This is a genomic window from Kitasatospora sp. MAA19, assembly GCF_029894125.1.
GTDB lineage: Bacteria > Actinomycetota > Actinomycetes > Streptomycetales > Streptomycetaceae > Kitasatospora.
The window spans coordinates 1-114,851 of the sequence record NZ_JARXYZ010000003.1 but is presented as its reverse complement, the minus strand read 5'-3'; the positions used below and the strand labels follow the sequence as shown (position 1 = coordinate 114,851).

Here is a 114,851-nt window from a genome sequence, read left to right as displayed (position 1 = left end):
CACTGGTAGGCGGGCGTGGCGAGTTCGATCACGGTGCGGTACGGCGTGCTGCCGCTGCCCTTGCACTCGCCCCAGAGCGCGGTGCCGTCGGTGCCCGCCCCGGACCAGGGCGCGGGCGAGGAGAGCTTGCCGGCCGCCTTCTGCGACGCGGCGTCAGGTGCCAGGGACAGGACGTGTTCGGTGCTCCAGCGTTCCTCCATGCGACCGACCGTAGGCGGCGGCACTGACATCGGCTGACCACCCGTCCGGAGCCGTCGCGGGAACGGGGCAAGGGGCCGGCGCGGACTGTCAGTGCCGAGGTGCAGGGTGGTTCCCACAGGCCGGGACGCCGACCTGGCTCCCCCCGATCACCCTGCCGCCGGGGCACCCGTGCGCCCGGCGGCCGACCCGAAGGAGCCCCCATGACCGACGTTCTGCGGCAGCATGCCGAGGACGCCTTCGCCGGTGAACTGGCCGCGCTGGCCGCGCAGGACGACCGTCCGCGCCCGGCGCGCTGGAAGCTCTCGCCGTGGGCCGTGGCGACGTACCTGCTCGGCGGCGAACTGGCCGACGGCACCCCGATCACCCCCAAGTACATCGGCCCGCGCCGGGTGGTGGAGGTCGCCGTCACGACCCTGGCGACGGACCGCGCGCTGCTGCTGCTCGGCGTGCCCGGCACCGCGAAGACCTGGGTGTCCGAGCACCTGGCCGCGGCGATCAGCGGCGACTCCACCCTGCTGGTGCAGGGCACCGCCGGCACCCCGGAGGAGGCGGTCCGGTACGGGTGGAACTACGCCCAGCTGCTCACCCACGGCCCGAGCCGGGACGCCCTGGTGCCCTCGCCGCTGATGCGGGCGATGGCGGACGGCAAACTCGCCCGGATCGAGGAGCTGACCCGGATCCCGGCCGACGTGCAGGACAGTCTGATCACCATCCTGTCCGAGAAGACGCTGCCGGTGCCGGAGCTGGGCAGCGAGACGCAGGCGGTGCGCGGCTTCAACGTGATCGCCACCGCGAACGACCGCGACCGCGGCGTCAACGAGCTGTCCAGCGCGCTGCGCCGACGGTTCAACACCGTGGTGCTGCCGCTGCCGGGCTCGCTGGAGGAGGAGGTCGACATCGTCACCCGCCGGGTGAACCAGCTCGGCCGATCCCTCGAGCTGCCCGAACTGCCGGGCGGCGCCGAGGAGATCCGGCGGGTGGTCACCGTCTTCCGCGAGCTGCGGGCCGGGATCACGGCGGATGGCCGGACGAAGGTCAAGAGCCCCGGCGGCACCCTCTCCACGGCGGAGGCGATCTCGGTGGTGACCAACGGCCTGGCCCTGGCCACCCACTTCGGGGACGGCGTGCTGCGTGCCGGGGACGTGACGGCCGGCATCCTCGGCGCCGTCGTCCGCGACCCGGTGGCGGACCACGCGGTGTGGCGCGAGTACGTCGAAGGGGTGGTGCGCGAGCGCGACGGCTGGAAGGACTTCTACCGGGCCGCCCGCGAGGAGGTGCGATGAACGAGCGAAGCGAGCGAGCCATCGGTGCCGGGCGTAGCGGGGTGGGCGCGTGAACGAGCGTAGCGAGCGAGCCATTGCGGGGTGCGCGTCGTGCGCAGCGGCTGCCGGGCGTAGCGGGGTGGGCGCATGACCTCGGACGTCGCGCTGCTCGGCATCCGTCACCACGGCCCGGGCTCGGCCCGGGCGGTGGCCGCCGCGCTGGAGGCGTGGCAGCCGGACGCGGTGCTGATCGAGGGCCCGCCGGAGGCCGACGGCATCGTCCGGCTGGCCGCCGAGAAGGACCTGGTGCCGCCGGTCGCGCTGCTGGCCCACGCGGTGGACGACCCGGCGAAGGCCGCGTTCTGGCCGTACGCCGAGTTCTCCCCGGAGTGGGTGGCGATCCGGTACGGCGTCGAGCGCGAGCTGCCGGTCCGCTTCATCGACCTGCCCGCCGGGTACGGCTTCGGCCCCGCCGATGCCGAGGATTCCGTCGACTCCGAGGAGCCCGCCGAAGCGGTTGAACCCGTCGAGCCGGTCGCCGAGCCGGTCGCCGACCCGCTGGCGCTGCTCGCCGAGGCGGCCGGGCACGACGATCCGGAGCGCTGGTGGGAGGACGTGGTCGAGCACCGCGCGCCCGGCGCGGACGCGCTGGCACCGTTCGCCGCCGTCGCGGAGGCGATGGCGGCGCTGCGCGCGGAGGGCCTCGGCGAGTCCCGGCGGGACCGGCTGCGCGAGGCGTACATGCGCCAGCAGATCCGCGCCGCCCGCCGGGCCGGGCACGGCCGGATCGCCGTGGTGTGCGGGGCCTTCCACGTGCCCGCGCTGGCCGCGATGCCGACGGTCGCGCACGACCGGGCGCTGCTCGCCGAACTGCCGCGGAAGGTGCGGACGGACATCACCTGGGTGCCGTGGACGCACCGCCGGCTCTCCCAGGCCACCGGCTACGGCGCGGGCGTGCAGTCGCCGGGCTGGTACCACCACCTGTTCACCACCGAGGGCGACCCGGTGCCGCGCTGGCTCACCCGGGCCGCCGAACTGCTGCGTGCCGAGGACCACCCGGTCTCCTCCGCCCACGTCATCGAGGCGGTGCGGCTGGCCCGCACGCTGGCGGTGCTGCGCGGCCGTCCGCTGGCCGGGCTGACCGAGACCCTGGACGCCGTCCGCGCGGTGCTCTGCGAGGGATCGGACGTCGCCCTGGAGCTCGTCCGGGACCGCCTGGTGGTCGGCGACGCGCTCGGCGAAGTCCCGGACGCGGCACCGGCGGTGCCGCTCCAGCGGGACCTCGTCCGGCTGCAGCGCGCACTGCGGCTCAAGCCCGAGGCGGCGCCGAAGGACCTCGACCTCGACCTGCGCAAGGACACCGACGCGGCCCGCTCGCGGCTGCTGCACCGGCTGCGGCTGCTCGGCGTCGACTGGGGGGTGCCGGCCCGTTCCTCCGTCAACTCGACCGGGACGTTCCGGGAGAGCTGGCGGCTGTGCTGGCAGCCGGAGTTCGCGGTCCGGATCGCCGAGGCCGCCCAGTGGGGCACCACGATCGAGGACGCGGCGACCGGCAAGGCCGTCGGCACCGCCCGCGCCGCCGTCGAACTCGCCGAGCTGACCGGTCTGGTGGAGACCTGCCTGCTGGCCGGGCTGGCCGGCGCGCTGCCCGCCGTGATGCGGGTGCTCGCCGACTGCGCCGCCCTGGACACCGACGTCGCGCACCTGGCCGGGGCGTTGCCCGCGCTGGTGCGGGCACTGCGCTACGGCGATGTGCGCGGCACCGACCACGGCGCGCTCGGCGAGGTCGCGGCCGGCCTGGCCGACCGGATCTGCGTCGGACTGCCGCCCGCCTGCGTCGGGTTGGACGCGGAGGGGGCGGCGGCGATGCGCGGCCGGCTCGACGAGGTGCACGGCGCGATCGGCCTGCTCGGCTCGGCGACCCGACCGGGGCCGGGCGACCCGACTGCCCCGGGCGAGTCGGCCGCCGCCGAGGGCCTGGCCGACCGCTGGGCCGCCGCCCTGCGCTCGCTGGCCCGCCGCGAGCCGACCGGCGGCCCAGCCACCGGCGCCCCCGGCCTGCTGCGCGGGCGCGCCGTCCGGCTGCTGCTGGACGACGGCCGGCTCGACTCCGAGGAGGCCGGCCATCGACTGCGACTGGTCCTGTCCGTCGCCAACGCCCCGGTGGACGCGGCCGGTTGGATCGAGGGCTTCCTCACCGGCGGCGGCGCCCTGCTGCTGCACGACCCGCGCCTGCTCGCCCTGCTCGACGAGTGGCTGACCGGAGTGCCCGGCGAGGTCTTCACCGACGTCCTGCCGCTGCTGCGCCGCACCTTCGCCGGGCTGGAGGCGGGCGTTCGCAGCACCGTCGGCAGCCGGGTCGCGGCCGGCCCGCTCGGCGAGGCCCCGGTGGCCCGGGCCTCGGGCGGCGCCCTCGACCGGGCCCGGGCCGACGCCGCGGTCCCGGTGGTGGCCCTGCTGCTCGGCGCCCGGCCCCGGATCCCCCGGATCCCCCGGCAGGCCGCCGGCCGCGACACCTGACGGCCGCACCGTCCGACGGTCGCACCACCTCACGGCCGCACCGCCTGACAACCGCGACACCTGACGACCGCACCACCCGACTACCCGTGAAGGAGGACCTGATGGCGACCACGACCGACGAACGGCTGCGCCGCTGGCGGCTGGTGCTCGGCGGCGAGGCCGACGGCACCGGCTGCACCCTGCGCGGCCGCGACGCCGCGATGGACGGCGCCCTCGCCGCGCTCTACCGCGGCGCGCCCGAGGAAGGCGGCCGGGCGGCCCGCGGCGGCCGGCGCAGCGCCGGGCTGGGCGGCTCGGCCCCGCAGGTGGCCCGCTGGCTGGGCGACATCCGCGAGTACTTCCCGTCCACCGTCGTCCAGCTGATGCAGCAGGACGCGATCACCCGGCTCGGCCTGGACCGCCTGCTGCTGGAGCCCGAGATGCTGGAGGCCGTCGAACCGGACGTGCACCTGGTCGGGACCCTGCTGTCGCTCAAGCACGCGCTGCCCGAGACCACCCGGGAGACCGCCCGGGCGGTGGTCGGCAAGGTGGTCGCCGATCTGGAACGCCGGCTCGCCGACCGCACCAGGGCCACCCTGGGCGGCGCCCTCGACCGCAGCGCCAAGGTCAACCGGCCCCGCCACCGCGACATCGACTGGGACCGCACCATCCGGGCCAACCTGAAGAACTACCTGCCCGAGCACGGCACCGTCGTCCCCGAGCGGCTGGTCGGCTACGCCCGTGCCCAGCGCGCGGTGAAGAAGGACGTCATCCTCTGCATCGACCAGTCCGGCTCGATGGCGCCGTCGGTGGTGCACTCGGCGGTGTTCGGCGCGGTGCTCGCCTCGATGCGGACGCTGGACACCCGGCTGGTCGTCTTCGACACCTCGGTGGCCGACCTCACCGAACAGCTCACCGACCCGGTCGACGTCCTGTTCGCCACCCAGCTCGGCGGCGGCACCGACATCAACCGCGCGCTCGCCTACTGCCAGTCGAAGATCACCCGGCCGTCCGAGACCGTCGTGGTGCTGGTCAGCGACCTCTACGAGGGCGGCATCCGGGACGGCATGCTCAAGCGCGTGGCCGCGATGAAGGCGGCCGGCGTCCAGTTCATCGCCCTGCTCGCGCTGTCGGACGAGGGGGCGCCCGCCTACGACCACGCCCACGCCGCCGCGCTGGCCGCCCTCGGCGCGCCGGCCTTCGCCTGCACCCCGGACGCCTTTCCGGAGATCATGGCCGCGGCGATCGAGAAGCGCCCGATCCCGGTGCCCGACCAGGGAGCGTGAGGATTCACCCGGACGTGCGAAACCCGCCGACCGGTGGACGGGGGCCCGCCACCCGCCCCCGCAGGGTGTCTGTGACGGTTCTCACCACGGACGGGCAGGCCCCGGGCGAAACAGTCCCGTCGTACGGGGATAACCTGCCAGACGGACGTGACGCGCGTGTTGATTGACGTGTGCGCCCGTGGCTGTGTGGGCCGCAAGGCCGTACCTCTGCGTACCCGCACCGCCCCGACGACCCGCAGCGAAGATCCTGCCGTGGCACGCTCGTAGAGACACAATCCGCGACCACGAACAAGGACGAACACACGTGGACCTGTTCGAGTACCAGGCGAGGGACCTCTTCGCCAAGCACGGTGTACCCGTGCTTGACGGTGATGTCATCGAGACCCCCGAAGCCGCTCGCGCCATCGCCGAGCGCTTCGGCGGACGCGCCGTCGTCAAGGCTCAGGTGAAGGTCGGCGGCCGCGGCAAGGCCGGTGGCGTCAAGCTCGCCGCCGACCCGGCCGACGCCGTCGCCAAGGCCGAGGCGATCCTCGGTATGGACATCAAGGGCCACACCGTTCACAAGGTGATGCTGGCCCAGACCGCGGACATCAAGGACGAGTACTACGTCTCGTTCCTGCTGGACCGCACCAACCGCACCTTCCTGGCCATGGCCAGCGTCGAGGGCGGCGTGGAGATCGAGGTCGTCGCCGAGGAGAACCCCGACGCGCTCGCCAAGATCCCGGTCGACGCCAACGAGGGCTGCACCCCGGAGAAGGCCGCCGAGATCGTCGCCGCGGCGAAGTTCCCGGCCGAGGTCGCCGACCAGGTCGCCGAGGTCCTGCAGAAGCTGTGGAAGGTCTTCATCGCCGAGGACGCGCTCCTCGTCGAGGTCAACCCGCTGATCAAGTCCGGCGAGGGCAAGATCATCGCGCTTGACGGCAAGGTCTCCCTGGACGAGAACGCCGAGTTCCGCCAGCCCGAGCACGAGGCCCTGGAGGACAAGGCCGCGGCCAACCCGCTGGAGGCCGCCGCCAAGGCCAAGGGCCTGAACTACGTCAAGCTCGACGGCCAGGTCGGCATCATCGGCAACGGCGCGGGCCTCGTCATGAGCACCCTCGACGTGGTCGCCTACGCCGGTGAGAAGCACGGCGGCGTCAAGCCCGCCAACTTCCTCGACATCGGTGGTGGCGCCTCCGCCGAGGTCATGGCCAACGGCCTGGAGATCATCCTGGGCGACGCCGACGTCAAGTCGGTCTTCGTCAACGTCTTCGGCGGCATCACCGCCTGTGACGCGGTCGCCAACGGCATCGTGCAGGCCCTCGCGCTCCTGGAGAGCAAGGGCGAGGCCGTCACCAAGCCGCTCGTCGTCCGCCTGGACGGCAACAACGCCGAGCTGGGTCGCAAGATCCTGACCGACGCCAACCACCCGCTGGTGCAGCAGGTGGACACCATGGACGGCGCCGCGGACCGCGCCGCCGAGCTGGCCAACAAGTAAGGAAGGGGACTTTCACACCATGGCTATCTTCCTTACCAAGGACAGCAAGGTCATCGTCCAGGGCATGACCGGCTCCGAGGGCATGAAGCACACCCGCCGCATGCTCGCCTCCGGCACCCAGATCGTCGGCGGTGTCAACCCGCGCAAGGCCGGTACCACGGTCGACGTCGACGGCACCGAGGTGCCCGTCTTCGGCACCGTCACCGAGGCCATGGAGAAGACCGGTGCCGACGTCACCGTCATCTTCGTGCCGCCGAAGTTCACCAAGGACGCCGTCGTCGAGGCCGTCGACGCCGAGATCGGCCTGGCCGTCGTCATCACCGAGGGCGTCCCGGTGCACGACACCGCCGCCTTCTGGGCGCACGCCGGCGCCAAGGGCAACAAGACCCGGATCATCGGCCCGAACTGCCCCGGCCTGATCAGCCCCGGACAGTCGAACGCCGGCATCATCCCGGCCGACATCACCAGCTCCGGCAAGATCGGTCTGGTCTCGAAGTCCGGCACCCTGACCTACCAGCTCATGTACGAGCTGCGCGACATCGGCTTCTCCTCGGCCGTGGGCATCGGCGGTGACCCGGTCATCGGCACCACCCACATCGACGCCCTCAAGGCGTTCCAGGAGGACCCGGAGACCGAGCTCATCGTCATGATCGGTGAGATCGGTGGCGACGCCGAGGAGCGTGCCGCGGCCTACATCGCCGAGCACGTCACCAAGCCGGTCGTCGGCTACGTCGCGGGCTTCACCGCCCCCGAGGGCAAGACCATGGGCCACGCCGGCGCCATCGTCTCCGGTTCCTCGGGCACCGCCCAGGCCAAGAAGGAGGCCCTCGAGGCCGCCGGTGTCAAGGTCGGCAAGACGCCGTCCGAGACCGCCCGCCTGGCGCGCGAGATCATCGCCGGCTGACCTCGTCCGGCTGCGCGTCGAGCGCCCCTGCCCCTCGTGGGCAGGGGCGCTCGCCCGTTTCCGGCCGTCGTCAGCGCGGCGGCGACCCGGTCGTGCAGGGCAGCGGCGACCACATCGGACAGGCCTCCGGACCCTGCGGCGGCGGCGGGGCAGCCGGCCCCAGGGTGGCCGCCGGCAGCTCCCACCGCCCGGCGGCCCGCGGCTGCGGCTCCACCACCACCGCCTCCACCCCCGGCGTCGGGCTGCACCACAGACTGCGGACACCGATCGGCGGCCCGCCACGCAGCACGGGCACACCCGGGTTGTCCGGGTTCGGCACCGGCCGGCACACCGCCGGCTCCGGCGACTCCGGCGGCTGGAACAGCGTCTCCGGCCGGATCCCCACCAGCGTCGCCAGCGCCGCCCCGCCCACCGCCACCGTCAGCAGCGCCGCCGCCCCCGTCCGGCTCGCGGTCCACAGGCGGTGCCGGGCCTGCAGGGCCGGCACCGGTGGCCGGTGCGGCTCCGGGCAGCCCCGTACCGCCGCCTGGTGCAGCAGCGCGCTCAGCCCGTCCGCGAACCCCGGCGCCGCCGGATCCGGCCCCACCAGATCGGGCACCCACTGCGCCAGCGCCGTCCGGGCCGCCCACACCCGGCCCTCGGCCGCCGTGAGCGTCGACTCCACCTCCACCGCGACGGCCGCCGCCGGCAGCCCCAGTCCGTCGTGCAGCACCAGCGCCCGCCGCTGCGGTCGGGACAGCCGCCGCAACGCCGTCAGCAGCGCCCGGTCCCGGTCGGTCAGCCGGTCGTGATCGGGCAGCACCGCCTGCGACTCGTCCGCCGGCCGCACCCTGATCCGCCGGTGCGGCAGCTTCCAGGCGTGCGCCCGCCGGGGCCCGCCCCGGTGCCACGGGGACAGCGCCAGCTCGCAGGCCCGGGCCCGCACCCACCCCTCCGGATCCCCCGTCCCGGACACCGTCCCCCACCCGCGTCGCGCCGCCCCGAACGCCAGCCGCACGCAGTGCACCGCCCGGTGCCGGCAGGCGGTCAGCAGGAACACCTGCTGCACCAGCCGGGCGTGCGCCTGCTCGTACAGCTCCTCGAAGCTGCCGGCCGCCGGGACGGTCCGGTCGTGTCGCCCGGTGCCGCTGCCGGGTCGGGCGCGCTGCGCGGTGGCGCCGCCCGTCGCGGGCGCCGCGTAGGCCGTCGAAGGTGCGGTGCCGGGGGTCGGCGGGTGGGTGGTGAGGGCGACGGCCTCGGCCTCGGTGGCGGCGCCGAGCTTGCGCATGGCCCGCTGGACGTAGCCGCGGGCCGTGGCCGGGGTGACGCCCAGGGCGGCGGCGGTCTGGGGGAGGTCGCGGCCGGCGGCGAGGTGGGCGAGCGCCTTGGCCTCATGGGGCGTCAGTTTCCGCAGGAGGTGCGCCGCGTACTGATCGACGTGGGTGGCCTGGGATGTGCGGGGGCGGCGTTCGGGGGTGGGGGAGCCGGCGCCGGCGGGGTGGTCGGCGGTGGGTGGCGTGGTCATCAGACGCTCCGGGCCGGTGCGCCGGCGGCTTGGGGATAGGGTCTGAAAATGCGCATAAGCCAATAATCTGGGACACGGCGGCGGTTTGCCGCTTCACGGGGCATGGCGAGTCGCCTTGGCACCATGAGGCGCATGACGCAGCTGATGGGCCGTCCGATCCTGGAAGTGTCGGGCGAGTTGGGCGGACGCCCTTGGCCGGCCGACCTGTTGGCGGGGGTGCGGACGGCGCTGGTCGGTCTGGCGGTGGTCGGGGTGCCGGTGCTGGCGCTCTGGGTGGCGACGCCGTACGCGGACAGCGGGGCGGCCAGTGCCACCCGGTTGGCGGGGGCGCTGTGGCTGCTCGGGCACGGTGCGCCGGTGCTGCGGGGGGACACGGACGCCCCGCTGACCGTCACTCCGCTGCTGCTGGGCGTGCTGGCGGTGGTTCAGCTGTACCGGGCGGCCGCCAGGGTGGCGGCGCGGCGCGGGCCCCGGCCGCGCTGGGGCGGCCCGGCGGCGGTGTGGGCAGGCTACTGCGCGGTGGCGGCGGCGGTGGTGCTGCACTGCGCGGGCGCCGGGCTGTTCCGGACCAGGGTGCTGCCGGACCTGGTGGTGGTGGGGCTGCTGGCCGGGCTGGCGACGGCGGCGGGCGCGCGTTCGGCCCGGGCCGCCGACCGCGCCGCCCCGCCCCTCCTCCCGGGGCGGCCGCTGCTGGACCGGCTCCCGGTGTCGCTCCGGCCCTCCGGCGCCGCGGCGGCGGTGCGCGGTTCGGCGCTGGCGGCCGGGGCGGGGCTGGTGGCGGCGGGCGGGGTGCTGGTGGCCGTGTCGGCGGTGCTGGACGCGATGGCCGGGGGCGGGCGGGGGATGGCGGTGCTCGGACGCGGGCCGGCGGCCCTGGTCGGGCTGCTGCTGCTCGCGGTGGTGCTGCTGCCGAACGCGGTGCTCTGGGGGACGGCGTACGCGCTGGGGCCGGGGTTCGCGGTGGGCACCGGGACGGTGGTGGCGCCGGGCGGCACGGCGCTGGGCCCGGTGCCGGAGTTCCCGTTGTTCGCCCTGCTGCCGGCGGAGGGCCCGGGCGGCTGGCGGGTCGCGGCGCTGCTGCTGCCGGCGCTCGCGGGGGTGGTGCCGGCAGTGCTGCTGGGCCGGGCGGCGGCGGGCCCGCGCAGACCCGCCGAGGCCGGGGTCGGGGTCGAGGCCGGGGGCGGTGATGGGGACGGGGGTGGAGACGGAGCTGCGAGCGAGCCGTGGCCGCCCGCGGCGACGGTGGTGGCGGTGCTGGCCGCGGCCCTGCTGACCGGGGCCGCAGTGGCGCTGGCGGGCTGGCTGTCGGGTGGCGCGCTGGCGGGCGGCCGGATGGCCCGGCTGGGCCCGGCGCCCTGGTGGACGGGGTCGGCGGCGGCGGGCTGGTTCGCGCTGGTGGCCGTGCCGGGCGCGCTGCTGGTGCGCCGTCGGGCACTGCGCCTCGCCGCCCCGGAGGTGGTCCTGGACGCCGTCGAGGAGGCAGCGGAGGGGGGCGGAGCGGGAGCCGCCGGGGGCGCTCCGCCCGCCGCCCACGCCCGGCTGGCCGGGCAGCTGCGCCGGAGCGCGCTGATGCTGCGCGCCCGCGCGTACGCCGCGGTGCTGCGCCTGGGCGGTCGGACCCCGGAGTCGGGCGACTGAGGAGTGTCCGACCGTTCGCGTCCTCGCACGCCCGATGCGAACGACCGGTCACGTCTCGGCGCCGGACCGGCCCTGGCCGCGGGGGAGGAGTTCGTGACGCTCGCCGCCACCACCCTGGTCCGGCCCCGGACGCTGAACCTCGCGCGTACCTCCGACCGTGTCCGGGGTGGCGCCGCGTCCGCGGTCAGCCGTCCTTCTGCGCGACGGAGTTCGATGTCATGAGCAGGAACACCACCCACGCGAGGCACGGAGGCCCGGGAGTGCGCGCGGCTCTCGCGCGGCGCCGGGTCCCGATCGCGGCCACCGCGATCGCGGTGCTGGCCGGGTCTGTCCTTGCGCTCTCCGCCCGCGCCGCCGGCCCGACGGACTCCGGCCCGTCGGACGCCGCCGCCCCGGCATCCGCCCTCAAGGTCCAACAGTGGGTGTACCCGGGCCCCGTGGGTTCCGCGGTGTGCAGCGCGCCCTCGGAGTACGCCGACGGCAGGCTCGCCAAGGGCGTGCTGAAGCCGGAGTACTACACCATCGACGCCACCGGCGGCGCCGCCCTGTTGTCGGCCTCCGACCCGGACTACGCCTGCAACGGTTACAGCGCCGAGAACGTGGCCGATGTGAAGGCCCACTCGGCGCAGCAGTACATGACGGTCTCGCTGGCGAACCTGGAATCCGAGCGCAAGCTCACCGGTGACCCCGCGAGGACCGCCGCGGCCGTGAAGACGCTCGCCGAGTTCGCCCAGCGAATCGGCTTCACCGGCGTCGACGTCGACTTCGAGAACTACTGGGCGTGGAGCGACCAGGACGCGTCGAACTACAACGCCTTCCTGCGGGCGCTGGCCGAGGGGCTGCACGCGCGCGGCCTCAAGCTCCAGGTGGAGGGCCCGCCGGACACCACCACCAGGTTCAACTACGGGCAGGTGCTGGCGCTCGGCGCCGACCAGGTGGTCATGATGGCCTACGACCAGGAGTACCAGTCCCCGGCCGGTGCCACCTGCCTGCCGTACGCGTCGTTCGACTGGATGCGCGACCTCCTGTCCGGTGCGCTGGCGCAGATCCCGGCGGACCAGCGCTCGCGGTTCGTCGCGGGCCTGCCCTCCGAGGCGTACACGGCGAGCGACCAGTGCCGCAGCATCGCGGGCAACCAGACGGTCGCCGACATGAAGAAGGCCCCGGGCTACTCCGAGGATCCCGCGGTCGTCGCGAAGCGCCGCGACGCGGCGTCGGGTGAGATCAGGTGGAGCTCGGGCGGCCGCTTCTACGACTACGTCGACCAGGTGGCGCTGGACGCCAAGCTGAAGGTCGCGACGGATCTGGGCATCTCCGACGTGTCGGTGTGGGCGCTGGGCGGCGGCAACGCCTGGTTCTCCCCGGGCGCCCTGGGCGGCGGTGGCGCGGTCCACGGCCTGGTGTCGAAGGCGAGCGGTCGGTGCGCGAACGCCCCGGCCGCGGGCAACGTGACGCGCCTGGAGGTCCGGGACTGCGACGGTTCCGCCGGTGAGGCCGTGACGGTGGAGGCGGACGGCACGCTGCGCGTGTACGGCAAGTGCGTGGACGCCTCGGGCCGCAAGACCACGGCCGGTACCCCGGTCATCCTCTACGCCTGCAACGGCGGAACCAACCAGCAGTGGTCCCACGAGCCCGACGGTTCCTTCGTCGGCGGCCAGTCGGGCCTCTGCCTGGACGTGATCGGCGGCGCCGTGCCCGCCCCCGGCGGGACCCAGCTGGAGCTGTGGCCGTGCACGGGCCGGACGAACCAGATCTGGACCCTCGTCTGACACCGAGGCCCGACCCGGGCTTCCCCTCGACGGCCCACCGCTACCGGGCGGTGGGCCGTCGGCGCGCCTGCCTCGCCTCGCTGGTCCGGCTCCGCCGTGTCGACCACCTCGGCAGGACCGCTCACGACCTCGCGGACCGGGCGCGACATCAGCCGGCCGGTCCGCGGATGCACGGGGCGCCCTACTCGGCGTTCCCGGTGAAGTCGACGTACCACTTGGGCGCGAACCGGTCGCAGTTGTCGGCGCCGACGGAGGTCAGCGAGTCCCGGACGCAGGTGACGTAGTCGTTGTAGTACAGCCCCAGGCCGATCACCGCGGCCGTGACCACGACGGTCATCGCGCCGGTGAGGATGCCGGCGAGCGCGGCCGGGGTGAGCGGGTTCGGGGCGGCGGGCTGCGGGGCGGCGCCGGCGGCCGCGGCCGAGGGCTTGGGCGTCCGCAGCGCGCTGACGCCCCACAGGATGCCGAGCGCGCCGACGAACAGGGCGACCCAGTGGAAGCCGGCGAACAGGCAGACCAGCGCGAGCGGCCCGGCCAGGGCGGCGTTGCGGGCCCGGCGCTGGGCGGGGTCGGTGGGGTCGAGCTTGGGCGGCTGCGGGGCCGGGGGGCGGGGCCGGCCGCCGTCCTCGGGCCGGGTGGGGCCCCAGGGGTGCGGCGGGGGGAGCTGCGGGCGTTCGCCGGCGCTCTGGCCGCCGGTGCCGTCCGGGTGCTCACCGGGCCAGGGGTTGCGCGGCTGCCACGGCTGGTCCGGGGCATCCGCCGGCGGCGGCGCGAAGGGGTTGCGCTCGCCGGTGTCGTCACCGCTGCTCATGGTTCAGCCATTCCTTCTCGGTCGGAGGGGCGGTCTCCCGCGCCCCCTATGATCCCGCAGGCGTTCGCCGGGCCTTAGGCGGCCTGCCCGCTGTCCGGATCCCGTGCGGGCCCGCACCCCGGCAACTCCGCCGCGGGGGGCCGGAGGAGATCCCCGTCTCAACTACGCGCGTAGCGCCGCCGGGAGCGTGCGGAGGCCGTCCGACCAGCCGTTATCGTGGTGACGGTCAGCAGCTCTCATAGGTTCCCGGGGCCCGCGTCGCGGCGGGTTTTCCCGGTGTTCCCCCTTGCTCGACCTGCCGTTCGTAGTGGCCCCACCGCCGGTGGACGTACCAGCGGGCGGCGCCCGACCTACGGAGAATCGCGCAGTGGCCGCCGCCCCCGCTCAGCTCTTCCCGCCCCGTACGCCCGGACCGGCCCGCCTGGTGGTGCTGGTCTCCGGTTCCGGCACCAACCTGCAGGCGCTGATCGACGCCGCCGCCGATCCGGCGTACGGCGCCGAGATCGTCGCCGTGGGTGCGGACCGTGACGCCATCGCGGGCCTGGAGCGGGCCGAGAAGGCGGGCCTGCCGACCTTCGTCACCCGGGTCAAGGACTTCGCCGACCGGGCCGACTGGGACCGCGCGCTGACCGCCTCCGTCGCCGCCCACGAGCCGGACTTGGTGGTCACGGCGGGCTTCATGAAGATCCTCGGCCCCGTGTTCGTCGCGGCCTTCGCCGGACGGACCGTCAACACCCACCCCGCGCTGCTCCCGTCCTTCCCCGGCGCCCACGGCGTCGCCGACGCGCTCGCGTACGGGGTGAGGGTCACCGGCTGCACCGTCCACCTGGTCGACGCCGGGGTGGACACCGGGCCGATCATCGCGCAGGGCGTCGTCGAGGTCGTCGACGCCGACCACGCCGATGGCGGCGAAGCGCTGCACGAGCGCATCAAGACTGTCGAGCGCAAGCTGCTCGTCGACGTCGTGGGCCGGCTGGCCCGCGAGGGCCACCGCATCGAGGACCGAAAGGTATGGATTCCGGCACATGAGTGAGCGGAGCGAGCGAATCATCGAGAATGGTGCCTGGCGCGCAGCGCCCACCGAGCGCAGCGAGGTGGGAGCATGAGTGCCAGCTCCACCACGCCCCCCGTTTCGGAGAACGTCCGTCCGATCCGTCGCGCGCTGATCAGCGTGTACGACAAGACCGGTCTGGAGGAGCTGGCCCAGGGCCTGCACGCCGCCGGGGTCGCCATCGTCTCCACCGGCTCCACCGCCGGCCGGATCGCCGCCGCGGGTGTCCCGGTGACCGAGGTCTCCGAGCTGACCGGCTTCCCGGAGTGCCTGGACGGGCGCGTGAAGACGCTGCACCCCCGCGTGCACGCCGGCGTGCTCGCCGACCTGCGGCTGGAGTCGCACCGCGCGCAGCTGGCCGAGCTGGGCGTCGAGCCCTTCGACCTGGTCGTGGTGAACCTCTACCCGTTCAAGGCCACCGTCGCCTCGGGCGCCACCCCGGACGAGTGCGTCGAGCAGATCGACATCGGCGGCCCGAGCATGGTCCGCGCCGCCGCCAAGAACCACCCGTCGGTGGCCGTGGTGGTCGACCCGGCCCGTTACGGCGACGTGCTGCAGGCCGTCCAGGGCGGCGGCTTCGACCTGGCTACCCGCAAGCGCCTGGCCGGTGCGGCGTTCGCGCACACCGCCGCGTACGACGTCGCGGTCGCCTCCTGGTTCGAGGCCGGCTACGCGCCGAGCGACGAGCGCTTCCCGGAGTTCCTGGGCGCCACCTGGGAGCGGCAGAACGTGCTGCGCTACGGCGAGAACCCGCACCAGGGCGCCGCGCTGTACAGCGACGGCACCGGCGGCCTGGCCGGCGCGAAGCAGCTGCACGGCAAGGAGATGTCGTACAACAACTACGTCGACACCGACGCCGCCCGCCGCGCCGCGTACGACCACGCCGAGCCGGCCGTCGCGATCATCAAGCACGCCAACCCGTGCGGCATCGCGACCGGCACGGACGTCGCCGAGGCGCACCGCAAGGCGCACGAGTGCGACCCGGTCTCGGCGTACGGCGGTGTGATCGCGGTCAACCGCCCGGTCACCGTCGAGCTGGCCGAGCAGATCGCGCCGATCTTCACCGAGGTCGTCGTCGCCCCGGCGTACGAGGACGGTGCCGTCGAGGTGCTGGCCCGCAAGAAGAACCTCCGGGTGCTGGTCGCCCCCGGGGCCCCGGCCAACCGCCAGGAGGTCCGCCCGGTCTCCGGCGGTGTGTTGCTGCAGGACGCCGACCGGGTGCACGCCGAGGGCGACGACCCGGCGAACTGGACGCTGGCCACCGGTGCGGCGTTGTCCGGGGCGGAGCTGGCCGAGCTGGCCTTCGCCTGGCGGGCCTGCCGGGCCGTCAAGTCCAACGCGATCCTGCTGGCCAAGGGCGGCGCCTCGGTGGGCGTCGGCATGGGCCAGGTCAACCGGGTCGACTCCTGCAAGCTCGCGGTCGAGCGGGCCGGGGAGCGGGCCAAGGGCGCGTACGCGGCCTCGGACGCGTTCTTCCCGTTCGCGGACGGCCCGGCGATCCTGATCGCGGCCGGCGTCCGGGCGATCGTGCAGCCGGGCGGTTCGATCCGGGACGAGGAGGTCGTCGCGGCGGCCGCCGAGGCCGGGGTGACCATGTACTTCACCGGTGCCCGGCACTTCTTCCACTGATCGCGGCCACCGATCGCCCGGCGCCGCGGTGACCGGGTGACGGCAGGACGGAACGGCCCGGCTCCCCTCGTGAGGGGAGCCGGGCCGTTCCGTGCGAGCGCTCGGGCCGGACCGGTCAGTAGCGCGGCCGGTCAGTAGCGCGGCCGGGCGAACCAGGCGACGCCGTCCTTGACGCTCATCCCGACGATCATGGTGATCGAGACCGCGAGCCACATCAGCGTGAAGACGATGCCGATCGGGTTGGCGTTGTTGGCGAACGAGCCGGCCAGGCCCAGCAGGCCGAGCAGCGCGCCGAACGAGCCGTACACCAGGGCGGTGATGCGGACCGCGGGCCCGCCCTTGCCGAACTTCACGCCCAGCGTGATGGAGAACGCCGCGAACAGCACGCACAGGATGCCGACCACCACCAGCACACCGGCCGCCGCGTTGCCGAACCCGTTGAACGGGTCGCTGCCGTCGATCTCCTGGGCCCGGTTGGTGACCTCCTTGGCCGCCGCGGCGGCTATCAGGTAGACGCCCGCACCGATGATCTGCACGGCGCCGATGATGAACAGCAGCACCCGGGTGGTGACCACCAGGCCCGGCATGGACTGCGGGACGGCCGGCGCGAAGCCGTAGCCCGGCGTGGCACCGTAGCCCGGGGCGGCCTGCGGGTAGCCGTACCCGGCGGCCGGCGGGGCCTGCTGGGGGTAGCCGTAGCCCGGCGCCTGCGGCGGCTGGCCGTAGGGGTTGTTCGGGTCGGGCGGGTAACTCATCGATGCCTCCGGGCAGTTACGGGGACGTGGGGACGGGACGGAGGGCCCGGTTCCGGTTGGCGAGTCGGGTCGCCGACTGGACGGGACGCTAACGGAGAGGGGTGACAGCCCGGATCGGCACCGGGCACGGTCGGCTCAGACGCGTGGTGAGCGCGAAGAGAGCGGTGCGAGCGGAGTCGTCGACGGGCACGCCATGCGCGGGACGGCGCCGCGCCGGTCGGGCTGCTCGGTCTGAAGTGGTCGGCTCACGTGCTCTTTCCCCCGGGTACGCCCCACCGGGTGTCCGTCGGCCCGTCACCGGGCCGGGTCGCGGCAGGGAATGCCCGCATATCGTCAACCGGACGGCGGGGCCGTGTCCAGCCGGTTCCACGCGCCGGACCGAGACTGTGGCGCAACCGCAACGTGGTCCGGACCTTCCGTACCCGTCCCATGGGGAAGACGGGCCCTGGTACGGCACCTCGCCGCGATCCGGGAGAATGGGGTCATGACTGCCCAGATTCTCGATGGCAAGGCCACCGCCGCCGCGATCAAGTCCGAACTCGCCGCCCGTGTGGCGGTCCTCAAGGCGAAGGGCGTCACGCCCGGCCTCGGCACCGTCCTGGTCGGCGACGACCCGGGCAGCCGCTGGTACGTCAACGGGAAGCACAAGGACTGCGCCGAGGTCGGCATCGCCTCGATCCAGCGCGAGCTGCCCGCCACCGCCAGCCAGGAGGACGTCGAGAACGTCGTCCGCGAGCTCAACGCCGACCCGTCCTGCACCGGCTACATCGTCCAGCTGCCGCTGCCCAAGGGCCTGGACCAGAACCCGGTCCTGGAGCTGATGGACCCGGACAAGGACGCGGACGGCCTGCACCCGACCTCGCTCGGCCGGCTCGCCCTGGGCATCGAGGGGCCGCTGCCCTGCACCCCGCTGGGCATCGTCGAACTGCTGCGCCGGCACGGCGTCGAGATCAACGGCGCCGAGGTGGTCGTGATCGGCCGCGGCGTGACCGTCGGCCGCTCGATCGGGCTGCTGCTGACCCGCCGCTCCGAGAACGCCACCGTGACCCTGTGCCACACCGGCACCCGGGACCTCGCCTACCACCTGCGCAAGGCCGACATCATCGTGGCCGCCGCGGGCGTGCCGCACCTGGTCAAGCCGGAGGACGTCAAGCCGGGCGCGGCGGTGCTGGACGTGGGCGTCAGCCGCAGCGAGGGCAAGATCGTCGGCGACGTCCACCCGGGCGTGGCCGAGGTGGCAGGCTGGATCTCCCCGAACCCCGGCGGCGTGGGCCCGATGACCCGCGCGATGCTGCTCAACAACATCGTCGAGGCGGCCGAGCGCCGCGCCGGCCTCTGACCCCGCGACCGACACCACCACGAGGGACGGCGAGCATGACGGAACCGCGACCGGCACGGACCCGGCGCAGGCCGGTCAAGACCACCGGAACCCTGCCGCCCGAGGGCTCGTCCGCGGCCCTCGGACGCGACCACGCCCTGCCGGTCCGGCAGTGGCCGATAACGCTGGTCCTGTCGGTGGTCGGGGCCGGCCTCGCGGTCACCTGGTTCGCCGACTTCAAGGACGGTTTCAAGTACGGGCTGCTGATCCTCGGCTGCGGCGTGCTGCTCGGCGCCGTCCTGCGGCTGGTGCTGCCCGAGGTCGGGATGCTGGCGGTGCGCAGCCGCTTCACCGACGTGATCGTGCTGATCTTCCTGGGCGCGTCGATCGTGCTGCTGACCCTGGTCGCGCAGCCGAACCCGTGGCTGGAGATCCCGCTGCTCGACAACATCGGCCAGCTGATCGGCCGGCCCAAGCACTGACGCCGGGACACCCCCGACGGCCCCCGACCTGGAAGCCCCGGGCGGGGGCCGCCGTCCGTTGTGACGCATCAGCCAGGCCCGAGCCCCCGGCGTAGGCTCCCTTTGCGATAACCTGACGCCGGTCTCTCGATGTCGAGAGATCATCCTCGGCTCCAGTGCGCCGGTGTGCCTGGGGCACCTGGCGATCTGCTGGAGAAGGTAGAAATGACCCGCACCCCCGTCAACGTCACCATCACCGGAGCGGCCGGCCAGATCGGCTACGCGCTGCTCTTCCGCATCGCCTCGGGCCACCTGCTCGGTGCAGACGTGCCGGTGAACCTGCGCCTCCTGGAGATCCCGCAGGGCCTCAAGGCCGCCGAGGGCACCGCCATGGAGCTCGTCGACTGCGCCTTCCCGCTGCTGCGCGACATCACCATCAGCGACAACCCGAACGAGGCCTTCGACGGCGCCAACGTCGCGCTGCTGGTCGGCGCCCGTCCGCGCACCGCGGGCATGGAGCGCGGCGACCTGCTGCAGGCCAACGGCGGCATCTTCGGCCCGCAGGGCAAGGCCATCAACGACCACGCCGCGGACGACATCAAGGTCCTGGTGGTCGGCAACCCGGCCAACACCAACGCCCTGATCGCCCAGCGCAACGCCCCGGACGTCCCGGCCGAGCGCTTCACCGCGATGACCCGCCTGGACCACAACCGCGCGGTCGGCCAGCTCTCCAACAAGACCGGCGCGCTCGTCTCCGACATCAAGCGCGTCACCATCTGGGGCAACCACTCCGCCACCCAGTACCCGGACGTCTTCCAGGCCGAGATCGCCGGCAAGCCGGCCTTCGAGGCCGTCGGCAGCGACCTGGCCTGGCTGGAGAACGACTTCATCCCGACCGTGGCCAAGCGCGGCGCGGCCATCATCGAGGCCCGTGGCGCCTCCTCGGCCGCCTCGGCCGCCAACGCCGCCATCGACCACGTCCACACCTGGGTCAACGGCACCGCCGAGGGCGACTGGACCTCCATGGGCGTCGTCTCGGACGGCTCCTACGGCGTTCCGGCGGGCCTGATCTCCTCGTTCCCCGTCACCACCAAGGACGGCAAGTTCGAGATCGTCCAGGGCCTGGAGATCTCCGACTTCTCGCGCGCCCGCATCGACGCCTCGGTCAAGGAGCTGACCGAGGAGCGCGACGCGGTCCAGGAGCTGGGCCTCATCTGAGCCCGGCCGCAGCGGCTTTCCGACGGCCCGCCGCCTCCCTTCCCGGAGGCGGCGGGCCGTCGCCGTGTCCGTGTCCGGGCCGGTCCGGCGGCCTACACTGGCCCGCTGTGAACGAAACCCTCGGGGACGCCGCGCTCGTCCTCGTCTTCATCCTGCTGGGCGGGCTGTTCAACGTCGCCGAGATCTCGCTGATCTCGCTGCGCGAGGGCCAGATCCGGACGCTGGAGTCGCTCGGCACCCGGCGCTCGGCCCGGGCCGCGCACCTGGCCGCCGACCCCAACCGCTTCCTGGCCGCCGTCCAGGTCGGCGTGACCTGCATGGGCTTCCTGTCCGCCGCCTTCGGTGCGGACACCCTGGCCGGCAAGGTCGCCCCGCTGTTCGTCCGGGCCGGGCTCACCGAGGGCGTCGCCGACGCGGTCGCCCTGGTCGGCCTCACCCTGGTGATCAGCTACGTCTCGCTGGTGCTCGGCGAACTCACCCCCAAGCGGATCGGCCTGCAGCGGGCCGAGTCCATCGCGGTGATCGCGGCGCCGGTGGTGGACGTGATGTCGGTGGCGCTGCGCCCGGTGATCTGGCTGCTCGGCCACTCCACCAACCTGATGGTCCGCCTGCTGGGCGGCGACCCGGCCGCCGGCCGCGGTTCGATGAGCTCCGAGGAACTGCGTGGCCTGGTCGCCGCCAACACCGAACTCGGCAGCGACGAACGGGCGTTGATCGCGGACGTGTTCTCCGCCGGGGAGCGGCAGCTGCGCGAGGTGATGGTCCCGCGCACCGAGGTGACCTTCCTGGACGCCGAGCGCCCGCTGGCCGCCGTCCGGCACCAGGCGGACACCTCGCCGCACTCGCGCTACCCGGTGGTCGAGGGCAGCGCCGACGCCGTGGTCGGCTTCGTCCACGTCCGCGACCTGTACGGCGCGCGCGGCGAGCAGGCGGTCAAGGTCCGCGACCTGGCCCGCCCGGTCAAGCTGCTGCCCGGCACCAAACGGGTGCTGGAGGCGATGGGCGAGATGCGCCGTGAGGGACATCACCTCGCCATCGTGGTGGACGAGTACGGCGGCACCGCCGGGATCGTCACCCTGGAGGACCTGGTCGAGGAGGTGATCGGCGAGATCCGGGACGAGTACGACCGGCCGGAGACCGCCACCACCCGCCGGCTGGCCGGCGGCGGCATGGAGCTGGACGGCCTGCTCAACCTCGGCGACTTCACCGAGGAGACCGGCGTCACCCTGTCCGAGGGCCCGTACGAGACGGTGGCCGGCTGCCTGGTCGCCTCGCTCGGCCGGCTGCCCCGGGACGGCGACCAGGTGCGCGTCCCGGTCGAGGGCGGGGGCGGCGTGCTGCTGACGGTGGCCAAGCTGGAGGGCCGCCGGATCGCCCGGGTGAGGGTGAGTGCGGTCACACTGGCGGAGCCTCCAGGGGCGGACGTTTCCTGAGCGACCGGTGGAACTGGAACAATGGCCCGCATGGTCAACGCAGCGGTCACTGGTCCGGTCAAGGACCGTCCCCGGGTGCTCTCCGGGATCCAGCCCACCTCCGGCTCGTTCCACCTCGGCAACTACCTGGGCGCGGTGCGCCAGTGGGTCGATCTGCAGAAGGAGAACGACGCCTTCTACATGGTCGTCGACCTGCACGCGATCACCGTCGAGCAGGACCCGGCGACGCTGCGCCAGAACACCCGGATCTCCGCCGCCCAGCTGCTCGGCGCCGGCCTGGACCCGGAGCACTGCACCCTGTTCGTCCAGTCGCACGTGCCCGAGCACGCGCAGCTCGCCTGGGTGATGAACTGCCTCACCGGCTTCGGCGAGGCCTCCCGGATGACCCAGTTCAAGGACAAGTCGGCCAAGCAGGGTGCCGCCGGCACCTCGGTCGGCCTGTTCACCTACCCGATCCTCCAGGTCGCCGACATCCTGCTCTACCAGGCGGACGCCGTCCCGGTCGGCGAGGACCAGCGCCAGCACGTGGAGCTCACCCGCGACCTCGCGGAGCGCTTCAACACCCGCTTCCAGCCGACCTTCGTGGTGCCGAAGCCGTACATCCTCAAGGAGACGGCGAAGATCATGGACCTGCAGGACCCGGGCGCCAAGATGAGCAAGTCGGCCTCCTCGACCAAGGGCCTGGTGAGCCTGCTGGACGACCCGAAGGTGAGCGCCAAGAAGTTCAAGAGCGCCATCACCGACACCGGCACCGTCGTCTCCTACGACGAGGACGGCAAGCCCGGCGTCTCCAACCTGCTGCGCATCCACTCCGCGCTCAGCGGCCAGTCCATCGACCAGCTGGTCGCGCACTTCGAGGGCCGGATGTACGGTGCCCTGAAGACCGAGCTGGCCGAGCTGTTCGCCGAGTGGGTCACCCCGTTCCAGGAGCGCACCCGGGTCTACCTGGACGACCCGGCCGAGCTGGACCGGGTGCTGGCGATCGGCGGCGAGAAGGCCCGCGAGGTCTCCGCGCAGACCCTGGAGACGGTGTACGACCGGATCGGCTTCCTTCCGGCCGCCAAGCGGTGACTCCGCTGACAGGCCTGCCCGATGGTGACGACCTCCCCGAGGTCGTCACCATCGGCGTGTCCGTGAGCGTTCCGGACCCGTACGGTGCGGAGATCCAGGACGCCCGGGCCGGGCACGGGGATCCGCTGGCGCGGTCGATACCGACGCACGTCACCCTGCTGCCGCCGACCGAGGTGCCGGCCGCGGCGCTGCCGAAGATCGAGGAGCACCTGGCGGCGGTGGCGGCCGCGCACCGGCCGTTCCGGATGCTGCTGCGCGGCGCCGGCACCTTCCGTCCGGTCTCCCCGGTGGTGTTCGTCCGGGTCGAGGAGGGCGCGCAGGAGTGCCGCCTGCTGGAGGCGGACGTCCGCTCCGGCCCGCTGGCCCGCGAGTTGGCCTTCCCGTACCACCCGCACGTGACGGTCGCGCACGGCCTGCCGGACGACGCGCTGGACCAGGCGTACGCGCAGGCGCGCGGCTTCCGGGCGGCCTTCGCGGTGCCGGGCTTCGGCCTCTCCCGCTTCGACGCGGACGAGGTCTGGCGGCCCTGGCGGAGTTACCCGTTCTCCTGAACTACCGTACTGGCCTTCCGAGTTCGAGCATCCGGTCGACCACCCGGCGGGCCGCGCCGCCGTCGTCCAGGACGCAGTGCTCGGCCCGGAAACGGCGGTGGCGCTCGGCGTACCCGGGCGGCAGGTCCGCGCCGGTGTCGGCGAGTTCGCGCAGCGCGCCGAGCAGTTCGGCCGAGGTGGGGACGAGCGGGCCGGGGGCCTGCGGCTCGAAGTCGAAGTAGAAGCCGCGCAGGGTGTCGCGGTAGTGCTCCAGGTCGTAGGTGAAGAAGAGCACCGGGCGGCCGGTGATCGCGAAGTCGAACATGATCGACGAGTAGTCGGTCACCAGGACGTCCGCGACCAGCAGCAGTTCCTGCGGGTCGGGGTAGTCCCCACAGTCGTACAGGAAGCCGTCCCCGGCGCCCGGCAGCGGCTCGCGGACGTGCGCGTGCGGGCGGACCAGCAGCACGTGGTCCTCGCCGAGCAGGCGCCGGGCGTGGTCGAGGTCCAGCCGCAGGTCGAGCCGGAAGCCGCCGCCGTCGCCGCGCTGCTGGTCCTCCCGCCAGGTCGGCGCGTACAGCACGATCCGCTTGCCGTCCGGGACGCCGAGCCGGCGGCGGACGGCCGCGGCGGTGTCCGCGTCGGGGCGGGCGAGCACGTCGTTGCGCGGGTAGCCGGCCTCCAGGATCTCGCCGTCGTAGCGGAACGCGCGGCGCAGGATCGGGGTGGCGAACGGGCTGGGGGAGAGCAGCAGGCTCCACTGCGGGGTCTCCCGGGCGAGCGCCTCCAGGTAGCCGTGGTCGGCCAGCCAGGGGTTGTCGACGTCGTGGGCGATCCGCTTCAGCAGGGAGCCGTGCCAGGTCTGCAGCACCACCTGGCCGGGGCGGCGCTCCAGGAAGTCCGGGAAGTGCGTGTTGCCGACCAGGTACCGGCAGGTGGCCAGCGCGCGGTACCACTCCGGGCTCCAGATCCGGACGGCCCGGACCCCGGGCGGCAGCTCGGCCTGGGCGTCGTCGACCACCCAGAGGTGCTCCAACGGCGCGCCGCGGCGGGCGAGTTCGGTGTGCACCGCGCGCGGCGAGTCGGCGTAGCCGCGGCCGCCGAACACGTCGTACAGCACGGCCTCGCGCAGCGGTTCGCGGCGGGCGGCGGGGTAGTGGACTGAGCGCTGGCGGCTCTGCGTCCAGGCGCTGCGCTCGGTGGGGGTGAGTACCGGCGTGGAGTCCACCAGCAGGGTGTCGTGCCAGCGGCGCTGGAGCAGGATCCGCTTGCCGCCGACCGAGGTGGCGGCGGGCAGGGCGGGCAGCGCGGCGGATGCGGCGAGCAGCGGGCGGCGCGGGCCGGGCCGCCCGGCGGGCGCCAGCACCGCCTCCCAGATGCCCTTGCGCAGCGGCAGGGCGACGCCGTCCGAGCCGGTACGGGTGGCGGGCAGGCGGGCCCGGAACCGGCCGTCCGGGCCGGCCTCGACCGGTGTGCGGACCTCGCTCGCGGTGTCGGTGTGCCGCAGCACCAGCTCCAGTCGGTCCGCGGACCGGTCCGGGCAGTGGCCGGTGAGCTCGAAGCCGTCGGCCCGGACGGCGATCCGCTCGACCAGGCCGGCCGCCGGCTGGACGCAGAGCTGGAGCCGGCCGTCGGCGAGGTGCTTGAGGTAGAGCGTGCGGTCCGGGGTGTCGGGCAGCGGGTGCTGGCCGGCCACCGGGCCGCCGCGCTCGTCCGGGCAGAGCTGTTCGGCGCTGCCGTCGGGGCGCAGTAACTCGGCGTCCCAGTGCTCCAGTTCACCGCCGCCGCGCCCGTCGGCGGTGAACGGCCGGTACGGCAGGTGGACGGCGAAGGTGTTGCCGGTGCGGGCGACCGGCCGCTCGATCACGGCGTCGCTCTGGCGGTGGCGCAGCCGCAGCACGGTGCCGGCCGGGCAGGAGTCCGCGGCGCCGCGCAGGTCGAGGCCGTCGGCGGCGGGGGTGGCGTGGGTGAGCCGGATGCCGGGGCGTTCGAGGAGCAGCCGCAGCCGTCCGTCGGCGAAGTGCGGCTGGAGGCGGACGTCGTGGTCCACCCAGCGGGCCGGCGGGTACTCGCCGGAGCCGCACCAGTGCGGGGCGAGGGTGCCGTACCGGCGGCGCAGCCGGGTGGGGCGCGGGCGGGTGAACAGGGTGGTCTCGAGCTGCCAGTCGCCGAGCTGCCAGTCGGTGCCGTGGCGCAGCCGGCCGGGTTCGATCAGGGCGGTGAAGCCGGACCAGTCGTGGTTGAACTCGGGCTGGGCGCTGTCGTCGGTGACCTCGGGCAGCCGGCGGGGCTTGGACCGCAGGTGGACGGGCGGCCGGGACCCGTCGGGGTGGCGCAGGGTCAGCCAGGTCCAGGCGGAGCCGGGGCGGCCGGTGTCGAGGTCGTGCGGGCGGGCGAAACCGGTGAGCTCCAGGCCGCCGCGGGTCCAGCGGGCGCGCAGCAGGCCGAAGTCGACGTCCTCGTCGGGGGTGGGCTGGTCGGTGCTCACACGGGGGGCGGCGTGCGGAAGGACGAACCGTGTGAGCACAGGCATGGGAAGGCCCTTCGGGACGGGGGCGGTCCATGGCGGTGGACCGGGGCCGCCGGGCCGATTCCGATGGGGACCGGGGCCGAATTGATATCCCATACCGGGACGCCATCCGGGGTCAACTGTACGGACCGGAGAATTTCCCGTGAAATTCGTCAACGAAACACAAGTTCGAGTGCAATGCGGGCGTAAAGGGCGGGGATGTTCTCAGGAAATTCCCAGGAAAGCGCCGAGGCGCCCGACGCGGTTCGCGTCGGGCGCCTCGGCTGGGGCTCGCGGGGCGCTGGGGGCCTTCCCCGGCTACTCCGTGCGGAGGAGCATCGCGTCGACCACCCGGGCGGCGGCCTTGCCGTCGTCCAGGTCGCAGTACGCCTCGCGGAACGCGGCGGCCTTGTCGGCGTACTCGGCCGCCACCTCGTCCACCCGCCCGAGCGCGTCGACCAGTTCCCCGGAGGTGGCCAGCAGCGGGCCGGGCACCTCCGCCTCGAAGTTCAGGCTGAAGCCGCGCAGGTTGTCGCGGTAGTGCTCCAGGTCGTAGGTGAAGAACAGGACCGGCTTGCCGGTCGCGGCGAAGTCGAACACGCTCGCCGAGTAGTCGGTGACCAGCACGTCCGCGATCAGCAGCAGTTCCGCCATGTCGGGGTAGCTGCCGACGTCCCAGATGTAGCCGTTGCCGGCGCCCGGGATCTGCCCGCACATCACGCTGTGCCGGCGCACCAGCAGCACCTGGTCGTCGCCGAGTGCGGCCTTGGCCGCGTCGAGGTCGAGCCGCAGGTCCATCTGGTACCCGCCGTTCGGCCGGCGCCGGTCCTCGCGCCAGGTCGGCGCGTACAGCACGACCTTCTTGCCCTCGGGCAGGCCGAGCCGTTCACGGACCTGTTCGGCGGTCTTCTCCCGGTCGGCCGCGAACAGCAGGTCGTTCCGGGGGGAACCGCTTTCCAGGATCTCGCCCTTGAAATCGAACGCACGCCGCAGCACCGGGGCCGACCAGCTGTTCCCGGCGACCAGCAGGCTCCAGTTCGGCACCTCCCGGGCGAGGCCCTTCAGGTAGTTCGAATCGGTGAACCAGACCTTCTCGAAGTCGAGGCCGATCTGCTTCAGCGGGCTGCCGAGCCAGGTCTGCACGACCACCTGGCCGGGGCGGCGGACGAAGAAGTCGGGCAGGTGGGTGCTGGTGACGATGTACTTGGCGGTGGCCAGCGCCTCGAACCACTCCGGGCTCCAGAGCCGGACCGCGCTCGCCGTCTGCGGCAGCTCGGCCTGCAGGTCGTCGCTGCCCCACAGGTGCTCCAGCGGCAGGCCGCGGCGGACCAGCTCCTCGTGGATCGCCCGCGGCGAGTCGGCGTACAGGCCGCCGAGCCCGACGTTGTAGAGCACGGTGTCGCGCACCGGGTGCCGACGGGCGTTCGGGTAGTCGGCCGACCGGAGCTGGCGCTGGCGGTGGCCGCTGCGCTCCTCGGGCAGCAGCGCCGAGTGCGACTCCAGGGAGAGGCCGTCGTGGTGGCGGCGCTCCAGCACTATCCGCTTGCCGCGGGACTCCACCTCCAGCGGCAGGGCGGCGAAGCAGTCCGGCGTGATCAGCGCGTACGAGGTCGCGACCTCGTCGACGGGCGCGCCGACCGGGCGGAAGAAGACGTCCCAGGTGCCCTGGGCGAGCGGCACCCGGCCGGCGAAGGAGGCCGTCGGCACGGTGGGCAGCGCGGTCCGGAACCGGCCGTCCGCGATCTCCACCGGGTAGACGTGCTCCTCCTCGCGCCAGTTGTGCCGGACCACCAGCTCCCAGCGGTGCGCGCCGGACAGCGGGAACGAGCCGCTGAGCAGGAAGCCGTCCGCGCCGCGCGCGGAGACCTCGTCCACCAGCGGCTGCAGCAGCTGGTCGGAGAACTGCAGGTAGCCGCCGGGGGAGGGCTTGGAGTAGAGCGCCCGGCGCTGGTCGACCGGGGCGTCCGGGTTGAGCGGCAGGTGCAGCTGCCCGGGGGCGTTGCGGTCGTCCCAGGCCACCGGCACGGTGCTGCCGTCGGCGAGCACCAGGACGGTGTCCCAGCGGTCGCGGGCGCGTTCGGCGGCCACCGGGTCCAGCTCGGCCCAGGCCTCCCGGACGGCGGTCAGCTCGGCCACCGGGAAGGAGGCGGCGAACGGCTGCAGGGTGCCGACCGGCGCGCCCAGCTCCAGCGGGAAGGCCAGCTCGCGGTCGGACTCGACGTGGGTGAGCCGCAGCCGGGCCCCGGCGAAGTTCGCGCCGGAGCGCGCCGCTCCCGAGATCTCCACCCGGCCGCCGTGCGCGGCCAGGCCGGTCACCCGGGCCTTGACCGTCTCCACCCGCAGGTAGACGAAGCCGTCCCGGACCCACGGCACGATCCGCACGTCCGGCTCGACCCAGTGCGCCGGGATGTACTGCGCGGTGTCGCTCCACCCGGCCGAGATCCGGCCCTTGTAGACGCCGCCCTTGCCCGCGCCGGCCACCAGGACGCGCCAGTTGCCGTCCTTCCACTGGCCGCGGTGCTTGAGCTTCTTCGGGTCGATGCCGACGGTGAAGCCGGCCCAGTCGCAGTTGTACAGGTCGTGGTTGCAGCTGGCGGTGGCCTCGGGGCTGTACTGGGTCTTCATCGGCACCGCGATCACCCGGCGGCCCTTGGCCTCGCGCAGCACCAGGGTGCGGACCATGTCGTGCTTGTTGGCCGCGCCCAGCTGCTCCGGGTAGGCGTGCCCGGTCAGCTGCAGCCGTCCGCCGATCCAGGCCGTCTCGTACAGCCGGCTGCGCATGACCAGCGAGTTGTCCAGCTTGAGCACGCCGGACGGCACGCTCTTGCGCCCGCCGCGCAGGAACGGGTAGTCGGCGTAGGGGCGCAGCAGGCCGCGGGCCTGGACACCGCCGTTGCTCTCGCCCTCGTACTTGATCTGCTCGACGAACTCGTCGATCCGGCCCTGCAGGGTCAGGTGGTACTTCAGCCGCAGCGGCGCCCGCAGCTTGCGGACCTGCTCGGGGCCGATCGCCCGCAGCAGCCGGCTGACGTTCTTGGCGTAGGCGTCCCGGTACTCCTTGTCGCCGTCCACGACGGACCAGAAGAACATCGGGATCTCCTCGACGAGGGTGTTCTCGTCGTAGGAGCGCAGGTACTGGGCGAAGCGCGGCTCGGTCTGCTTCTTCAGCCAGCCGCGGACCAGCTCGACCGAGGCGACGCGGTCGATCAGGCCCTTGGGGTTGGTGCGCATCTGTGTGATCGACATCTCGCCGACCTCGCGCTCGCGCCAGTGGTAGATCGGCTCGGAGAGGACGTCCACGCTCTTCGCGAGGTAGTGGTGCGGCACGCTGACCGGCGCGTCCTCGTACAGGATGCCCTCGGGGTAGAGGATGCCGGCCGCGTCGAAGAAGGAGCGGCGGTACACCTTGTTCCACGCGGTGCGGTCGGTGACCAGCGCCGGGATCTCGGTGATGTGCGTCTTGAGCCTGGTCTCCTTGAACGGCCGCGAGTGCCCGCCGGACTGGTAGTAGCCCACCGCGCGGAACCGCAGCACGTTGCCGGTGGCGAAGTCCGAGCCGGTCTCGTCCAGGGTGTTGATCATCAGCTCGTACGCACTCGGCGGCATCGAGTCGTCGCTGTCGACGAAGCACAGGAACTCGGCGTCCGGGTCGATGTGCCGGATGCCGGTGTTGCGGGCCGCGCCGAGGCCCTTGTTCACCTGGCGGACCAGCCGGAACCGGGAGTCCTTGGCCGCGTACGCCTCGGCGAGGGCCGCGCTGTCGTCCTTCGAACCGTCGTCGACCATGACGCACTCGAAGTCCGTGAAGGTCTGTGCGGCGATCGAGTCGAGGCACTCGACCAGGTAACGCTCGACGTTGTAGATCGGAACGACGATGGAGAGGCGGGGAGCCATCGGCTACGCAGGCCTTTCTCGGGAAGGAGCGTGCCAGCCCGGTGGGGCCTGACCGCACTGTGAATCGGTGCGCACGTGCGACCCGATCCTACCTCCGGACCATGGGGCCCTTCGGGGCCACTACGCTGGCCCGGTGCCCCGCTTCAGCGTGATCGTCCCCGTGTACCAGGTTCAGGACTACCTCGCCGAGTGCCTCGATTCGGTGCTCGGCCAGGGCGGCCCCGACCTCGAACTGATCGCGGTGGACGACCGCTCCCCGGACCGCTGCGGCGCGATGCTCGACGAGGCCGCCGCCGACGACCCGCGGATCCGGGTGCTGCACCTGCCGGAGAACGTCGGCCTCGGCCGGGCCCGCAACGCCGGCCTGGAGGTCGCCACCGGGGACTACGTGATCTTCCTCGACAGCGACGACACGCTCACCCCCGACCTGCTGAAGCACGTCGACGACCGGCTCACCGCCACCGGCGACCCGGACGTCCTGGTCTACGACTACGCCCGCACCTACGCCGACGGCCGGATCACCCGGGCCGCCTCCGCGCACGTGTTCGGCGCCGCCTCCCCGGACGTCTTCGACCTCGCCGCCCGCCCGGACCTGCTCGACCTGCTCCAGGTCGTCTGGAACAAGGCCTACCGCCGCGACTTCGTCACCGCGCAGCGGCTGGTCTTCCCGGCCGGCTACTACGAGGACACCCCCTGGACGTACCCGGCGCTGCTCGCCGCCGCCCGGATCACCCTGCTCGACGAGGTCGGCGTGCACTACCGCCAGCGGCAGGAGGGCGGCAACATCCTGGCCACCGCCAGCCGCAAGCACTTCGACGTCTTCGCCCAGTACGACCTGGTCTTCGCCTTCCTGGACGGCCGCCCCGACCTCGACCGGTGGCGCCCGGTGGTCTACGGCCGGATGCTGCACCACCTCAACACCGTGGTCTCCAAGCCCGGCCGGATCCCGCCCGGCGACCGCCGCGAGTACTTCCGCCGCGCCGCCGCGCACTGCGCCCGGCTGCGCCCGGCCGGCTACCGGCCGCCGGCCGGCGTGGACGGCGTGCGCACCGAACTGCTCAGCCACGGCCGCTACGGCGCCTACCAGGCCGTCCGCGCCCTCGCCCGGGCCCGCCGACTGGTCCGCCGCTGAGCCGGGGCCGCCGTCCCCGCCGCCGTACCGGCCCCGGTCCGCGTCGAGCCTGACGGCCATTCGGGGGACGGACCGGTATAACCAATCGGGTGGACTTCCTGACCCGTCTGCCGGTCGTCGGCCCGCTCGTGGCGTGGGTGCTGCGCAGCCGCCCGTACCGGGTGTACGAGTACTTCTCCGCGGCCCGGGGCAACCGCCTGGCCGGCGCGGTCACCTTCTTCGGCTTCCTCGCCCTGTTCCCGCTGCTCACGGTCGGCCTGGCGATCGCCGTCTCGACGCTCGACAGCGGACAGGTGGCGAACCTGCAGAAGCACATCTCCGACCAGCTGCCGGGCATCTCGGAGGCGCTCAACCTGCCGTCCCTGGTGGCCAACGCGGGCGCCGTCGGGCTGGTCAGCGGGGCGCTGCTGCTGGTCTCCGGCCTCGGCTGGGTGAACACCATGCGCACCTCGATCCGGGACGTCTGGCAGCTGCCCGACGACGACGCCAACCTGGTGCTGCGCAAGGCCTGGGACTGCGTGGTGCTGGCCGGCCTCGGCGTGGTGTCGCTGGTCTCGCTGGCCGCCTCCACCGCCGGCACGACGCTGGCCGGGCGGATCGCCGACTGGATCGGGCTGCGCAGCGGCTACCTGCTGACCGGGGTCGGCGTGCTCATCGCCATAGCGTGCGACACGCTGCTCTTCGCCTACCTGCTGGCGCCGTTCCCCGGGATCGGCGGCCAGCGCCGCCGGGACGTGCTGCAGGGCGCGCTGATCGGCGCGGTCGGCTTCGAGCTGCTGAAGGTCCTGCTCGCCTCCTACCTCGGCTCGGTCGCCGGCAAGAGCCTGTACGGCGCCTTCGGCGTGCCGGTGGCGCTGCTGCTGTGGATCAACTTCGTCTCCCGGCTGCTGATGTTCTGCGTGGCCTGGACGGCGCTGGCCGATCCGGTGGCCGCCCGGGAGCGCACCCGGGAGCACGGCCGGGCACTGCTGGCGGCGGCCGACGAGGCCGAGGCGGACGCGGCCGGGAACACGACGAAGGCCCGGCCTCGGGACTGAGGCCGGGCCGTTCGTCCGACGGATGTCAGCCGCCCGTCCTGCGGTGGCGGCGCAGGACCAGCGCGCCGTAGCCGGCCGCGGCCAGCACCAGCGCGACGGCCAGCCAGCCGCCGAGGCCGAGCCCGTCGTCCTCGGCGGTGGTGGTGGGTGCGGCGGCGGGCCCGGTGGTGGCGGACGGGTGCGGCGGCGGCTCGGGGGCGCCGGCGGTGCCGCCGGCCTGGCCGGTCGGCGTACCCGAGGGCGGGAGCTCGTCGACCAGCTTGCCGACCGGCCGGACCTTGCCGGCCGCCGCGAAGCCCCAGTCCAGCAGGGCGGCCGTCTCGTCGTAGACCTTCTGGTAGGTGGACGGGTGCATCACGGTCACCAGCAGGGTGCGGCCGTTGCGTTCGGCGGCGCCGACGAAGGTCGAGCCGGCGTTGGTGGTGAAGCCGTTCTTCACGCCGATCAGGCCGGGGTACTTGCCCAGCAGGCGGTCCGTGTTGGCGATCCCGAAGCTACCGCGCTGGCCGGTGTTGCGGTCCACCGCACCCGGGAACATCGCGTCCCTGGTGGCGCAGTACATCCGGAAGTCGGGATTGCGCAGGCCGGCCCGGGCGAACAGCGACAGGTCGTAGGCCGAGGAGACCTGCCCGTCCATGTCGTAGCCGTCCGGGGAGACCACCCGGGTGTCCCGGGCCTGCAGGGCGTCGGCGCGGGCCTGCATCTCGGTGACGGTCTGCGGCACGCCGCCGTTCATGTGCGCCAGGACGTGCACGGCGTCGTTGCCCGAGCTCAGGAACACCCCGCGCCACAGGTCCTCGACCCGGTACTCCAGGTTCTCCTTGATGCCGACCAGGCTGCTGCCGGCACCGATCCCGGTGATCTCCTCGTCGGTGACCTTGTGCACCGCGTTGCGGTCGAACTTGGGCAGCACGGTGTCGGCGAAGAGGATCTTCAGGGTGCTGGCCGGGGCCAGCCGCAGATGCGGGTTGCTGGCGGCCAGCACGTCACCGGTCGTGGCGTCGGAGACTATCCAGGACTGGCCGGTGAGATCCCCCGGCAGCGCCGGGGCGCCGGCCAGCGGGGAGACCTGGACCCCGGAGAGCCCGAGCCGCTCGCCGCCGATCGCGGCGGTCGTCTGCGGGGGCGGCTGCCCCGGGGCCGCGACCGCCCCCGGGGCGGCGAGCACGACCGGGAGGACCGCGGCGACCGCGGCGAACAGGTGCGCGAACTTCTGACGGCGTGTGGGCACCAGCAGACCGTACCCACTCCGGGTCCTCGTCGTCCGCCACACCGGTCCCGTCCTCCGCATGAGGGGCCCGCAGTAGGCCGATCGGCGGCCCGCGCATACTGGGGGACGCACACCGCCCTCACACCCCGCCGAGGACCCCCATGAAGCTCAGCCGCCGCACCTCCTGGTTCCTGACCGCCTTCGGCGTCTGGTCGATCGTCATCTGGACGACCTTCGTCAAGAACCTCTGGAAGGACTCCGGCGGCCAGGCCTTCACCAACGGCGACCACTCCCAGCCCACCGCCTTCTTCTGGATCCACCTCCTCCTCGCCGTCACCTCCTTCCTCCTCGGCATCGCCGTCGGCGCCATCGGCCTGCGCGGCCTCCGCGCCACCCGCCGCACCCCGGCCACCGACTGACCGGTCCGCGGAAACGGCCGAGGCCCCGTCCGATCGGGAGGATCGGACGGGGCCTCGGCCGGCTGTCGGGCGGGGGTCAGAAGCGGCGGGTGACCAGGGCCCGCTTCACTTCCTGGATCGCCTTGGTGACCTCGATGCCGCGCGGGCAGGCCTCGGAGCAGTTGAAGGTGGTGCGGCAGCGCCACACGCCCTCACGGTCGTTGAGGATCTCCAGCCGCTGCTCGGCGCCCTCGTCGCGGGAGTCGAAGATGAAGCGGTGCGCGTTCACGATCGCGGCCGGGCCGAAGTACTGGCCGTCGTTCCAGAACACCGGGCAGGACGACGTGCACGCGGCGCACAGGATGCACTTGGTGGTGTCGTCGAAGCGCTCGCGGTCCTCGGCGGACTGCAGGCGCTCGCGGGTCGGGTCGTTCCCCTGGGTGATGAGGAACGGCATGACGTCCTTGTACGCCTGGAAGAACGGGTCCATGTCCACGATCAGGTCCTTGAGGACCGTGAGGCCCTTGATGGCCTCGATCGTGATCGGCTTCTCCGGGTTGACGTCCTTGACCAGGGTCTTGCACGCCAGCCGGTTGCGGCCGTTGATCCGCATGGCGTCGGAGCCGCAGATGCCGTGCGCGCAGGAACGGCGGTAGGTGAGGGTGCCGTCCTGCTCCCACTTGATCTTGTTGAGCGCGTCCAGGACGCGCTCCTTCGGGTCCATCGTCAGCTGGTAGTCCACCCACACCGGGTCCGGGTGCTCCTCCGGGTTGAACCGGCGGATCCGGAAGGTGACGGTGATCAGCTCGACGCCGCCCGCCTCGACCGCGTCCAGAGCGGCCGAGTGCTTCTCCACGGTAGGAGTGCTCATCAGTACTTACGCTCCATCGGCTGGTAGCGGGTCGTGACGACCGGCTTGTAGTCGAGGCGGATGGAGGTGCTGCCGTCGGCGGCCACCTCCTGGTACGCCATGGTGTGCTGCATGAACTTCACGTCGTCACGGGTCGGGAAGTCCTCGCGGTAGTGGCCGCCGCGCGACTCCTCGCGGGCCAGCGCGGAGACGGCCAGCACCTCGGCCAGGTCGAGCAGGTTGCCCAGCTCGACGGCCTCCAGCAGGTCCGTGTTGTACCGGAAGCCCTTGTCCTGGATGGAGACGTGCTTGTAGCGCTCCTTCAGCGCGGCGATGTCCTCGACCGCCTGCTTCAGGGTGGCGCCGGTGCGGTACACCATCGCGTTGGCGTCCATGGTCTCCTGCAGCTCCTTGCGGATCTGCGCCACGGACTCGGTGCCGGTGGACTCGCGCAGGCCGTCGACCAGCGCCTGGACCTTCTCGGCCGGGTTCTCGGGCAGCTCGACGAACTCGTGCTCGTTGGCGTAGTCGGCGGCGGCGATGCCCGCGCGACGGCCGAACACGTTGATGTCCAGCAGCGAGTTGGTGCCCAGGCGGTTGGCACCGTGCACGGACACGCAGGCGACCTCGCCGGCCGCGTACAGGCCCGGGACGATGTCGGTGTTGTTGCGCAGCACCTCACCCTCGACGTTGGTCGGGATGCCGCCCATGGCGTAGTGCGCGGTGGGCTGGATCGGGATCGGGTCCGTGTAGGGCTCGATGCCGAGGTAGGTGCGGGCGAACTCGGTGATGTCCGGGAGCTTGGCGTCCAGCTGCTCCGGCGGCAGGTGGGTCAGGTCCAGGTAGACGTGGTCGCCCTCGGGACCGCAGCCGCGGCCCTCGCGGATCTCGGTGTAGATCGCGCGGGAGCAGACGTCACGGGACGCGAGGTCCTTCATGACGGGGGCGTAGCGCTCCATGAAGCGCTCGCCGTCCTTGTTGCGCAGGATGCCGCCCTCGCCGCGGGCGCCCTCGGTGAGCAGGATGCCCATGCGCCAGATGCCCGTCGGGTGGAACTGGAAGAACTCCATGTCCTCCAGCGGCAGGCCGCGGCGGTACACCAGGGCCTGGCCGTCACCGGTGAGGGTGTGGGCGTTGGAGGAGACCTTGAAGAACTTGCCGGTGCCGCCGGAGGCGAACACGACCGACTTGGCCTGGAAGACGTGGATCTCGCCGGTGGCCAGCTCGTAGGCGACGACGCCGGACGTCTTGCCGTCGTTGATCAGCAGGTCGAGGACGTAGAACTCGTTGAAGAACTCGACGCCGTGCTTGACGCAGTTCTGGAACAGCGTCTGGAGGATCATGTGGCCGGTGCGGTCGGCCGCGTAGCACGAGCGGCGGACCGGGGCCTCGCCGTGGTTGCGGGAGTGACCGCCGAAGCGGCGCTGGTCGATCCGGCCCTGCTCGGTGCGGGAGAAGGGCAGGCCCATCTTCTCCAGGTCGAGGACGGCGTCGATGGCCTCCTTGCACATGATCTCGGCGGCGTCCTGGTCGACCAGGTAGTCACCACCCTTGACCGTGTCGAAGGTGTGCCACTCCCAGTTGTCCTCCTCGACGTTGGCGAGGGCGGCGCACATGCCGCCCTGGGCCGCGCCGGTGTGGGACCGGGTGGGGTAGAGCTTGGTCAGGACGGCGGTGCGGGTGCGCTGCGTCGACTCGATGGCCGCGCGCATGCCGGCGCCGCCGGCGCCGACGATGACGGTGTCGTACTGGTGAATCTGCATGGGGGTTCTAACTCGCCTCTGGCCTCTGCCGATTGCCGATTAGATGCTGCGTCGTCAGATGTTGGGGTCGAAGGTGAAGATCACCAGGGTGCCCAGCAGCACGGTGAAGACCGTGGCGGTACCCATGAGCCCCTTCAGCCAGAGCCGGGTCGAGTCCTTCTCGGCGTAGTCGTTGATGACCTGCCGCATGCCGTTGGCGCCGTGGAGCATGGCGAGCCAGAGCATCGCGAGGTCCCAGACCTGCCAGAACGGCGAGGCCCAACGGCCGGCCACGAAGGCGAAGCCGATCTTGGAGACGCCGCCGTCGAGCACCAGCATGATGAGCAGGTGGCCGAGGATCAGCACCACCAGGACGATGCCGGACAGGCGCATGAAGAGCCAGGCCAGCATCTCGAAGTTGGTGCGGGTGCGGCGCGGGGTCTTCTCGGTCCGCTTGCGCGGCGGCTCGATGACGAACGCGTCGGCCGGGTTGCCGGTGCCGAGGCCCTTGCCGGTGTGCGCCTGCGCGGAGGGAACCACCAGGGCGTCGGAGATTTCCGTGGACATGTGTCAGCTCACTTCCCGAACCAGGAGATCAGCGTGTGCTGCAGGATCCCGTAGAAGGAGCCGGCCATCAGCACGACCCAGACCCCGACCACGGTCCAGAGCATCTGCTTCTGGTACTTCGGGCCCTTGGACCAGAAGTCCACGGCGACGACCCGCAGGCCGTTCAGGGCGTGGAACAGGATGGCGGCCACCAGGCCGTACTCCATCAGGTTCACGAGAGGAGTCTTGTACGTCTGAATGACGGTGTCGTACGCCTCGGGAGACACTCGCACCAGAGCGGTGTCCAGGACATGGGCGAACAGGAAGAAGAAAATGAGGACGCCGGTGACTCGATGAGCCACCCAGCTCCACATACCTTCCCGGCCGCGGTACAGCGTTCCAGCCGGCACGGAAAAACCCTCCGGAAGCGATTGGGGGCTCGGCCGGCTTCGGTGTCGGTCAGCCCGGCCGGGTACGGTCCACCGGCCGCCAGCATCCTATCGACGCCTTCTCGGGAACCGCCTCCGGGGGCCTCAGGTGTGATCAATCAGGCACGTCTGGCCTAGCCGGGCGGGAACCAAGGCCGCTTTGGTCGCTCTGGGTGACGGCTCGACTGCGCTACGGTGGCGGCCCGCTCCGCCGCCGACACCCTGCGGAGGCCCCCGTGCCGCTTCGCCCCGCCCGACCGTCCGCCGCCGTCCTCACCGGCCTGCTGCTGTTCGCCGCGGGCTGCACCACGGTGGGCGGCTCCTCCGTGGACCGGGCCGGACCCGGCCGCGAGCTGTCCGCGGCGGAACTGCGGGCGGCCGCGGTGGCCGACGCCGACCTCGGGGCGGGCTACACCGTGACGGTGATGACGCCCGGTCACGGCGACACCGGGGCGGGCGCCGGGCGGGAGGTCGCGGACGTCCCGGCCTGCCAGCCGCTGCTGGACACGGTGACCCCGGCCGCCTCGACCGGCGCCGCCTCGGCCTCGCCGGCCCCGGGCTACCCGTACGCGGAGACGGATCTGAGCGTGGCCCGGGCCGCTGCCCCCAAGGGCGGCGTGTACGGAGGACTGCTCGGCTACCGGGCGGGGCGGGCGGCCGCGCTGCAGACGGAGCTGGAGAAGCTGTTCGGCCCCTGCGCCGCGTTCACCTCGGCGGCGTCGGCGCCGCCGGCCGAGAAGCCGGGGAAGAAGGCGCCGATCCGGACCAGGCACCGGCTGAACCGGGAGGACACGCCCACCCCCGGGGGAGCGGACGGGGCGCTCGGATTCACCCTGACGAATGAATCGGGGAATGCGGTGCTCTCACAGCGTGCGGTGCTGGCCCGGGTCGGACCGGCGCTGATGGTGTTCACCACCTTCGGCGTGGCCACCGAGCCGGCCGCTGCGCCGGACGAGCTGATCGTCCGGCAGCAGGTGGCCAAGCTGCGGGCCGCGCAGGCGAGGAAGTAGGGAGGGCGGAGCCGGCTCAGCGGGCCCCGGCCTCCGAGTGGGTGGCGACCAGGTGCTCCAGGCGGGTGAGGGCGATCCGGCGGAGCTCGTCCGCCGCGATCAGCCGCTCCTCGTCCGGATCGTTGGCCAGCCGGGTGCGGATCGAGGAGAGCACGGTGTCGAGCATCTCCTCCGGGGCCACGCTCTCCAGGCACACCACGAAGACGTGGCCGAACCTGGCCTCGTACGCGGCGTGGGCGGCCCGCAGCGCGGTGTGCGCGGCCTGGCTGCCCGGCGCCCGCATGCCGAGCAGCGGTTGCGGCATCCAGCTCTCGTCGGCGAGCGCCTCGGCCAGGTCGGCCGGGCGGAGGTCGTAGGAGGCCTCGCTGGCGGCGGCCAGCAGGGACTCTATGTCGGGGTAGGGCCGGTGCGCGGTGAGCCGAAGGGCCCACCGGTGGCTGCCGCAGCAGGCCAGGAGGGCCTCCTCGGCGGCGCCGGCGTCGGCCTCGTTGAAGCGGTGCAACCCGAGGAGGGTCGGCTCGGAACTGGGATCGAGCCGCTGTGGCGGGATGTCGCTGGCCAGCGGGTCCTCCTCGTGAGGGCGGGAAGGTGCCGGTGAAGTGGGGTGGGTGAAGCAGCTGAAGTATGGAGGCTGCGGGGCGGCGCACGGCGCCGGTCGGGCAGCGCCTCAACGGTAGTTGAGCCGTCATCAGTTGGGGAGGGCGCACGCGGAATTCATCCGGACGAGCTATCAAGTTGTGACGTTGACACCTGCGTGTCAGCGCCCTCCCCGCATTCATCTGTTAATCCGGCACGCCAGCCTCAGGAACAGCGGGTTCCCTCGGGCGGCATCGTGCCCTCGGTCAGGTAGGCCTCCATGGCCTGGTCGATGCAGGCGTTGCCCTTGCCGAACGCGCCGTGCCCCTCGCCCACCCGGGTCAGCAGGGCGGCCTTGGCGAAGCCCTTGGCCAGCGCCTCGGCGGCGGCGTACGGGGTGGCCGGGTCGCCGGTGCTGCCGACCACCAGGATCGGGTCGGCGCCCTCGGCGCGGACGGTGTGCGGCTTCTCGGGGGACTGGAACGGCCAGTGGGCGCAGCCGGCCTCGGTGTAGTCGTCCACCGACACGCCCTTGGACATCAGCGGCGCCTCGGCCTTGAGCTTGGCCACCACCTCCTGGGCCTTCTCCGGCGTCGGGGCGGGGCGGGACATGTCGGCGCAGCGGATCGCGCCCAGCGCCTCCTGCGTGGCGTTGTAGTGACCGTTCTGGTCGCGGCCGTCGTAGTCGTCGGCGAAGGCCAGCAGGAGGTCGCCCTTGTCACGCTTCATCGCCCAGCCGAGCCCGTTGCGCAGGTACTGCCAGTCGGTCTTCTCGTCGCCGTACAGCATCCGGACGACGCCGGTCCAGGCGAGGCCGCTGCTGAGCTTGCGGCCGTCCTTGGCGGTCAGCGGGTGGTCGCGCAGGCCGTCCAGGAAGTCGGCGGCCTTCTGAGCGGCCTTGTCCGGGTTGCTGCCGAGCGAGCACTCCTCGGCGTGGTTGTCGACGCAGTCGGCGGCGAAGCGCTCGAAGGACTTCTCGAAGCCGATCTGCTGGTCGACGCCCTCGTCGAGGCTGTCGGCGGCCGGGTCGACGGCGCCGTCCAGGATGAGCCGGCCGGAGTTCTTCGGGAACTCCTCGGCGTAGAGCGCACCGAGGTAGGTGCCGTAGGAGACGCCCAGGTAGTTGAGCTTCCGGTCGCCGACGGCGGCGCGCAGCACGTCCATGTCCCTGGCGGAGTTGCGGGTGCCGACGAAGGGCAGCAGCTTGCCCGACTTGGCCTGGCAGGCGGCGATGTACTGGGCCTCCTTCCGATCGGAGGCGGTCTTGCGGGCGGCCGGGTCCAGCGGCTCGTCCACCTGGCTCTGCTCGTCCCGCTGCTTGTCGTCGAGGCAGGTGATCGGCGAACTGCCGCCGGTGCCGCGGGGGTCGAAGCCGATCACGTCGAAGCGGTTGTGGAGGGCGCCGGAGAAGTCCTTGGCGCCGTACTCGACCATCTCGACGCCGGACTCGCCCGGACCGCCCGGGTTGACCATCAGCGAGCCGATCCGCTGGTCCGGCTTGGCGGCCGGCAGCTTGACCAGCGCGAGGTCGAGGGCGTCGGTGGCGGGGTTGGCGTAGTCCAGCGGGACGTGCAGCCGGCCGCACTGCATGCCGGATATGTCGATCTTGGCCTGCTCGGCCTTGGGGTCGGCCGGGCAGGCGGCCCAGGCGATCTGCTGACCGTAGAAGGGCTTGAGCGCAGGGTCGGCCTCGCCGGTGGGCTTGGGCGTCGGGGTCGGCGTCTGGGTGGCCGTGGGGCTCGCGGCGGTGGCCGGGGCCGCGCCGGCGGCCTGGTCCTGGGACGGCTTGGCGGTGTCGTCGCACGCGGAGGTGAGGAGCAGGGTGCCTGCCGCCAGGGCGGTCAGCAGGACCCGTGGGCGGGCGGCCCGGAAGGTTCTCATCGCACGTATGTACCACTGGCGGGCGACACGTTCGATCACCGGGCCCGGCCGCCCGCCCCTGCTGTGATCAGGCGCGATGCACCTTGTGGTTGGCCGCCTGGGCGCGGGGCCGGACCACCAGCAGGTCGATGTTGACGTGCGAGGGCCGGGTGACCGCCCACGCCACGGTGTCCGCGATGTCCTCCGAGGTCAGCGGTTCCGCCACCCCGGCGTACACGGCCGCGGCCTTGTCCTCGTCGCCGCGGAAGCGGGTGACCGCGAAGCCCTCGGACTTCACCATGCCGGGGGCGATCTCGATCACCCGGATCGGCTCCCCGCACAGCTCCAGGCGCAGCGTCGCCGCGATGGTGTGCGCGGCGTGCTTGGCCGCGACGTACCCGCCGCCGCCCTCGTACGCGGCCAGTGCGGCGGTCGAGGAGAGCACCAGCACGGTGCCGTCGCCGGTGGCCCGCAGCGCCGGAAGCAGCGCCTGGGTCATGTGCAGCACGCCGAGCACGTTCACCTCGTACATCGCCCGCCAGTCGGCCGGGTCGCCGTGCTCCACCGTCTCGGCGCCGATCGCCCCGCCGGCGTTGTTCACCAGCACGTCCACCCGGCCGACCTCGGCCGCGAAGGCGTCCACGGCGGCCCGGTCGGTGACGTCCAGCGTGTGGGCGCGACCGCCGATCTCCTTGGCCAGCGCCTCGATCCGCTCGGTCCGCCGGGCGGTCAGCACCACGTCGAAGCCCTCGGCCGCCAGCCGACGGGCGGTCGCCGCGCCGATTCCGCTGCTGGCACCGGTGACCACGGCCACCTTCTGCTCGGTCATTGCCACTCCCTGGGCTCGTTGGCGGGGGTACGCACATTCGGTCGTTCACCCGATCATCTCAACCGCGTCGGCACCCCGGCGGACCGGCCACGTCCTACATTGCGAACAACCAGTGCCCCGCCCGCCGATCCCGTGGAGAGACCCATGGCAGCCGAGCCGCGCCGCGCCGAATCCGCCCGCCCTGCGGAATCGGGTTTCCCGATCGAGCCGCTGTACGGCCCCGAGGCGCTGGCCGGCTGGGATCCGGCGAGCAGACTGGGCCGGCCGGGGGAGTACCCGTACACCCGGGGCGTCTACCCGACGATGTACACCGGCCGGCCGTGGACGATGCGCCAGTACGCGGGCTTCGGCACCGCCGCCGAGTCCAACGCCCGCTACCGGCAGCTGATCGCGGGCGGCGGCACCGGCCTGTCGGTGGCCTTCGACCTGCCCACCCAGATGGGCTACGACTCGGACGCTCCGGTCGCCGCCGGGGAGGTCGGCAAGGTGGGCGTGGCCGTCGACAGCGTCGAGGACATGGCCGTGCTGTTCGACGGCATCCCGCTGGGCGGGGTGTCCACCTCGATGACCATCAACGCGCCCGCCGCCCTGCTCCTGCTGCTCTACCAACTGGTCGGCGAGGCCCAGGGGGTGGCGCCGGCCCGGCTCACCGGCACGGTCCAGAACGACGTGCTGAAGGAGTACATCGCCCGCGGCACGTACATCTTCCCGCCGCAGCCCTCGCTGCGGCTGGTCGCGGACGTCTTCCGGTACTGCCGGGCCGAGATCCCGCGCTGGAACACCATCTCCATCTCCGGCTACCACATGGCCGAGGCCGGGGCGGATCCGGCGCAGGAGATCGCCTTCACGCTGGCCAACGGCATCGCCTACGTCCGCACCGCGATCGCCGCCGGGATGCCGGTGGACGACTTCGCCCCCCGGCTCTCGTTCTTCTTCGTGGCCCGGGTCACGCTGCTGGAGGAGGTGGCCAAGTTCCGTGCCGCGCGGCGGATCTGGGCCAGGGTGATGCGCGAGGAGTTCGGCGCGAAGGACCCGCGGTCGCAGATGCTGCGCTTCCACACCCAGACCGCCGGGGTGCAGCTCACCGCCCAGCAGCCCGAGGTGAACCTGGTCCGGGTCTCGGTGCAGGCGCTCGCGGCGGTGCTCGGCGGCACCCAGTCGCTGCACACCAACGGCTTCGACGAGGCGATCGCGCTGCCCACCGAGAAGGCCGCCCGGCTGGCCCTGCGCACCCAGCAGGTGCTCGCCCACGAGACCGACGTGACCGCCACCGTCGACCCGTTCGCCGGCTCGTACGCGGTCGAGTCGCTGACCGACGAGGTGGAGGCGGCCGCGCTGGCGCTGATGGCCGGGGTCGAGGAGATGGGCGGCGCGGTGGCCGCGATCGAGCAGGGCTTCCAGAAGGCGGAGATCGAGCGCACCGCCTACCGGCTCCAGCAGGAGACCGACTCCGGCGAGCGGACGGTGGTCGGCGTCAACCGCTTCCGGCTGGACGCCGAGGAGCCGTACCAGCCGCTGCGGGTGGATCCGGCGATCGAGCGGCGGCAGGCCGAGCGGCTGGCCGGGCTGCGCGCCGGGCGCGACCGCGCGGCCGTCATCCGGGCGCTGGACGGGCTGCGCCGCACCGCGGAGGGGGAGGGGAACGTGCTGTACCCGATGAAGGAGGCGCTGGCCGCCCGGGCCACCGTCGGCGAGGTCTGCGACGCGCTGCGGGGGGTGTGGGGGGTGTACAGCCCGGTGGAGCGCTTCTGAGGAGCCGTCAAGAAGGGTGCGGCCGTGACCACCGTCCCGGGTGATCGTTGCACAGGGCAAGCAAACCGGGGAAGGCGGCTGAAACGAGATGTCATACCCACCTGTTCGGCCGGTATGCGCCCATCCGGGGACTAGTTTTCCGGAAGTCGGGCCAAATCCCCCCAACAGGCCTACCCTTGTTGAGATGAACCGTCCTGAGCCCGCTCAGCCGGGCGCCACTCTCGCCACCGCACGCCCCGTCGCCGAACTGCGCGCCCGGGTCCGGGGGCTGGAGTCCGAGCTGATCGCCTTCCGCCGTGACCTGCACCGGCACCCGGAGCTCGGCCGCCAGGAGTTCCGCACCACCGGCCTGCTCCGCGACCGGCTGGTGGCGGCGGGCCTGAACCCCCGGGTGCTGCCCGGCGGCACCGGCCTGATCGTCGACGTCGTCCCGGCCGGTACCGCCCCCGGCGCCGAGTTCCTGGCCTTCCGCGCCGACATCGACGCGCTGCCGATCGACGACGCCAAGACCGAGGTGCCGTACCGCTCGACCGTCCCCGGCCGGGCCCACGCCTGTGGTCACGACGTGCACACCGCGGTGGTGCTCGGCACCGCCCTGGTGCTGGCCGAGGCCGCCTGCGGCGGCGAACTGCGCCGCCCGGTCCGGCTGGTGTTCCAGCCGGCCGAGGAGGTCATGCCGGGCGGTGCGCTGGACGTCGTCAAGGCCGGGGGGATGGACGGCGTCGGCCGGATCTTCGCGGTGCACTGCGACCCCAAGGTGGAGGTGGGCCGGATCGCCCTGCGCACCGGGGCGATCACCTCGGCCTGCGACCGCCTGGTGCTGCACCTGGACGGCCCGGGTGGCCACACCGCCCGCCCGCACCTGACCACCGATCTGGTGACCGCGATCGCCCGGATGGCCGCCGACCTGCCGGGTGCGCTGGCCCGCCGGATGGACCCGCGTTGGGGCGTCAGCCTGGTCTGGGGCCGGATCGCCTCCGGCTCCGCGGCCAACGTCATCCCGCAGCACGCCGAACTGGAGGGCACCGTCCGCTGCCTGGAGCTGGACGGCTGGCGCGAGGCGCCCGACCTGCTGCACGAGCTGATCGCCAAGCTCGCCGAGACCTACCGGGCGAAGTGGACGCTGGACTACCACCGCGGGGTGCCGCCGGTGGTCAACGAGGCGGTCTCGGTCGCCATGCTGGAGGCGGCGATGACCGGCCGGTTCGGTCAGGCCGGCGCGCAGGTGGTGGAGAGCACCGAACAGAGCCTGGGCGGCGAGGACTTCTCCTGGTACCTGGAGCACGCCCCGGGCGCACTGGCCCGGCTGGGCGTCCGCGCCCCGGGTGACAGCACCGTCCGCGACCTGCACCAGGGGCGTTTCGACGTCGACGAGCGGGCGATCGGGATCGGTGTGGAGCTGTTCGCGGCGCTCGCCCTGGACGAGCCGCAGGCCTGAGCGGCAGGCGCCCGGCTCGAACGGCCCCGGGAGACCGGTCGGCACCCCGCCTCGGTGGCCGTCCGGTTTACCGTCATCCGGGCTCTTCGAGCGGTTCCGTAGACTGGTCCGCATTCAGCCTCGGATCACCGTCCGCGCACGGGAATAGGGCCTCGGGAAGACCGTGAGACCACGGTTTGATAACAACCCGAATGGTCCGGCACCCCGTGACCCAACCGTGTTCTACGCGCGTTACGGTGGCGTCCGACCACGCTAATCAGGTGCGTGTGAGAAGGAGATACTCCCTTGCGCCGTTCAATGAAGCTCGCTGCGGTTGTGCTCTCGGGTTCCCTGGGCATGGCCTCGCTCGCCGCTTGCGGCGCAAAGAGCACTGACAACACCTCCTCCGGGGCGTCCGACGGCGCGCTCAAGGTCGGTATGGCCTACGACATCGGCGGCCGTGGCGACCAGTCGTTCAACGACTCCGCCGCCCGCGGTCTCGACAAGGCCAAGGCCGAGCTCGGCGTCTCGGTCACCGAGGCCGACGCCAAGGCCGGCGAGGCCGAGGCCGACAAGGAGACCCGCCTCAAGAACCTGGTCGACGGCGGTTACAAGACGATCGTCGCGGTCGGCTTCGTCTACCAGGACGCGGTCGACAAGGTCGCCAAGGACAACCCGAACGTCAAGTTCGCGATCATCGACTCGAACAAGACGGACCAGCCGTCCAACGTCACCTCGCTGCTCTTCGCCGAGCAGGAGGGCTCGTACCTCGCCGGTGTCGCCGCCGCGAACAAGTCGAAGGCCAAGCACGTCGGCTTCATCGGTGGTGTGCAGACCGAGCTGATCAAGAAGTTCGAGGCCGGTTACAAGGCGGGTGTGAAGTCCGTCGACCCGAACATCGTGGTCGAGACCACCTACCTGACCACGCCGCCGGACTTCACCGGCTTCGGCTCGCCCGACAAGGGCAAGGAGGCCGCGCAGGGCCAGCTCGACAAGGGCGCGGACGTCATCTACACCGCCGCCGGCTCCTCCGGCAACGGCGCCATCGAGGCCGTCGCCAACAAGCCGGGCGCCCTGGCCATCGGCGTCGACTCCGACCAGGCCGCCCAGCCGGCCCTGGCGAAGTACAAGAACAGCATCCTGACCTCGATGGTGAAGAACGTCGACAACGCCGTCTTCTCCTACATCGAGTCGGTCAAGAAGGGTCAGCCGTTCACCGGCATCAAGAACTTCGACCTGAAGGCCGAGGGTGTCTCGCTCGCCACCACCGGCGGCAAGATCGATGACATCCAGGACAAGCTGAAGGCCGCCGCCACGGCGATCACCTCCGGCGCCACCACCGTCCCGACCGCGCCGGCCCAGTAAGGCCCACGCGTCCCGGACGCCACAGCGACTGCCGCCTGCCCGGCAGCGCGACGATCGACACAGCAGCACGGGAGGGGCCCGGCAGGGTGCGCTCAACGCGTACCCCCGGGCCCCGTCCCGTCCCCCCGTCTTCCCTTGGCCCTCCCAGCGCAACGACGCGCCTCCAGACCACCAGGAGATCGCCATCACCGCATCCGACCCCGTCCCCCCGCGCACGGACGGCACCCCCAGCGCGGGGACGGCGACATCGGCCGTCGAACTGCGCGGAATCACCAAGCGCTTTCCCGGCGTCGTGGCCAACCACGACATCAACCTCACCGTCCGCAGGGGCACCGTGCACGCCCTGATGGGTGAGAACGGCGCCGGCAAGTCGACGCTGATGAAGATCCTCTACGGCATGCAGAAGCCGGACGAGGGCACCATCGCGATCAACGGCGAGCTGTGCGAGTTCAACACCCCGGGTGACGCCATCTCCCGCGGCATCGGCATGGTGCACCAGCACTTCATGCTCGCCGACAACCTCACCGTCTGGGAGAACGTCGTCCTCGGCGGCGAGAAGATCCACGGCATCGGCGCCAAGGCGAAGGCGAAGATCAAGGAGATCTCCGACCAGTACGGCCTGGGCGTGCGCCCGGACGCCCTGGTCGAGGACCTCGGCGTCGCCGACCGCCAGCGGGTCGAGATCCTCAAGGTGCTCTACCGCGGCGCCAAGATCCTGATCCTCGACGAGCCGACGGCCGTGCTCGTCCCGCAGGAGGTCGACGCGCTGTTCGACAACCTGCGTGAGCTCAAGGCCGAGGGCGTCACCGTCATCTTCATCTCGCACAAGCTGCACGAGGTGCTGGCGGTGGCCGACGCGATCAGCGTGATCCGGCGCGGCACCACGGTCGGCGACGCCGACCCGAAGGCCGTCACCGCCCGCCAGCTGGCCGAGATGATGGTCGGCGCCGAGCTGCCCTCCCCGGAGAGCCGCGAGTCGACCGTCACCACCACCGAGATGCTCGACGTCAAGGGCCTGCGGATCGCCAAGGCCGATGCCGAGGGCATCGAGCGCGTCGTCCTCGACGACATCTCGCTGCGCATCCACAAGGGCGAGATCCTCGGCATCGCCGGTGTCGAGGGCAACGGTCAGGCCGAACTGGTCGAGGCCATCATGGGCATGCTGCCGCTGGACGCCGGCACCGTCACCCTCGACGGCAAGGACCTCTCCGGAGAGCTCACCCGGGCCCGCCGCGAGGCCGGCATCGGCTACATCCCCGAGGACCGCCACAAGCACGGCCTGCTGCTGGAGGCCCCGCTCTGGGAGAACCGGATCCTCGGCCACGTCACCGAGGCGCCCAACTCCAAGGGCGTCCTGCTCGACCCGGCCGCGGCCCGCAAGGACACCTGGCGGATCGTCGAGCAGTACGACGTCCGCACCCCCGGCATCGAGGTCACCGCGGCCTCCCTCTCCGGCGGCAACCAGCAGAAGCTGATCATCGGCCGCGAGATGAGCCACCAGCCCAAGCTGCTGATCGCCGCGCACCCCACCCGCGGGGTGGACGTCGGCGCGCAGGCGCAGATCTGGGAGCACATCCGGGTCGCCCAGCGGGCCGGCCTGGCCGTCCTGCTGATCTCCGCCGATCTGGACGAGCTGATCGGCCTCTCCGACACCATCCGGGTCATCTACCGCGGCCGCCTGGTCGCGGACGCCGACCCGGCCACCGTCACCGCCGAGGACCTCGGTACCGCGATGACGGGTGCCGCCAGCGGCCACCTCGAGTCCGATGCGGAGGCCGTCGAGAAGTTCCACGAGGTCCTCGTGGAGGGCACCGAGGCCGAGTCCGACGCCGGCCCCACCGACACCGCCGGCGACCCGCAGGCGGGGGAGTAACCCACATGACCAGTCCCAACACCGCCGCCAAGCGCAGCCTGGCGCAGCGGATCAGCGGTGAGCGGATCGTGTTCGCACTGGCAGCGCCGGTGCTCGCGGTCGTGCTCTCCGTCGCGATCTGTTCCGTCCTGCTGGCGACCTCGGGCAAGAACCCGTTCGACGCGTGGAACGTGATGCTCACGTACGCCACCAAGTCGGACGGCCAGGTGGCGATCCTCAACCGGTCCACCACGTACTACCTGGCCGCCGCGGCCGCCGCCTTCGGTTTCCGGATGAACCTGTTCAACATCGGCGTCGAGGGCCAGTACAAGGTCGCGGCGCTGTTCGCGGCCTTCGTCGGCGCCAAGGTCGACCTGCCGGCGATCATCCAGATCCCGCTGCTGCTGATCACCGCCATGCTGGTCGGTGGGCTGTACGCCAGCATCGCCGGTCTGCTGAAGGTCTACCGAGGGGTCAGCGAGGTCATCTCGACCATCATGCTGAACTCGATCTCGATCGCGGTCGTCGGCCTGCTGCTCGTCCCCGGCATCTTCGCGCCGGAGAAGGGCGCCACCAGCAACTCGATCCAGACCGACCCGATCTCGCAGTCCAGCCACTTCTTCTCGCTCGACACGGCCGGTGGGCCGCTGTGGGGCTTCATCGTCATCGCCGCCCTGGTCGGCGTGGTGTTCCAGTTCACCCTGACCCGCACCCGCTTCGGCTTCGACCTGCGCGCCACCGGCCGCTCGGAGTCCGCCGCGACCGCGTCCGGCGTGAACGTCAAGCGCATGGTGATCATCTCGATGGCGGTCTCCGGTGGAATCGCCGGTCTGATCGGCCTGCCCGAGCTGCTCCAGAATTCGTTCTACTTCGGCCAGAGCTTCCAGCCCGGCCTGGGCTTCCTCGGCATCTCGATCGCCCTGCTGGGCCGCAACAGCCCGATCGGCATGGCCTTCGCGGCCCTGCTGTTCGCCTTCCTGGACTCCACCGGCAACCAGCTGCCGCTGCCCCAGAACGGGGCCTTCCCGTTCGAGATCGTCCAGGTCATGCAGGGCACCATCGTCATCTGCGTCGTCGTCGCGTACGAGCTGGTGCGCCGCTACGGCCTGAAGCGCCAGCAGCAGAAGGTCGGCGCCGAGCTCGCCGCCCAGCTCGCGACCACTGAGAAGAAGGAGGTGTCGGCATGAGTACGGCCACCGCTGCCCGTCCCAAGGCGTCGGGCGCGCCCGCGAAGAAGCGCGGGCTGTCCTGGCCGGTGGTGCTGCTGCTGATCGCGGGCGCCCTGGTCCTGTTCTCCGCTGTGGGCATGGCCACCGGCAACCACTCGCTGACCTCCTCCGGTCAGGTCACCGCCGCGCTCAGCGCCGCCGTGCCGATCGGCATGGCCGGTCTGGGCGGTCTCTGGTCCGAGCGGGCCGGTGTGGTCAACATCGGTCTTGAGGGCATGATGGTCGCCGGCACCTTCTGCGGTGCCTGGGCGGGCTACCTGTACAACCCGTGGGTCGGTCTGCTGGCCGGCATGCTCGGCGGCGCGCTCGGCGGTCTGCTGCACGCCGTCGTCACCGTCACCTTCGGCGTCGACCACATCGTCTCCGGCGTCGGCATCAACCTGCTGATCCCCGGCATCTGCGGGTACGTCAACCGGATCTACTACAAGGACTACATCGCGGTCGGCGCGGGTGCGAACCAGTCGCCGCCGGCGGATCCGCTGCCGTACATCACCATCCCCGGGCTGTCGTCCGGGCTGAAGGACATCGAGAAGCACCACTGGTTCTTCGTCTCCGACCTGGCCGGCGTGCTCGGCGGCCTGGTCACCAACATCTCGGTGGTCGTGCTGCTGGCCGGCGTGATGATCGTGCTCAGCTACTTCGTGCTCTGGCGCACGGTGTTCGGCCTGCGGCTGCGCTCCTGCGGTGAGAACCCGACCGCCGCCGAGTCGCTGGGTGTCAACGTCTACAAGTACAAGTACCTCGCGGTCATCGCCTCCGGCGCCTTCGCCGGCCTCGGCGGTGCGTACCTCTCGCTGGTCGCGGCGCACTTCTACAAGGACGGCCAGACCCTCGGCCGCGGCTTCATCGGCCTCGCGGCGATGATCTTCGGCAACTGGATGCCGGGCGGCCTCGCCATGGGCGCCGGCCTGTTCGGCTTCACCGACAGCCTCCAGCTGCGCGACCCGGAGTCGGTGCACGTGCTGATCCTGATCGTCGCCATCGCGATGGCGCTGTTCGCGCTCTGGCAGCTGTACCGGCGCAAGTTCACCGGTGCGGCGATCGCCTTCGTGGTCGCCGGCGGTCTCGGCGCCTGGTACGCGCTCACCGACGAGGTGCAGCGCCCGCTGATCGTCGCCACGCCGTACGTGATCACCCTGGTGGTGCTCTCGCTGGCCTCGCAGCGACTGCGGATGCCGAAGGCGGACGGCCAGATCTACCGCAAGGGCCAGGGCAAGTGACGACACCGGCGGAGTCCCCCGCGATCGACTGGGACCGGCTGCGCGCGGCCGCGCGCGAGGCGATGAGCCGCGCGTACGCCCCGTACAGCAAGTTCCCGGTCGGCGCGGCCGCGCTCGTGGACGACGGGCGACTGGTCACCGGCTGCAACGTCGAGAACGCCTCGTACGGGCTCGGGCTGTGCGCCGAGTGCGGGCTGGTGTCCGCGCTGCACGCCACCGGCGGCGGCCGGCTGACCGCCTTCACCTGTGTCGACGGTGCGGGCGACCTGCTGATGCCGTGCGGGCGCTGCCGCCAGCTGCTGTACGAGCACGGCGGGCCGGATCTGCTGATCGAGCTGCCCTCCGGGATCCGCCCGATGAGCGAGGTCCTGCCTGACGCGTTCGGGCCGGAGCGGCTCTAGCTTCCCTTTCAGTTACGCGCGTAGAGTGTCGCGAGTGGGCCGGAACCGGTCATCTCGCGACACTCTTCGCTTTTGAAACCCCCTCTTGGAGCACGCATGGACGCCATCTCCGTCATCAGGACCAAGCGCGACCGCGGAGAGCTGAGCGACGCTCAGATCGACTGGGTCATCGACGCGTACACCCGCGGCGAGGTCGCCGATGAGCAGATGTCCGCCCTGGCCATGGCGATCCTGCTGAACGGCATGAAGCCGCACGAGATCAGCCGCTGGACCGACGCCATGATCCGCTCCGGCGTCCGGATGGACTTCTCCTCGCTGCCGCTGCCCACCAGCGACAAGCACTCCACCGGCGGCGTCGGCGACAAGATCACCCTCCCGCTCGCCCCGCTCGTCGCCGCCTGCGGCGCCGCCGTCCCGCAGCTCTCCGGCCGCGGCCTCGGCCACACCGGCGGCACCCTCGACAAGCTGGAGTCCATCCCCGGCTGGCGCGCCCTGCTCTCCAACGAGGAGATGCTGGACGTGCTGCGCTCCACCGGCGCGGTCATCTGCGCCGCCGGCGACGGCCTCGCGCCCGCCGACAAGAAGCTGTACGCGCTGCGCGACGTCACCGGGACCGTCGAGGCCATCCCGCTGATCGCCTCCTCGATCATGTCCAAGAAGATCGCCGAAGGCACCGGCGCGCTGGTCCTGGACGTCAAGGTCGGCTCCGGCGCCTTCATGAAGAACATCGACGACGCCCGCGAACTCGCCCGCACCATGGTCGGCCTGGGTACCAGCGCCGGCGTCAACACCGTCGCCCTGCTCACCGACATGTCCACCCCGCTCGGCCTCACCGCCGGCAACGCGCTGGAGGTCCGCGAGTCGATCGAGGTGCTGGCCGGCGGCGGCCCCGCCGACGTCGTCGAGCTGACCCTGGCCCTCGCCCGCGAGATGCTCGCCGCGGCCGGTGTGCAGGGCAAGGACCCGGCCGACGCGCTGCGCGACGGCTCCGCGATGGACCACTGGCGCCGCATGATCGCCGCCCAGGGCGGCGACGTCGACGCCCCGCTCCCGGTCGCCCGCGAGCAGCACGTCATCCCGGCGCCCGCCTCCGGCGTCCTCACCACGCTCGACGCCTACGCCGTCGGCGTCTGCGCCTGGCGCCTGGGCGCCGGCCGCGCCCGCAAGGAGGACCCGGTCCAGGCCGGCGCCGGCGTCGAGATGCACGCCAAGCCCGGCGACACCGTCGTGGCCGGCCAGCCCCTGCTGACCCTGCACACCGACACCCCGGAGCGCTATGACTACGCCATCGAGGCCCTCGAAGGCGGCATCGAGGTCTCCCCGGCCGGCACGGCCTTCACCCCGAACCCGATCGTGCTCGACCGCATCGCCTGAGCCGGACGCCGTCCCGCGGACGTGCGCTCAGGCGTACGTCCGCAGGACGCCGGTGTCGAGCGTCCAGGGGCCGACGGTGATCGTGTCGCCGAAAGCGAAGTCCGTGCGGCGGGTGTAGCCGGGCTCGTCGTGGATGATGCCGGTGCCCTTGCGGGGATCGACCAGGAGATAGAGCGGGATGCCCATGGCCGAGTAGTCGTGGACCTTGTTGTGGTAGTCGTTCTCGGGGTTGGACTTCGAGACGATCTCCACGACGAGAAGGATCTCGTGGGGAAGGAACGCCGGGCTGTCGTCGTCCAGAGCCGCGTCGGGGAACACCATCAAGTCGGGGTTTCGGAGTCGACCGAGGCCGACGTCCTCCAAGTCGGCGCCACCGTGGGCGATGTAGCCGGGGTGGGTCCGGGGCAGCTGGGCGTTGAGCTGTTGTGCCAGGCGGATGACGGCAAGCTCGTGACGCTTCACGGGCGACATCATCATGACGATCTCGCCGTCGGCGATCTCGATCTTCCCTATCCCCGGCACCTTCGGCAGCTGATCCGCGATCTCGCGCAGTCGGGCGTACACGGCAGGATCGATGCTCATGCCCGGGAGTGTATCGGCGGCGGCCGTCAAGCGTCCGCGATCGCTCGCCCTGCCGCGTGGGCCTGGTGGGTGGCGTAGAGGGTGACGGCGGCGGCGAGGGCCATGGCGGCGAGGCCCACGGTGGCGGCGCCGGGCCAGCCGGTGGCGTGGTAGGCGTCGGCGCCGACGGTGCCGCCGAGGCTGTTGCCGAGGTAGTAGGCGATCAGGTAGAGGGCGGAGGCCTGGGCGCGGCCCTCGGTGGCGGTGCGGCCGACGGCGGAGGAGGCGGTGGCGTGGCCGGCGAAGAAGCCGGCGGTGATCAGGACCAGGCCGAGCAGGGCGCAGACCAGGGACTCGGTGAGCGAGAGCAGCAGCCCGGCGGCGGTCACGCCGATGGAGACGTAGAGGGCGCCGCGGCGGCCGAGCCGGCCGGAGAGGCGGCCGGCGGCGGCGGAGGTGCCGGTGCCGACCAGGTAGACGACGAAGATCGAGGCGGCGACCGACTCCGGCAGGTGGAAGGGGGCGGCGATCAGCCGGTAGCCGACGGTGTTGTAGACCGCGCCGAACACGGCCATGAACAGCAGTCCGAGCGCGTACAGCCGGACCAGCAGCGGGTTGCGCAGGTGCCGTCCGACGGTGCGGGCGAGGGCGCGGGCGTCCACCGGGGCCGGGGTGAAGTGCCGGGCGGTGGGGATCAGCAGCCGGAAGGCGAGCGCGGCGAGCAGGGCGAGGGCGGCGGAGGCGGCGAGGCCCCAGCGCCAGCCGAGGGCGGCGGCGGTCCAGCCGGAGAGCAGCCGGCCGCCCATGCCGCCGATGCTGTTGCCGGCCACGTACAGGCCCATCGCGGAGGCCAGGGCGCTGGGGTGGATCTCCTCGGCGAGGTACGCCATGGCGGTGGCGGGCAGTCCGGCGAGCGCGGCGCCCTGGAGGACGCGCAGCACGACCAGGGTGGTGAGGTCGGGTGCGAACGGCAGGGCGAGGGCGAACGCGGTGGCGGCGAGGGTGGAGGCCGTCATCACGGCGGTGCGGCCGTACCGGTCGGACAGGGCGCTGGCGGGGAGCAGTCCGAGGGCGAGTCCGAGGGTGGCGGCGGAGGCCGTCCAGCTGGCCTGGCCGGGGGTGAGGTCGAGGTCGGCCGAGAGGATCGGCAGCAGGCCCTGGGTGGAGTAGAGCAGGACGAAGGTCGCGACCCCGGCGGCGAACAGGGCGAGGTTGGCGCGGCGGAAGGCGCGCTGGCCGGGGCGGTGGCGGTCGTCGGCTGCGGGCATGGCGGTGGCGGGGGCATCCGGGACGGTCACGGATGCCCTGGTATCGGCGGGCTGCATGGCGTCGACCGTAGGCGTGGCGCGGCTGATGCGTCCAATGCATGAAGAGTGGATAATCGATGCGTTGGCGCATGAGTCGAGGTGGTGGCGGGATGTCCCGGACGGACGTGACGGACGGCACGGAGCAGCGGTACCGGGCGGCGGAGTTGGGGCCGGACGAGCCGGCGGTGCTGCTGGCGCCCCGGCTGGCGCAGTTCGCCGCGGTCGCCCGCTTGGAGCACGTGACGCAGGCGGCCGCGCTGCTCGGGGTGCCGCAGCCGACGCTGTCGCGTGCGGTGGCCCGGCTGGAGGAGGAGCTGGGCGTGGACCTGCTGGCCCGGCAGGGCCGCACGGTCCGGCTGACCAGGGCCGGCCGGCTGCTGCTGGCCTCGGTGGAGCGGGCGCTGGCGGAGGTCGAGCGCGGGGCGGAGGCGGCCCGGGCGGAGGCCGATCCGGAGGTCGGGCGGGTGGCGTTCGGCTTTCTGCACACGATGGGGACGGATGCGGTGCCGGCGCTGCTGAGCGGGTTCCGGGCGGGGCACCCGCAGGTCCGCTTCCAGCTGGTGCAGGACTACGTCGGGGCGATGCTGGAGCGGTTGCGCGAGGGGGAGTTGGACCTCTGCCTGGTCGCGCCGCTGCCGGACGACCCGGCCTTCACGGCCCGCCCGCTGGACGAGCAGCGGCTGCACCTGGTCGTCCCGGCGGACCACCGGCTGGCGGGTCGGCGGCGGATCCGGCTGGCGGAGGTGGCCGAGGAGCCGTTCGTCGGGCTGGAGCGGGGGTACGGGCTGCGCGCGATCACGGACGGCTTCTGCGCGCAGGCCGGGTTCGTGCCGCGGCTCGCCTTCGAGGGGGAGGAGACCGAGACGCTGCGCGGGCTGGTCGCGGCCGGGCTGGGGGTGGCGCTGCTGCCGCCGGCCCTGGTGCCGCGGCCGGGGGTGGTGGAGCTGGAGGTGACGGCGCCGCGCACCCGGCGGGCGATCGGGCTGGCCTGGGCGGCGGGGCGGCCGCCGACCCCGCCGGTGGCGGCGTTCCGGGATTTCGTGCTGTCGCGGCGGGGGCGGTTGCTGCACCACGATTGAGCCGAATGTGCCGCGGCTGGCCCGGGCGGTGGAATTCCCGATGGACTTTGGCCGAACCGGCCGTGTTGGCGGTGGTGGGTCTACGCGCGTAGGGGCTATATTTCCGCAATGGAGAAGCAGATCCCTGTCACCGCCGCGGGCACCGGCCCGCGCATCCCCACGCCCGACCAGATCCGCCGCGCGCCGAAGGTGCTGCTGCACGACCACCTCGACGGCGGGCTGCGCCCCGAGACCGTCGTCGAGCTGGCCGCCGCGGTCGGCTACGAGGGCCTCCCGACCACCGACGCCAAGGAACTCGGCGAGTGGTTCCGCGCGGCCGCCGACTCCGGCTCGCTGGTCCGCTACCTGGAGACCTTCGCGCACACCTGCGCCGTGATGCAGACCCGCGAGGCCCTGATCAAGGTCGCCGCCGACTGCGCCGAGGACCTGGCCGCCGACGGCGTCGTGTACGCCGAGGTCCGCTACGCCCCCGAGCAGCACCTGGAGGCCGGCCTCTCCCTGGACGAGGTCGTCCAGGCCGTGAACGAGGGCTTCCGCCTCGGCGAGGCCAACGCCCGCGCGGCCGGCCACCGGATCCGGGTCGGCACCCTGCTGACCGCGATGCGGCACGCCGCCCGCTCCACCGAGATCGCCGAACTGGCCAACCGCTACCGGGACCAGGGCGTCGTCGGCTTCGACATCGCCGGCGCCGAGGCGGGTCACCCGCCCACCCGCCACCAGGCCGCCTTCGACTACCTCAAGGGCGAGAACAACCACTTCACCATCCACGCGGGCGAGGCCTTCGGCCTGCCGTCGATCTGGGAGGCCCTGCAGTGCTGCGGCGCCGACCGGCTCGGCCACGGCGTGCGGATCGTCGACGACATCACGGTGAAGGAGGACGGCGGCGTCGAGCTCGGCCGACTGGCCGCGTACGTCCGCGACAAGCGCATCCCGCTGGAGATGTGCCCGACCTCCAACCTCCAGACCGCGGCGGCGACTTCGTACGCCGAGCACCCGATCGGGCTGCTCAGCCGGCTGAAGTTCCGGGTCACCGTCAACACCGACAACCGGCTGATGAGCGGCACCAGCATGAGCCAGGAGTTCGGACACCTGGTGGAGGCCTTCGGCTACACGCTGGGGGACCTGGAGTGGTTCACGGTGAACGCGATGAAGTCCGCGTTCCTGCCGTTCGACGAGCGGCTGGCGATGATCAACGACGTGATCAAGCCGGGGTACGCCGAGCTGAAGGCGGAGTGGCTGTTCAGTGCGGGTGCCGGCGAGCTCTGAGCGGCCCGGCCCGTTCGAGTGGTCGGGTGAACTCCGTGGTCCCGAACGGGATTTGGCGTTCATCCGACTACTCACTCGACTGAGTGAACGCCCTTTGGCTCTCGCGTGTCCCACTCACTACGGTGTGCCAGTCAATGCTGACAGGCCGTGGCGGCGGCGGATCCCGTCCGCCCCGCCGCGATGTCGGCCACCGACGAGGACCCAAGGGACGAACCATGAAGCAGGCTCTCAAGGCCGCCGGTACCGCGGCGCTCGGCATCGCCATCGCAGCGGTGGGCGCCGGTAGCGCGTCCGCTGCCGCCCCGGCCCCCGGCGGTGTCGGGCTGCCCACCAGCACCCTGACGAACCCCGCGGTGACCGGCGCGGTCGCCGACACCGCCAACAAGCTGCCCGGCGGCGACGAGGTCGCCGGCACGCTCGGCACCCTCGCCCCGACCGCCGGACAGGCCGCGCCGACCGCCGAGGCGCCTGCTGCCGCGACCCGCGGTGCCATCCCGACCATCCCCGGCGTCGACAAGACCCCCATCGGCGGGCTGACCCACGCCCTGCCGCTGCCGGGCCTGGCCGGCTGATCGAGCCGCCAGCACGGCGACGGGCCGTCCGTCCCGGTGATCCCGGGATCGGGCGGCCCGTCGTCGTGTCCGGCCGTGCGTGCGGCGGGAGTTGTCGGACAGGCCCGGAGCCGGCTCGGGAAGTGCCGGATCCGGGACTTACGGCTCCTGGGGGAGCAGCACCCAGAGGGCGAGGTAGACCAGGCACTGGAGCCCGGGCAGGATGATCGAGATCAGGAAGATCAGTCGTACGGTCCACGGCGTCACGCCGTAGCGCTCGGCGAGCCCGGCGCAGACGCCGGCGATGACGCGGTTGTGGCGAGGACGGGCGAGACGGGCGCTCATGGTCTTCTCCGTGTCGTGGAGCCCGGTCCGGCCGGTCCGGCGGGCTTATGACAACTCTCCGCGACCGCGGGCCCGGAAACGTCCGCCTGGCAGTCGATTCGCCACCCCGCCGAGTCACCGGTGAGGCGTAGCCGGACGTCGGGGTCCGACTCAGGGTCCACCCGGAGCGCGGGCGCCCGCCAGGGCGGCCGGAAAGCCCGTTGCGGGTGGCAGTGGCCTGATCTAGCCTCTCCGACAACACGTCGAGGGAGACGAGTACCTCCGGGCCCCGCAGGCCGAGAGAGCCGCCGGCAGCTGTGAAGGCGGTCCTGCGCACCGGAGCGAAGACACTCCTGAGTGCGGGGAGGAAATGCCCCGCCGGCCGGCCCCCGTCAACGGGCCGTCACGAGGCCGCCGCCCGCGCGGGCGGCGGCGAAAGTGCGGTGGCACCGCGAGTTGCCCTTCTCGCCCGCACTCCGAAGGGATCACCACGAAGCCCCTGGAGGGCCGCGATGATCCACCCGACGACCCGTGTCCTGGCCGCCGAACTACCCGGCCACGTCGGCGAATCCGTCGAGATCAGCGGCTGGCTGCACCGCCGCCGCGCACTGAAGTCCGTCACCTTCCTGGTGATCCGGGACCGCTCCGGACTGGCCCAGGTGGTCACCACCGGTGCCGGCCCCAACCTGCCGGAGGAGACCGTGCTGGGGATCCGCGGCACGGTCACCGCCAACCCGCAGGCGCCGGCCGGCGTCGAACTGACCGCCCCGACCGTCGAGGTGCTGTCCAGCCTCGCCGGGGCGCCGCCGTTCAGCCTGTTCCGGCCCACCGTCGAGGCCGCGCTGCCGGTCGTCCTGGACGGCGCGCCGGTCACCCTGCGCCACCCCCGGCTGTCCGCGCTGCACCGCGTCTCGGCGGCCTCCGTGGCCGGGTTCCGCGCCACCCTGGACGGGCTCGGCTTCACCGAGATCCACACGCCCAAGGTGGTCTCCTCGGCCACCGAGTCCGGCGCGGACGTCTTCGCGCTGGACTGGTTCGGGCGGGAGGCGTACCTGGCGCAGTCGCCGCAGTTCTTCAAGCAGGCGATGGTCGGGGTGTTCGAGCGGGTCTACGAGACCGGGCCGGTGTTCCGGGCCGAACCGCACGACACCGCGCGGCATCTGGCGCAGTACACCAGCCTCGACGCGGAACTCGGTTTCATCGCCGACCACCGCGAGGTGATGGCCGTGCTGCGCGAGGTGGTCGCCGGGATGGTCGCCTCGGTGGCCGAGCGGGCCGGCGCCGCCGCCGACCTGCTGGAGGTGGAGCTGCCCGACGTCCCGGCGGAGATCCCGCAGCTCCACTTCGCCGAGGCGATGCGGCTGTTGGGCGTCGACGAGCCGGACCTCGCCCCGGCGCACGAGCGGTGGCTCAGCGAGTGGGCGTTGCGCGAGCACGGCAGCGAGTTCCTGTTCGTGGTCGGCTACCCGATGCGCAAGCGGCCGTTCTACACCCACCCGGAGCCGGGGCGGCCGGAGTACTCCAACAGCTTCGACCTGCTCTTCCGCGGGCTCGAACTGGTCACCGGCGGCCAGCGGCTGCACCGGTACGAGGACTACCTGGCCGCGCTGGCGGCCCGGGGCGAGCCGGTCGGCCCGTACGAGGGGTACCTGCGGTCCTTCGCGCACGGCATGCCTCCGCACGGCGGGTTCGCGCTCGGACTGGAGCGCTGGACGGCGCGGCTCACCGGCACCGACAACATCCGCCGGACCACGCTCTTCCCGCGTGACCTGCACCGGCTGACCCCCTGACGGCGGTGGGGGCCCCGGCCCGGCCGGTGCCCCCACCCCCCGTACGGCGGATCAGCCGGCCGGGTACGGCGGCTGCGGCTGCCCGGGCTGGGCCGGCGGCACGGGCTGCGCGTAAGGGTTGTTCGGGACGGCCTGCGCCGGCGGGGCGTACAGCGCGGCCTGCGGCGCCGGGACGCCCTGCTGGTACGGCGCGGCCGGCGGCGGGACGGCCGCGCCGGGCTGCGGGGCGCCGGGACCGTACGGCGCCTGCGGGGCGTTGGGGTTGTACGGTGCCTGCGGGGCGTTGGGGTCGAACGCCGCCGCCTGCGGCGGGACGTTCTGGTACCCGGCGGCCGGGCCGTAGGGCGCACCCGGCGGGACCGGCTGCTGGGCCTTGGCGTTGCTCCGCTCGACGATCGCCTTCACCGAGTGGACGATCAGCGCGACCGGCAGGATGAACGCCTTGAGGAAGATCTCGTACCTGCCGCCCTCGAACACGAACGCGAGGTAGTAGGCGTACCCCAGGAATCCGAGACCGGCGAGGACGTTGACGATCCGCCAGCCGATCTTCAGGCCGCCGCCGAGATTCAGCGCTCCGAGGACCAGCATGATGACGCCGCTGATCGCCAGCATGACGACGTACCAGGAGAACAGCGGCTCGGCGCTGAAATCGAGATTGTTCAAGGGGGATTCCTGGGGGACGGGAGAAAAACGGCGGAGCCGTTGGGGACGACAGCGCAGAGTACTAAAGGCGGCCGACATCCGCCGCCGCGTTTTCAGCACGGAGTCGTTGCGCTCCGCCGAAACGGCGATTGACGAGGTGGGAAATGACTGACTATGAGGTGCTGCGGGTCTTTTGCGGGCCCGACGGCGGGTACGGGAACGAACTCGGCGTGGTGCGGGCGGGCGCCGCGCTGCCGGACCGGGCGGACCGGCAGGCGTTCGCGCGGCAACTCGGCTTCAGCGAGACGGTGTTCGTCGACGACCCGGAGCGCGGCGAGATCGACATCTACACCCCGACGCTGCGCCTGCCCTTCGCCGGCCACCCGTGCGTGGGCGCCGCCTGGCTGCTCGGGGTGGACCGGCTGGTCACGGCCGCCGGGGAGGTGGAGGTCCGGCGCGACGGCGGACTGACCCTGGTCGCGGCGCGCCCCGCGTGGGCGCCGCCGCGGACACTGCGGCGCTACGCCTCGGCGGCCGAGGTGGACGCCCTGGAGGTGCCGCCGCCGGGGGAGTGGATCTACGCCTGGGCCTGGCAGGACGAGGCGGCCGGCACCGTCCGGGCGCGGGCCTTCCCGGGTAGGGGCGACGGGATCGACGAGGACGAGGCGACCGGCGCGGCGGCCCTGCTGCTGACCGCGCACCTCGGACGGGCGCTGACCGTCACCCAGGGCCGGGGCTCACAGCTGCTGACCGGGCCGCGCCCGGGCGGGCTGATCGAGGTCGGCGGCCGGGTGCGGCGGACCCTGCGGGAGGGCGGGCCTCAGCGGGCGGGCGGCGTGGGCTCGGCGTAGGCGCGGGCACGGGGGACGGGTGCGACGGCGGCCGCCGGCGGGCTGACCCTTACGGTCACCTTCGGAGCCCGCACCCCCGGCCGCCGGTCCCGCAGCAGCCGCCGCAGACCGGGGACGAGGGCCAGGTGGGTGACGGCCACGCCGATCACGGCGAGCAGTATGTGGTCGACGTTGAGGACGTGCCCGGGCGTCCAGGAGGAGAGGAACTCCAGGCCGGTCGCCAGCAGGGCGGAGACACCGGTGGTGCGCAGGAAGGACGGCAGCCAGGGGGCCCGCGGCCGGCCGCCGGCCAGCGGGAGCAGCACGCCGAGCGGGGCCAGCAGGAGGAACTCGCCGACCACCTGCCAGCCGGTGGAGGAGCGGAGCGACGCCAGCGGCGTCAGGTTGGCGTCGTAGACCCAGGCCACCGGCAGCGGCCTCAGCACCACCAGCCAGAGCACCAGCGCCAGGTAGCAGGTCAGGCCCGCCAGTCCGGCCGATCGGAGGGGACGGTGGACGGCCGCCGCCGGCCGGTTCTCGGTCCGTGCGCCGGAACGCTCGTCGCGTGTCCTGGTGCCATCTCGCTGCACGGGGGGAAGGACGTGGGCCGGTGGCGCGGTGGTTCCACCCCGGGCGTGAACATTCCCGACCGCGCCCCGGGCGCCCGGGGCGCGGCCGAGTGCACTACCGGCAGGGCGCCGCCGTCGGCACCGCGCTGAACACGTTGTCGGGCGGCGGAGTGCCGGGCGCCACCACGGTGGGCGTCGGGCTCGGGCTCGGGCTCACGCCCGCCTTGGCGGCGCCGCGGGTCGGCGGCGTGCTCGGTGCGGGCGGGGACGGCGTGGCCGCCAGAGCGGCCGGTATGTGCGGGGAGGTCGGGCAGGCCGTCCGGCTGGCCGGGGCGCCCGCGTCCACCGGGACGGCGGTCGGCCGGATGCCGCAGCCGGAGGCCAGCGCGAGCAGCAGCAGGGCGCCGGCGGTGCGGCGCAGGGCGGTGCGGGTGGGGGAGGTCACGTGGCGTCCTTGTCCTGGGCGGCGTCGCCGGCGGGGCCGCCACCGGTCTCGCCCTCGGCCGGCGGGGGCGGCGGGGCCAGCGGCAGCGTCAGCGTGAACACCGCCCCGACCTCCCCGTTCGCCGCCGTGATCGTCCCCCCGTGGATCTGTGCGTTGGCCATCGCGATCGACAGCCCGAGGCCGCTGCCCTCCGAGCGGGCCCGTCCCCGGTCCGCCTTGTAGAACCGGTCGAAGACGTGCGGCAGCACGTCCTCGGGGATGCCCGGGCCGCTGTCGGAGACCTCGACCACGACCGAGCCCGCGCTCTCCCGGACCCTGACCCGCACCGGCGAGCCGCCGTGCTTGAGCGCGTTGCCGATCAGGTTGGCGAAGACCACGTCGAGCCGGCGCGGGTCGACCACGGCCAGGATGCCGCGCGGGGCGTCCAGCTCGACCGCGTCGTACCAGGCCCGGCCGTCGATGCAGGACATGATCAGGTCGGCTATGTCCACCTCGTCGGCGACCAGCCTGGCGGTGCCCGCGTCGAAGCGGGTCACCTCCATCAGGTTCTCCACCAGGTCGGACAGCCGCCGCGTCTCGCTGACCACGAGCCGTACGGCCGGCTCGATCATCGGGTCCAGCGACTCGGCCTCGTCCTCCAGGATGTCGGTGACGGCGGTCATCGCGGTGAGCGGGGTGCGCAGCTCGTGCGACATGTCGGCGACGAACCGCCGGCTCTGCGCCTCGCGCGCGCTCAGCTCCTCGACCTGCTCGTGCAGCGATTCCGCGGCCCGGTTGAACGTCCGTGCCAGGTCGGCGAGTTCGTCCCCGCCCTCGACCTCCAGCCGGGTGTCCAGGTGTCCCTCGCCGAGCCGCCGGGCGGCGTCGCCGAGCCGCTTGACCGGCCGCAGCACCGTCGACGAGGCGGCCTGGGCGAGCAGCGCCGAGCCGATCAGCGCGAGCAGGGTGGCGATGGCCAGCGACCAGCCCAGCGTGTTGAGGTCGGCCCGCTCGTTCTCCAGCGACTTGAACATGTACGCCGTCGGGCCGGTCGGCACCACCTTGGTGCCGCCGATCACGAACGGCCGGCCCGCCAGGTTCTGCCGCTGCCAGTACAGGTGGTACGGGTAGGGGTTGGTCTCGGTGATCTCGCGCTGCCTGGCGACGGTGGACTGCAGCGCCGCCGGGACGTCGGCCAGCGTGAACTGCCCCGGGTCGGAGGAGGCCGTGCACTCCGGGTGCGCCGGGTCGACCACCACCACGTCGTAGCTCAGTCCGGAACTGGCGACGGTGGACGCGAGCGTGGTCAGGTCCGGGCAACTCGCGTTCAGCGGCAGCGCGGAGACGTTGCGGCTGAGCGAGACCCGGAAGTCGTTGAGCGCGGTGTCCTGGGCGCGCTTGAGCACCGCGTCGCGGTTCAGCCAGTAGGCGATGCCGGAGGCCGAGACGGCGGCGAGCAGCGCGACCGCCGCGAACACCGCGATCAGCCGCACCCGCAGGGAGCGCAGCCTGCGCCACGGGCCCGCGGCGAAGCGTCGGGGCGTCGTCTGTTGGTCAGTCACAGGAGCCTGTCGTCGTACGGAAGTTCAGGGCGGAGGGGAGGGCCGGTCAGGCCGGCGGGTCCAGCCGGTAGCCCACCCCGCGTACGGTGCGGATCAGGGTCGGCGCGGACGGCACGTCCTCGACCTTCGCCCGCAGCCGCTGCACGCAGGCGTCCACCAGGCGGGAGTCGCCCAGGTAGTCGTGCTCCCAGACCAGCCGCAGCAGCTGCTGGCGGGAGAGCGCCTGGCCGGGGCGGCGGCTGAGTTCCAGGAGCAGCCGCAGCTCGGTCGGGGTGAGCTGGAGGTCCTGTCCGTCCTTGGTGACGGTCATCGCCGCCCGGTCGATCACCACGCTGCCGTACGCGGAGGAGTCCGAGCTCTCCCGCTCGCCGCGCCGCAGCACGGCCCGGATCCGGGCGTCCAGCACCCGCGGCTGCACCGGCTTCACCACGTAGTCGTCGGCGCCGGACTCCAGGCCGACCACCACGTCGATGTCGTCCGAGCGGGCGGTCAGCAGGATGATCGGCAGCTGGTCGGTGCGGCGGATGCGGCGGCAGACCTCGAAGCCGTCGATTCCGGGCAGCATCACGTCCAGCACGATGAGGTCCGGCCGCTGCTCCTTGAAGAGCCTCAGACCGTCCTCGCCGGAGGCGGCGGTGGCCACGCGGTGGCCCTGGCGGGTGAGGGCGAGTTCGAGGCCGGTCCGGATGGCGTCGTCGTCCTCGATCAGAAGGAGGAAAGGCACGGCCCCATTTTGGCCCACTCGAAGCGTCGAATCACCCCCCGGACCGGTCGGCACCCGTATGGGAACCGGAAGGAGAGGTACCGGCGTCCGGTACGGAGGGAGACGGACCGGGACGAACGGCCCGCCCCTGTGACACCCCTGTGACAGTCGGCGGACAGCGCCATCACAACCGCCGGGCAGGATTTTCCATGTCGCCGCAGGACAGCGGGCCAACCCGGCCGGCTGGAAGGCGGCAACAGGAACCGCTCGTACCGACCCAGGGGGCGCACGATGAACGCCATGCTTCAGACCCGGACCAACCCGGCTGTCCGCACCGCGCGTTCGTCAGCGACCACCACGCGGACCCGGTACGAGGTCAGGACCGACGAGAACTCCGGTGCCGTGACCGTACGGGGGTGCGCGCACAGCACCGGTGGAAACCCTGTCGCCCGTCGGGTGAGCGGCGGCGCCAGGGCTGGGGAGCTGTACGGGATCGGCCGGGTGGGGAACGCGGCCGATTCCGCCGGCACCCTCACGCTGCGGGGGATCCTCCCCGTCCGCGTCGAGGGCAAGGACGCCCCGGGGGGAAACAGGGGAAGCGGTCTGCGGACGGTCGGCTCGGGGGAGTCGGCCGGTCGTGAGGCCGCCGGTGCGACGCTGCTGCGGCTGAACCCCGCCGCGGCCCGCACCACCGAGGCGGGACAGGGAGACGCGCAGGGGGAGCACCCGGCCGTCGCGGAGGACCACATCACGGAGTTCACCGCGTACGTGCGCGAGCGCCGCGCCTCCCTGTACGCCACGGCGTACCACCTCACCGGTGACCGCTACGAGGCCGAGGACCTGCTGCAGAGCGCGCTCTTCAGCACCTACCGGGCCTGGGGCCGGATCACCGACAAGGCCGCGGTCGGCGGGTACCTCCGCCGCACCATGACCAACCTGCACATCTCCGCCTGGCGGCGCCGCAAGGTCAACGAGTACCCGACCGAGGAGCTGCCGGAGACGGCCGGCGACACCGACGCGATGGGCGGCACCGAGCTGCGCACCGTGCTCTGGCAGGCGCTGGCGAAGCTGCCGGAGAACCAGCGGACCATGCTGGTGCTGCGGTACTACGAGGGCAAGACCGACCCGGAGATCGCCGACGTGCTGGGGATCAGCGTCGGTACGGTCAAGAGCAGCATCTGGCGGGCGCTGCGCCGGCTGCGCGAGGACGAGCACCTGAACAAGTCGGGCGACACCGTCCGGGCGTTCGGCGAGCTGGTCGCGTAACGCGCAGGGGCGCGCGGGACGCGCAGGAGTGGGACTCCCGTCGGGGGACGGGTAGCGGACGGTCGCGGTCCGTGGACGCCGGCTCGGGGGAGCGGTGACCACGGGGAGCCCGGGGATCGTTCGGGGAAGGCGACGGGCCCGGTGCGGGGGAGACGCACCGGGCCCGTCGTTCTCCGTTCTCGCGCGGCCGCTCCTCGTCCCCCCGCGGCCGTGCTCAGACGGACGAGAGCTGCCGCGGCCCGGCGGCGGCGCGGATCCGGCGCTCGGCCTCCGCACCGGCGCACGGGTGCGAGCCCAGGGTGACCTGCCGCCCGACGATGGACCGCTCGGCGCGCATCAGCCGCCAGCCGCGGCGCAGCAGCACGGGCAGCGACTTGCGGCCCTCCCGGACGTCCCGGCGCAGCCGGCGCCAGGCCGTGGTGAGCGCGCCGTTGCGCAGGCACAGGGCGTCGCCGAGCAGGCCTTCGGCGGCGCACTCGGCGGTGATCTCGGCGGCGAAGATGCCCTCGGCGATGAACGCGGGGGCGCCGGCCAGGTCCAGGGTGCGGGTGGCGATCCGGCCGTTGTCCGGGATCGAGTACACCGGGGCGTCGGTGCGGCCGGTCTCGTGCAGGCTGCGGATCGCGGCGACGGCCTGGTCGCGGTGCCAGGCCAGCGGGGAGTCCCAGTCGACCGCGCCGTCCGGCAGCAGCGGCAGGGTGGGGTCGTCCCCGTCCTTGTAGAAGTCGTCCAGCTGCAGCACGGGCAGGCCGCTGCGCTCGGCGAGCGAGGACTTCCCGGAGCCGGAGGGGCCGGACAGCAGGACCACCAGGGCGCGGGTCGTCGGCGCAGGATTCAGCGGGTCGTCACTCACGGGACACCAGTCTGACGCATCGGGGCCCGATGCCGAAACCGGTCGGAGCACACCTTCTGCCGGGCCCGTGGGTCGGCGAGCGCGACGTGGACCATCGGCAGCTGCCGGCGTGGCGACGGAGAGCGGCGGCGACAGGCGGCGAAAGGCGACGGACCCGCGCCAGGGGGGGAGAGGCGCGGGTCCGTCCAATGACCGTCCGGGCCCTGGGGGGGAGAGGGCACGGGGGACGGCCAGTCTGTGGAGTTGTTACTCGGTGACGGGGAGGTCAGATCCCCATCGGGTGCCAGACCGTCTTGGTCTCCAGGAAGGAGAGTAGCCGGTCCGTACCGGGCGCATTGGTCCAGTCCTGGGCGAACGGGTCCAGCTCCGGACGGACTACCCGCTTCAGGGTATCCGCGGCGGCCGCTTCCAGCGCCCGCGCCGCGCCGGGGCCGTCGGCGGCGATCGCCCCGGTGAGGTCCAGCGCGTTGACGTCCTGGTGCGAGGCCAGCGTGGGCGCGATGTCGGCCGTGCGGCCCGAGATGATGTTGACCACGCCGCCCGGGACGTCCGAGGTGGCGAGCACCTCGCCCAGCGACAGGGCCGGCAGCGGGGCGTCCGCGGCGGCCGCGACCACGACCGTGTTCCCGGTGGCGATCGCCGGGGCGATCACCGAGACCAGGCCGAGCAGCGAGTGCCCGTACCCGGCCTGCGGGGCGACGATCCCGACCACGCCGGTCGGCTCCGGGGTGGAGAGGTTGAAGAAGGGGCCGGCGACCGGGTTGGCGCCGCCCGCGATCTGGGCGACCTTGTCCGTCCAGCCCGCGTACCAGATCCAGCGGTCGATCGCGGCGTCCACCAGCGCGGCGGCCTTCTTCGGGCCGATGCCCTCGGCGGCGGACACCTCGGCGGCGAACTGCTCGCGGCGGCCCTGCAGCATCTCGGCCACCCGGTACAGCACCTGGCCGCGGTTGTACGCGGTGGTGCCGGACCAGCCCTTGACCGCCGCGCGGGCGGCCAGGACGGCGTCGCGGGCGTCCTTGCGGGTGCCCAGCGGGGCGTTGGCGAGCCACTCGCCCTTTGCGTCCGTCACCTCGTACACCCGCCCGCTCTCGGAGCGCGGGAACTTCCCGCCGACGTACAGCTTGTAGGTCTTGAGGACGTCAAGACGCGCGTAGGTCGTGTCAGACATCGAGGTAGGCCTCCAGACCGTGGCGGCCACCCTCGCGGCCGTAGCCCGACTCCTTGTAGCCGCCGAACGGCGAGGTCGGGTCGAACTTGTTGAAGGTGTTGGCCCAGACCACGCCGGCCTTGAGCCGGCTCGCCGTCCACAGGATGCGCGAGCCCTTCTCCGTCCAGATGCCGGCGGAGAGGCCGTACGGGGTGTTGTTGGCCTTGTCGACCGCCTCGGCGGGGGTGCGGAAGGTCAGCACCGACAGCACCGGGCCGAAGATCTCCTCCTGGGCGATCCGGTGGGCCTGGCTGACGCCGGTGAACAGGGTCGGCTTGAACCAGAAGCCGGTGCCCGGGAGTTCGCAGTCGGGCGACCAGCGCTCGGCGCCCTCGGCCTCGCCGGCGTCGGTCAGCTCGGTGATCCGGGCCAGCTGGGCGGCCGAGTTGATGGCGCCGATGTCGGTGTTCTTGTCCAGCGGGTCGCCGACCCGCAGGGTGGCCATCCGGCGCTTCAGGGCGTCCAGCAGCTCGTCCTGGATCGACTCCTGGACCAGCAGGCGCGAGCCCGCGCAGCAGACGTGACCCTGGTTGAAGAAGATGCCGTTCACGATGCCCTCGACCGCCTGGTCGATCGGCGCGTCGTCGAAGACGATGTTCGCGGCCTTGCCGCCCAGCTCCAGCGACAGCTTCTTGCGGCTGCCGGCCAGCTGCTTGGCGATCGCCCGGCCGACCGGGGTGGAGCCGGTGAAGGCGACCTTGTTGACGTCCGGGTGCGCGGTCAGCGCGGCGCCCGTGCGGCCGTCACCGGTGACGATGTTGACGACGCCCTTCGGCAGACCGGCCTGGCGGCAGATCTCGGCGAAGCGCAGGGCCGTCAGCGGGGTGGTCTCGGCCGGCTTGAGGACGACCGTGTTGCCGGTCGCCAGGGCGGGCGCGATCTTCCACGCCAGCATCATCAGCGGGAAGTTCCACGGGATGACCTGGCCGGCCACGCCCAGCGGGCGCGGGTTCGGGCCGAAGCCCGCGTAGTCCAGCTTGTCCGCCCAGCCCGCGTAGTAGAAGAACCACGCGGCGACGGTCGGGATGTCGAAGTCGCGGGTCTCGCGGATCGGCTTGCCGTTGTCGATCGACTCCAGCACGGCCAGCTCGCGGCTGCGCTCCTGGATGATCCGGGCGATCCGGAACAGGTACTTGCCGCGCTCGCTGCCCGGCAGCGCCGACCAGTCGGCGAAGGCCTTGCGGGCGGCGGCGACCGCGCGGTCCACGTCCTCGTCGGTGCCCTGGGCGAACTCGGCGAGCACCTGCTCGGTGGCCGGGTTGACCGTCTTCAGGGCCTCGCTGCCGGAGGAGTCGACGAACTCGCCGCCGATGAAGTGGCCGTAGGAGGTGGCGATGTCGCCCGCGGCGGCGGAGGACTCGGGGGCCGGGGCGTAGGCGAAGAGGCCTCCGGCCGGCTTGGCCGTGGGCTCCTCGGTGTTCTTCTTCTTGGCCATGGTGATCAGTCCACCGTCACGTAGTCGGGGCCGGAGTAGCGTCCGGTGGTGAGCTTCTGGCGCTGCATCAGCAGGTCGTTGAGCAGGCTGGAGGCGCCGAAGCGGAACCAGTGCGGGGTCAGCCAGTCGTCGCCGAGGGTCTCGTTGACCATCACCAGGTACTTCATCGCGTCCTTGGTGGTCTTGATGCCACCGGCCGGCTTCACGCCGACCTGGACGCCGGTCTGCGCCTTGAAGTCGCGGACCGCCTCCAGCATCAGCAGGGTGACCGGCGGGGTCGCGTTGACGGCGACCTTGCCGGTGGAGGTCTTGATGAAGTCGGCGCCGGCCAGCATCGCCAGCCAGGAGACGCGGCGCACGTTGTCGTACGTCTGCAGCTCGCCGGTCTCGAAGATCACCTTGAGGTGGGCGGAGGTGCCGTCCGGGCGCTTGCACGCCTCCTTGACGGCGACGATCTCGTGGAAGACGTCGAAGTAGCGGCCGGAGAGGAAGGCCCCGCGGTCGATCACCATGTCGATCTCGTCGGCGCCCGCGGCGACCGCGTCGGCGGTGTCGGCGAGCTTCACCGGGAGGGCGGCGCGGCCGGCCGGGAACGCGGTGGCCACCGAGGCGACCTGGATGTCGGTGCCCCGCAGGGCGGCCTTCGCGGTGGCGACCATGTCCGGATAGACGCAGATGGCGGCGACGCGGGGGGTGGTCGGGTCAGTCGGGTCGGGGGTCCTGCCCTTGGCGCAGAGGGCGCGCACCTTGCCGACCGTGTCCGCGCCTTCCAGCGTGGTCAGGTCGATCATCGAGATCGCCAGGTCGATGGCGTAGGCCTTCGCCGTGGTCTTGATCGAGCGGGTACCGAGGGCGGCGGCACGCGCCTCCAGGCCGACCTGGTCGACGCCGGGCAGGCCGTGCAGAAAGCGGCGGAGCGAGGCCTCGGACGCCGCAACGTCCTGAAGGCCGCTGCCCGCAACGCCGGGGGCATTGGCTGCAACAGTGGACATAGTCACCAGAGCAGCATATCTACGCGCGTAGTCGACCGCTAGACCCCCCATCTTTCGTGGCCGGACCGAGACATCCGGGGCCGTGGCGGGGCGGCGGCGGGGATGCGTGGGCCGGGCGAGCGGAGGAGGGTGACCGGGTGGTCCGGGGACGGCATTCGATGCCGGACCGAGACCTCTCGGTGGGGGGCATGGGGCAGAATCGACGGCATGACCGATTCCGACGGCAAGCCCCACCGGGGTTCCGCCGCCCCCGACGGGGAGCCCGCGTACGCGGACCGCGTGTACCGCTCTGTCCCCGGTGTGATCTCCGGAGTGCTGCTGTTGGCCGTCGCCGCCTGGCTGATCGGCGACGCGGTGCTGAACGGGACCGGGAAGACGCCGTACGTCGCGCTCGCGTCGGTGCCGGTGTTCGCCTTCCCGGTGATCGCCTACACGCTGCGCCCGGAGGTGCGGGCCGGCAGCAGCCGACTGGTGGTGCGCAACCCGTGGCGGACCATCACCGCGCCGTGGGCCGCGGTGGACACACTGCGCGCGGGGTATTCGGTCGAGCTGCTCGCGGGGGGCAAGAAGTACCAGGTGTGGGCGGTGCCGGTGTCGCTGCGGCAGCGCAAGCGGGCGACCCGGGCCCAGGAGCGCGGCGGCGCCGAGCACGCCTCCCGGATGGGGATGGTGTTCGGCCGCCAGTCCAACCCGGTGGTGCAGGGCTCCGCCGACCCGACCCGCGCCTGGTCCGACCAGGTGACCACCGTGCTGCAGGAGATGGCCGAGCGCAACGCCGCCCGCCCCGACGCGGCCGGTCCGGTCGTGGTGTCCTGGTGCTGGTGGGTGATCGCGCCGACGCTGGTGGGCCTGGCCGCGCTGATCACGGCGATCGCGGTCTGAGCAGAACGCGCTCTGAGCAGAACGCCCTCTGAGCAGAAGCAGCGGACGTACGGAAGGGGCCCGCCGGTCGCGGGCCCCTTCCGGGTGGGCGGGCGGGCGTCAGGCGGCGATGCCCGCGGCCTCGGCCAGGTCGCGCTTGACGGCGTCGAGCAGCTCGGCGGCCCGCTCGCGGGTGGCGGCGAGGTCGGCGGCGGTGGCGACCGGCAGGACGACCTCCAGGTAGCACTTGAGCTTGGGCTCGGTGCCGGACGGGCGCACCACGATGCGGGCCGAGCGGACGGCCTCGCCGGCCAGGTAGTAGCGCAGGCCGTCGGTGGGCGGCAGGTCGGCGGAGCCGGCCGACAGGTCGTCGGCGCGGGTGACCCGGAGGCCGGCCAGGACGGTCGGCGGCTGCTCGCGCAGGCGGCGCATGGCGTCGGCGATCAGCGAGAGGTCGTGCACGCGGACCGACAGCTGGTCGGTGGCGTGCAGGCCGTGCTCCAGCGCCAGGTCGTCCAGCAGGTCGTTCAGGGTGCGGCCGGACTTCTTGAGGGTGGCGGCCAGTTCGGCGACCAGCAGAGCGGCGGTGATGCCGTCCTTGTCCCGGACGCCCTGCGGGTCGACGCAGTAGCCGAGCGCCTCCTCGTAGCCGTAGCGCAGGCCGTCGGCGCGGGCGATCCACTTGAAGCCGGTCAGCGTCTCGGCGTAGCCCAGGCCGGCGGCCTCGGCGATCCGGCCGAGCAGGGTGGCGGAGACGATGGTGGTGGCGAAGACGCCCTCGGCCTTCTTGGCGACCAGGGCCGCGCCGAGCAGCGCGCCGACCTCGTCGCCGCGCAGCATCCGCCAGCCGGCGGCGCCGCTGCCGCCGCCGGCCGCGTCGCCGTTGGTGGGGACGGCCACCGCGCAGCGGTCGGCGTCCGGGTCGTTGGCGATCACGATGTCGGGGCCGACCGAGGCGGCGGTGCGGAAGGCGAGGTCCATCGCCCCCGGCTCCTCCGGGTTGGGGAAGGCCACGGTCGGGAAGTCCGGGTCGGGCTCGGCCTGCTCGGCGACGACGGTGGGCGCCGGGAAGCCGGCCCGGCGGAAGGCGGCGACCAGGGTGTCGCGGCCGACGCCGTGCATCGGGGTGTAGACGACGTCGAGCTCGCGCGGGCTGTGCTCGTCGACGATCGAGACGGCCCGGGCCAGGTAGGCCTCGATGACGTCCTCGCCGAGCACCTCCCAGCCCTCCTCGGCGCGCGGGACGTCGTGGAGCGAGTCGATCGCGTCGATCTCGGCGGCGATCCCGGCGTCGGCCGGCGGGACGATCTGCGAGCCGTCGCCCAGGTAGACCTTGTAGCCGTTGTCCTGCGGCGGGTTGTGGCTGGCGGTGACGGTGACGCCGGCGGCCGCGCCCAGGTGCCGGACGGCGAAGGCGAGCACCGGGGTCGGCAGCGGGCGCGGCAGCAGCGCGGCGCGCAGACCGGCGCCGACCACCACGGCGGCGGTGTCCCGGGCGAAGTCGTAGGACTTGTGGCGGGCGTCGTAGCCGATCACGACCAGGTCGCCCAGGTTCTGCTGCTTGACGTAGGCGACCAGGCCGGCGGCGGCCCGGATCACCACGGCGCGGTTCATCCGCATCGGGCCCGCGCCCAGTTCGCCGCGCAGGCCGGCGGTGCCGAACTGGAGTCGGCCGGAGAAGCGCTTGGCGAGGTCCGACCAGGCGAGCTTGCTGTCCGTCTCGGCCTCGGGGCCCTCCGCCAGGGCCAGCAGGGCGGTGAGCTCCTCGCGGGTCTGTGGGTCGGGGTCCTCGGCCAGCCAGGTGCGGGCCCGGGCGAGGAGGTCGGTGGTGGTGGGTGCCTGCGTCATGGCTGCCAGCTCCATCGGGAAGTGCGTCGGTTCGTCGGACGGAGGGTTCCGTAAAGACCGGAGGGTTCCGTAAAGATGGGGTGTGCACATGCGGACGGGGCCCGCGGGCGGGTGTGATCAGCGGATCACGCCGCCCGTGGGCCCCGTCGTTCACGATTGTGCGCCTGGTGGGCGTCAGATCCGGTCAAGGACCTTCGCCAGCAGCTCGCCCATGCGCTCGGCGGAGGCCTTGCCGGCCTCCAGGACCTCCGCGTGGTTGAGCGGCTCGCCGGTGATGCCGGCGGCCAGGTTGGTGACCAGCGAGATGCCGAGCACCTCGGCGCCGGCCTCACGGGCGGCGATGGCCTCCAGGGTGGTGGACATGCCGACCAGCTCGCCGCCGATCACCCGGGCCATGTTGACCTCGGCCGGGGTCTCGTAGTGCGGGCCGCGGAACTGGACGTAGACGGCCTCGTCGAGGGTCGGGTCCACCTCGCGGCAGAGCGCGCGCAGCCGCTTGGAGTACAGGTCCGTGAGGTCGACGAAGTTGGCGCCGACGATCGGGGAGTCCGCGGTGAGGTTGATGTGGTCGCTGATCAGGACCGGCTGGCCGGGGACCCAGCCCTCGCGCAGACCGCCGCAGCCGTTGGTCAGCACGATGATGCCGCAGCCGGCCGCGGCGGCGGTGCGCACGCCGTGGACGACGGTGGCCACGCCGTGGCCCTCGTAGTAGTGGTTGCGGCCGAGGAAGATCAGGGCGCGCTTGTCGCCGATCTTCACCGAGCGGATCGTGCCGGCGTGGCCGGCGACGGCGGGGGCGGGGAAGCCCGGGAGGTCGGTGACCGGGAACTCGGCCACGGTCTCGCCCAGGGCGTCGGCGGCCGGCACCCAGCCGGAGCCCATCACCAGGGCGACGTCGTGCCGCTCGGCACCGGTCAGCTCGCGCAGGCGCTCGGCGGCGGCCTGGGCGGCGGCGTAGGGGTCGGCGGAGACGACCGACTGAGGGGTTGCGTTCACGGGTCCGAGGATAGACGGGATTTGGCTACGCGCGTAGAAAATCCGGCACGGCATGCCGGATCGTTACCCGGTTGACCCGAAAGCACAGCTCGGTGGCGCCTTTTGGGTGACGGTTCTCGTCGGTACGTCCAAAGGGACCGGCCCCGATCAGCAGGGGCGGCGGCGCAGGTCCATCACGTAGTCGTGCGGGGCGCCGGCGCTCTCCGCGGCGTCGGCGATCAGGCCGAGGTAGCGGGCCGCGGGCAGGCCGCCCTCGTAGTCGTTGAGCACGTACGTCCAGACCGGGATGTCGCCGTCCAGGGTCTGGGCGCGCAGTTTGATCTTGCGGTAGATGCCGAGCTGGACGCCCTCCCAGCGGTCCAGGCCCTCCTCGTCCATCGGCGCGACGTCGTACAGCGTGACGAAGACCTGGTCCTTCCCGTCCTCGACGACGGTGGCCAACGAGCCCTCCCAGCCGAGCTGTTCGCCGCCGAAGGTGAGCCGCCAGCCGTCCAGCCACCCGGAACCGCGCAGGGGGGAGTGCGGGGCGCGGCGGGTCATCTGCCGGGCATCGAGGTTGGTGGCATACGCGGCGTAAAGGGGCATGGGGGGAAGACTAGCCCGGCGGACGGACGGTCCGGGGCGACTGGGCGATCGCACAGGAGCGCGGACCCCGGCGTGGCGGCGATCCCGGCGTGCGGGACAATGGTGCACGTGACTCGGATCGTGATCATCGGTGGCGGACCCGGCGGCTACGAGGCGGCGCTGGTGGCCGCTCAGCTCGGCGCGGAGGTGACCGTCGTCGACCGCGACGGTCTGGGCGGATCGGCGGTGCTCACCGACTGCGTGCCGTCGAAGACCCTGATCGCGACCGCGGAGGTGATGACCACCTTCGACACCTCGTACGAGGAACTGGGCATCACCGTCGCCCAGGACGAGGGCGCGGACGCGGCCAAGGTCATCGGCGTGGACCTGGGCAAGGTCAACCGCCGCGTGAAGCGCCTGGCGATCGCGCAGTCCCACGACATCACCCAGTCGGTCACCCGGTCCGGGGTCACCGTGCTGCGCGGCCGTGGCCGGCTCGGCTCCGGCGGGCAGGCGGTGGACGGCTCCCGCGAGGTGCTGGTGGACGCGCCGGACGGCACCGTCCAGTCGCTGCGCGCCGACGCGGTGCTGATCGCCACCGGCGCCCACCCGCGCGTGGTGCCGGACGCCCAGCCGGACGGCGAGCGGATCCTCACCTGGACCCAGGTGTACGACCTGGAGGAGCTGCCGCGCGAGCTGATCGTGGTCGGCTCCGGTGTGACCGGCGCCGAGTTCGCCGGCGCCTACCAGGCGCTCGGTTCGAAGGTCACGCTCGTGTCGAGCCGCGACCGGGTGCTGCCGGGCGAGGACCCGGACGCCGCCGAGGTGCTGGAGGACGTCTTCCGCCGCCGCGGCATGAACGTGATGAGCCGGACCCGGGCCGAGGGCGCCAAGCGGGTCGGCGACGAGGTCGAGGTGACCCTGTCCAACGGCCAGGTGGTCACCGGCACGCACTGTCTGATGGCGGTCGGCTCGATCCCCAACACCGCGGAGATGGGCCTGGAGGAGGCCGGGGTCAAGCTCAACGACTGGGGCCAGATCCAGGTCGACCGGGTCTCCCGCACCAGCGCCCCGGGCGTGTACGCGGCCGGCGACTGCACCGGCGTCTTCATGCTCGCCTCGGTGGCGGCCATGCAGGGCCGGATCGCGATGTACCACGCGCTCGGCGACGCGGTGCAGCCGCTGAACCTGAAGACCGTCGCCTCCAACGTCTTCACCGACCCGGAGATCGCCACCGTCGGCTACACCGCGGCCGACGTGGAGTGCGGCAAGATGGACGCGGTCGTGGTCAAGCTGCCGCTGCGCGGCAACCCGCGGGCGAAGATGCAGGGCATCCGGGACGGCTTCGTGAAGCTGTTCTGCCGCCCGGGCACCGGCATCGTGGTCGGCGGCGTGGTCGTCGCCCCGCGTGCCAGCGAGCTGATCCACCCGATCGCGCTCGCGGTGGACGCCAATCTGACCGTCGAACAGGTGGCCAGCGCCTTCACCGTCTACCCCTCCGTCTCCGGCTCGACGGCCGAGGCCGCCCGGCAGCTGCACATCCGCAAGCGGGCCGACGGCGAATCCTGAGCGTCCGGCGCACAGTTGAGGGCGGCTGCCGATCGGTGGCCGCCCTTTTGCGCAGGAGTGGTCGTCACCCGGACGGCGGGCGCAGCCCCGGGGTGCTGGCGGCGCGTATTGTACGGTCACGCGCCGCTCTTGCGTGAGCATTTCCCGCTACTAGCTGCAAACGCCTGAAAGCAGACGGTCACGCAGGTTACCGTCGGTTCTGTGTTTGCAGCAGAACGTCGCCAGTTGATCCTCGAAATGGTGCGCGCCAACGGAGCGGTCTCGCTCCGGGAGTTGGCCCGCGTCGTCCAGACCTCCGAAGTCACCGTGCGCCGCGACGTACGGGCGCTGGAGGCAGAAGGGCTCCTCGACCGCCGGCACGGCGGCGCGGTGCTCCCCGGCGGCTTCAGCCGCGAACCCGGCTACCCGCAGAAGACCCACCTCTCCGCGGCGGAGAAGAGCGCCATCGCGGACCTCGCCGCCGGCCTGGTGGAGGAGGGCGACGCGGTGGTGGTCGGCGCCGGCACCACCACCCAGGAGCTGGCCCGCAGGCTGGCCAGGGTGCCCGGCCTCACCGTGGTCACCAACTCGCTGCTGGTCGCCCAGGCGCTGGCGCACGCCAACCGGGTGGAGGTGGTGATGACCGGCGGCACCCTGCGGGGCTCCAACTACGCGCTGGTCGGCAGCGGTGCCGAGCAGTCGTTGCACGGGCTGAGGGTGTCCAAGGCCTTCCTCTCCGGCAGCGGGCTGACCGCCGAGCGGGGCCTGTCCACCACCAACATGCTGTCCGCGAGCGTGGACCGGGCGCTGGTGCAGTCGGCCGCCGAGGTCATCGTCCTCGCCGACCACACCAAGCTCGGCGCGGACACCATGTTCCAGACCGTCCCCACCGAGACCATCACCCGGCTGGTCACGGACGAGCAGGCGACGGCGGACGACGCCACCGCCCGCGAACTGGACGCGCTCGCCGACTGCGGGGTGCAGATCGACCTGGCGCCGCTCGGCGCCGCCCCCAGCGGCGACGCCCCGGTGCACGGCACCGGCAGCGGCCCCGTCCACCAGACCCAGCCCGGCCCGATGCCGCGCCGGGCCGTCTCCCCGCCCCCCGGCGCCGCCCCGCTGCCCGGCCAGCGCCGCCCCGGCACGCACGGCGGACCGGCCGGCCCCGGCATGCCCGTCCGGCTGGCCGAACTGGGACTGCCGCGCGGGCGCTGAACCCGGGCCGGAAACGCGGCCGGTCCGCACACCCCGAGGGGCGTACGGACCGGTCGCTGCCGCAGGGGCGGTGTCAGTCCTTGATCTCGCACAGCGCGGCGCCGCTGCTGACGCTCGCGCCCACCTCGGCCTTGAGGCCGACCACGGTGCCCGCCTTGTGCGCGTTCAGCGGCTGCTCCATCTTCATCGCCTCTAGGACCACGATCAGCTCGCCCTCGGCGACGACCTGGCCCTCCTCGACGGCGACCTTGACGATGGTGCCCTGCATCGGCGAGGCCAGGGTGTCGCCGCTGACGGCCGAACCGGCCTTCTTGGCACCCACCCGGCGCTTGGCCTTCGTGGCACCCGCCGCACCGGCCGCCGGAGCCGCCGAGACGCCCAGCGAGGACGGCAGCGAGACCTCGATCCGCTTGCCGCCGACCTCGACCACGACGGTCTCGCGGCCCTCGGCCTCCTCGCCGTCACCGGCCGCGCCGGCGAACGGCGGGATGGTGTTGTCGAACTCGGTCTCGATCCACCGGGTGTAGACCGTGAACGGCCCCTCGCCGCCGTGCACCTCGGGCGCGAACGCCGGGTCGGTGACGACCGCCTGGTGGAACGGGATGGCGGTGGCCATGCCCTCCACCTTGAACTCGTTCAGCGCGCGGCGGGCCCGCTCCAGGGCCTGCTTGCGGTCACGGCCGGAGACGACCAGCTTGGCCAGCAGGGAGTCCCAGGCCGGGCCGATGACCGAGCCGCTCTCCACGCCGGAGTCCAGCCGGACGCCCGGGCCGGACGGCGGCGCGAACAGCGTCACGGTGCCGGGCGCGGGCAGGAAGCCCCGGCCCGGGTCCTCGCCGTTGATGCGGAACTCGAAGGAGTGGCCGCGCACCTCCGGATCGCCGTAGCCCAGCTCCTCGCCGTCGGCGATCCGGAACATCTCGCGGACCAGGTCGATCCCGGTGACCTCCTCGGTGACCGGGTGCTCGACCTGCAGACGGGTGTTGACCTCCAGGAAGGAGATCGTGCCGTCCAGCGCCACCAGGAACTCGCAGGTCCCGGCGCCCTCGTAGCCGGCCTCCTTCAGGATGGCCTTGGACGCCCGGTACAGCTCGGCGTTCTGCTCGGGGGTCAGGAACGGCGCGGGCGCCTCCTCGACCAGCTTCTGGTGCCGGCGCTGCAGCGAGCAGTCACGGGTGGAGACGACCACCACGTTGCCGTGCTTGTCGGCCAGACACTGGGTCTCCACGTGCCGCGGATTGTCCAGGTAGCGCTCGACGAAGCACTCGCCGCGACCGAAGGCGGCGACCGCCTCGCGGACCGCCGACTCGTACAGCTCCGGGATCTCCTCCAGCGTGCGGGCGACCTTGAGGCCGCGGCCGCCGCCGCCGAACGCCGCCTTGATGGCGACCGGAAGGCCGTGCTCCCGGGCGAACACGACCACCTCGTCGGCACCCGTGACCGGGTCCGGGGTACCGGCCACCAGCGGCGCGCCGGCGCGCTGCGCCACGTGCCGGGCGGTCACCTTGTCGCCGAGGTCGCGGATGGCCTGCGGGGGCGGGCCGATCCAGGTCAGACCCGCGTCGAGGACGGCCTGGGCGAAGTCGGCGTTCTCCGACAGGAACCCGTAACCGGGATGGACGGCATCGGCACCGGAGTCCGCGGCGGCCTTCAGGACCTTCGCGATGTCCAGGTAACTGGTGCCGGGGGTGTCGCCACCCAGCGCGTAAGCCTCGTCGGCCGCGCGGACGTGCAGCGCATCCCGGTCCGGCTCGGCGTAGACGGCGACGCTGGTGATACCGGCGTCCGAGCAGGCCCGGGCGACGCGGACGGCGATTTCCCCGCGGTTGGCGATGAGCACCTTGCGCACTGTGGCTCCCTTCTTGAACCTGGTCGAGTTTATGGATTCCTGGGCGGTACCGGCGAGTAGCCCCAGGTTGTGAACTATCCCACACGGACGGTGATGAATTCCGGGGGCCCGTCGTCCGTCCTTCCGATGACGTCGCAGGTCGCGGTCGGTGGGGTCGAACCGGCCGGATCCACAGCGGGTGACCGGGCGGTGGTTCGGGGCCCCGGTGGCATCGGACACACTCTCGCGCGGTCGGCTCAAACGACGGTGGAACGGGCGGCGGGTCGCTGCAACGCCTCGGCCGTGACGTCGGCGGCCACCTCCACCATGTCCGGCCCGTACGCCTCCGGATTGACCGCCCGCAGGACGAGCGCGAAGGTGCCGTCGCGGCCGTACCGGCGGGCGAGCTCGCGGTGGTGGGCGACCAGGTACCGGACCCCCGCCTGGTTGGCGGTGCCGGTCTGGCCGGAGACCAGGAACACCGGGCGTCCGCCGTCCGGGGTGGCGATCCGGGCCAGCAGGGTGTGCGCCTGGTCCCGGTCGGCGGTGAAGTCGTGCTCGCCCACCACGATCACGTTGCTGCCCGGGCCCGGCCCGGAGGTGACCAGCACGCCCGGCAGGCCCCAGGCCAGGTGGGCGGCCATCCGCTCGTTGCTGACCGGACCGCCCAGGCAGAGCTCGGTCTTGACGCCCAGGCCCCGGTGCGCCGCGTCGTGCGCGGCCAGTTCCGGCCGCGCCCCGCACTCCTCGACCAGCCCGGCCAGCCACATCAGCGCGTAGGCGTCCCGGCGGGTCACGGTGGTGGCGTGCGAGCCCGTCCCGATGCTGCGGGGCACCACGATCAGGCACTCGCTGCCGGCCGGCAACCCGAAGAACTCCCGCACCCGCTCGACCTTGCGGCGCCGCCGCAGGGCCTGCGCCAGCCAGCCGAGCGCGGCGCTGATGGCGCTGGCCACCAGCCCCAGCAGCACGTTGAGCACGCTGTCGGTCATCGCCGCGTTCCCTCCCCCGTTCGAACGCCGGTCAGTCTAGGGGTGGTAACGCAGCAGGGCCATGGGCGTCCGAACTCCCGGATGCCGTCGGTTACTTGACCCAGAGGTCGGTGATCCGGACGTCCAGGTCGGCGAGCAGGGTGCGCAGCAGCGGCAGCGAGAGGCCGATGACGTTGCCCGGGTCGCCGTCGATGCCCTCGACGAACGGTGCCGAGCGCCCGTCCAGGGTGAACGCCCCGGCGACGTGCAGGGGTTCGCCGGAGGCCACGTAGGCGGCGATCTCGGCGTCGTCGGGGGTGCCGAAGCGGACCGTGGTGGAGGCGGTCGCCGAGGACTGCCGGCCGGTCGCGGTGTCGATGACGCAGTGGCCGGTGCGCAGGATTCCGGCGCGGCCGCGCATCGACCGCCAGCGGGCGAGCGCCTCGGTGGCGTCGGCGGGCTTGCCGAGGGCCTGGCCGTCCAGCTCCAGGACGGAGTCGCAGCCGATCACCAGTTCGCCGCCGGTGAGTTCGGCGGCGACGGCCTTCGCCTTGGCCTCGGCCAGCACCAGGGCGAGTTCGGCCGGCGTGGCGGCGCTGAGCGCGTCCTCGTCCACGCCGCTGACCACCACGCGCGGGTCGAGGCCCGCCTGGCGCAGCAGCCCGAGGCGGGCGGGGGAGGCGGAGGCGAGGACGAGGGTGCGCTGGTCGGTCATGCCCACCAGGGTAGGGGGTGTCGGTGTCCGCCATTCGGGTGAACGGCGGTCACAGCGGGAGCAGGATGGCGGCCACCAGTGCGAGGACGGCGAGCACCCGGGCCGCCCGGCGCAGCCGCTCCTGCATCCGGCGGGCCTCCAGGGAGGGCTCGTCGCGGGGGTCTGACCACAGCACCCGTCCAGGGTGCGCCGCGCCCGGCCCCGGGCGCCTGAGTATCCGTACTCAGCTTTCGGGCAATCCGGGCGGACGGGCCGGAACGGGTGCGGAGCGGGTGCGGCAAGCGGCGCGGAACGGGTGCGGAGCGGGACGTCGACCGGGCCGACGTCCCGCTCCGCACCGGTGGTTCAGCGCGCCCAGCCGGACGTCCGCCAGGCGTTGACGCCCGGGTGGATCTCCGGGCGGAGCAGGCGGGAGCGGTCGTTCCAGGGGGAGGCCGGGCCGACACCGGCCAGACGCGCCGCCTCGGCGGCGGCCTGCGCGGCGGCGGCCCGGGCCTGGACCACCGCCAGGACGGTGGCGAGCTCCTCGGGGGTCGGCTGCCCGTGCAGCACGTGGATCGCGGCCATGGCTCAATTCTCTCCCGACGAGGGACTACAGGGGGATGTTGCCGTGCTTCTTCGGCGGCAGCACCTCGCGCTTGCCGCGCAGCGCCCGCAGACCCCGGACGACCTGCCGGCGGGTCTCGCTCGGCGGGATCACCGCGTCCACGTAGCCGCGCTCGGCCGCCAGGTACGGGTTCAGCAGGGTCTCCTCGTACGAGGCGAGCAGCTCGGCCCGCTTCTCCTCGGCGTGCCCGGCCGCGTCGGCCGCGGCGATCTCCCGCCGGTGCAGGATGTTGACCGCGCCCTGCGCGCCCATCACCGCGATCTGCGCGGTCGGCCAGGCCAGGTTGAGGTCGGCGCCCAGGTGCTTGGAGCCCATGACGTCGTACGCGCCGCCGAAGGCCTTGCGGGTGATCACGGTGATCAGCGGGACGGTCGCCTCGGCGTAGGCGTAGATCAGCTTGGCGCCGCGCCGGATGATGCCGTCCCACTCCTGGCCGGTGCCGGGCAGGAAGCCGGGCACGTCGACGAAGGTCAGCACCGGGATGTTGAAGCTGTCGCAGGTCCGCACGAAGCGGGCGGCCTTCTCGCTGGCGGCGATGTCCAGGCAGCCGGCCAGGTCCATCGGCTGGTTGCCGACCACACCGACCGGGCGGCCCTCGATCCGGCCGAAGCCGGTGATGATGTTGCCCGCGTACAGCGGCTGGGTCTCCAGGAACTCGCCGTCGTCGACGACGTGCTCGATCACCTTGCGCATGTCGTACGGCTGGTTCGCCGAGTCCGGCACGATGGTGTCGAGTTCGAGGTCCTCGTCGGTGATCGTGAGGTCCGCCTGCTCCGGGTGGGACGGCGGGTCCGAGAGGTTGTTGGAGGGCAGGTACGACAGCAGGCTCTTGACGTACTCGATCGCCTCCTTCTCGTCGGTGGCCAGGTAGTGCGCGTTGCCGGACTTGCTGTTGTGGGTGCGCGCGCCGCCCAGCTCCTCCATGCCGACGTCCTCGCCGGTCACGGTCTTGATCACGTCCGGGCCGGTGATGAACATGTGCGACGTCTGGTCGGCCATCACCACGAAGTCGGTGATCGCGGGGGAGTACACCGCGCCGCCCGCGCACGGGCCCATGATCAGCGAGATCTGCGGGATCACCCCGGAGGCGTGCACGTTGCGGCGGAAGATCTCGCCGTACAGGCCGAGCGAGACCACGCCCTCCTGGATCCGGGCGCCGCCGGAGTCGTTGATGCCGATGACCGGGCAGCCGGTCTTCAGCGCGAAGTCCATCACCTTGACGATCTTCTCGCCGAACACCTCGCCGAGGGAGCCGCCGAACACGGTGAAGTCCTGGGCGAAGACGGCGACCTGACGACCGTCCACGGTGCCGTAGCCGGTCACCACGCCGTCGCCGTACGGGCGGTTCTTCTCCTGCCCGAAGTTGGTCGAGCGGTGCCGGGCGAACTCGTCGAACTCGACGAAGGAGTCCTCGTCCAGCAGCTCGGCGACCCGCTCGCGGGCCGTCAGCTTGCCCTTGGCGTGCTGCTTCTCCACGGCGGCGGCGGAGCCGGAGTGCACCGCCGCGTCGAGCCTGCGCCGCAGGTCGGCGAGCTTGCCGGCGGTGGTGTGGGGGTCGTACGGCGCCTCGGTCATCCGGTGGCTCTCCCTGATCCTGGGCCGCGACCTGTTCGAGTGCGCGCGGGCCGGAGTGGGGGCCCGCGCATGAGGGCAGGGCGGCGCTGCGAACTGCCGTTGGGCAGCCTAGCCAGCGCGCGGGGCCGGACGTCATGTCCTGGCGTTATGGCCATCGACACAGTGTGTCAACGCGCGTTCTGGGGGACGATGGGGCGGCCTACGCCCCAAGGCTCCGTACGCCCTCTAGGGTTCTCAACCATGACCTCACCCGACACCCCCCGCCGCAGTGGACTGCGCGGTTTCGGCCACGCCGGGCCGTCGCCGTGGACCGACCTGGACCGGCCGCCGCTGGACGAGGCGGCGCTGCGCCGCGACCTGGTGGTCCCGGGCGGGCTCTGGACCTCCGTGGACGTCGTCGCCGACACCGGATCCACCAACAGCGACCTCGCCGCCCGCGCCCGGGCCGGTGCCCCGCAGGGGGCGGTGCTGGTCGCCGAGGTGCAGAACGCCGGGCGCGGGCGGCTGGAACGGCAGTGGAGCGCCCCGGCCCGCTCGGGGCTGTTCCTGTCCGTCCTGCTGCGCCCGGAGGAGGTGCCGGTCGAACGGTACGGCTGGCTGCCGATCCTGGTCGGGGTGGCCGCCGCCAGCACGCTGGGCCGGGTGGCCGGGGTCGAGGTCGGGCTGAAGTGGCCCAACGACCTCCAGGTGGAGATCGACGGCGCGGAGCGCAAGCTCGGCGGCATCCTCACCGAACTGAGCGGTGGTGCCGTGGTGGCCGGAATGGGCCTCAACGTCTCGCTGCGCGAGGAGGAGCTGCCCGTCCCCACCGCGGCCTCGCTCGCGCTGGCCGGCGCCGCGGTCACCGACCGGTCCACCCTGCTGCGCGCCCTGCTGCGCGAGTTCGCCGAGCTGTACCGGACCTGGACGGCCGCCGCCGGCGATCCGCACGCCAGCGAGCTGCTCCGCGCCTACGCGGACCGCTGCACCACGCTGGGCCGCCGGGTGAAGGTGCACCTGCCGGGCGGTCACGAGCTGGTCGGCGAGGCGGTGGCGATCGACGGCGACGGACGCCTGGTGGTCCGCACCCCCGACGGCGCACGCCGGGCGGTCGGCGCGGGGGACGTCGTCCACGTGCGCCCCGAACCCCGCTGAACGGCACTCTTCACCTCTCCTTGACCCGGGCTGATGCCCCGGATCACGCGATTCCGTGCGAACATTCCACCTGGCAGCGGTGTGAGGCGCGCCACTGCCCGCCAGGTGGCGGGCGCGCCCGGACAGGCAGGACACGAGGCAAGTGCGGCGACCGCACGGGGACGGACCGGTGGCAGAGGACGGCAGCAGCGGCGCGACGGCGGGCTCCCACGACCCCACGGTCGCGCTCGAACTGGAACGCCTGATCCTGGACGCGCCACGCCGCTACACCCCGTACCAGGCCGCGCGCGCCGCCGACGTCCCGATGGAACTGGCCACCCGCTTCTGGCGGGCCATGGGCTTCCCTGACATCGGCCAGTCCCGGGCCCTCACCGACGGCGACGTGATCGCCCTGCGCCGACTCGCCGGCCTGGTCGAGTCCGGCCTGCTCAGCGAGTCGATGGCGATCCAGGTGGCGCGCTCCACCGGGCAGACCACCGCGCGGCTGGCCGGCTGGCAGATGGACACCTTCCTGGAGAACCTCACCCAGGCCGTTGAACCCGGGCTGACCCGCGCCGACGTCGCGTACCCGCTGGTCGAGCTGCTGTTGCCGGAGCTGGAGCAGTTCCTGGTGTACGTCTGGCGCCGCCAGCTCGCCGCCGTCACCGGCCGGGTCGTCCAGGCCGCCGAGGACCACGAGATCACCAGCGGTCGGCTCGCGGTGGGCTTCGCCGACCTGGTCGGCTTCACCCGGCTGTCGCGACGGCTGGAGGAGGAGGAACTCGGCGAGCTCGTCGAGACCTTCGAGAACACCTGTTCGGACCTGATCGCCGGCCAGGGCGGCCGGGTCATCAAGACCCTCGGCGACGAGATCCTCTACGTCTCCGAGGACCCGGTCACCGCCGCCGAGATCGCGCTCAGCCTGATCGAGGCCCTCGCCGAGGACGACAGCATCCCCGCGCTGCGGGTCGGCATGGCCTTCGGCACCGTCACCTCGCGGATGGGCGACGTCTTCGGCACCACCGTCAACCTGGCCAGCCGGCTCACCTCGATCGCGCCCAAGGACGCGGTGCTGATCGACGGCGAGTTCGCCGCCGCGCTGGAGCAGCACGGCAGTGTCGCCCCGGCCGACACGGACGGCCCCGGCCTCGCCGAGGCGCTGTCGGCCGCCGCCGGGATGCCCGCCTCCGGTCTGCCGGTGCCGGGCCTGGACGCCGGGCACCGGTTCCACCTGCAGCCGATGTGGCGCCGGCCGGTGCGCGGGCTCGGGCTGGTCGAGCCGTGGCTGCTGTCGCGGCGGCTGAAGCCGGAGTAGGGGCCTTCCGGAGCCCTGCGGGGTCTTCCCGGGGCTCTGCCGGGCTGCTCCCGAGGCGTGGTTCCCGGGCTGGTGCCGGGGTCGATCCCGCGGCTCGGGGTGGCGAACGGTTGAAACCCGTACGGCCCGTTGCGGGTCCGTCCCGGCAAACGGGGCATAACCGAGCGAAATCGCCATAGTCTGGGTGCAAGCGGCCGGACGGGTGCGGCTGCTACCGGGGGTCCGGCAGGACCGAGCACAGGGAGCGAGGCGAGCCGGTGAGCAGTGAGGCGATCATGACGGACCGCGGCTGCGACTGCGGCGGCCCGCGGCGCCCCGACCCGCTGCCCGACCTGCGGCTGCAGTCCGCGGTCGAGCTGGCCCAGGACATGGCCGGCGCGCTCACCCCGCTGGAGGCCGTCCGGGCCGCCGCCGCCCGCGCCACCGAGGCGCTCGGGGCCACCATGGCGGCCGTCTCGGTCTGGGACCGCGAATCCGGCCGACTGCGGGTCCTCGTCAACCACGGCCTCCTCGCGCCCGGCGAGGAGGAACTGCCCGAGGACGAGTCGTACCCCGTCGCCGACTTCCCCGAGATCGTCACCTACCTCGAAGAGCGCTGGACCACCGGGCGGCTGCCGCGCGCCTGGCTGCAGACCGCCGAGAGCACCGAACCGCACGCCGGGCACACCCACCCGACCGCCGGCGCGTACTGCCAGGAACGCGCCGCGGCGCTGCGCCGGCGCGGGCGGGCCTGCTGCGTGGTCGCCCCGATCGTCCTGCACGGGCAGGCCTGGGGTGAGCTGTACCTCGCCCGCAGCGTCGGACTGCCCGAGTTCACCGACGCCGACGCCGACTACGCCACCCTGCTCGCCGCCCAGATCTCGGCCGGCCTCGCCCAGACCGAACGCCTCGCCGACCTGCGCAAACTCGCCTTCTCCGACCCGCTCACCGGCCTCGCCAACCGGCGTGCCGTCGACGCCCGGCTGGAGAGCGCCCTGGCGGCGCACAATCGGGACAACACCGTGGTCTCGCTCGTCGTCTGCGACGTCAACGGGCTCAAGCGGGTCAACGACCAACTCGGCCACGAAATGGGCGACCGGCTGCTGGAGCGGTTCGCCCACCAGCTCTCGCTCGCCGCGGCCAAACTGCCCGGCAGCCTGGCCGCCCGGCTCGGCGGCGACGAGTTCTGCCTGCTGACGGAAGGACAGAAGGCCGACGAGGTCGTCGCCGTCGCCGAGGAGCTCTGCGCCCGCGCCCTGGCCCTCTCGGAGGGGGAGGGCGTCGCCTGCGGTGTCGCCTCCACCGGCGACTCCATCGGGCCCGTCACCACCCCCGACCGGCTCTTCCGGCTCGCCGACGCCGCCCAGTACCGGGCCAAGGCCGCCCGCGCCGCCCACCCCGTCGTCGCCGGACGCAGCCACGGCCCCGGCTTCGCGCCCGACCCCACCGTGCTGCTCGCCGACGCCGCCGACCCGCGCCACCGGGCCGACGGGCGCCCGCGCCCCGGCCGGTCCGGGGCGGGCGACCGGCGGCGCTTCCGCGGCGCCGCGCACAGCGCCGACCCGGGCCAGCTGCTCACCACCGTCCTCGCCGCCCTCGACCAGGGCGCCGCGGCCCGGGCCGTCCACCCCGCGGACACCCTGGGCAAGCTCGTCGTCGTCGCCGAGACCTCGGCCCGGCTGCTCGACGCCGTCGGCTGGTGGGTCTCCTACGTGCCGCCCGGCTCGCACTTCATGCACACCGCCCAGCACGCCGTCTACCGGATGACCAGGGGCCCCGGCAGCACCCGCGCCGAGACCCAGCGCGCCCAGATCGAGGCCCCGGACGCCGTCTTCGACCTGCGCCACTATCCGATGACCCGCCGCGCCGTCCGCGGCGGCGCCTTCGCCCTGCGCGCCGGCGCCGCCGGCAACGACCCGGCCGAGGAGGCCATGCTCGTCGTCTCGGGCTACCGCGGCATGGTCGCCGCCGGTGGCCAGAACCCGGCCGGCGGCTGGCTCGTCGAGCTCTTCGCCGACGACGCCACCCTGCCCCTCGGCCAGGCCGCCTGCGCCATGCGCGCCCTGCTCGCCGTCGCCCTGGCGGGTGCGGCCTCGCCCCCGGTGGTGTGAGGGGCGGATTCGCCTCGGTGGGAAGGGGGTTGAGGCCCCGCTGAGGGTGGGGCCCGGCGGTGTGCCGGTTTGGTGACCGGGGTGTCGCGGGTGGGTCGCGGTCGGGGGCGGGGGGTTCGCCGTGGCCCTGCTGATCGTTCTGCTGGCCACGGTCCTGGTCGTCCTCTGGGTCAGGCGCCGGAACCGCCGTCGGCCGTCGGCGGGTTGAGGGCGCACAGGGCGGCGTCGACCAGGCGGTCCGCGTGGGCGTGGCTGAGCGGGCCGAGCCGGTACTGCCAGCGGTAGTGGAGCGGGCCGTAGACGAGTTCGACGGCCAGGTCGAGGTCCGTGTCGGGGGCGATCTGGCCGGCCTCGCGGGCGCTGCGGAGACGGTCGCGGGTGACCTCCAGCAGCGGGTCCAGCAGGCGGGTGCGGTACTCGGCGTGCAGCGCGGGGTCGTTGAGGATCTCGGCGCTGAGGGCGCGGTAGGTGCGGTCGGCGGACGGGTCGGCGAGCTCGTCGGAGCCGGCGCGCAGGACGGTCCGCAGGTCGGTGGCGAGGTTTCCGGTGTCGGGGAGGGCGAGGCCGCCCTCGTGCCTGCCGGCGACGAGGAAGGCGTCGAAGACGACCGCGCCCTTCGACGGCCACCACCGGTAGATGGTCTGCTTGCCGACCCCGGCGCGGGCGGCGATCGCCTCGATGGTGAGCTTGCCGTAGCCGACCTCGGCGACGAGTTCGGTGGCGGCGGTGAGGACGGCGGCGCGCGAGCGTTCGCTGCGGCGGGCGGGGTCGGGGGCGGTTCTGGACGTCATGGGGAAAATTCTATGCACCGCGGCGAGACGGGACGTATCGTCTTCTCGCGAGACGTCGCGAGACGGTACGTCTCGTCTTAGTCGCTATCCCCGGAGGTGCCCATGAACCGCCCCGCACACATCCTGATGGTTTCCGTTCCGGCTCATGGGCACGTCAACCCCAGCCTCGCCGTGATCGCCGAGCTGGTCGCCCGGGGTCACCGGGTCAGCTACGTCAACGACGCCTCCTTCGCCGAGGTCGTCGAGTCGACCGGCGCCCGCTTCGTCCCGTACCCGACGAGGCTGCCGCTCGCCGACGACCCGAACGGGTGGCCGGTGGAGGACCCGGTGGCGCTCCAGGAGCTGTTCCTGGACGACGCGCTCGCGATGTGGCCCGTCCTGCTGGAGGGCTTCGCCGACGACCGCCCCGACCTGGTGCTCTGCGACATCGCGGGCTTCGCGGGCCGGGCACTCGGCGAGCGGCTGGGCGTACCGGTGGTGCAGCTGTCGCCCACCTACGTCGGCTGGGAGGGCATCGGACAGGACATGGCGGAGGTGCTCGACGCGATCCGCAACGGACCGGGCGGCGCCGAGCACTACCGGCGGTTCGCCGACTGGCTGGCCGAGGCCGGCGCGGTGGAGCGCGACGTGGACGCCTTCCGGAACGTCCCGGCGCGGGCCGTCGCCCTGATCCCGCGCGCCCTGCAGCCCAACGCGGACCGGGTCGACGAGCGGCGCGTCACCTTCGTCGGGCCGTGCTTCGGCGACCGCGCCCACCAGGGGGAGTGGCACCGGCCGGCCGGTGCCGAGAAGGTGCTGCTGGTCTCGCTCGGCTCGGCCTTCACCCATCAGCCCGCGTTCTACCGGGCCTGCGTCCAGGCCTTCGGCGACCTGCCCGGCTGGCACACGGTGCTGCAGGTCGGCGCGCACACCGACCTGGCCGAACTGGGCGAGGTACCGGACACCGTCGAGGTGCACCGGTGGGTGCCGCAGCTGACGGTGCTCGCCCGGGCGGACGCCTTCGTCACCCACGCGGGCATGGGCGGCTCCAGCGAGGGCCTGTTCCACGGCGTACCGATGATCGCCGTGCCGCAGGCCGCCGACCAGTTCGCCAACGCGGACGCGCTGGTGGCCCTCGGCGTCGCCCGCCGCCTGGACACTGGGGAGGCCACCCCGGAGGCGCTGCGCAGCGCCCTGCTGGAGCTGGTCGGCGACCCGGCGGTGGCCGGGCGGCTGAAGGCGCTGGCCGCCGCCGGCCGGGCCGAGGGCGGCACCGCCCGCGCGGCGGACCTGGTCGAGGCCGAGCTCGGGGGGTGAGCGCGGTGGCGGGGGAGGGTGCTCGGCCGGTCGCGCTCTCCCCGCGCCCGCGTCGGTGCCGGTGTCCGCGCCCGCACCGCACGCCTGGGGTCGGGTCCGGGTTCGCCGGTGTGCGGTGCGGGGCGGGCCGGGTGAGAATCCTGCTGGCCGGGCCGTTTCGGTTCCGTGGTCGTCGCGGTTCCGTGGTCGTCGCGGTTCCGTGGCCGTCGCGGATCCGTGGCCGGATCCGCGGTCGTTTCGGATGGCGACCACCTGTTGTCATATCTCCATTCAACTGATGTGATGGTGTATATGGATATGCACAGTGCTGTGGCCCCCGACGCTCCGCTGGTCCAGGTCGGCAAGGCCGACGTCAGCGCCGAGGACGTGCTGGCCGTCGCCCGGGGGAACGCCCGGGTCGAGATCGGCCCGGACGCGCTGGCCGAAATGGCGACGGCGCGGGCCCGGATCGACGCCCTCGCGGCCGAGCCGCGCCCCGTCTACGGCGTGTCGACCGGCTTCGGCGCGCTCGCCGTCCGGCACATCAGCCCCGAGCTGCGGGCCCAGCTGCAGCGGTCGCTGGTGCGCTCGCACGCGGCCGGGATGGGCCCGGTGGTCGAGCGCGAGGTGGTCCGGGCGCTGATGTTCCTGCGGATGAAGACGCTGGCCTCCGGCCGGACCGGGGTGCGCCCGCTGGTCGCGCAGACCATGGCCGCCCTGCTCAACGCGGGCATCACCCCGGTGGTCCGGGAGTTCGGCTCGCTCGGCTGCTCCGGCGACCTCGCGCCGCTGTCGCACTGCGCGCTGGTCCTGATGGGCGAAGGCGTGGCCACCGGCCCGGACGGCGTCGAGAAGCCCGCCGACGGACTGCTCGCCGCCGCCGGCATCGAGCCGGTCGAGCTGCTGGAGAAGGAGGGCCTGGCCCTCATCAACGGCACCGACGGCATGCTCGGCATGCTGGTGATGGCCATCGCCGACCTCCAGCGGCTGTTCACCACCGCCGACATCACCGCCGCGATGACCCTGGAGGCGCTGCTCGGCACCGACAAGGTGCTCGCCCCCGAGCTGCACGCCCCGATCCGCCCGCACCCGGGCCAGGCGCTGAGCGCCGCCAACATGCTGGCCGTCCTCAAGGGCTCCGGCCTCACCGGCCACCACCAGGACGACGCGCCGCGGGTCCAGGACGCCTACTCGATCCGCTGCGCCCCGCAGGTGGCCGGCGCCGGCCGGGACACCCTCGCCCACGCCCAGCTGGTCGCCTCCCGCGAGCTGGCCGCCTCGGTCGACAACCCGGTGGTGCTGCCGGACGGCCGGGTGGAGTCCAACGGCAACTTCCACGGCGCCCCGGTCGCGTACGTGCTGGACTTCCTCGCGATCGCCGCCGCCGACCTGGGCTCGATCTCCGAGCGCCGCACCGACCGGCTGCTCGACAAGGCCCGCTCGCACGGCCTGCCGGCCTTCCTGGCCGACGACCCGGGCGTGGACTCCGGCCTGATGATCGCCCAGTACACCCAGGCGGCGCTGGTCAGCGAGAACAAGCGGCTCGCCGTCCCGGCCTCGGTCGACTCGATCCCGTCCTCCGCGATGCAGGAGGACCACGTGTCGATGGGCTGGTCCGCCGCCCGCAAGCTGCGCCAGGCCGTCGACAACCTCGGCCGGATCCTCGCCGTCGAACTCACCGCCGCCGCCCGTGCGCTGGAGATCCGTCAGCAGGCCGACGCCAGTGGCCGGGTGGCTCCGGCCACCGCCGCAGCGATGGCCGCCGCCCGGGAGGCGGGGGTCGGCGGCGCCGGCCGCGACCGCTTCCTCTCGCCGGACCTGGAGGCCGCCGCCGCGCTGGTCGCCTCCGGGGACCTGCTGCGGGCGGTGGAGAAGGTCACCGGCCCGCTGGCCTGACGCTCCGGTGGCGGGGCGACCGGGGCTCAGTCCCAGTCGCCCCGCGGCCGGCGGTCCTCGCGGTCCATGCGGTCCGCACGGGCCCGGCGGTCGGCGAACGCGGCGGCGAGGTTGACCCCGGTGATGCCGGCCCAGCAGGCCAGCAGGCCGGTGAGGCCGCCGCCCTCGGGGTTGCTCGCGATCGCGGTCAGCGGGATGGCGAAGGCCAGCGAGATCACCGCCAGCCGGCTGCCGGGGCGGCCTGAACCCCACCCCGAGCGGTGCGGGCGGTGCCGGTGTTCCGGCTCGTAGTCGTCCATCCGCTCGGAGGCCTGGCGCTTGACCCGGGCGTCCAGACGGGCGTCCATCCGGGACTCCAGCCGGGTCAGGAAGGAATCGACCAGCTCCGACTCGTACTCCTTGCCGAGTTCCTTGCGGGCCTGCAGGGTGGCGTCGAGGTCGCGGCGCAGTTCGTCCTGGCGAGTGTCCATGGGGACAGCCTGGGGCCGGAGTCGGGGCGCGGTCCATCCGGTGGCGGGGGAATCCGGGAGGGTTCAGGGAGAATTCAGGGTTACCCCGAGTCTCGGGGACGCCCCGGGCTCCCGGGGCGTCCCGGGCTCCAGGGCTGTCCCGGGGCAGCCCGGGTCGCATCCGCCCCTCGGGACGTCTCACCCGGCGTTCCGCCGTACGAGACGTCTTTGCCAGGCGCGGCGCGCTCCTGCACAGTCGTCGTCCGCATCGCTCGCATCCGGAGGTACCGCTGATGACCGCCACCGACGAGGCCGGCACGGTCGGCCCCTCCGCCCGGCTGCTCCAGCTGTTCGAAGGCCACCGGCTCACCCCGACCCAGCGGCGGATCGCGCACTCCCTGGTCCGGCACGCCACCGAGGCGCCGTTCCTCTCCAGCGTCGAGGTCGCCGAACTCGCCGGGGTGAGCCAGCCCTCCGTCACCCGCTTCGCGGTCGCCCTCGGGTACGACGGCTACCCGGCGCTGCGCAAGCAGCTGCGCGAGCTCGGCGGGGGCGAGCCGGCCGCACCGGAGACCCCGGACGACGCGGTGCGCAACGAACACCAGCAGGCCGTGCTCGCCGAGATCGAGCACCTGCGCCACCTCGCCGAACTCCTCGCCGACCCCGAGCCGATCCTCCGGGCCGCCCGGCTGCTCGCCGCCTCCCGCCCGCTGCCGGTGCTCGGCCTGCGGGCCGCCTCCGCGCAGGCGCGCGGCTTCGCCTACTTCGCCGCCAAGGTGCACCCGGACATCCGGCTGCTCGACGAGGGCGGCAGCATGCTCGCCGACCGGCTGGAGCAGGCCGCCGCCGCCGGGGCCACCGCGCTGCTCTGCTTCGCGCTGCCGCGCTACCCGCGGGAGCTGATGGACGCGCTCGCGGTGGCGCGCGAGTGCGGGCTGACGGTGCTGACCGTCGCCGACAGCGCCTTCGCGCCGGTCGCCAAGCTCTCCGACCTGATGCTGCCGGCCGCCGTCGGCACCGGGCTGGTCTTCGACACCGCGTGCGCGCCGATGATGCTCGGCCGGGTGCTGCTGCAGAGCATGTGCGACGAACTCCCGGGCGCGGAAGCCCGGTTGGAGGCCATTGAGCACTCCGCCGCGGCCCGCGGGCTCTTCCTGGAATAGGTGCGGTCCGGGGAACGCGGGAGTACCCGCCACAAACCCGGGCATCCCCTACAGCAGGGGGTGCCGCCCATGCGCGTGATCCACGAGATGAAGTTCGTCGCCCGGTTGGCCTCGGGAGCCGACGAATGGTCCTGCCCCGCCTGCGGACGCCGCGTCACCCTGCGGCGCCTGCCCGAACCCGAACTGACCGTCCTCGACCCGGGCGACGAGTCCGCCGTCCACGTCGGCGTCATCGAACCCGACGCCGAGCGCGCCGCCGCGGCCGCCGAGAAGTACGGCCTCGGCCCGATCCAGGAGATCCCCCGCCCACCGTCCCCACCCACCCCCGACGACGCCGACCGCCGCTGGCTCGCCGAGATCGGCATCGACTGGGACGGCGGCGCCGCGGCCTGACTCAGCCGCGGGGTCCGCCAGCCATTCGTCGTCGTCGCCCCAGTCCTTGGGGAGAACGACCAGGTCGGGAGTGGCGTAGTCCTCCTCGTCGTCCGGCATGCAGAGTGACGAGACCTCGTAGACGCGCAGGGCCTTGGGCAGTTGGGGGATGAGCTGATCGCGCAGTACCTGCACGGTCCCCGCGTGCTTACCGCGAGGAGTGGGGGACGTCACCAGGGTTCCTCTGATGATCTGAACGCGAAGGCCGGTGCTCCGCTCGATCTCCTCCGCCACATCCCGGAGCCTGCCGGGCCTCACGGTGATCGCCGTCATCGTGTCCGCCGCTCTCGTCGCTGGGCCGAGTGGCTGGTGTTCGCCGGTTCAGGCTAGCGCGCCGAGGCGGTCGGCGGCGTGGCTGATCGGATGGGTTCAGGGTCTGGTCGCGAGTTGATTGTTTGGATATATTCAGCCGGACCGAGTCTGAATGAATTCATCCGCAGGGAGGTCGGGGCATGGTGCAGCAGGTGAGCGGGCCGCGTGAGGTCAGGGCGACGCGGGGGACGGGGCTGACGACGCAGGGCTGGCAGCAGGAGGCGGCCCTGCGGATGCTGATGAACAACCTCGACCCGGAGGTGGCCGAGCACCCGTCGAAGCTGGTGGTGTACGGCGGCACCGGCAAGGCGGCACGGGACTGGCGTTCGTTCGACGCCATGGTGCGGACGCTGCAGGGGCTGAAGCAGGACGAGACCATGCTGGTCCAGTCCGGGCGGCCGGTCGGCGTCATGCAGACCCACGAGTGGGCGCCGCGCGTGCTGATCGCCAACTCCAACCTGGTCGGCGACTGGGCCAACTGGGAGGAGTTCCGCCGGCTGGAGAGCCTCGGGCTCACCATGTACGGGCAGATGACCGCCGGTTCGTGGATCTACATCGGCACCCAGGGCATCCTGCAGGGCACCTACGAGACCTTCGCGGCCGTCGCCAACAAGCGCTTCAACGGCAGCCTGGAGGGCACCATCACCCTCACCGCCGGCCTCGGCGGGATGGGCGGCGCCCAGCCGCTGGCCGTCACCATGAACGGCGGCGTGGCGATCTGTATCGACTGCGACCCGTCCCGGATCGCCCGCCGGATCGAGCACCGCTACCTGGACGTCGAGGCCAAGGACCTCGCGCACGCGCTGGAGCTGGCCACCGCCGCCCGCGACAAGCGGCAGCCGCTCTCCATCGGCGTGCTGGGCAACGCCGCCGAGCTCGTCCCGCAGCTGCTCGCGATGGACGCGCCGATCGACGTCGTCACCGACCAGACCAGCGCCCACGACCCGCTCAGCTACCTGCCGGTGGGCGTCGACTTCGACGACATGGCGGACTACGCGGCGGCCAAGCCCGCCGAGTTCACCCAGCGGGCCCGCGAGTCGATGGCCCGGCACGTCGAGGCGATGGTCGGCTTCCAGGACCGCGGCGCCGAGGTCTTCGACTACGGCAACTCGATCCGCGGCGAGGCCCAACTGGCCGGTTACGACCGCGCGTTCGCCTTCCCCGGCTTCGTCCCCGCGTACATCCGCCCGCTGTTCTGCGAGGGCAAGGGCCCGTTCCGCTGGGCGGCGCTGTCCGGCGACCCGCAGGACATCCACAAGACCGACAAGGCCGTCCTCGACCTCTTCCCGGAGAACGAGTCGCTGGCCCGCTGGATCAGGCTGGCCCAGGAGAAGGTGCACTTCCAGGGCCTGCCCGCGCGGATCTGCTGGCTCGGCTACGGCGAGCGCGACAAGGCCGGCGAGCGCTTCAACGACATGGTCGCCTCCGGCGAGCTGTCCGCGCCGATCGTGATCGGCCGCGACCACCTGGACTGCGGCTCGGTGGCCTCCCCGTACCGGGAGACCGAGGCGATGCTGGACGGCTCGGACGCGATCGCCGACTGGCCGCTGCTCAACGCCATGGTCAACGTGGCCTCCGGCGCCTCCTGGGTCTCCATCCACCACGGCGGTGGCGTCGGCATCGGCCGCTCGATCCACGCCGGACAGGTCACCGTCGCCGACGGCACCGCGCTGGCCGGCGAGAAGATCCGCCGGGTGCTCACCAACGACCCGGGCATGGGCGTGATCCGGCACGTGGACGCCGGCTACGACCGGGCCACCGAGGTCGCCGCCGAGCGCGGCGTTCGCGTCCCGATGGGTGAGCAGAGCCCGCTGGGTGAGCTGTGAGCTCCTTCGAAGAGATGTGGACGGAGCTGCTCCCGGTGGGCCGCTCCGCCTCCTCCGGCGGCTACCGCCGGTTCGCCTGGAACTCCGCCGACGCCGAGTGCCGGGCCTGGTTCGAGCAGCAGGCCCGCAGCCGCGGCCTGACGTACGAGCTGGACCGCAACGGCAACCAGTGGGCCTGGCTGGGCGACCCGAACGCGGGCGGGGCGGTCGTCACGGGCTCGCACCTGGACTCCGTCCCGGACGGCGGCGCCTTCGACGGCCCGCTCGGCGTGGTCTCCTCCTTCGCGGCGCTGGACGAACTCCGCGGGAGGGGAACGGAGTTCACCCGCCCGCTGGCGATCGTCAACTTCGGCGACGAGGAGGGCGCCCGGTTCGGCGTGGCCTGCATCGGCTCCCGCCTCTCCGCCGGCGTGCTCTCCCGCGAGCAGGCCTACGAGCTGCGCGACGCCGACGGCCTCCGGCTGCCCGACGCGATGGAGCGGGCGGGCTACGACCCGACCGCGATCGGCGCCGACGACGACCGGCTGGCCCGGATCGGCGCCTTCGTCGAACTCCACGTCGAGCAGGGCCGCCACCTCACCGAGGACCGGCCGGTCGGCGTGGCCAGTGCGATCTGGCCGCACGGCCGCTGGCGCTTCGACTTCCACGGCGAGGCCAACCACGCCGGCACCACCCGGATCGAGGACCGCCGCGACCCGATGCTGACCTACGCCAACACCGTGCTCGCCGCCCGGAAGAAGGCGCGGCAGGCGGGCGCGCTGGCCACCTTCGGCAAGGTCGCGGTCGAGCCCAACGGCACCAACGCGATCGCCTCGCTGGTGCGCGGCTGGCTGGACTCCCGGGCCGCCGACGAGCGCACCCTGGGCGCGCTGGTCGCCGAGATCGAGCAGGCCGCCGCCGAGCGCGGCGAGCGCGACGGCGTCCGGGTCGAGCTGACCCGCGAGTCCTACACCCCGGTGGTGGACTTCGACGGCCCGCTGCGCGACCGGCTCGCCAAGCTGTTGGACGCCCCGGTGCTGCCCACCGGCGCCGGACACGACGCCGGAATCCTGGCGTCCGCCGTCCCGACCGCCATGCTGTTCGTGCGCAACCCCAGCGGGGTCTCGCACTCCCCGGCCGAGCACGCCGAGGAGGCCGACTGCCTGGCCGGGGTCGCCGCCCTCGCCGACGTACTGGAGGACCTGGCGTGTCAGTGACCGACCCGGTGACGTACTGGGCGCAGTACGCCTGGCTGCCGCACCCCAACGGGCCGGTGGTCGAGCGGAACGTGCTGATCACCGCCGGTCCCGGTGGCCGGATCACCGCGGTGGCCCCGGACAGCGGGCCCTGCCCGCCCGGCGCCGTCCGCCTCGACGGGCTGCTGCTCCCCGGTCAGGCGAACGCCCACTCGCACGCCTTCCACCGGGCGCTGCGCGGCCACGTCCAGGTCGGCTCCGGCACCTTCTGGACCTGGCGCGACACCATGTACCGGTTCGCCGGGGAGCTCGACCCGGACGGCTACCTGGCGCTCGCCACCGCCGTCTACGCCGAGATGGCGCTGGCCGGGATCACCGCCGTCGGCGAGTTCCACTACCTGCACCACGCCCCCGGCGGCGCCCGCTACGACGACCCCAACGCGATGGGCGAGGCGCTGATCGAGGCCGCCGCCCGGGCCGGCATCCGGATCACCCTGCTCGACACCTGCTACCTCTCCGCCGGTTTCGGCGCCGAGCCGACGAAGCCGCAGCTGCGGTTCAGCGACGGCGACGCCGACGCCTGGGCCGAGCGGGCGGACGCGCTCAAGCCCCGCGAGCACGCCCGGATCGGCGCAGCCGTCCACTCGGTGCGGGCCGTCCCGGCCGAACAGCTGGGCACCGTCGCGCAGTGGGCGGCGCTGCGCGAGGCGCCGCTGCACGTCCACCTGTCCGAGCAGACCGCCGAGAACGACGCCTGCCTCGCCGCGCACGGCGTCACCCCGACCCGGCTGCTCGCCGACCACGGCGCGCTCGGCCCGCGCACCTCGGCCGTGCACGCCACCCACCTCACCGACGAGGACGTCAGGCTCCTCACCGACACCTCCACCACCATCTGCATGTGCCCCACCACCGAGCGGGACCTCGCGGACGGCATCGGCCCGGCCCGCCGGCTCGCCACGGCTGGCTGCCCGGTCACCCTGGGCAGCGACAGCCACGCCGTCATCGACCCGTTCGAGGAGGCCCGCGCCCTGGAACTGGACGAGCGGCTGCGCACCCGCACCCGCGGGCACTGGACGGCGAACGGGCTGCTGCGGGCCGGTACCGAGGACGGGCACGCCTCGCTCGGCTGGTCCGAGGCCGGGCGGATCGAGGCCGGCGCGCTCGCCGACTTCACCGTGATCGCCCTGGACTCGGTGCGCACCGCGGGCCCGCCGCCCCACCTCGGCGCCGAGATCGCCGTCTTCGCGGCCTCGGCGGCGGACGTGCGGCACGTGGTGGTCGGCGGCCGGCAGATCGTCCGGGACGGCGTGCACCAGCTCGTCGCGGACGTGCCGGGCGCGCTGCGGGCCTCCATCGGCGCGCTGGGCTGCTGACCTGATTCCCCGACCCCCTCCGGAAGGCGTTGTCTTGAGCACCTTGATCACGGGCATCGGCAGCCTGGTCACCAACGACCCCGGGCTCGGCGCCGGGCCGCTCGGCCTGCTGACCGACGCGGCCGTGGTGCTGGACGGCGCCACCGTCGCCTGGGTCGGCCCGGCGGACCGGGCGCCGGCCGCCGACGAGCGGTTCGACGCGGACGGCCGGGCGCTGCTGCCCGGCTTCGTCGACTCGCACGCCCACCTGGTGTTCGCGGGCGACCGCACCGCCGAGTTCAACGCCCGGATGTCCGGGCAGTCCTACACGGCGGGCGGCATCCGGACGACGGTGGCGGCCACCCGGGCCGCGAGCGACGCCGAACTCGACGCCAACCTGGCCAGGTTCGTCCGGGAGGCGCTGCGGCAGGGCACCACGACGATCGAGTGCAAGTCCGGCTACGGGCTGACCGTCGCCGACGAGGCCCGGGCGCTGCGGATCGCCGCGCAGCACACCCCGGAGACCACCTACCTGGGCGCGCACGTGGTCGCGCCCGAGTACGCCGACGACCCGGCCGGGTACGTCGACCTGGTCACCGGGGAGATGCTGGCGGCCTGCGCCCCGCACGCCCGCTGGGTGGACGTCTTCTGCGAGCGGGGCGCCTTCGACGGCGACCAGGCGCGGGCGGTCCTGACCGCCGGGATCGACCGCGGCCTCACCCCCCGGGTGCACGCCAACCAGCTCTCGTACGGGCCGGGCGTGCAGCTCGCCGTCGAACTGGGCGCCGCCTCGGCGGACCACTGCACCCATCTCACCGACGAGGACGTGGCGGCGCTGGCCGGCTCGGGGACGGTCGCGACGCTGCTGCCGGGGGCGGAGTTCTCCACCCGCGCCGAGTACCCGAGCGGGCGCCGCCTGCTGGACGCGGGCGCGGTGGTGGCGCTGTCCACCGACTGCAACCCGGGCTCCAGCTTCACCAGTTCGATGGCGTTCTGCATCGCGGTCGCGGTCCGGGAGATGGGCATGACGCCGGACGAGGCGGTCTGGGCGGCGACGGCGGGCGGCGCGCACGCGCTGCGGCGCAGCGACGTCGGGACGATCGCGGTCGGCTCGCGCGCGGACCTGCTGCTGCTGGACGCGCCCTCGCACGTCCACCTGGCCTACCGGCCGGGCGTGCCGCTGACGGCGGCGGTGTGGCGGGCGGGGATCCGCGAGGTCTGAGGGCCGGGATTCGGCCAGGAGGCCCGCCCCGGTCGTGCGACCGGGGCGGGCCTTCGGTCATGTCCGGCCCAACGACCTCCGCAGGAAGTCCAGTTCGTGCCACAGCAGGTTCTCCACCACTGCCTCGTCGGTCGGCCGATGGCCGGTGGCCCGGAGCGGCAGCACCTCGTGGGGGCGGCCGGCCGCGAGGAGGGCGTGGGAGAGCCGCAGGGTGTGGGCGGGGTGGACGTTGTCGTCGGCGAGGCCCTGGATCAGCAGCAGCGGGCGGCTCAGCTTCGGTGCCTCGGCGATGAGCGAGCCGTCGTCGTAGTGCTCGGGGTGCTCGTCGGGGTGGCCGAGGAAGCGCTCCTGCCAGTGGGTGTCGTAGAACCGCCAGTCGACGGGGGCGGCCCCGGCCGAGGCGGCGTGGAAGACGTCCGGCCGGCGCAGTACGGCGAGGGCGGCGAGGTAGCCCCCGTAGGACCAGCCGCGGATGCCGACCCGGTCGAGGTCGAGCAGCCCGGGCCGCAGCCGGGCGGTCTCGTGCAGGCTCTCGACCTGGTCCGCCAGCGGGGGCCCGGCCTTGTCGCCGTGGATCGTCTTGTCCCAGCGCGGCCCGCGCCCGGGGGTGCCACGGCCGTCCACGACGAGCACCGCGAAGCCCTGGTCGGCGAACCACTGCGAGACGTGGTCCCACCACAGGCCGCCGGTGGTGGCCTTCTGCGTCGCGGGCCCGCCGTACGGGTCGAGCAGGACGGGCAGCGGGCCGTCGCCGGGGCGGTGGCCGTCCGGCAGGAAGAGCGCGGCGCGCAGCTCACGCGGGCCCAGCCGGAGCAGTTCGGGCCGCGCGGCGAGGCCGGGCGGTTCGGCGTACGAGGCGAGCGGGAGCGCCGGGCGGCCCTCCCGCAGGACGGTGCTGCGGCCGGCGGGGTGGCCCTGGGCCCGGGTGGTGAGCACCAGTGTGCCGCCGCACCGGGTGCCGGTGTGCAGGCCGGGGCCGCTGCTCAGCCTCCGCAGGCCGCCGTCCGGTCCGTACTGCCAGAGGTGGGTCTCGGTGGGCTCCTCCGAGGCGGTGAACAGCACCTGCTCACCCTCCGTGCCGAGCACCTCCCGCAGCTGCAGCCCGGCCGGGGTGACGGGCTCGCCGTCGACGGTCAGGTGCCGGGTGTCGCCGAGATCGGCGGTGTCGACCAGCGCGCCCGCCTCGGTGCGCACCGGCAGACCGGGGAGCAGCTCGACCCAGTGCGCGTCCTGCCGTTCGGCGAGCACCCGGGTGGCGCCGTCCGGGCCGATCGCCAGGGTGCGGACGGTGCGCTGGTCGCGGCTCTGCACGGCGGCGTGCGGGCCGTGGCGGTCCCAGCCGGCGGCGGTGAGGTACTCGAAGGCGGTGCGGTCCCAGCGGACCTCGGTCCGGCCGCCGTCGAGGCCGACCAGGTGGAGCGAGACGTCCGCGTTGGCGGTGCCCGCCAGCGGGTAGCGGATCGCGCGCGGCGGGAGCTGCGGGTCGGTGGGGTCGGCCAGGAAGAGCCGGGTGGCCGGGCGGTGGTCGACCCGGGCGACGAGCAGCGCGGTGCCGTCGGGGGACCACCAGTGGCCGCGGTCGCGGTACATCTCCTCGGCGGCGACGTACTCGGCGAGCCCGTACGCGACGTCCTCGGCCTCGGGCTCGGCGAGCGCCCGGTCGTCCGTCCCGTCGACGCCGACCACCCGCAGGGCACCGCCGCTGACGTAGGCGATCCGGCGGCCGGTCGGGTCGGGGCGCGGGTCCTCCGGCGCATCGGGGACGGGGACGGAACGGACGGTGCCCTCGGTGGTGTCGGCGAGCCACAGCGCGCCGTCCAGCGCGAAGGCGGCGTACCGCCCGGCGGCGTCGGTGCCGTACCCGGTGATGCCGGCGGTGGCGCCGAGGGCGATCGGGTCGGCGATCAGCCGTTCCCCGCCGGTCGCGGTGTCGAGGGCCCAGAGGCAGGCCAGCGGGTCGGTGCCGCCCCGGCTGCGCAGGAACAGCACGGTGGCGCCGTCGGCGGTGACGGTCGGCCGGGCGGGGGCGCCGAGGGTGAACCGCCGGGTGCGGGCGAGCCGGCGCGGTAAGGAGTCGGTCGTCATGCCGGGCACCATAGGCACAGCCGGATCGGCCGGTCCAGCGAAAAACGTCCGGGGCCGCCGCGGATCTCAGGAATCCACGGCGGCCCCGGGCCGGATCAGGCGAGCGTCAGTGGACGTCGCCCATGAGGGTGACGACCCGCTTGCGGTACATGGCCAGCGCGACGCCGGCGACGATCGCCATGGCGCCCTGGACCGCGAAGTACCAGGTGCTGCCGACCACCTTGTCGCCCAGCACCAGCTGGAAGATGGCGGCGACGCAGTCGCCCGCGGTGACGGCGAGGAACCAGACGCCCATCATCTGGCTGGCGTACTTGGTGGGCGCCAGCTTGGTGGTGACGGACAGGCCGACCGGGGAGAGGGTGAGCTCGCCCACGGTCTGGATCAGGTAGACCATGGCCAGCCACAGCGGGGTGACCTTGGCGTCGCCCGAGGCGGCGGCCATCGCCAGCATCATGACCAGGAAGGAGGCGCCGATCATCAGCAGACCGAAGGCGAACTTCACGGTGGTGCTGGGGTTCTTCGACCGGCGGGCCAGCGAGACCCAGAGCCAGGCGAAGACCGGGGCCAGCGCCATGATGTACAGCGGGTTGAGCGACTGGAACCAGCTGGACGGGAAGTCGATCCCGAACAGTGCCGAGGCGGTGTGGTCCTGGGCGAAGATGTTCAGCGTCGAGCCGGACTGGTCGTAGATCATCCAGAACACGGCGGCGGCGACGAAGAACCAGATGTAGCCGCTCATCTTGGACTGCTCGTTGGCGTCCAGGTCCTTGTCGCGCTTCACCTTGGCGAACACGAAGACCGGGATGGCCAGGCCGGCGATGGACAGCGGCCAGATCGCCCAGTTGATCGTGAAGTGGCCGGTGGCCCCGACGATCGCGTAGAAGACGGCCGCCGCGGCCAGCCAGATACCGGCCTTGGTGAAGATCTTCCGCTTCTCGTCGGCGCCGATCGGCGAGGTGACGACGTTGCTCTTCGGGCTCAGGTGGCGGGTGCCCAGCAGGAACTGGAACAGGCCGAGGGCCATGCCGATGCCGGCCAGGGCGAAGCCGAGGTGCCAGTTGACGTTCTGGCCGACGGTGCCGACGACCAGCGGAGCTATGAAGGCGCCGAGGTTGATCCCCATGTAGAAGATCGTGAAGCCGCCGTCACGGCGCGGGTCGTTCGGGCCGTCGTAGAGGTGGCCGACCATCGTGGAGATGTTGGCCTTGAGCAGGCCCGAGCCGACCGCGATGAAGACCAGGCCGGCGAAGAACGAGCCGCTGAACGGCACGGCCAGCAGGAAGTGGCCGATCATGATGATCGTGCCGCCGACCGCGACGGTCTTGCGGGCGCCGAGGAAACGGTCGGCGATCCAGCCGCCCGGAAGGGCCAGCAGGTAGACCATGGCCGTGTAGACGCTGTACACGGCGGCGGCGGTCGCCGTCTTCATGCCGAGCCCGCCGTCCGTGAGGGAGGCGGTCATGTACAGCACCAGCAGGGCGCGCATGCCGTAGTAGCTGAAGCGCTCCCACATCTCGCTCATGAAGAGAGTGGCGAGACCTCGGGGGTGGCCGAGGAAGGTCTTGCCGCCGGGAGAGGCCGACGTGAGGCCGGCTTCCAGGGTCGTAGACGCCATGAGTAGTGGTTCCTTGCCTGACAGCGTCCGCCTAGGGGGGTGGCAGCGGACGTGGACGGAACCACTCTACGTGGCGATATTTAGCGTTATCGGATGACAAAAGCCATGAATCAGGTATGGGAATGGCAAAGTCTGCGACAGATCTGCCAGGTCTATCCATGGTAGACGGGCGAATTCTCCTTCGGTTTAAAGTCTGAGGGCGAGATTCTTCGCCGAACGAGCGGTCGGCAACGGCGTGTTGAGCGCTCCGGGGCCCCCATGTAACGATCACGCTCTGTGAACTACCTCACAAGGCAGTCGGGCATACCCCGGCGGACTACCATCACCACATGACCTGTGTGCTGCTCGCCGAGGACGATCCGGCGATCTCCGAACCGCTCGCCCGAGCCCTGCGACGTGAGGGCTATGAGGTGCTCGTCCGCGAGGACGGTCCGACCGCACTGACCGCCGGCCTGACCGAGGAGGTCGACCTCGTCGTCCTCGACCTCGGCCTGCCCGAGATGGACGGCCTGGAGGTCTGCCGCCGCCTGCGCGCCGACGGCAAGAGCTGCCCCGTCCTGGTGCTCACCGCCCGCGCGGACGAGGTGGACACCGTGGTGGGCCTCGACGCCGGTGCCGACGACTACGTCACCAAGCCCTTCCGCCTGGCCGAACTGCTCGCCCGCGTCCGGGCCCTGCTCCGGCGCGGCAACGTCGACCAGCTCACCACCGGCGCGCACGGGGTGAAGATCGACATCGAGTCCCACCGCGCCTGGCTCGGCGAGGAGGAGCTCACCCTCTCCGCCAAGGAGTTCGAGCTGCTGCGCGTCCTCGTCCGGGACGCCGGCCGGGTGGTCACCCGCGAGGAGATCATGCGGCAGGTCTGGGACACCACCTGGTGGACCTCCACCAAGACGCTGGACATGCACATCTCCTGGCTCCGCAAGAAGCTCGGCGACGACGCGGCGAACCCGCGCTACATCGCCACCGTGCGCGGCGTGGGGTTCCGGTTCGAGAAGAATTAGCCCCGTACGGAGATCGCGGCCGGGTGTCGGTCGATGAAGCGGAACACCTCGGGGAGCGGCAGCGTGAAACGCCGGATGATCAACTCGCTGCTGGGCGTCGTCCTGGTGGTGGTCGTGGTGTTCTGCGTGCCGCTCGCCCTGGTCGAGAAGCGCACCATCGTCAACTCGGCCCAGGACCGGGTGGACGCGGCGGCCGTCCGGGTGCTCGCCCTGGTCGAGAACCGGCTCGCCGCGGGCGAGGGGGTCACCGGCCGGGCCTTCGACAACCAGGTCACCGAGGGCAGCTACGTCGAGGTGCAGATCCCCGGCCAGAACGTCGTCTCCAGCGGCGAACGCCCGGCCGGGGACCACCTGCTGAAGGCCGTCGAACGCGGCAACAGCGGCGAGGTCGTCACCGTCGAGCAGTCCCGCGCGGACGTCGACCACGAGATCGCCAACATGCTGCTGCTGCTCGGAGTGGTCGCCCTGCTGGCCGTCCAGGCCGCCGTGGCGCTCGCCGTCTGGCAGGCCAAACGGCTCGCCCGGCCGCTCACCGACCTGGCCGAGACCGCCGAGCGGCTCGGATCCGGCGACCCGCGCCCCCGCGACCGCCGCTACGGGGTGCCCGAACTCGACCGGGTCGCCGAAGTGCTGGACACCAGCGCCGAGCGGATCGCCCGGATGCTCACCGCCGAACGCCGGCTCGCCGCCGACGCCTCGCACCAGCTGCGCACCCCGCTCACCGCGCTCTCCATGCGGCTGGAGGAGATCACCGCCCTCGCCGAGGAGCCGGAGACCGTCAAGGAGGAGGCGACCATCGCCCTCCAGCAGGTCGAGCGGCTCACCGACGTCGTCCAGCGGCTGCTCACCACCCAGCGCGACCCGCGCAGCCCCACCGCGGTGGCCTTCGACCTGGACGAGGTGATCAAGCAGCAGGTGGAGGAGTGGGGCCCGTCGCTGCGCGAGACCGGCCGGGTGCTGTCCCTGGAGGGCCTGCACGGGATCACCGCCGTCGGCACCCCGGGCACCGTCGCCCAGGTGCTGGCCACCCTGATCGAGAACTCGCTGATGCACGGCGCCGGGACGATCACCCTGCGGGTGCGCCCCTCCGGCACCTCGGTGGTGGTCGAGGTGCAGGACCAGGGCGCCGGCGTGCCGCCGGACCTCGGGAACCGGGTGTTCGAGCGCGCGGTCAGCGGCCGCAACTCCACCGGCATCGGCCTGGCCGTCGCCCGGGACCTCGCGGAGGCGGACGGCGGCCGGCTCGAACTGCTCTCGCTGAAGCCGGCGGTGTTCGCGCTCTTCCTCGGCCGCAGCCACGAGGACTGAGGCCGCTCGGGTGTCGGGGGCCGAGATGTCGGGGGCCGAGGTGTCGGCCGGCTCGGACGCCGTCCGATTCGGGCACCGGTCGGTTCAGGGCACCGGTCGGTTCAGGCACCGTCCGGTTCAGGGCACCGGCCGGCTCATGCGCGGCTCGGCAGCTCCATCCCGAGCCGGCGCATCAGGCCCAGGACGTCCCACTGCCACCAGCCCTCGGTGATCTTCCCGTCCTTGAAGCGGAAGGTGGTCGTGCCGCGGCCCACGGCGGACCTGCCGGTGGGCGGCATGCCCCGGAAGTCGGCCGTCTGCGTGGCGTGACAGGTCCACCGGACGGCGACCTCGTCGCCCTCGGCGATCTGGCTCTCGATCACGAAGTCGAAGTCGAAGGCGTCGAGGTAGCCGGCGCAGCGCTCGCGGAACGCCGGGATGCCGACCGCGTCGCCCCCGCTGCCGTAGTCGTGGTCGCGGTAGTCGGCGGCCATGCACGCGTCGATCACGTTGAGGTCGCCCTTGGCGATCCCCTCGATCACCCGGGTCGCGGTGGCCTTGTCGAACGTGGCGTCGTGGATCACGTCGAGGTCGGTGAAGGTCGGCGGTGCGTCGCACAGCGCCACCATCTCGCGGAAGATCCGGTCCGTCTCGGGCAGACCGGAGTTCCTCATCGCCTCCTCGTACGAGGCGAACTCGACGATCTCCACCACGTGCGTGGTGTCGGCGCGGTCGGTGGCGACCATCGCGTGGCCCGCCGTCCGCCGGCCCCGGGTCTGCTCGGCCCAGGTGTCCATGAGCCGGTTGAGGTCGTCGAGCCTGTCGGTCTTGCAGTCAATGATCTGGACGAACGCCATGGCGAGCCTCCTGGACCCCCCTCGGCCTCGATCGTCCGCCGGCCGTGCCCGTCCTCGGTCACCACTGTCCTCCGGTGGAGGCGGGCCGGGCAAGGGGGTGGTGGGGGAGGGGCTTCCGGCCGGCTGCCCGATCCTGGGCCCGGCTGCTTGCTCCCGGGCCCGGCTACTCGGCCTTGGCGTAGCGGATCTGCTCGGCGGCCAGCATCAGCTCGGCCTGCGCCGCCAGTTCCTGGCCGGTGGCGGCCGGCACCGGCTCCGCGGCCGGCTCGGGCAGCGCCTTGAACACCCAGGTCCGGTACGAGACGAAGCGGAACACGGTGGCCACCGCGAGGCCGATCACCTTGGCGCCGAGCTGCTCGTAGTGCGAGTCCATGCCCAGCACGTACCTGAAGAAGCCGAGCACGCCGGTCTCGATCAGCATGCCGATGCCGCTGAACACCAGGAACAGCGTGATCTCCCGCTTGCGGGAGGCGGCGTCGCGGTCCCGGTACAGCCAGTAGCGGTAGCCGAGGTAGTTGGTGGCGATCGCGATCACCGTCGCCACGATGTTGGAGCGCAGCGAGGCCAGGCCCATGCTGTTGATGCAGACCCAGAACACGGCGAAGTTGACCACCACGCCGCTCAGGCCGACGATGCCGAACTTCACGACTTCGCCCTTGAGCCCGCGCATTCTCTGCACGAGCGAAGGGCTCGAAGCTGCGGTCGTCGCCATACCGGGCTGCCTCCATGTACCTGCGGGACGAAGAGCGGATCGCGTGGACGCGTCCACCCCTTGAGCCCTGCGTGCACGCACATGATCGGACTGCGTATCCCAGGACCTAGCCGTCCAGGCTACCCGCTTCCACCGAACGGCTCAGCCCCCCGGCTCCCGGGTTGACCGGGACGCCCAGCCCGCTCCGGCGGTTCCACCGCCCCCGACCGGCCCGGATATCCTGGCGGGGTGACTTCCCCGGGCAATGTGAATTTTCCAGTGGTGGGCATGATCGGCGGTGGGCAACTGGCCCGCATGGCACACCAGGCGGGCATCCCGCTCGGGGTCAGGTTCAAACTCCTCGCCGACACGCCCCAGGACTCCGCCGCGCAGGTGGTCTCCGACGTCGTCCTCGGTGACTACCGCGACCTCGACACGCTGCGCCGCTTCGCGGCCGGCTGCGACGTGATCACCTTCGACCACGAGCACGTCCCCACCGAGCACCTGCGGGCCCTGGAAGCCGACGGCATCGCCGTCCGGCCCGGCCCGGACGCGCTGGTCAACGCCCAGGACAAGGGCGTGATGCGGGCCAGGCTCGACGCCATCGGCGTGCCCTGCCCCCGGCACCGGATCGTCGCCGACCCGGCCGACGTCACCGCCTTCGCGAACGAGGGCTCCGGCTACCCGGTCGTGCTGAAGACCGTGCGCGGCGGCTACGACGGCAAGGGCGTCTGGGTCGTCGACGGCGAGGAGGACGCACAGGCGCCGTTCCTGGCCGGCGTCCCGGTGCTCGCCGAGGAGAAGGTCGACTTCGTCCGCGAGCTCGCCGCCAACGTCGTCCGCTCGCCCAGCGGCCAGGCCGTCGCCTACCCGGTGGTGGAGAGCGTCCAGGAGAACGGCGTCTGCGCCGAGGTCACCGCCCCCGCGCCGGACCTCGACCCCGCCCTCTCCGACGAGGCCCAGCAGTTGGCCCTGCGCATCGCCGGTGACCTCGGCATCACCGGTCACCTCGCCGTCGAACTGTTCCAGACCCGGGACGGCCGGATCCTCGTCAACGAACTGGCCATGCGCCCGCACAACTCCGGGCACTGGACCCAGGACGGCGCCGTCACCTCGCAGTTCGAGAACCACCTGCGGGCCGTCCTCGACCTCCCGCTCGGCGACCCCCGGCCGCGCGCCAAGTGGACCGTGATGGTCAACGTCCTGGGCGGCGACTACCCGGACATGTACCACGCCTTCCTGCACTGCATGGCCCGCGACCCCGGCCTGCGGATCCACATGTACGGGAAGGACGTGAAGCCCGGCCGCAAGGTCGGCCACGTCAACGTCTTCGGGGACGACCTCGACGACGTCCGCGAGCGCGCCCGCCACGCGGCCGCCTACCTGCGAGGAACGATCACCGAATGACTGCACCTCTTGTCGGCATCGTCATGGGCTCGGACTCCGACTGGCCCGTCATGGAGGCCGCCGCCCAGGCCCTCGACGAGTTCGAGATCCCCTACGAGGTCGACGTCGTCTCGGCGCACCGGATGCCCCGCGAGATGGTCGCGTACGGCGAGAACGCCCACCGGCGCGGCCTGAAGGCCATCATCGCCGGCGCCGGCGGCGCCGCCCACCTGCCGGGCATGCTCGCCTCCGTCACCCCGCTGCCCGTCATCGGCGTGCCGGTGCCGCTGCGCTACCTGGACGGCATGGACAGCCTGCTGTCGATCGTCCAGATGCCGGCCGGCGTCCCGGTCGCGACCGTCTCGGTGGCCGGCGCGCGTAACGCCGGCCTGCTCGCGGTGCGGATGCTCGCCGCGTTCGACCCCGAACTGACCGAGCGGATGGCAGAGTTCCAGACCGAGCTGAACAACCAGGCCACCGAGAAGGGCAAGAAGCTCCGGGCCAAGGTGGCCGGCTCGACCTCCTTCGGCTTCGGCAAGTAGTTCGTTCGCCCTTCGCCCGCTCCGGCGGTTCGGGTAGAACAGCTTGCATGACTTCTGAGCTGGACTCCCCCACCCCGCTGGAACGAGCCCGGGCCCTGCTGCGCACCGCCCCCGTGGTGGACGGCCACAACGACCTCCCGTGGGCGATGCGCGAGCAGGCCGGGTACGACCTCGGCGCGCTCGACCTCGCCGCCGACCAGAGCGACCGCCTGCACACCGACCTCGACCGCCTCGCGGAGGGCGGGGTCGGCGCGCAGTTCTGGTCCGTCTACGTGCCCTCCCGGCTGGCCGGGGACCACGCGGTCAGTGCCACCCTGGAGCAGATCGACTTCGTCCACGCCCTGGTCGAGCGCTACCCCGACCGGCTCCGGCTCGCCCGCACCGCCGACGACATGGAGGCCGCCCGCGCCGAGGGCCGGATCGCCTCCCTGATGGGCGCCGAGGGCGGTCACTCCATCGACTGCTCGCTCGCCACCCTGCGTGCCCTCCACGAACTCGGCGTGCGCTACCTGACGCTGACCCACAACGACAACACCCCGTGGGCCGACTCCGCCACCGACAAGCCGGTGGCCGGCGGGCTGACCCGCTTCGGCGAGGAGGTCGTCCGGGAGATGAACCGGCTCGGCATGCTCGTCGACCTCTCACACGTCTCCGCCGACACCATGCGCGACGCCCTGCGGGTCACCGAGGCGCCGGTCGTCTTCTCGCACTCCTCCGCCCGCGCCGTCTGCGACCACCCGCGCAACATCCCGGACGACGTGCTCGCCCAGCTGCCCGCCAACGGCGGTGTGGCGATGGCCACCTTCGTGCCCAAGTTCATCCTGCCCGCCGCCGTCGAGTGGACCCTGGCCGCCGACGAGAACATGCGCGCCCACGGCCTCCACCCGCTCGACACCACCCCGCCCGCGATGGAGCGCCAGCGCGCCTTCGCGGCCGCCAACCCGCGCCCGGCCGCCACCCCGGCCACCGTCGCCGACCACCTCGACCACATGCGCGAGGTCGCCGGCATCGACCACATCGGCATCGGCGGCGACTTCGACGGCACCGCCTTCCTGCCCGACGGCCTGGACTCGGTGGCCGGCTACCCCAACCTGATCGCCGAACTCCTGCGCCGCCACTGGTCCGAGGCCGACCTCGCCAAGCTCACCTGGCACAACGCCGTCCGCGTCCTGCGCGACGCCGAGTCGGTCGCCGCCGGGCTGCGGACGAGCCGCCGCCCGTCCATCGCCACCATCGCACAGCTGGACGGCGACCGCTCCTAGTCGAGCGGCGGGATCTCGATGGCCGGGCACGGGTCATCACCACGGCGAGCCCGGCCGTCCTGGTCCGCGCGGATCCCGGCAGATCCCGGCAGATCCCGGGAACGGCCGGGAATGGCCGGGGGAGCGGTGGCGCTGGCCGTGATGAGTTCTCGTCCACGAGGAGGCAGGGCATGTACGGAGACCCGGAGACGGTCCGCAGGATCCTTACCGAGCCGGGTGACACCTGGGCCGTCGTGGGTCTCTCGTCCAACCAGCGGCGTGCGGCCTACGGCGTGGCCGGGGTGCTCCAGCGCTTCGGCAAGCGGATCGTGCCCGTGCACCCGAAGGCGGAGACGGTGCACGGCGAGAAGGGGTACGCGTCCCTCGCGGACATCCCCTTCGCCGTCGACGTCGTGGACGTCTTCGTCCGCTCCGACCTGGCCGGGGAGGTCGCCGACGAGGCCGCCGCCATCGGTGCCAAGGCCGTCTGGTTCCAACTCGGCGTGGTCGATGAGGCCGCCTACGAGCGCACCCAGGCCGCCGGCCTCGCCATGGTGATGGACAAGTGCCCCGCCATCGAGATCCCTCGCCTGGGGCTCGCCGGCCGCTCCAGCTAGCTCCTGGGGACACCGGTCCGTGCCTTGCACAGGAACGCTTCGACCGCCCAACGGGCCGGGATCTCGTTGGCCCGCTTGCGTCGGCTCACAGCGGCGAGAACCGGTTCGATCTTCTGCCAGCCCTCGTCCGTGAGCACCGGGACGCCTCGTCCCCGGTCCGCGAAGCCCTTGGCAAGGGTGCAGTCATCCCGTCGTCCCCGGGGCGGCATCCCCGTGATCTTCACCCGGACGTTCAGGAGGTCCATCACCTCCTCCTGTTCGACGGCCGTCATCTCCCGGAGGCGCGACCGCGCCACCTTCGCAAGCTCCCGGAGATCGGCCGCACGCTGATCACCGGCCCGTCCGGCGACGGCCGCGCCCTGCACCGCCTTGCTGCTCCCGATGGGGCACATCACGGGCACCCCTCTGGCGAAACCAGCCCAGCCCTGCGCGACATTGGCCGCCGCCGGGCACGATGTGGCCTGGCGCGAGCGGGTCAGCGCCCGCGTCCCCCAGCCCGACGAGCGGGAAGTCCTTCGCCTTTCCGAGGCCGCCGTCCTGCTGGTCGTCCACCGCGTCACCTGCGACCGGCCCTCAGGCCTGCCCCTGATCCTCGAAGAGACCCGGATCGGCGCCGAGACCACCGGCCTGACCTACGACATCAAGGCCACCAAGCCCAAACGCGCCGCTGGACAGGCGAAGGCGGCCCGCTGGCTGTCCATGCGATCTGAGTATCTGGACGGATACGCAGCGCGCAGGGCTCAGTTAGCGTTCTGTGGGGCACAGCTACGCGTGTCCAACGCCAGGGGGGAGAAAACAGTGGGTGACAACGCCACCGGCAAGGTCGTTATCCAACCAACCGATCTGCGGGCCTCCGCAGGTATCGCAAAGAGTCTGGGTGAGGAACTCGGCACTCCGATTCAGAACGCCGTGAACACCGGCAGTACCGCCTCCGGCCAGCTGACCGGCTGGTCGATCGCAGGCGGGCTCAGCCAGTTGGGCACCAGCTGGTCCCAGCCGCTCGGTGACCTGCAACAGCGCCTCGCGAGCACTGCAACGAACCTGAATGCCAACGCAGCCGCTCACGAGCACAATGACCGCGCCGTCGCTGGTGCATGGGCCGCACCGCAGCAGGGGCCCAAGTGACCGGTATCTACGAACTTCTGGTGAAGTTCGATCCGCACGGGCTGCACGATGCCGCAAAGACCTGGACGGCTCTGGGGCACGCAGCGGAGAGCATCGGTCAACGGCACCGCAGCCAGGTCAACGGTCCGCTGTGCGGCAACTGGGAGGGAGACGATGCCAAGGCCGCGCTTTCGTTCATGGCGAAGACGGAACAACAACCGAACATCGTCAAGGTGGAATCGGACACCGCGGCCCTGGTTCTGAACACCGTCGCCGACCGGATGTACCAGGCGCAGACCAACCTCACCAATGCCGTGAAGCGCGCCATGGACGCCGGCCTGACGGTGTCGTCCGATGGCGTCGTCAGCCTCCCGCCCGCAGACAAGGGCGAGGCGAACGATCCCGAGGCGCAGAAGGCGCGTCAACAGCTCGGGTCGGAGATGAAGGGATTCCAGGACCGGATCGACACTGCGCTGAAAGATGCCCAGACGGCGAGCGACCAAGGCAACACGGCCCTGGGTCGGCTCAGTTCGAATGCTCTCGACCCGACCAAGGCGGACGGAGCGCTTGCCGGGGCCAAGAACGCGGCCGGCGCCGCGATGAAGGACCTGGGCCTGGTCGATCCCTACATTCCGGACGGCAAGGACCCGGAGAAGTCCGCCGCGTGGTGGAAGGGCCTCACCCCGGAGCAGCAGGAGGCCTACCTGGCCCTGCACCCCGGCGAGGTCGGCAAGCTCGACGGGCTTCCCGCGACCGTCCGCGACGAGGCCAACCGTCTCGTCCTCGACGAGAAGCTGGACGCCTACCGGACGGGGAAGCCCAGCGACTTCGGCATCGACGAAGGCGAGTACAAATCGCGAATCGCGGCGCTGGAGGAAATCCGGAGGAAGCTGACGGCCTCCGACGGGAACCCGGAGAAGCACCAGATGTTCCTGCTCGGCATCGACCCGGACGTACACAACGGCCGGGCCATCGTCTCGACGGGCAACCCCGACAAGTCCCAGCACACGGCAGTCTTCGTACCAGGCACCGGAACCGTCCTCTCCGGAGTACCGGGGCAGATGGACCACATCCGGCGCCTCCAGAAGGCCGCCGAGGACAAAGCCGACGACGAGAATGTCGCCGTCGTCTCGTGGCTGGGCTACGAAACACCGGAGTGGGGTGCACCCCTCAGCGTGGCCACCACCGATCGCGGAGACGCCGGCGCACCGGATCTACGCAACTTCACCAAGGGCCTGCGGGTGGCCGAGGGCGGCAACGGCGTCTGTTCGCACCTGACCGTCATGGCCCACAGCTACGGCACCTACGTCGTGGGCGCGGCCGCACGGGACGGCGGGGTGAACGCCGACGACATCCTCGCGCTCGGCAGTCCCGGTATGGGAGTGGACAAGGCATCCGAGCTCAACATCGACCCGAAGCACGTCTGGGTCGGTACGGCCAGGGACGACTTCATCCGGGAGGTCGCCGGCGACCTATCCGGCCCGGCCCCCCAAAACATGTACTTCGGCGCGCAGAACATCCAGGTCGACACCAGTGGACACGGCGGCTACTGGGACAGCGGCTCCGGGGGCGCAAGTGAGAGCCTCCAAAACCAGGGGCGAATCATTGCCGGCCGACCGCCGACAGTCCTTCCGCAAATTCCGCACTGAACCTGTTACCAGTCCACCGAGCCGCACCATCCTCAGGAGCGTCATGACCGCGATCACTACCCGGATTTCCAGGCGCCTTGCCTGCACTGCGCTCCTGGTCGCGATGCTCGGCGCGTGCTCATCCACTGCCCCGACCGATAGGAATGACACACCACCCGTGAAATCCAAGGCTGACGCCCAGGCCTGGGCTCAACAGATCACCGAGCACATGGCCCGGACCGCCGGGATCGAGATCGACCCCGCGACCGTCGACGCGCTCTTCACTCCCTGTACCGGCAGGAACGGGGAAACCGCCACCGATGACCGGTACATCCTGATGTACAGCGTGAAGAGTTCGGTGCCGCGCGCCCAGCATCCTGAAGTGGTCAGAAAGGTCCGTGACATGTTGGTCGGCGAGGGCCTGACCGTGAACGGCTACCGCGAGTCCGTGGACGGCAGGCCGGATGCACTCGTCGACGCCTTCCACCCCAGCAGCCGGTACTCCGCCACGGCGGAGACCTCGGGCCGCGGAGATCGCGTGTACCTCGGCATCACCACTCCCTGCCTGTTGCCCCCGCCCGCGTCGGTCTCGCCGACGAGCACCTCCTAGCCACCTGTCAGGGTCGGCCCCCGCGTCCGGGCAGAGCGTGAAGGCTGTCGCAACTCTCCTTCACTTACTCAAGCGGCGGCGCATTCGCGCCACCGGTCGGTCAGCATGAGCCGCTCCAGGCCCACCGCGAATCCGTCGGAGACCAGGCTGCGGCCGATACCCGCTGCGAAGGAGCTCTCTACGATGCTCCATCGCGCCTCCAGCTCGGTCCGGAGCCCGGCGGCCTGCTCCGAGGTCGCGATGCGTTGCAGGGCGGCGGCCAGGGCGAACTTGTAGGTGCGGGTGTTGCGGCCCATCAGGACGGCGAGCCGCCACGCGGTACGGGGGGAACGATCGGTGTCGTAGAACTCAGCGGTCATGGGCACTCACGTTCGTCGGGCCGTCGTCGACGGTGGAACGGTGGCGTCAGCTGGGGCGGCCGAGGGCGCGGTAGGTCCAGCCGGCGGAGCGCCAGGCTTCGGCGTCGAGGACGTTGCGGCCGTCGAGGAGGCGGCGTTCGGCGACCACGGCGCCGAGTTCGGCCGGGTCCAGCCGGCGGAACTCGGCCCACTCGGTGAGGTGCAGGACGACGTGGGCGCCCTCGGCGGCTTCCAGGGCGGAGCCGGCGTAGGTGAGGGAGGGGAACATCTTGCGGGCGTTGTCGACGGCCTTCGGGTCGTAGACGGTGACCTGGGCGCCCTGGAGCTGGATCTGGGCGGCGACGTTGAGGGCGGGGGAGTCGCGGATGTCGTCCGAGTTGGGCTTGAACGCGGCGCCGAGGACGGCGACCCGGCGGCCCAGGAAGCCGCCGCCGCACTGCTCGCGGGCCAGCTCGACCATCCGGGAGCGGCGGCGCATGTTGATCGAGTCGACCTCGCGCAGGAAGGTCAGCGCCTGGTCGGCGCCGAGTTCGCCCGCCCGGGCCATGAACGCCCGGATGTCCTTGGGCAGGCAGCCGCCGCCGAAGCCCAGGCCCGAGTTGAGGAACTTGCCGCCGATCCGCTCGTCGTAGGCGAGTGCGGTGCTGAGCTGGGTGACGTCGGCACCGGCCGCCTCGCAGACCTCGGCCATCGCGTTGATGAAGGAGATCTTGGTGGCCAGGAAGGAGTTGGCGGCGGCCTTCACCAGCTCGGCGGTCGCGAAGTCGGTGACCATGAACGGCACCCCGGCGGAGATCGGCTCCGCGTACACCTCGCGCAGCAGCCGCTCGGCGCGCTCGCTGTGGGCGCCGACCACGATCCGGTCCGGGCGCAGGGTGTCCTGGACGGCGAACCCCTCGCGCAGGAACTCCGGGTTCCAGGCGAGTTCGGCGCCCGCGCCGACCGGCGCCAGCGCGGCCAGCCGCTCGGCCAGCCGGCTCGCCGAGCCGACCGGCACGGTGGACTTGCCGACCACCAGGGCCGGGCGGGTCAGGTACGGCGCGAGGCCGTCGATCGCGGTGTCGACGTACGACATGTCGGCGGCGAACTCGCCCTTGCGCTGCGGCGTGTTGACGCAGACGAAGTGCACGTCGCCGAACTCCGCGGCCTCCTGGACGGAGGTGGTGAAGCGCAGCCGGCCGGTCGAGCCCTCGTGCCCGGCGACGTGCTTGAGCAGCAGCTCGGACAGCCCCGGCTCGTACATCGGGACGCGCCCGGCGGTCAGCGTGGCGATCTTGTCGGGGTCGATGTCCAGACCCAGCACCTCGAAGCCGAACTCGGCCATCGCGGCCGCATGCGTGGCGCCGAGGTAGCCGGTGCCGATCACGGAGATGCGGAGGGTCACGGGTTCCCCTTTTGTGCGGACTCGACCTGTACGGGTGCTCCTGATGCTATCCGCCCCGCCGTGATCGGCCGAGATCGCCCGCACGCGGGGGATGCTAGGCAGTCACAGGTCGGAGCCCTAGGATCCCTACTGAACGGTAGTTAACACCGGACTGACGTCGATCACTGGACGAGGCGGGCATCATGGCGGGCAGCGCAGGGGCGGCTGACTTCGATCTCTTCCGTATCTCCGAGGAGCACGAGATGCTCCGTGAGGCGGTGCGTTCGCTGGCCGAGGCGAAGATCGCTCCGTTCGCGGCGGAGGTGGATGAGCTGGGGCGGTTCCCGCAGGAGGCGTTGGACGCGTTGCGGGGTAATGACCTGCATGCGGTGCACGTGCCGGAGGAGTACGGCGGCGCGGGGGCGGACGCGTTGGCGACGGTGATCGTGATCGAGGAGGTGGCGCGGGTGTGTGCGTCGTCCTCGTTGATTCCGGCGGTGAACAAGCTGGG

The 114,851-nt window shown here is 72.7% G+C and carries 100 protein-coding genes and 1 pseudogene (1 of these 101 running past the window's edge); 57 read left to right on the top strand and 44 right to left on the bottom strand.

The window, feature by feature from the left end:
* Positions 1–200, bottom strand: partial view of an SWIM zinc finger domain-containing protein gene (locus P3T27_RS06030; protein ID WP_280675029.1) — the beginning only. 1,099 nt of this gene lie to the left of the window's left edge; the window shows 200 of its 1,299 coding nt (coding positions 1–200); its start codon is at positions 198–200; its stop codon lies beyond the left edge, outside the window.
* Between the two features lie 201 nt (positions 201–401).
* Here P3T27_RS06030 and P3T27_RS06025 point away from each other — a divergent pair, with 201 nt between their 5' ends.
* The 5 genes from P3T27_RS06025 to sucD all read left to right on the top strand — a co-directional run bounded on the left by P3T27_RS06025 (position 402) and on the right by sucD (position 7,629).
* Positions 402–1,484: an AAA family ATPase gene (locus P3T27_RS06025; RefSeq protein WP_280675027.1), complete on the top strand. Its 1,083-nt coding sequence runs from the start codon at positions 402–404 to the stop codon at positions 1,482–1,484.
* A 126-nt stretch (positions 1,485–1,610) separates the two neighbouring features.
* Positions 1,611–3,983 carry a DUF5682 family protein gene (locus tag P3T27_RS06020; protein WP_280675025.1) on the top strand — a complete coding sequence of 791 codons (2,373 nt, stop codon included), beginning with the start codon at positions 1,611–1,613 and terminating at the stop codon, positions 3,981–3,983.
* Between the two features lie 101 nt (positions 3,984–4,084).
* Positions 4,085–5,248, top strand: coding sequence for a VWA domain-containing protein (locus P3T27_RS06015; protein ID WP_280675023.1), 1,164 nt, complete (start codon positions 4,085–4,087; stop codon positions 5,246–5,248).
* A gap of 304 nt (positions 5,249–5,552) precedes the next feature.
* Positions 5,553–6,725: an ADP-forming succinate--CoA ligase subunit beta gene (gene sucC / locus P3T27_RS06010; protein WP_280675021.1), complete on the top strand. Its 1,173-nt coding sequence runs from the start codon at positions 5,553–5,555 to the stop codon at positions 6,723–6,725.
* Positions 6,726–6,744: 19 nt separating this feature from the next.
* Positions 6,745–7,629: a succinate--CoA ligase subunit alpha gene (gene sucD, locus P3T27_RS06005; RefSeq protein WP_280675019.1), complete on the top strand. Its 885-nt coding sequence runs from the start codon at positions 6,745–6,747 to the stop codon at positions 7,627–7,629.
* A gap of 70 nt (positions 7,630–7,699) precedes the next feature.
* Here sucD and P3T27_RS06000 read toward each other — a convergent pair whose 3' ends face one another.
* A complete protein-coding gene (locus P3T27_RS06000; protein WP_280675018.1) occupies positions 7,700–9,133 on the bottom strand; it encodes a LuxR C-terminal-related transcriptional regulator in 1,434 nt (477 codons plus the stop codon).
* Positions 9,134–9,265: 132 nt separating this feature from the next.
* On the opposite strand from P3T27_RS06000, the gene P3T27_RS05995 reads away from it, so the two are divergent.
* Both P3T27_RS05995 and P3T27_RS05990 read left to right on the top strand, forming a co-directional pair.
* The gene (locus P3T27_RS05995) at positions 9,266–10,771 is read left to right on the top strand and encodes a DUF6350 family protein (RefSeq protein ID WP_280675016.1); all 1,506 of its coding nucleotides are present in this window, start codon (positions 9,266–9,268) and stop codon (positions 10,769–10,771) included.
* 218 nt (positions 10,772–10,989) lie between these two features.
* Positions 10,990–12,540, top strand: coding sequence for a ricin-type beta-trefoil lectin domain protein (locus P3T27_RS05990; RefSeq protein WP_280675014.1), 1,551 nt, complete (start codon positions 10,990–10,992; stop codon positions 12,538–12,540).
* Between the two features lie 181 nt (positions 12,541–12,721).
* On the opposite strand, the gene P3T27_RS05985 is transcribed toward P3T27_RS05990, so the two are convergent.
* Positions 12,722–13,351: a hypothetical protein gene (locus tag P3T27_RS05985; protein WP_280675012.1), complete on the bottom strand. Its 630-nt coding sequence runs from the start codon at positions 13,349–13,351 to the stop codon at positions 12,722–12,724.
* Positions 13,352–13,718: 367 nt separating this feature from the next.
* Here P3T27_RS05985 and purN point away from each other — a divergent pair, with 367 nt between their 5' ends.
* Entirely contained in the window at positions 13,719–14,384 is a 666-nt protein-coding gene (gene purN, locus P3T27_RS05980; protein ID WP_280675010.1) for a phosphoribosylglycinamide formyltransferase, read from the top strand.
* Positions 14,385–14,453: 69 nt separating this feature from the next.
* Complete coding sequence (purH, locus tag P3T27_RS05975) at positions 14,454–16,031, top strand: bifunctional phosphoribosylaminoimidazolecarboxamide formyltransferase/IMP cyclohydrolase (protein WP_280675008.1); 1,578 nt, start codon at positions 14,454–14,456, stop codon at positions 16,029–16,031.
* 131 nt (positions 16,032–16,162) lie between these two features.
* Here purH and P3T27_RS05970 read toward each other — a convergent pair whose 3' ends face one another.
* Entirely contained in the window at positions 16,163–16,786 is a 624-nt protein-coding gene (locus tag P3T27_RS05970) for a hypothetical protein (RefSeq protein WP_280675006.1), read from the bottom strand.
* A gap of 484 nt (positions 16,787–17,270) precedes the next feature.
* On the opposite strand from P3T27_RS05970, the gene P3T27_RS05965 reads away from it, so the two are divergent.
* The 6 genes from P3T27_RS05965 to P3T27_RS05940 all read left to right on the top strand — a co-directional run bounded on the left by P3T27_RS05965 (position 17,271) and on the right by P3T27_RS05940 (position 22,838).
* Complete coding sequence (locus P3T27_RS05965) at positions 17,271–18,125, top strand: bifunctional methylenetetrahydrofolate dehydrogenase/methenyltetrahydrofolate cyclohydrolase (protein WP_280675004.1); 855 nt, start codon at positions 17,271–17,273, stop codon at positions 18,123–18,125.
* A 35-nt stretch (positions 18,126–18,160) separates the two neighbouring features.
* Positions 18,161–18,586 carry a DUF3017 domain-containing protein gene (locus P3T27_RS05960; protein ID WP_280675002.1) on the top strand — a complete coding sequence of 142 codons (426 nt, stop codon included), beginning with the start codon at positions 18,161–18,163 and terminating at the stop codon, positions 18,584–18,586.
* 204 nt (positions 18,587–18,790) lie between these two features.
* Complete coding sequence (locus tag P3T27_RS05955) at positions 18,791–19,783, top strand: malate dehydrogenase (RefSeq protein ID WP_280675000.1); 993 nt, start codon at positions 18,791–18,793, stop codon at positions 19,781–19,783.
* 107 nt (positions 19,784–19,890) lie between these two features.
* A complete protein-coding gene (locus P3T27_RS05950; protein ID WP_280674998.1) occupies positions 19,891–21,216 on the top strand; it encodes a hemolysin family protein in 1,326 nt (441 codons plus the stop codon).
* Between the two features lie 75 nt (positions 21,217–21,291).
* On the top strand, positions 21,292–22,287 hold the full coding sequence (gene trpS / locus P3T27_RS05945) for a tryptophan--tRNA ligase (RefSeq protein WP_280675756.1): 996 nt from the start codon (positions 21,292–21,294) through the stop codon (positions 22,285–22,287).
* The gene (locus tag P3T27_RS05940) at positions 22,284–22,838 is read left to right on the top strand and encodes a 2'-5' RNA ligase family protein (protein ID WP_280674996.1); all 555 of its coding nucleotides are present in this window, start codon (positions 22,284–22,286) and stop codon (positions 22,836–22,838) included. The genes trpS and P3T27_RS05940 overlap by 4 nt, the downstream gene beginning before the upstream one ends.
* Before the next feature lies 1 nt (position 22,839).
* Here P3T27_RS05940 and P3T27_RS05935 read toward each other — a convergent pair whose 3' ends face one another.
* Both P3T27_RS05935 and P3T27_RS05930 read right to left on the bottom strand, forming a co-directional pair.
* The gene (locus tag P3T27_RS05935; protein ID WP_280674994.1) at positions 22,840–25,350 is read right to left on the bottom strand and encodes a CDP-glycerol glycerophosphotransferase family protein; all 2,511 of its coding nucleotides are present in this window, start codon (positions 25,348–25,350) and stop codon (positions 22,840–22,842) included.
* A gap of 294 nt (positions 25,351–25,644) precedes the next feature.
* Positions 25,645–29,220: a CDP-glycerol glycerophosphotransferase family protein gene (locus tag P3T27_RS05930; RefSeq protein WP_280674991.1), complete on the bottom strand. Its 3,576-nt coding sequence runs from the start codon at positions 29,218–29,220 to the stop codon at positions 25,645–25,647.
* 133 nt (positions 29,221–29,353) lie between these two features.
* Here P3T27_RS05930 and P3T27_RS05925 point away from each other — a divergent pair, with 133 nt between their 5' ends.
* Positions 29,354–30,352: a glycosyltransferase family 2 protein gene (locus P3T27_RS05925; protein WP_348534060.1), complete on the top strand. Its 999-nt coding sequence runs from the start codon at positions 29,354–29,356 to the stop codon at positions 30,350–30,352.
* A gap of 89 nt (positions 30,353–30,441) precedes the next feature.
* Positions 30,442–31,389, top strand: coding sequence for a YihY/virulence factor BrkB family protein (locus P3T27_RS05920; RefSeq protein WP_280674989.1), 948 nt, complete (start codon positions 30,442–30,444; stop codon positions 31,387–31,389).
* Positions 31,390–31,414: 25 nt separating this feature from the next.
* Here P3T27_RS05920 and P3T27_RS05915 read toward each other — a convergent pair whose 3' ends face one another.
* Positions 31,415–32,494, bottom strand: a complete 1,080-nt coding sequence (locus P3T27_RS05915) for a D-alanyl-D-alanine carboxypeptidase (RefSeq protein WP_348534071.1) — start codon at positions 32,492–32,494, stop codon at positions 31,415–31,417.
* Between the two features lie 266 nt (positions 32,495–32,760).
* Between P3T27_RS05915 and P3T27_RS05910 the strand changes: the two genes are divergently transcribed.
* The gene (locus P3T27_RS05910; protein WP_280674985.1) at positions 32,761–33,018 is read left to right on the top strand and encodes a hypothetical protein; all 258 of its coding nucleotides are present in this window, start codon (positions 32,761–32,763) and stop codon (positions 33,016–33,018) included.
* A 76-nt stretch (positions 33,019–33,094) separates the two neighbouring features.
* Here the strand turns inward: P3T27_RS05910 and P3T27_RS05905 are convergent, their stop codons facing one another.
* From P3T27_RS05905 to sdhC, 4 genes are read right to left on the bottom strand one after another with little or no spacing between them, the layout of a single operon-like run.
* Complete coding sequence (locus P3T27_RS05905) at positions 33,095–33,868, bottom strand: succinate dehydrogenase iron-sulfur subunit (RefSeq protein ID WP_280674983.1); 774 nt, start codon at positions 33,866–33,868, stop codon at positions 33,095–33,097.
* Entirely contained in the window at positions 33,868–35,610 is a 1,743-nt protein-coding gene (gene sdhA / locus P3T27_RS05900; protein ID WP_280674981.1) for a succinate dehydrogenase flavoprotein subunit, read from the bottom strand. Before sdhA ends, P3T27_RS05905 begins: the two co-directional genes overlap by 1 nt.
* A gap of 54 nt (positions 35,611–35,664) precedes the next feature.
* On the bottom strand, positions 35,665–36,156 hold the full coding sequence (gene sdhD, locus P3T27_RS05895) for a succinate dehydrogenase, hydrophobic membrane anchor protein (protein ID WP_280674980.1): 492 nt from the start codon (positions 36,154–36,156) through the stop codon (positions 35,665–35,667).
* A gap of 8 nt (positions 36,157–36,164) precedes the next feature.
* Positions 36,165–36,545 carry a succinate dehydrogenase, cytochrome b556 subunit gene (sdhC, locus tag P3T27_RS05890; protein ID WP_280674979.1) on the bottom strand — a complete coding sequence of 127 codons (381 nt, stop codon included), beginning with the start codon at positions 36,543–36,545 and terminating at the stop codon, positions 36,165–36,167.
* A 254-nt stretch (positions 36,546–36,799) separates the two neighbouring features.
* On the opposite strand from sdhC, the gene P3T27_RS05885 reads away from it, so the two are divergent.
* The gene (locus tag P3T27_RS05885) at positions 36,800–37,573 is read left to right on the top strand and encodes a hypothetical protein (RefSeq protein WP_280674977.1); all 774 of its coding nucleotides are present in this window, start codon (positions 36,800–36,802) and stop codon (positions 37,571–37,573) included.
* Between the two features lie 16 nt (positions 37,574–37,589).
* On the opposite strand, the gene P3T27_RS05880 is transcribed toward P3T27_RS05885, so the two are convergent.
* The 3 genes from P3T27_RS05880 to P3T27_RS05870 form a co-directional block, all read right to left on the bottom strand.
* The gene (locus tag P3T27_RS05880; protein ID WP_280674976.1) at positions 37,590–38,075 is read right to left on the bottom strand and encodes a 2-oxo-4-hydroxy-4-carboxy-5-ureidoimidazoline decarboxylase; all 486 of its coding nucleotides are present in this window, start codon (positions 38,073–38,075) and stop codon (positions 37,590–37,592) included.
* 299 nt (positions 38,076–38,374) lie between these two features.
* Positions 38,375–40,030 (bottom strand): alpha/beta hydrolase, encoded by a 1,656-nt coding sequence (locus P3T27_RS05875; protein ID WP_280674974.1) that lies wholly within the window; start codon positions 40,028–40,030, stop codon positions 38,375–38,377.
* Between the two features lie 67 nt (positions 40,031–40,097).
* Positions 40,098–40,838 (bottom strand): SDR family oxidoreductase, encoded by a 741-nt coding sequence (locus tag P3T27_RS05870; RefSeq protein ID WP_280674972.1) that lies wholly within the window; start codon positions 40,836–40,838, stop codon positions 40,098–40,100.
* Positions 40,839–40,982: 144 nt separating this feature from the next.
* On the opposite strand from P3T27_RS05870, the gene P3T27_RS05865 reads away from it, so the two are divergent.
* The 8 genes from P3T27_RS05865 (at position 40,983) to P3T27_RS05830 (ending at position 51,448) form a co-directional block, all read left to right on the top strand.
* Positions 40,983–42,590 carry a methylmalonyl-CoA mutase family protein gene (locus tag P3T27_RS05865; RefSeq protein ID WP_280674970.1) on the top strand — a complete coding sequence of 536 codons (1,608 nt, stop codon included), beginning with the start codon at positions 40,983–40,985 and terminating at the stop codon, positions 42,588–42,590.
* Positions 42,591–42,774: 184 nt separating this feature from the next.
* On the top strand, positions 42,775–44,028 hold the full coding sequence (locus P3T27_RS05860) for an amidohydrolase (RefSeq protein WP_280674967.1): 1,254 nt from the start codon (positions 42,775–42,777) through the stop codon (positions 44,026–44,028).
* 285 nt (positions 44,029–44,313) lie between these two features.
* Positions 44,314–45,372 (top strand): BMP family ABC transporter substrate-binding protein, encoded by a 1,059-nt coding sequence (locus P3T27_RS05855; protein ID WP_280674965.1) that lies wholly within the window; start codon positions 44,314–44,316, stop codon positions 45,370–45,372.
* 259 nt (positions 45,373–45,631) lie between these two features.
* Entirely contained in the window at positions 45,632–47,245 is a 1,614-nt protein-coding gene (locus tag P3T27_RS05850) for an ABC transporter ATP-binding protein (protein ID WP_280675754.1), read from the top strand.
* 5 nt (positions 47,246–47,250) lie between these two features.
* Positions 47,251–48,411, top strand: a complete 1,161-nt coding sequence (locus P3T27_RS05845) for an ABC transporter permease (protein ID WP_280674963.1) — start codon at positions 47,251–47,253, stop codon at positions 48,409–48,411.
* Entirely contained in the window at positions 48,408–49,673 is a 1,266-nt protein-coding gene (locus P3T27_RS05840; protein ID WP_280674961.1) for an ABC transporter permease, read from the top strand. Before P3T27_RS05845 ends, P3T27_RS05840 begins: the two co-directional genes overlap by 4 nt.
* Positions 49,670–50,074, top strand: a complete 405-nt coding sequence (locus P3T27_RS05835) for a cytidine deaminase (protein ID WP_280674959.1) — start codon at positions 49,670–49,672, stop codon at positions 50,072–50,074. The genes P3T27_RS05840 and P3T27_RS05835 overlap by 4 nt, the downstream gene beginning before the upstream one ends.
* Positions 50,075–50,170: 96 nt before the next feature.
* Positions 50,171–51,448: a thymidine phosphorylase gene (locus P3T27_RS05830; RefSeq protein WP_280674957.1), complete on the top strand. Its 1,278-nt coding sequence runs from the start codon at positions 50,171–50,173 to the stop codon at positions 51,446–51,448.
* Positions 51,449–51,475: 27 nt separating this feature from the next.
* On the opposite strand, the gene P3T27_RS05825 is transcribed toward P3T27_RS05830, so the two are convergent.
* Together P3T27_RS05825 and P3T27_RS05820 are read right to left on the bottom strand one after the other, a co-directional pair.
* Positions 51,476–52,030, bottom strand: a complete 555-nt coding sequence (locus P3T27_RS05825; RefSeq protein ID WP_280674955.1) for a Uma2 family endonuclease — start codon at positions 52,028–52,030, stop codon at positions 51,476–51,478.
* Positions 52,031–52,056: 26 nt separating this feature from the next.
* Positions 52,057–53,334 carry an MFS transporter gene (locus P3T27_RS05820; protein ID WP_280674953.1) on the bottom strand — a complete coding sequence of 426 codons (1,278 nt, stop codon included), beginning with the start codon at positions 53,332–53,334 and terminating at the stop codon, positions 52,057–52,059.
* 92 nt (positions 53,335–53,426) lie between these two features.
* Here P3T27_RS05820 and P3T27_RS05815 point away from each other — a divergent pair, with 92 nt between their 5' ends.
* The 3 genes from P3T27_RS05815 to P3T27_RS05805 all read left to right on the top strand — a co-directional run bounded on the left by P3T27_RS05815 (position 53,427) and on the right by P3T27_RS05805 (position 56,233).
* Complete coding sequence (locus P3T27_RS05815; protein WP_280674951.1) at positions 53,427–54,395, top strand: LysR family transcriptional regulator; 969 nt, start codon at positions 53,427–53,429, stop codon at positions 54,393–54,395.
* A gap of 108 nt (positions 54,396–54,503) precedes the next feature.
* Positions 54,504–55,661 carry an adenosine deaminase gene (locus tag P3T27_RS05810; RefSeq protein ID WP_280674949.1) on the top strand — a complete coding sequence of 386 codons (1,158 nt, stop codon included), beginning with the start codon at positions 54,504–54,506 and terminating at the stop codon, positions 55,659–55,661.
* 215 nt (positions 55,662–55,876) lie between these two features.
* Positions 55,877–56,233 (top strand): ATP-binding protein, encoded by a 357-nt coding sequence (locus tag P3T27_RS05805; protein WP_280674947.1) that lies wholly within the window; start codon positions 55,877–55,879, stop codon positions 56,231–56,233.
* Positions 56,234–56,371: 138 nt separating this feature from the next.
* Here P3T27_RS05805 and P3T27_RS05800 read toward each other — a convergent pair whose 3' ends face one another.
* On the bottom strand, positions 56,372–56,557 hold the full coding sequence (locus P3T27_RS05800) for a PspC domain-containing protein (RefSeq protein WP_063349060.1): 186 nt from the start codon (positions 56,555–56,557) through the stop codon (positions 56,372–56,374).
* Positions 56,558–57,048: 491 nt separating this feature from the next.
* Between P3T27_RS05800 and aspS the strand changes: the two genes are divergently transcribed.
* Entirely contained in the window at positions 57,049–58,326 is a 1,278-nt protein-coding gene (gene aspS, locus P3T27_RS05795) for an aspartate--tRNA(Asn) ligase (RefSeq protein ID WP_280674942.1), read from the top strand.
* Between the two features lie 51 nt (positions 58,327–58,377).
* Here the strand turns inward: aspS and P3T27_RS05790 are convergent, their stop codons facing one another.
* A complete protein-coding gene (locus P3T27_RS05790) occupies positions 58,378–58,989 on the bottom strand; it encodes a hypothetical protein (protein WP_280674940.1) in 612 nt (203 codons plus the stop codon).
* Between the two features lie 143 nt (positions 58,990–59,132).
* On the opposite strand from P3T27_RS05790, the gene P3T27_RS05785 reads away from it, so the two are divergent.
* Positions 59,133–59,819, top strand: coding sequence for a PhzF family phenazine biosynthesis protein (locus tag P3T27_RS05785; protein WP_280674938.1), 687 nt, complete (start codon positions 59,133–59,135; stop codon positions 59,817–59,819).
* Here the strand turns inward: P3T27_RS05785 and P3T27_RS05780 are convergent.
* The 4 genes from P3T27_RS05780 to P3T27_RS05765 all read right to left on the bottom strand — a co-directional run bounded on the left by P3T27_RS05780 (position 59,789) and on the right by P3T27_RS05765 (position 63,077).
* Positions 59,789–60,388, bottom strand: a complete 600-nt coding sequence (locus P3T27_RS05780) for a VanZ family protein (protein WP_280674936.1) — start codon at positions 60,386–60,388, stop codon at positions 59,789–59,791. The genes P3T27_RS05785 and P3T27_RS05780 overlap by 31 nt on opposite strands.
* 94 nt (positions 60,389–60,482) lie before the next feature.
* On the bottom strand, positions 60,483–60,812 hold the full coding sequence (locus P3T27_RS05775) for a hypothetical protein (protein WP_280674934.1): 330 nt from the start codon (positions 60,810–60,812) through the stop codon (positions 60,483–60,485).
* Complete coding sequence (locus P3T27_RS05770; RefSeq protein ID WP_280674932.1) at positions 60,809–62,353, bottom strand: HAMP domain-containing sensor histidine kinase; 1,545 nt, start codon at positions 62,351–62,353, stop codon at positions 60,809–60,811. Before P3T27_RS05770 ends, P3T27_RS05775 begins: the two co-directional genes overlap by 4 nt.
* 46 nt (positions 62,354–62,399) lie before the next feature.
* Positions 62,400–63,077 carry a response regulator transcription factor gene (locus P3T27_RS05765; RefSeq protein WP_030257458.1) on the bottom strand — a complete coding sequence of 226 codons (678 nt, stop codon included), beginning with the start codon at positions 63,075–63,077 and terminating at the stop codon, positions 62,400–62,402.
* 381 nt (positions 63,078–63,458) lie between these two features.
* Here P3T27_RS05765 and P3T27_RS05760 point away from each other — a divergent pair, with 381 nt between their 5' ends.
* Positions 63,459–64,322, top strand: coding sequence for a SigE family RNA polymerase sigma factor (locus P3T27_RS05760; RefSeq protein ID WP_348534070.1), 864 nt, complete (start codon positions 63,459–63,461; stop codon positions 64,320–64,322).
* Between the two features lie 214 nt (positions 64,323–64,536).
* On the opposite strand, the gene P3T27_RS05755 is transcribed toward P3T27_RS05760, so the two are convergent.
* The 4 genes from P3T27_RS05755 to deoC form a co-directional block, all read right to left on the bottom strand.
* Positions 64,537–65,175 (bottom strand): ATP-binding protein, encoded by a 639-nt coding sequence (locus P3T27_RS05755; protein ID WP_280674926.1) that lies wholly within the window; start codon positions 65,173–65,175, stop codon positions 64,537–64,539.
* A gap of 265 nt (positions 65,176–65,440) precedes the next feature.
* The gene (locus tag P3T27_RS05750; RefSeq protein ID WP_280674924.1) at positions 65,441–66,346 is read right to left on the bottom strand and encodes an aldehyde dehydrogenase family protein; all 906 of its coding nucleotides are present in this window, start codon (positions 66,344–66,346) and stop codon (positions 65,441–65,443) included.
* Positions 66,339–67,820: an aldehyde dehydrogenase family protein gene (locus P3T27_RS05745; protein ID WP_280674922.1), complete on the bottom strand. Its 1,482-nt coding sequence runs from the start codon at positions 67,818–67,820 to the stop codon at positions 66,339–66,341. The genes P3T27_RS05750 and P3T27_RS05745 overlap by 8 nt, the downstream gene beginning before the upstream one ends.
* Before the next feature lie 5 nt (positions 67,821–67,825).
* Complete coding sequence (gene deoC / locus P3T27_RS05740; protein ID WP_280674920.1) at positions 67,826–68,812, bottom strand: deoxyribose-phosphate aldolase; 987 nt, start codon at positions 68,810–68,812, stop codon at positions 67,826–67,828.
* Positions 68,813–69,019: 207 nt separating this feature from the next.
* On the opposite strand from deoC, the gene P3T27_RS05735 reads away from it, so the two are divergent.
* On the top strand, positions 69,020–69,694 hold the full coding sequence (locus P3T27_RS05735) for a PH domain-containing protein (protein WP_280674918.1): 675 nt from the start codon (positions 69,020–69,022) through the stop codon (positions 69,692–69,694).
* A 99-nt stretch (positions 69,695–69,793) separates the two neighbouring features.
* Here the strand turns inward: P3T27_RS05735 and P3T27_RS05730 are convergent, their stop codons facing one another.
* The 3 genes from P3T27_RS05730 to P3T27_RS05720 form a co-directional block, all read right to left on the bottom strand.
* Positions 69,794–71,521: a phospho-sugar mutase gene (locus P3T27_RS05730; protein WP_280674916.1), complete on the bottom strand. Its 1,728-nt coding sequence runs from the start codon at positions 71,519–71,521 to the stop codon at positions 69,794–69,796.
* A gap of 174 nt (positions 71,522–71,695) precedes the next feature.
* Positions 71,696–72,571, bottom strand: coding sequence for a purine-nucleoside phosphorylase (locus P3T27_RS05725; protein WP_280674914.1), 876 nt, complete (start codon positions 72,569–72,571; stop codon positions 71,696–71,698).
* Positions 72,572–72,664: 93 nt separating this feature from the next.
* Complete coding sequence (locus P3T27_RS05720) at positions 72,665–73,102, bottom strand: gamma-glutamylcyclotransferase (RefSeq protein WP_280674912.1); 438 nt, start codon at positions 73,100–73,102, stop codon at positions 72,665–72,667.
* Between the two features lie 99 nt (positions 73,103–73,201).
* Here P3T27_RS05720 and P3T27_RS05715 point away from each other — a divergent pair, with 99 nt between their 5' ends.
* Both P3T27_RS05715 and P3T27_RS05710 read left to right on the top strand, forming a co-directional pair.
* Positions 73,202–74,650, top strand: coding sequence for an NAD(P)H-quinone dehydrogenase (locus tag P3T27_RS05715; RefSeq protein WP_280674910.1), 1,449 nt, complete (start codon positions 73,202–73,204; stop codon positions 74,648–74,650).
* A gap of 201 nt (positions 74,651–74,851) precedes the next feature.
* Complete coding sequence (locus tag P3T27_RS05710) at positions 74,852–75,844, top strand: DeoR/GlpR family DNA-binding transcription regulator (protein WP_280674908.1); 993 nt, start codon at positions 74,852–74,854, stop codon at positions 75,842–75,844.
* Positions 75,845–75,917: 73 nt separating this feature from the next.
* Here the strand turns inward: P3T27_RS05710 and P3T27_RS05705 are convergent, their stop codons facing one another.
* From P3T27_RS05705 to P3T27_RS05680, 6 genes are all read right to left on the bottom strand, one after another.
* The gene (locus P3T27_RS05705; protein WP_280674906.1) at positions 75,918–77,693 is read right to left on the bottom strand and encodes a biotin carboxylase N-terminal domain-containing protein; all 1,776 of its coding nucleotides are present in this window, start codon (positions 77,691–77,693) and stop codon (positions 75,918–75,920) included.
* Between the two features lie 236 nt (positions 77,694–77,929).
* Positions 77,930–78,664, bottom strand: a complete 735-nt coding sequence (locus P3T27_RS05700) for a hypothetical protein (protein ID WP_280674904.1) — start codon at positions 78,662–78,664, stop codon at positions 77,930–77,932.
* Positions 78,665–78,755: 91 nt separating this feature from the next.
* On the bottom strand, positions 78,756–79,358 hold the full coding sequence (locus P3T27_RS05695) for a nucleoside triphosphate pyrophosphatase (RefSeq protein ID WP_280674902.1): 603 nt from the start codon (positions 79,356–79,358) through the stop codon (positions 78,756–78,758).
* Positions 79,359–79,407: 49 nt separating this feature from the next.
* Positions 79,408–79,533: a hypothetical protein gene (locus P3T27_RS05690; protein ID WP_280674900.1), complete on the bottom strand. Its 126-nt coding sequence runs from the start codon at positions 79,531–79,533 to the stop codon at positions 79,408–79,410.
* Positions 79,534–79,703: 170 nt separating this feature from the next.
* The gene (locus tag P3T27_RS05685; RefSeq protein WP_280674898.1) at positions 79,704–79,925 is read right to left on the bottom strand and encodes an acyl-CoA carboxylase epsilon subunit; all 222 of its coding nucleotides are present in this window, start codon (positions 79,923–79,925) and stop codon (positions 79,704–79,706) included.
* A gap of 25 nt (positions 79,926–79,950) precedes the next feature.
* Positions 79,951–81,540: an acyl-CoA carboxylase subunit beta gene (locus tag P3T27_RS05680; RefSeq protein WP_280674896.1), complete on the bottom strand. Its 1,590-nt coding sequence runs from the start codon at positions 81,538–81,540 to the stop codon at positions 79,951–79,953.
* A gap of 240 nt (positions 81,541–81,780) precedes the next feature.
* Here P3T27_RS05680 and P3T27_RS05675 point away from each other — a divergent pair, with 240 nt between their 5' ends.
* From P3T27_RS05675 to P3T27_RS05665, 3 genes and pseudogenes are all read left to right on the top strand, one after another.
* Positions 81,781–82,674, top strand: a complete 894-nt coding sequence (locus P3T27_RS05675; RefSeq protein WP_280674894.1) for a biotin--[acetyl-CoA-carboxylase] ligase — start codon at positions 81,781–81,783, stop codon at positions 82,672–82,674.
* A gap of 169 nt (positions 82,675–82,843) precedes the next feature.
* Positions 82,844–83,968 (top strand): adenylate/guanylate cyclase domain-containing protein, encoded by a 1,125-nt coding sequence (locus P3T27_RS05670; protein ID WP_280674892.1) that lies wholly within the window; start codon positions 82,844–82,846, stop codon positions 83,966–83,968.
* Positions 83,969–84,243: 275 nt separating this feature from the next.
* Positions 84,244–85,362, top strand: a pseudogene (locus P3T27_RS05665) (sensor domain-containing diguanylate cyclase); the annotation flags it as partial.
* 866 nt (positions 85,363–86,228) lie between these two features.
* Here P3T27_RS05665 and P3T27_RS05660 read toward each other — a convergent pair.
* Positions 86,229–86,849 carry a TetR/AcrR family transcriptional regulator gene (locus tag P3T27_RS05660; protein ID WP_280674890.1) on the bottom strand — a complete coding sequence of 207 codons (621 nt, stop codon included), beginning with the start codon at positions 86,847–86,849 and terminating at the stop codon, positions 86,229–86,231.
* A 102-nt stretch (positions 86,850–86,951) separates the two neighbouring features.
* Here P3T27_RS05660 and P3T27_RS05655 point away from each other — a divergent pair, with 102 nt between their 5' ends.
* Both P3T27_RS05655 and hutH read left to right on the top strand, forming a co-directional pair.
* Entirely contained in the window at positions 86,952–88,145 is a 1,194-nt protein-coding gene (locus P3T27_RS05655) for a macrolide family glycosyltransferase (protein ID WP_280674887.1), read from the top strand.
* A gap of 291 nt (positions 88,146–88,436) precedes the next feature.
* On the top strand, positions 88,437–90,020 hold the full coding sequence (hutH, locus tag P3T27_RS05650) for a histidine ammonia-lyase (protein WP_280674885.1): 1,584 nt from the start codon (positions 88,437–88,439) through the stop codon (positions 90,018–90,020).
* Positions 90,021–90,046: 26 nt separating this feature from the next.
* On the opposite strand, the gene P3T27_RS05645 is transcribed toward hutH, so the two are convergent.
* Positions 90,047–90,490: a hypothetical protein gene (locus P3T27_RS05645; protein WP_280674883.1), complete on the bottom strand. Its 444-nt coding sequence runs from the start codon at positions 90,488–90,490 to the stop codon at positions 90,047–90,049.
* Between the two features lie 272 nt (positions 90,491–90,762).
* On the opposite strand from P3T27_RS05645, the gene P3T27_RS05640 reads away from it, so the two are divergent.
* The 6 genes from P3T27_RS05640 to hutI all read left to right on the top strand — a co-directional run bounded on the left by P3T27_RS05640 (position 90,763) and on the right by hutI (position 97,951).
* Entirely contained in the window at positions 90,763–91,632 is an 870-nt protein-coding gene (locus P3T27_RS05640) for a MurR/RpiR family transcriptional regulator (RefSeq protein ID WP_280674881.1), read from the top strand.
* A gap of 69 nt (positions 91,633–91,701) precedes the next feature.
* On the top strand, positions 91,702–92,025 hold the full coding sequence (locus P3T27_RS05635) for a hypothetical protein (protein ID WP_280675813.1): 324 nt from the start codon (positions 91,702–91,704) through the stop codon (positions 92,023–92,025).
* A gap of 503 nt (positions 92,026–92,528) precedes the next feature.
* Positions 92,529–94,202, top strand: coding sequence for a urocanate hydratase (gene hutU, locus P3T27_RS05625; protein ID WP_280675752.1), 1,674 nt, complete (start codon positions 92,529–92,531; stop codon positions 94,200–94,202).
* 14 nt (positions 94,203–94,216) lie between these two features.
* Entirely contained in the window at positions 94,217–95,398 is a 1,182-nt protein-coding gene (locus P3T27_RS05620; protein ID WP_280675750.1) for an allantoate amidohydrolase, read from the top strand.
* Positions 95,389–96,750, top strand: coding sequence for a formimidoylglutamate deiminase (locus P3T27_RS05615; RefSeq protein ID WP_280674879.1), 1,362 nt, complete (start codon positions 95,389–95,391; stop codon positions 96,748–96,750). Before P3T27_RS05620 ends, P3T27_RS05615 begins: the two co-directional genes overlap by 10 nt.
* Positions 96,751–96,784: 34 nt before the next feature.
* Positions 96,785–97,951: an imidazolonepropionase gene (hutI, locus tag P3T27_RS05610; protein WP_280674877.1), complete on the top strand. Its 1,167-nt coding sequence runs from the start codon at positions 96,785–96,787 to the stop codon at positions 97,949–97,951.
* Between the two features lie 57 nt (positions 97,952–98,008).
* Here hutI and P3T27_RS05605 read toward each other — a convergent pair whose 3' ends face one another.
* Positions 98,009–100,036 (bottom strand): prolyl oligopeptidase family serine peptidase, encoded by a 2,028-nt coding sequence (locus P3T27_RS05605; RefSeq protein WP_280674875.1) that lies wholly within the window; start codon positions 100,034–100,036, stop codon positions 98,009–98,011.
* A gap of 106 nt (positions 100,037–100,142) precedes the next feature.
* Positions 100,143–101,651, bottom strand: coding sequence for an oligopeptide:H+ symporter (locus P3T27_RS05600; RefSeq protein ID WP_280674873.1), 1,509 nt, complete (start codon positions 101,649–101,651; stop codon positions 100,143–100,145).
* 329 nt (positions 101,652–101,980) lie between these two features.
* On the opposite strand from P3T27_RS05600, the gene P3T27_RS05595 reads away from it, so the two are divergent.
* Both P3T27_RS05595 and P3T27_RS05590 read left to right on the top strand, forming a co-directional pair.
* On the top strand, positions 101,981–102,655 hold the full coding sequence (locus tag P3T27_RS05595) for a response regulator transcription factor (protein WP_280674871.1): 675 nt from the start codon (positions 101,981–101,983) through the stop codon (positions 102,653–102,655).
* Between the two features lie 63 nt (positions 102,656–102,718).
* The gene (locus P3T27_RS05590) at positions 102,719–103,963 is read left to right on the top strand and encodes an ATP-binding protein (protein ID WP_280675748.1); all 1,245 of its coding nucleotides are present in this window, start codon (positions 102,719–102,721) and stop codon (positions 103,961–103,963) included.
* Between the two features lie 134 nt (positions 103,964–104,097).
* Here P3T27_RS05590 and P3T27_RS05585 read toward each other — a convergent pair whose 3' ends face one another.
* Both P3T27_RS05585 and P3T27_RS05580 read right to left on the bottom strand, forming a co-directional pair.
* A complete protein-coding gene (locus P3T27_RS05585) occupies positions 104,098–104,799 on the bottom strand; it encodes an ester cyclase (protein WP_280674869.1) in 702 nt (233 codons plus the stop codon).
* A gap of 163 nt (positions 104,800–104,962) precedes the next feature.
* Positions 104,963–105,469 (bottom strand): GtrA family protein, encoded by a 507-nt coding sequence (locus P3T27_RS05580; RefSeq protein ID WP_280675746.1) that lies wholly within the window; start codon positions 105,467–105,469, stop codon positions 104,963–104,965.
* Positions 105,470–105,757: 288 nt separating this feature from the next.
* Between P3T27_RS05580 and P3T27_RS05575 the strand changes: the two genes are divergently transcribed.
* The 4 genes from P3T27_RS05575 (at position 105,758) to P3T27_RS05560 (ending at position 109,276) form a co-directional block, all read left to right on the top strand.
* Positions 105,758–106,897, top strand: a complete 1,140-nt coding sequence (locus tag P3T27_RS05575) for a 5-(carboxyamino)imidazole ribonucleotide synthase (protein ID WP_348534068.1) — start codon at positions 105,758–105,760, stop codon at positions 106,895–106,897.
* On the top strand, positions 106,894–107,418 hold the full coding sequence (gene purE, locus P3T27_RS05570; protein WP_280674865.1) for a 5-(carboxyamino)imidazole ribonucleotide mutase: 525 nt from the start codon (positions 106,894–106,896) through the stop codon (positions 107,416–107,418). Before P3T27_RS05575 ends, purE begins: the two co-directional genes overlap by 4 nt.
* 47 nt (positions 107,419–107,465) lie before the next feature.
* The gene (locus tag P3T27_RS05565; RefSeq protein ID WP_280674863.1) at positions 107,466–108,680 is read left to right on the top strand and encodes a dipeptidase; all 1,215 of its coding nucleotides are present in this window, start codon (positions 107,466–107,468) and stop codon (positions 108,678–108,680) included.
* A gap of 170 nt (positions 108,681–108,850) precedes the next feature.
* Entirely contained in the window at positions 108,851–109,276 is a 426-nt protein-coding gene (locus tag P3T27_RS05560; protein WP_280674861.1) for a CoA-binding protein, read from the top strand.
* Here the strand turns inward: P3T27_RS05560 and P3T27_RS05555 are convergent.
* Positions 109,273–109,641: a hypothetical protein gene (locus tag P3T27_RS05555; RefSeq protein ID WP_280674859.1), complete on the bottom strand. Its 369-nt coding sequence runs from the start codon at positions 109,639–109,641 to the stop codon at positions 109,273–109,275. The two genes, P3T27_RS05560 and P3T27_RS05555, sit on opposite strands and share 4 nt — an antisense overlap.
* A gap of 16 nt (positions 109,642–109,657) precedes the next feature.
* Between P3T27_RS05555 and P3T27_RS05550 the strand changes: the two genes are divergently transcribed.
* Genes P3T27_RS05550 through P3T27_RS05540 form a run of 3 tightly spaced genes read left to right on the top strand, consistent with a single transcriptional unit; the run spans position 109,658 to position 112,618 of the window.
* Complete coding sequence (locus tag P3T27_RS05550; RefSeq protein ID WP_280674857.1) at positions 109,658–110,401, top strand: hypothetical protein; 744 nt, start codon at positions 109,658–109,660, stop codon at positions 110,399–110,401.
* Positions 110,398–112,029: an alpha/beta hydrolase gene (locus P3T27_RS05545; protein ID WP_280674855.1), complete on the top strand. Its 1,632-nt coding sequence runs from the start codon at positions 110,398–110,400 to the stop codon at positions 112,027–112,029. Before P3T27_RS05550 ends, P3T27_RS05545 begins: the two co-directional genes overlap by 4 nt.
* 43 nt (positions 112,030–112,072) lie before the next feature.
* The gene (locus P3T27_RS05540; protein ID WP_280674853.1) at positions 112,073–112,618 is read left to right on the top strand and encodes a hypothetical protein; all 546 of its coding nucleotides are present in this window, start codon (positions 112,073–112,075) and stop codon (positions 112,616–112,618) included.
* A 68-nt stretch (positions 112,619–112,686) separates the two neighbouring features.
* Here the strand turns inward: P3T27_RS05540 and P3T27_RS05535 are convergent, their stop codons facing one another.
* Both P3T27_RS05535 and P3T27_RS05530 read right to left on the bottom strand, forming a co-directional pair.
* Positions 112,687–112,977 (bottom strand): hypothetical protein, encoded by a 291-nt coding sequence (locus P3T27_RS05535; protein WP_280674851.1) that lies wholly within the window; start codon positions 112,975–112,977, stop codon positions 112,687–112,689.
* Positions 112,978–113,023: 46 nt separating this feature from the next.
* A complete protein-coding gene (locus P3T27_RS05530; RefSeq protein WP_280674849.1) occupies positions 113,024–114,361 on the bottom strand; it encodes a UDP-glucose/GDP-mannose dehydrogenase family protein in 1,338 nt (445 codons plus the stop codon).
* A gap of 182 nt (positions 114,362–114,543) precedes the next feature.
* Here P3T27_RS05530 and P3T27_RS05525 point away from each other — a divergent pair.
* Positions 114,544–114,851 (top strand): acyl-CoA dehydrogenase family protein (locus P3T27_RS05525; protein WP_280674847.1); only part of this gene is annotated, 308 nt, incomplete at its 3' end.

Coding starts and splice junctions, on each gene's coding strand:
- P3T27_RS06025 (WP_280675027.1), top strand. CDS start 402: ATGACCGACGTTCTGCGGCAGCATGCCGAGGACGCCTTCGCCGGTGAA.
- P3T27_RS06020 (WP_280675025.1), top strand. CDS start 1,611: ATGACCTCGGACGTCGCGCTGCTCGGCATCCGTCACCACGGCCCGGGC.
- P3T27_RS06015 (WP_280675023.1), top strand. CDS start 4,085: ATGGCGACCACGACCGACGAACGGCTGCGCCGCTGGCGGCTGGTGCTC.
- sucD (WP_280675019.1), top strand. CDS start 6,745: ATGGCTATCTTCCTTACCAAGGACAGCAAGGTCATCGTCCAGGGCATG.
- P3T27_RS06000 (WP_280675018.1), bottom strand. CDS start 9,133: ATGACCACGCCACCCACCGCCGACCACCCCGCCGGCGCCGGCTCCCCC.
- P3T27_RS05995 (WP_280675016.1), top strand. CDS start 9,266: ATGACGCAGCTGATGGGCCGTCCGATCCTGGAAGTGTCGGGCGAGTTG.
- P3T27_RS05990 (WP_280675014.1), top strand. CDS start 10,990: ATGAGCAGGAACACCACCCACGCGAGGCACGGAGGCCCGGGAGTGCGC.
- P3T27_RS05985 (WP_280675012.1), bottom strand. CDS start 13,351: ATGAGCAGCGGTGACGACACCGGCGAGCGCAACCCCTTCGCGCCGCCG.
- purH (WP_280675008.1), top strand. CDS start 14,454: ATGAGTGCCAGCTCCACCACGCCCCCCGTTTCGGAGAACGTCCGTCCG.
- P3T27_RS05970 (WP_280675006.1), bottom strand. CDS start 16,786: ATGAGTTACCCGCCCGACCCGAACAACCCCTACGGCCAGCCGCCGCAG.
- P3T27_RS05965 (WP_280675004.1), top strand. CDS start 17,271: ATGACTGCCCAGATTCTCGATGGCAAGGCCACCGCCGCCGCGATCAAG.
- P3T27_RS05960 (WP_280675002.1), top strand. CDS start 18,161: ATGACGGAACCGCGACCGGCACGGACCCGGCGCAGGCCGGTCAAGACC.
- P3T27_RS05955 (WP_280675000.1), top strand. CDS start 18,791: ATGACCCGCACCCCCGTCAACGTCACCATCACCGGAGCGGCCGGCCAG.
- P3T27_RS05935 (WP_280674994.1), bottom strand. CDS start 25,350: ATGCCTGTGCTCACACGGTTCGTCCTTCCGCACGCCGCCCCCCGTGTG.
- P3T27_RS05930 (WP_280674991.1), bottom strand. CDS start 29,220: ATGGCTCCCCGCCTCTCCATCGTCGTTCCGATCTACAACGTCGAGCGT.
- P3T27_RS05910 (WP_280674985.1), top strand. CDS start 32,761: ATGAAGCTCAGCCGCCGCACCTCCTGGTTCCTGACCGCCTTCGGCGTC.
- P3T27_RS05905 (WP_280674983.1), bottom strand. CDS start 33,868: ATGAGCACTCCTACCGTGGAGAAGCACTCGGCCGCTCTGGACGCGGTC.
- sdhA (WP_280674981.1), bottom strand. CDS start 35,610: ATGCAGATTCACCAGTACGACACCGTCATCGTCGGCGCCGGCGGCGCC.
- sdhD (WP_280674980.1), bottom strand. CDS start 36,156: ATGTCCACGGAAATCTCCGACGCCCTGGTGGTTCCCTCCGCGCAGGCG.
- P3T27_RS05875 (WP_280674974.1), bottom strand. CDS start 40,030: ATGAGAACCTTCCGGGCCGCCCGCCCACGGGTCCTGCTGACCGCCCTG.
- P3T27_RS05870 (WP_280674972.1), bottom strand. CDS start 40,838: ATGACCGAGCAGAAGGTGGCCGTGGTCACCGGTGCCAGCAGCGGAATC.
- P3T27_RS05865 (WP_280674970.1), top strand. CDS start 40,983: ATGGCAGCCGAGCCGCGCCGCGCCGAATCCGCCCGCCCTGCGGAATCG.
- P3T27_RS05860 (WP_280674967.1), top strand. CDS start 42,775: ATGAACCGTCCTGAGCCCGCTCAGCCGGGCGCCACTCTCGCCACCGCA.
- P3T27_RS05845 (WP_280674963.1), top strand. CDS start 47,251: ATGACCAGTCCCAACACCGCCGCCAAGCGCAGCCTGGCGCAGCGGATC.
- P3T27_RS05840 (WP_280674961.1), top strand. CDS start 48,408: ATGAGTACGGCCACCGCTGCCCGTCCCAAGGCGTCGGGCGCGCCCGCG.
- P3T27_RS05830 (WP_280674957.1), top strand. CDS start 50,171: ATGGACGCCATCTCCGTCATCAGGACCAAGCGCGACCGCGGAGAGCTG.
- P3T27_RS05825 (WP_280674955.1), bottom strand. CDS start 52,030: ATGAGCATCGATCCTGCCGTGTACGCCCGACTGCGCGAGATCGCGGAT.
- P3T27_RS05820 (WP_280674953.1), bottom strand. CDS start 53,334: ATGCAGCCCGCCGATACCAGGGCATCCGTGACCGTCCCGGATGCCCCC.
- P3T27_RS05815 (WP_280674951.1), top strand. CDS start 53,427: ATGTCCCGGACGGACGTGACGGACGGCACGGAGCAGCGGTACCGGGCG.
- P3T27_RS05810 (WP_280674949.1), top strand. CDS start 54,504: ATGGAGAAGCAGATCCCTGTCACCGCCGCGGGCACCGGCCCGCGCATC.
- P3T27_RS05805 (WP_280674947.1), top strand. CDS start 55,877: ATGAAGCAGGCTCTCAAGGCCGCCGGTACCGCGGCGCTCGGCATCGCC.
- P3T27_RS05800 (WP_063349060.1), bottom strand. CDS start 56,557: ATGAGCGCCCGTCTCGCCCGTCCTCGCCACAACCGCGTCATCGCCGGC.
- aspS (WP_280674942.1), top strand. CDS start 57,049: ATGATCCACCCGACGACCCGTGTCCTGGCCGCCGAACTACCCGGCCAC.
- P3T27_RS05785 (WP_280674938.1), top strand. CDS start 59,133: ATGACTGACTATGAGGTGCTGCGGGTCTTTTGCGGGCCCGACGGCGGG.
- P3T27_RS05750 (WP_280674924.1), bottom strand. CDS start 66,346: ATGTCTGACACGACCTACGCGCGTCTTGACGTCCTCAAGACCTACAAG.
- P3T27_RS05745 (WP_280674922.1), bottom strand. CDS start 67,820: ATGGCCAAGAAGAAGAACACCGAGGAGCCCACGGCCAAGCCGGCCGGA.
- deoC (WP_280674920.1), bottom strand. CDS start 68,812: ATGTCCACTGTTGCAGCCAATGCCCCCGGCGTTGCGGGCAGCGGCCTT.
- P3T27_RS05735 (WP_280674918.1), top strand. CDS start 69,020: ATGACCGATTCCGACGGCAAGCCCCACCGGGGTTCCGCCGCCCCCGAC.
- P3T27_RS05730 (WP_280674916.1), bottom strand. CDS start 71,521: ATGACGCAGGCACCCACCACCACCGACCTCCTCGCCCGGGCCCGCACC.
- P3T27_RS05725 (WP_280674914.1), bottom strand. CDS start 72,571: ATGCCGTGCCGGATTTTCTACGCGCGTAGCCAAATCCCGTCTATCCTC.
- P3T27_RS05720 (WP_280674912.1), bottom strand. CDS start 73,102: ATGCCCCTTTACGCCGCGTATGCCACCAACCTCGATGCCCGGCAGATG.
- P3T27_RS05715 (WP_280674910.1), top strand. CDS start 73,202: ATGGTGCACGTGACTCGGATCGTGATCATCGGTGGCGGACCCGGCGGC.
- P3T27_RS05700 (WP_280674904.1), bottom strand. CDS start 78,664: ATGACCGACAGCGTGCTCAACGTGCTGCTGGGGCTGGTGGCCAGCGCC.
- P3T27_RS05695 (WP_280674902.1), bottom strand. CDS start 79,358: ATGACCGACCAGCGCACCCTCGTCCTCGCCTCCGCCTCCCCCGCCCGC.
- P3T27_RS05685 (WP_280674898.1), bottom strand. CDS start 79,925: ATGGCCGCGATCCACGTGCTGCACGGGCAGCCGACCCCCGAGGAGCTC.
- P3T27_RS05680 (WP_280674896.1), bottom strand. CDS start 81,540: ATGACCGAGGCGCCGTACGACCCCCACACCACCGCCGGCAAGCTCGCC.
- P3T27_RS05675 (WP_280674894.1), top strand. CDS start 81,781: ATGACCTCACCCGACACCCCCCGCCGCAGTGGACTGCGCGGTTTCGGC.
- P3T27_RS05660 (WP_280674890.1), bottom strand. CDS start 86,849: ATGACGTCCAGAACCGCCCCCGACCCCGCCCGCCGCAGCGAACGCTCG.
- P3T27_RS05655 (WP_280674887.1), top strand. CDS start 86,952: ATGAACCGCCCCGCACACATCCTGATGGTTTCCGTTCCGGCTCATGGG.
- hutH (WP_280674885.1), top strand. CDS start 88,437: ATGGATATGCACAGTGCTGTGGCCCCCGACGCTCCGCTGGTCCAGGTC.
- P3T27_RS05645 (WP_280674883.1), bottom strand. CDS start 90,490: ATGGACACTCGCCAGGACGAACTGCGCCGCGACCTCGACGCCACCCTG.
- P3T27_RS05640 (WP_280674881.1), top strand. CDS start 90,763: ATGACCGCCACCGACGAGGCCGGCACGGTCGGCCCCTCCGCCCGGCTG.
- P3T27_RS05635 (WP_280675813.1), top strand. CDS start 91,702: ATGCGCGTGATCCACGAGATGAAGTTCGTCGCCCGGTTGGCCTCGGGA.
- P3T27_RS05620 (WP_280675750.1), top strand. CDS start 94,217: ATGTGGACGGAGCTGCTCCCGGTGGGCCGCTCCGCCTCCTCCGGCGGC.
- P3T27_RS05605 (WP_280674875.1), bottom strand. CDS start 100,036: ATGACGACCGACTCCTTACCGCGCCGGCTCGCCCGCACCCGGCGGTTC.
- P3T27_RS05600 (WP_280674873.1), bottom strand. CDS start 101,651: ATGGCGTCTACGACCCTGGAAGCCGGCCTCACGTCGGCCTCTCCCGGC.
- P3T27_RS05595 (WP_280674871.1), top strand. CDS start 101,981: ATGACCTGTGTGCTGCTCGCCGAGGACGATCCGGCGATCTCCGAACCG.
- P3T27_RS05585 (WP_280674869.1), bottom strand. CDS start 104,799: ATGGCGTTCGTCCAGATCATTGACTGCAAGACCGACAGGCTCGACGAC.
- P3T27_RS05580 (WP_280675746.1), bottom strand. CDS start 105,469: ATGCGCGGGCTCAAGGGCGAAGTCGTGAAGTTCGGCATCGTCGGCCTG.
- purE (WP_280674865.1), top strand. CDS start 106,894: ATGACTGCACCTCTTGTCGGCATCGTCATGGGCTCGGACTCCGACTGG.
- P3T27_RS05565 (WP_280674863.1), top strand. CDS start 107,466: ATGACTTCTGAGCTGGACTCCCCCACCCCGCTGGAACGAGCCCGGGCC.
- P3T27_RS05560 (WP_280674861.1), top strand. CDS start 108,851: ATGTACGGAGACCCGGAGACGGTCCGCAGGATCCTTACCGAGCCGGGT.
- P3T27_RS05550 (WP_280674857.1), top strand. CDS start 109,658: ATGGGGCACATCACGGGCACCCCTCTGGCGAAACCAGCCCAGCCCTGC.
- P3T27_RS05540 (WP_280674853.1), top strand. CDS start 112,073: ATGACCGCGATCACTACCCGGATTTCCAGGCGCCTTGCCTGCACTGCG.
- P3T27_RS05535 (WP_280674851.1), bottom strand. CDS start 112,977: ATGACCGCTGAGTTCTACGACACCGATCGTTCCCCCCGTACCGCGTGG.